Here is a 115,343-nt window from a genome sequence, read left to right as displayed (position 1 = left end):
GGTGCATCAGATAGAGGTCGAGGTAGTCCAGACCGAGCTTGGCGAGTGAGGCCTCGGCGGCGCGCCGGGTGTTCTCCCTGGCTGGGGCATCCTGGACCCACAGTTTGGTGGTGACGAACAGGTCCGCGCGCGGGATGCCGCTGCTCTCGATAGCGCGGCCGACAGCTTCCTCGTTGCTGTAGTAGGCGGCGGTGTCCAGCAGCCGGTAGCCGGCGGCTAGGGCCTCGGAGACGGCCTGCTCGGTCTGTTCTGGCGGAATCTGGTAGACGCCGAAGCCGAGGACCGGCATCTTTACGCCGTTGCTCAAGGTCACGTTCTGCATCGGCTTGTCCTTCAGTTCGTGAGTGGTCAGCGTTCGGGGAGCCGCATGCCAGCCTTCGTGTGGGTAGCCCCGGCCGCAGCCGGGAGGCTGCTCGGTCTGGCGAGCTGACCGGCGGTCAGCCGGAGGTCGTTGGCGGCGGTGTTCTTCTCGACCCGGTGGACGCGGTTGGTGCCCGGGATGGGGACGATGTCCTTACCCTGGGCCAGCAGCCAGGCCAGAGCGACCTGGGCAGGTTTCTGATCTGGTTCTCGCGACGCGGGAGAGGTGGCCGTTCAGGTGCGCTGTGCGGTCCTGGCTGAGGTGACCTCGGTTCGTGGAGGGACCGGGCTGCTCCGGTGGTGGTTCAGCCCCGAATAAATCCCTTGGTGCGCATGAGGAAGTGCGCGAGATGCCCGTCGTGCGGGATGCCGGTGTCCGTCCAATAGGTCGGGTGGGCACCGACGTAGACGTTGGCGATAGACGGCTCGTCCACGAGCGCGCTGATAAGCCGCTCGTCCTTGGTGTGAACGCCCAGAACAAGCGTGTTGCGCAGAGGAACGATTCCCGCCTCACGTGACCAGGGGGCGACCCACAGGCAGGGGAAGGGCAACTCAACACCTGCCCTCGGGTCGTCCGGACGCTCCAGCTGGTGCACTACCGGGCGGAGCACGGCGCTGCCGTCACCGAGTTCCTCCACGAACCCGGCTCCCCCTAGAAGTGCCCGTGCACCCGTCGCCTTGTCCAGCACGAACTTCTCCAACGCCCGTGCGACAGAGGACGCCTGCACCGGGAGCACGGCCTTCTCGTCCTCGGGAGGAAGGTTGGGCAGGAGGGCAAGGCGGTCGGCGATGGCCTCGGCCACGGGTGCTGGGTCACCCTCGACGAGAACAGCGGTGGCGTTCACACAGCCGGTCCCCCCGTGGTGGCTGATCGAGTCGACGATGGTGTCCAGGTGCTTAGGCCAGTCTGTCTCCGCGGTGAGCAGGATCTTCGAGCGTCCGGGATTCAACGGCAAAACGAGCGGGTCATCGGCGTACTGGCGGATCACCTCGTCGCTGCCGTAGGCCAGGTCGGCGCCCCGCAGTAGGCTCTCGGCGGCAGCGTGGTCAGTAGGCAGCAGCATGACGTGGTCATCGCCGAACCCGGCCATGCGCAGGGCCGTCACGAGCCGGTGCGGAGTGAACGGCTCGCGTCGCGATGGTCGCACCGCCACCCGATAGCCCAACGCGAGGGCCTCCGGCCACAGAGTGTGGGTGCCGGGGTGGTTCCCGGCGGCATGCACGGCGAAGACCTCCCCGCGCCGGGACCACACGGCCCTACCCGCGTGGGTAAGCGGATCGCGCCAGTCGCCGACCGCGCCCCAGGGCCGAGCGTGCTGCAGGTTGTTGTACAACTGCTCGGTGCGGCGCATCGCGGTCGCGGTGGCGGCCCGCACTACCTGGATCGGTATGCCGCCCACCCGGCTCACCGCGTGCTCGTATTCGGCGACTGTCTGGCCGTTGATGGTGCTGGTGGCAAACAGCTGCCCGGCGTGGGCGATGGCAGCGACCCGCTCATCGAGCGGAAGCGGTGTCGCCCTGCGCAGCGCCGCCATGGCGCGGTCGACGTACACCGTCGGTGCCAGGCTCAGCTCAGCCACGGGCCGTCCGCTGACATCCGCCACCGTGGCTCGGTTGCGGGAGCGGTAGGGGCCGGCGGGGCCGAGGACGTCCAGCTGGATCAGGTCTGTCATCAGTAGACCCCCTCGACAACCGCCTCGTTCTCGAAGTGGGAGACGGGAGCGATGTCTGCGACGGCATCGCCGATGCAGCCGGGCAGCGGTTCGACGCGGGTGGCCAGGTCCCGTTCGAGATTATTGGGGAGGAAGAGCGCCTTGGAGAGATGGTTCATCACTACCTGCCCCCGCTCTCCGTAGGGCACCAGCCGGCGGTTTCGCGGATCCACCACCGAAAAGGTCACGTACGGCGAGAAGGTGTCGAAGACACAGGTGTCCTCCTCGCCCGCAGGCACGCGCTGGCCGGCGATTCCGAGAATCATCGTGCTGCCGTAATGGCCGTACAGAACGAGGCCGGGGAAGATCTCGGTACGGTACAGGTGGTGGGTATCCGGGTCGAGCTGGGTGCCGCCCCAGCGGATCGCACGTACCTTCTCGTTGACGAGCGCGACCAGCTCGTCGCGCCGCACCAGCCGCTCCAGCAGTGCGGGAGTGATGGTCAGCACGCCGACGTCCTGCGTGCGCAGCACGAACTCTGCCTGGTCGATGACGTGTTCGGCGTAGGAGTCGGCCTCGTCCTTCTTGCCCGCCGCGATCAGCTTCTTCACCCAGCGTGGGTCCAAGTCGACCTGGAAGCCGTGACGTCCGTGTGTGGCTGCCGAGCGCCGGAAGATCTCCCCGACGATGTGGGGGCCGGACGGTACGAGCCCGAGCCAGTCGACGCCGCGCGGGAAGCCGTGTTCGTTGAGGTTGGCGTTACTCCAGGCGATCAGGCGGTCCAGCCAGTCCCGGGGGCAGACCACGCGCTTGGGCGCCCCGGTGGTGCCGCCACTCTCGTAAACGCCCACGATTTCGGGGGTTGGTCCATATCCCCGAGGGATCAGAGCTTGCGCCGGTACCTTGCGCATCTCGTTCGCGACGTTCGGGAAGAGCCGCAAATCGTCGAAGGTCCTCACGTCCCGACGCGGGTCGAAGTCAAGTGACTTGGCCCGCTCGAGCCAGTACGGCGATCCGGTGTTCGGGTGGAAGTGCCACTCGAGAACAGCCTGGAGGTACTCCTCCGGATCGGGCCGGGTGTCGTACGGAAGGTCCATTAGCGGGTTGGCTGCGATCGACACGGTTTCTCCTTGGGATGACGTGAGGTGGGAAGCGGCCTCACCACATCACTGAAAGGGGGAAACCCCCATTGCTGACTTAGCGTGGGTGATTGCCCTGAATTCCGTGCACGATCTTGGGTACCGCGAAGATGAAACGGACGTCGGCCGGGCGCCCGATCAACTGTGCGGCCCGGTTGATCGGCAGGTCGGCCGCCGGACGCCGTTCCCACACCATGACGCCCCCCCAGCGACGGTTTTCGGGGTCGGCCAGCCAATACTTGGACAGGAGACCGGGACATGACGACCAGTCGTCGGCGCCTTGAAATATGTCAGCCTCCATATCCTGCACGGACGGATCGCCCGGACCCAGGTTCCACCAAGAGATGATCATGATCGATGTGTCGCCCATAACGCCAGGTGCGTCAGTCTGCATTCCCGGTGGCCTGCCTATTTCTCAGCGTCGATGACGCCGGCAATGGTCATTTCGGTGATGAAGACCGGGGAGGGCGGCTCGAATCCGTTGCTTTCGAGGTGTGCGAGTAGTTCCATGACCTGGAGAGAATCCAGAGGATCGTGGTCGGAAGTACCGGGGAATAGCTGCCGAGCGAGACGGAGTGCGGCATCAGGGCTATGTGATTCACTCATGCGATATCCTCAAACTCCTCTTACCAGTGATGGGGAACCGGACCTGGAAGCATCGAACATGACCCGATGCCGCTTCCGCTACGAGAAATTCGTCGACACGGTTGTTAACGCCAACGGCCCCCCGCAGCAGAGGCTGCAAATTCACAACAATACACTTGTTCTTACGTGTACTCTTGAGTGCCGTGAATTGCCCCGATCGCAGGAACTGGCCGCAGCACAAGAGGATGCTGCTCACACGCCATGTGGGTCAATGCAATGCAGGTGACACAGGTTGGCTCTTTCGCTCGCTGCCTGTGCAACCGCGCAATCTCCGCGGTTGCACACAGTCGACGGGAATCCTGTCCGGCGCGTGATCAGCACAGCGCAAAGTGCCTCTGACCAGTAAGAATGAGGGCTGTTGAGGTCCCTGTGCCTCGCAGCAGTCGGAGGAATTTTCCCGGTGTGTAAACGAAGGGGGTCGTATCCGCGTATCCGCGTATCCGCGTATCCGCGTGTCCGCGTCCGGCGCGGCGATGCGGGGCCGTCTCGCAGGCCGGGAGGTGCTGCTGGTGGAGACCGTCCGCCGCATCGCCCTGGACTCGACGTTGTCGGCCATGCTGGAGCCGTGGCGCAAGCGGCGGGCGGTGCACGATCCCGGCAAGGTCCTGCTCGACCTCGCCCTGGCCGTCGCGCTCGGCGATGACTGCCTGTGCGACATCGGCGTGCTGCGGGCCGAGCCCGACACGTTTGGCCCGGTGGCCGAAGACCCAGCGGTGTCCCGGCTGATCGACGCGCTTGCCGCGGCCGGTCTCCGAGCGCTCACGGCCATCCGCCGGGCCAGGTCCGAAGTCCGTGAGCGGGCGCGGAAGTTGGACGGCGACGTGGCACCGGACGCGGGCGGACAGGCCGGTCGCGGGCCTGCTGCGGCCCGGGAACGCACGCAGCGACACTGCGAGCGACACATCGAGAACGCCCGGCAGGCGCTGGCCCGGCTACCGAAGGAGCAGCAGCGCGGACGAAGGACACTCATCCGCACCGACTCCGCCGGTGGCAGCCACGATTCGTGAACTGGCTCACCCAGCGCGGGCGTTGTCTGACTTGCTGAGTCGGGATGGTCATCACGGATGCCTCCACCAAGCAGTCCCCGTCATCCCGGCGTCGGCCTGGACACCTGCGATCGAACCGGACGGCGACGTGCGCGACGGCGCGTGGGGCGCCGAGATCGCGGGTGCTGAAGGGCTGGCCGCCGGGCATGCCGTTGGTCGTCAGCAAGGAACGGCCGCACCTCGGCACTCAGTTGCGGATCGCCGACGCCGACAGGAGGCGCCTGACGTGCTTCGCGACAAACACCACCGGCAGCCCGCGACAGCGGCCCGTGGAACCTATCGCTGCACGACACGGCCCGGAACCGGATCTGGTGGCAGATCGTCCAGCTCGTCCTCGCCCTGCTCGCCTGAATGCCGGTGCTCGCAGGTGGGAATCCAAGCGCCTGCTGGCTGCGATGGTTCTCTGCCACCGCCCGGCTCGTCACGACTGGACTCCGCCGCTGGCTCTGGCGCGGTCCGTACTCGAACCTGGTGCCCATCTGACGCGAAAGTCGGGGCTGCAGAGACCCGTCACCAGCCCGAGCAGCCGAAACGGTCCGCCGGGCACACCGACTGACCGTCACGAAACATCGAGGTCAGCTCGGCCTCAGCACATCTGAGCCTCAAGACTCGGGAGCGTCTGCCATCTGTATCGGCGCAGTGACCGCTCGGTTCGTTGAATCGCCAGCGCCTTCGGTCGGCCCCGACCGCAGTACCGCTGAGATCAGGGGTCATGGTTTGCGTGGGCGAACGTGATGGTCAGGCCGTCACAGGCCGTTGCCGACCTGCTGTGCCATCGACGGGCGGCTGACACCAAAGACGTCGGAGAACCCCCGCCTGAAGAGGGCCGGCGTAGCTCTGTACTCAGGTGCGAAAACCAGTTCTCACCTAATCAATGCGCACAGCGACGAACTGGACGGGTGGGACATAGGGGGCTTTCTGCGTGCGGCAGCTCAAGTCTTCCTCCGCATAAACCTCCGGTAGGTAAGAGGTCTGCATGTTTTTATCCCGGGACAGTTTCACACTCGTAACCATTGCCTGGAAGCTCAGGGCCCGTCGGACGGGAGCCCTCTTGCCAAGTAGATGATTGATTGATTCACTACTTGCGAGCCATATTGGTGGCTCTATTCACTGCGGCGGCCGGCCGGGGAGGCCCGGGCAACCGCCGATGGCTGGTCAGGTTCCGCTCATGACTCGCGAGCCCTGCCGGAACCTTTACGGCAGAACCGACGGAGGCATTCACGGTGGGCGATACTCCCCAAGCGGTCAAAAGGAGGCAAGGTATGGCGGCTCGGAAGAACTCCGGAGGGTCTGACTCTGGATATTTGGATGGCAGCCGCCAGAACGTTCTTCCAGGGATTTCCTCCACCGTCGTCAACGTTGCGATCAACCGGCTGGTTTTGAATGATTCGCCTCGCTTGCAGGGGGAGGATGCAGCTCACATACAGGTGATCGCCGAAGTGGAGGATGGCCTCCCGCCCATCCTGGTTCACCGGGAAACCATGCAGGTCATCGATGGAATGCACAGAGTGCGGGCCGCCATCGTCAAAGGACGGACAGCGATTGCGGCCCGTTTCTTCGACGGAGATGAAAAGGAAGTCTTCCTTCTTGCTGTCAGGGCAAACATCGAACACGGGTTGCCGCTTTCACTCACTGACCGCAAGGCTGCAGCAATGCGCATCATCGGTTCGCATGCTCATTGGTCGGATCGTGCGATAGCCGAGTCCACCGGCCTGTCGGCCAGGACCATCGCGTCTCTCCGACGACGGGTGACTACGCAGTCTCCGCAGTTGAATGCCAGGTTCGGCCAGGACGGCAGGGTCCGCCCCGTCAGCAATACCGAGGGCCGCCGACGGGCCGCCAAACTCCTAGCCGAGCGACCGGACGCCTCGCTCCGTGAGATTGCCAGAGATGCGGGAGTGTCTCCCAATACTGTGCGAAGAGTGCGTGAGCATTTGCTGCGCGGCGAGGATCCTGCGGCGCTGCGGCTGAGGGTGGTAAAGGAAACGGGCGAGGACCTTTCCACGTCGCCCAGTGCGCCGGCCGAAGCAAGTGTAGTTCCCGCACCACAAAGCTCAGCGAATTGGCAGACTCTTTCAAAAGATCCAGCGATATGCCTCAGTGAATCGGGGCGGTTTCTGCTCCGAAGCCTCAGCTTGACCGCACTTCCCCCTCAGGACTGGGAACGTATTCTGAAAACAGTTCCCAGGCACTGCACAGGCACCGTCTCGGCCTTAGCGCTTGAGTGTTCTCGGCTCTGGGAACAGGTGGCCAGAAATCTCGAGGCAAGCGAGAAGGCCCAATCCGGCTGAAGGTGACTCCATTCTCTCGACCGACTCATCGAATCGGCCCGGCTACGGCTACGAGAGGAAGGCCCTCAGCCAGGCGTGGCCCGGTCGGCAGCCCGGATGCGACGAACCTGCCTGCCGCTCGGCTTCGCCCTGAGCCAGGCCAGGAAGAACAACTACTCAATGTTGCCGCCGCAGACCCGAAATGAGATGTACGTCGAGGGAGAGTGAAGGCACATTAGTACCGGGGGATGAGCGGCACTTTCGGCTACCCGTGATACCTGAACACCGACATATCAGCTACTGAAACGCGACCAAGTTCGCCGCCGCCGGCCTCGAATGAAAGAGTCCGCCAAAGGGATTCGGCGAGCTGCCCGCCGTGGCCAAGGCGAAGCACGAGAAGGTCGGCGGCACGACGTACCCAAAGAGTCGGTAGCGCTTCACCCAAACAATGAATCAACCAATCCGCTCCTGTGTATTCGCCAACGGCCGCTGACCTGCATATGCCTAGCGTTTCGTGATCCTGTTCATGCCATTTTCGAGTCGCTATTGACGAGTTTCTGCCACCGCACTCTGGTGGGGGCCAACGTTCATGCTCGAATGCGCAGTTCTCGACTCACCACTAATCTGACTTGGGGATAAGTGTCTAAATGTCACGCTACGTTCTTGGGCTGAGTGGCGGCCCGTTCCGTGGGCATGAGACGTATGGAATGCCCGATATCTACTTCCATGATGCGAGTGCTGTGATCCTGGCTCCAGACGGTGAGGTGCTGTGGGCCGCCGAGGAGGAGCGATACAGCCGCATCAAGAAGACCACCTGGTTCCCCGCGAACGCGGTCACCGCCGGGATGCGGACGCTCGGGCTCTCCGCGAGTGACATCGATGCTGTCGGCTACTACTTCGATGAGCGGTTCTGCGATCACAGCCTGAACGACATCTACTTCTGGCGTTCCGACGTACCCCGCCGCACGGCCCGCGAACTGATCCACGAACGGCTTTCCGAGCTGAGCATCGCGGTTGCTGATGCGGACCTACAGTTCGTCGATCATCACTCCGCGCACGCCGCTGCAACTCAGCACGGGTCTGGTTGGTCCGAGGACTCGCTGGTCGTCGTCATGGATGGTGGCGGCGGACGGGACTCGACGACTGCCTTCCTTCAGCGCGACGGCAGTTTGCGCCGTGTGGGCCGACTGCCCCTTGAGAAGTCGTTCGGCATGATGTATGCGTACGCGACGCATGCGCTGGGTTATCGCTGGGGTGACGAGTACAAGGTCATGGGCCTTGCGCCGTATGGCGATCCGACGCGATTTACCCGGCTACTCGAGAGGGTCGCGCCGACTGATCCTATTAACGGCGTACGGCTCAACGCCGAAGCGTTCCGGCATGGGTTGGTCGAAAGTGGATGGAAGCTGCGCGCCGCTGAAGATCCGTTCGACCAGATCCACAAAGACTTCGCCGCCGCCGTGCAGCTGTGGCTGGAGACCAACGCCCTTCGGCTGATCAGGCACTGGCGCGACGAGACACGTACGACACGCCTGGCTTTTTCCGGCGGCGTCGCGCACAACTCAACGCTGAACGGCCGGATCCTGAACTCTGGACTCTTCGATGCGGTGTATGTACATCCAGCCTCGCATGATGCAGGTGCGGCGCTCGGCGCCGCGCTCATCCGGCGAGGCGACTTCCGCTCACCGTCCCCGAGGCCGTTCAGCCCGTACCTCGGTACAGAGTACGACGTGGTGGACATCGAGCGCGCGGCAGAAGCGTTCCGCCCACTCATTACTGTTCGTCCGGCCATCGATGCCGTGCGTGAGGCAGCCGCGCTGCTCGCCGACGACAAGATCATCGGGTGGTTCCAGGGGCGCAGCGAGTTTGGGCCACGAGCACTGGGCAACCGCAGCATCCTGGCCGATCCACGTCCGGCGGTGAACCGCGATCGCGTTAATTTCGCGATCAAGAGCCGCGAGGGATTCCGGCCGTTCGCTCCGGCGACCACGCCGGAAGGCGGCGACAAGTACTTCGATCTCGGCGGAGCCGACACGTCCTTCGCCTACATGTCGCATGTCGTCCCAGTGCGGCCGGAGTTCAGGACGTCACTGGGAGCCACCACCCACGTCGACGGGACCGCGCGCGTGCAGATCGTGGATGCTCAGCAGAACCCGCGATTCCACGCACTGATCGACGCCTTCGCACAGTTGTCCGGGGTGTCCGTCGTGCTCAACACCTCGATGAACAACAGTCACGAGCCCATGGTCGAGACACCCGTGGACGCGATCCGGTTGCTGCTCACGAGCTCGCTCGACGCGCTGATCCTCGAGGACCTTGTCGTGACCCGGTCGGCGACCACGGACTTGGCGGACTTCACGATCGAGCTACCGGTGCATGTTCGGCTCGAGTGGCGGCTACCGGAGCGGCAGTGGTTCCTGCTGGACATTGCGGCACGCACCTATCACCGGCAGCGGCGGATCAGCCCCGCGACGGCCGCCGTGATCTCAGAGCGATCGGCGATCACTACCTCGGTCACCGACGAGACCCGCGAGTTGTGGCGGCTGCGCTGGATCGACGTCGTGAAGATCGGTGCCGCGACGGAGGGAACGACCAGTGCCAGGTGAGGAACGACGCATACCTTTGGAGAGCAGATGGTGCACGGACTGATCGACTGGCCCGCGGAAGTCGCCTCAAGGTACATCAAGGCCGGCGTGTGGCGGGACGAGAATCTCTACGAATGGCTGGTGCGGGGCGCGGACAGCTACCCGGAGTCGCTGATCTGCGACGGCGATCTGAGACTGACGAGACCAGAGTTCGTCACCCTCGCTGACCGGATGGCAAACGCCCTGCACCGGGCCAATGTCCGGGCCGGCGAGCACGTGGTGCTGCAGATGTCGAACCAGATTAGCGGACTGGCCTGCGTATTCGCCTGTTCGAAGATCGGCGTCATCCCACTGCTGGCCATCCCTCAGCTCGGAACCCATGAGCTGCTGTCGTTCATCGACAGAATCGGTGCCACCACGCTGGTGGCCACGCCGGACTGCCTGGAGACCTGCCGGGCCGCCGGAGCATCGAGGTCGGCCGTGCGTAGCGTTCTGAACACCGTCTCGCTGCTCGAAGACCCGGACACCGAACCAGAACCCAGGTTCCGACGCACAGCGTCGGACTCGGTCGCGGCACTGCTCGTGTCCGGAGGAACGACAGGCCTGCCCAAGATCGTCCCGCAGGTCCACCGGGCCTGGCTGTACTTGGGACGGTGCGTGGCAGATCGCTGTTGCTTCGATCCGCGCAGCGTCTATTTGGTCGCGATGCCTCTCGCGCATGGGTGGGCGATGTGCAACACACTCGCCGTCCTCGACGCGGGCGGATCCTTGATCATCTCGCCGACGCCGGCTCCGACGGTCGCTTTCAGCCTGATCGCGCAATACGGCGTCACACGCACCGGTCTGATACCGCCTCTGGCGGCGCTGTGGACCGACGCGGCCGTAGGAACGCGCCACGACCTTTCGTCACTGCAAACGGTATTGATCGGCGGCAGCAAGCCGTCGGCCGACGTGCTGAGCGGATTCCGCAAAGCTCTGAACTGTGGCGTCCACCAAGGGTTCGGGATGACGGAAGGTCTGTGCGGCATCCAGCCGCCGGACCTACCGCACGAGCAGATGGTTGCCAACCAGGGTGTTCCCCTTTCGCCCCTGGACGAGCTGATGGTGATCGACGAGGCCGGGGATCCGGTAGGGCCCGGCCAGGTCGGCCAGTTGCTTACCCGCGGGCCTTACACGATTCGCGGGTACTACGCCGACGGCGCGAGCAACTCCACGGTGTTCACGGCGGACGGCTGGTATATGACCGGCGACCTGGTCCGTCTCGACCGTGACGGTGCGGTGTCCTTCGAAGGACGTATCAAAGATCAGATCAACCGCGGCGGCGAGAAAGTGTCGGAACGCGAGGTCGAGGAGCTGCTGCGCCGGCATCCCAGTGTCCGCGACGTTGCCGTGGTGGGAGCACCGGACGAGCGGTTCGGCGAGGAGGTGGTCGCCTTCGTCGTCGGTGACGAGTTGCATCAGTCCGACGTCGCGGAGTTCCTGGTTGCCGCAGGGGCGGCCCGGTACAAGATCCCGACGACGATCCATCCGCTGACCGAGATTCCGCTGACGCCTGTCGGCCGGGTGGACAAATTGGAGCTGCGGCGCCGAGCGGCGTGCCCAACTCCTATCGGCGGCAACCGTGAATAAGCCGAACCACGACCTGGTCCGGGAGCTCATGGCGTGGCGCTTCGGACCGTACACCGGGAGTGCCTCCTGGCTGTAGCTGAAAGTATCCCTGCCGCGTACTGCTGGACTCGTTGGTCGTCAGTGCCGCGATCTGGGATCCGGAGCTACGCCGCCTGATCGGCGCCGTCCGCGGCCTCCGGGATCTGTATTTCGGTGATATCCCGACCACCTGGGTCGATTGGCTGCAATCGGACGACGGCCACCTGTCCGATTTTCTCATGACGACCCGCGGCCATCGCGAGTCATGACATCTGGCGAAAGGAAGACGACATGCTGCCTGACGAGGAGCGCGCTCGTAATCGCGACGTCGTACGACGTTACCTGGCTTGCAAGGGCGAGGAGCAGCGGCGGTCCCGCTACGAATTGTTCGCGGCTGACGGCCAAGCCGGCCTCTGGACGAGCGACAAGCCTGATCCGATCGCCACGCACGGGAAAGAGAAACTGCGGGACCACGGCGTCTGGTCCCTGCAGTGTTTCCCGGATTGGGAGTGGTACAACGTGCAGATCTTCGACACTCAGTACCCGACGTTCTTCTGGGCCGAGTGTGACGGGCGCGGTGCCATCCGGTTCGAGGGCTATCCGGACGGTCACTACGAGAATCACTTTCTTCACTCATTCGAGTTCGACGCCGACGGCTTGATCCGCCGGCAACGCGAGTTCATGAATCCGCTGCGGCAGTACGAGGCACTCGGCATCGCTGTACCGCAGATTGTCCGGGCCGGTATCCCGACCTAGAGAGGGAGCGCACAGCATGCAGCCCATTCCAGCCTACGAGCTACCACAATTCCGGTCCGGTGGTCCCGGCGACCGCTGGCAGGTGGAGCCGCAAAATGCTGCCCTACTCGTCCACGACATGCAGGATTACTTCGTCAACGCGTTCGAGCCGCCACTGCGAACAGCATTGGTCGACGGCGTCGCCCGGTCGATCAGGTGGGCGCGCCAAGCGAAGATCCCGGTGATGTACACGGCGCAGCCCGGCAGCATGTCTCCTGATGAGCGTGGACTCCTTTCGGACTTCTGGGGCACAGGCATGGCTCGGCGAGCCAGCAACATCTCGATCGTCGACCGGATCCGGCCGGACGACTCCGAGCCGGTCTTCACGAAATGGCGCTACAGCGCGTTCGTCGGGAACGGGCTCGAGTGGGCTTTGCGCCGGCAGGGCATTCACAACCTGGTGATCGCGGGCGTGTACGCCAGCGTCGGCATTCTCGCGACTGCACTCGACGCGTTCAATAAGGACATCCGGCCGTTCGTCCTATCCGACTGCGTCGGCGACTTCGACGCCAACGGTCACACTGCCGCACTCGACTACGTCGCGCGGTATTCCGGCCGGGTGATCAACCTGAACGAGTTGAGCGCCAGTGCCAACTGACATCGCCGGAGTCGTCTCCGGTCGCGACTACGCGCTCCTGCACCGGCCAGAGTCAGGTGACGACCGAGTGACCTGTCTGATTGGCAGCGCGTCCGCATATGAGTCGGTGCGTTCGGCCACGTCGGCCGCACAGGCCCGGGACCTGCCGAGTCTCCTCCTGGTACCGTTCCGCCAGCTGACCGAGCGCGGCTTCGACGTACTCGATGACGACGAGAAGCTGCTCCTGCTACCCGCGCGCGAGCTACACACGTTCTCGCTGGCCGACTTCGAGAGCCTGTCCGGCGGGGCGAAGCCCAAGGCAAAGAACGGCACGTTCCTGGACACCGACGCGGAGTACCGCGCAGTGGTGCAACGGATCATCACTGAAGAAATAGCCCAGGGCGCGGGCTCGAACTTCGTTATCAAGCGCACCTATTCGGCTGAGCTCGACGGGGTCGACGATCTCGCGATGCTGACGGCGTTCGCCGATCTGCTCCGGAACGAACGCGGCACCTACTGGACCTTCTTGGTCCGGATCGGCGACCTGTATCTGATCGGCGCCACCCCCGAGCGTCATGTTTCGGTGAGCCGGGGGCGGGTGACGATGAACCCGATCTCCGGAACTGTTGCGCGGGGCACGGCCGACCCTGACACCGAGAAGGCGCGGCTGCTCGGTTTCCTCGCCGACTCGAAGGAAGCCGATGAGCTTTCCATGGTTCTGGACGAAGAGCTCAAGATGCTGGCCTCGTTGTGTGAGCCGGGTTCCGTGTCGGTGGCCGGTCCGGGGCTACGGCACATGTCGCGGGTCACCCATACCGAGTTCACGATCGAGGGTACGACCGGTCGTCCGCTGGCTGACGTCCTCGTGCACACCATGTTCGCGCCGGCCGTGACCGGGAGTCCGATCCGTAACGCGTGCCGGGTGATCGCCCGGCACGAGTCGCACGGACGGTCGTACTACGCCGGCTATCTCGGACTTGTTGAGCCTGCGGGCGACTCGACGTACACCTTCGACTCGGCCATCAACATCCGCTCGGCACAGGTGCGGTGGCATGGTGGTTCGTGGAGGATGCGCACCGATGTCGGAGCGACACTCGTACGCAACTCGTCCCCGCAGCGGGAACTTGCCGAAACACAGGCCAAGGCGGCCGTCATCCTGGGTGCTGTGTGTGCCGAGACGGTGGTGCCTGGCGATCTGGGACCGCGCCGGTTCGATCGTCCCGAGCCCCCCGCCGCGGACGATCCCGATCTGGTGCGAGCCATCGGCCAACGACGCACCGACATCAATCCGCTGTGGTTCGGGGCCACCGCTGCGTACGGTGCCGCCGCCTGGCGGGCGGTCCTAGTGGACGCTGAGGACGACTTCAACAGCATGCTGGCCCATCAGCTCAGCGCGTTTGGCTATGCCGTCGACATCGTGCCCAACGAGCACGCTGTCAGAGCGCTGGACGACGACACGTTTCTGATCTTCGGCCCCGGCCCTGGCGACCCGCGCGACGAAGGTGATCCGAGGGTCGCCGTCCTGGAGCAGGCGCTGACGAAGGCCCTGACGACTTCGAGGCCGTTTCTCGCGGTGTGCCTCAGCCATCAGATCCTCTGCCGGATCCTCGGCTTTGGCATCCACCGGCTCGCGGTGCCGAACCAGGGAACAGCCAGAGACGTGGACTGGTTCGGCAGCCGCAGGCGTCTCGGCTTCTACAACGCGTTCGCGGCCACGTCCGGGAGGACGAGCGACCTGCGATACCCCGTCGAGGTCGCAACGGATTCCGCTGGAGACATCACCGGATTGACCGCGGAGACCTTCGTATCCATGCAGTTCCATCCCGAATCCGCCTTGAGTGTCGACGGTACGACCGTCCTGGCCGATGCCCTGGCCCGGCTGGAGCGCCGATGATCCGTCACCCTTACCTCTTGGTCGACGTCTTCGCGCGATCGGCGTTCCACGGCAACCCGGTCGCGGTCTTCTTCCCCGAGATCGATCTGTCGGACCGGGTCATGCAGGCGATCGGGACCGAACTCAACCTGTCCGAGGTCGCCTTCGTAACGCCGACCGGGTTGCCGGCCTGCTTCCGGGCGCGGATCTTCACGCCCACCCAGGAACTGCCGTTTGCCGGCCATCCGATGATCGGTATTCTGGCCGCTCTGCACACCCAGTTTGACGTAGCGGGTGACGTCACGGTGCGCGTTCCGCGCGGCGAGGTGGCCGGATGGGTGGAGCCCCGAGGGAAAGAGCTCTGGGCCGGATTCACTCTGCCGGTACCGCGCCCGTCTCCGGAGGAGATTCCGGTAGCCGAGATCGTCGCGGCACTAGGTGCCGCGAACATCGCGCCGATCGAGCTGTACGACGTCGGTGCCCGGCACCTCGTGATCGCGCTCGACAGCCTGGACTCCCTGCGGGACCTACAGCCGGATCACACCAGGCTGGCGAAGTTCCCCGACGTCGCCTTCAACTGCTACGCCGGCTCGGGGACGACGTGGCGTAACCGAATGTTCTCTCCGTCGTACGGAGTCGTCGAGGATGCCGCGACCGGTTCGGCCGCGGGTCCGTTGCTGGCGCACGCGTACACCTACCGGGATGCGCCGACTGGTCGTCCATGCCGGATCGAGCAGGGCGTTGAGCTCGGCCGACTCGCTGAGATGCACGTACAGCTTGAATCTGGCGGTGACGCGCTGCAGTCACGGACCTGGGGCCAGTGCGTGACCGTCGGCAGCGGAACACTCGAGTATCCGGAGGACTGGTGAGCGCACAGCACGAGAGCCTGTCCGGGTTGCACGACGTTGCCTTTCCGGAGTGGGACAACGATCCGCCCCGGGAACCGTTTGAGTTGCTCTCCAGATGGCTCGACGAGGCCGAGCAGCAGGGTTGCGCCGAGCCACGTGGGGCTGCGGTCTCCACCGTGGACGAGAGCTTCAGCTTGTCCTCTCGAATGATGACGATGGTTGAGCTGACCGCTCGCGGGCCGGTATTCGCCACGCATACCACCAGCCGCAAGGCACACGACATCCGCGCGACGCAGTCCGGAAGCGCCTTGTTCTACTGGCGCGAGATCGGCCGGCAGTTGCTCGTCGCGGGAACCTTCGAGCGGGTCGACGAGCAGAAGTCGGAGTCGCTGTGGAGCAACCGGCATCCAGCTCTGCACCCGATGAGCAGCTTGTCCCGGCAGAGCGAGGTGCTGACCGACCCCACTGCGTTGCGGGATCGGGTCCGTCTTCTCGAGGTCGAAGCATCACAGCGGCCGGCCCCGATCGCACGACCGCTCAGGTATGTCGGATATGAGCTGTGTGGCACGCACGTGGAGTTCTGGTCGAGTGCCTCCGACCGGCTCCACCGACGCCTTTTGTACAAGTGGAGTGGAGGTCAGTGGTGCATCCGCAGACTGCAGCCGTGACGGCGGGAGCTCTCCCGCTGCGGCTCGACACCAGCCGCACCTGCTACCTCTACGCGGCGATCGCTTCGTCCATCATGGCAACTCTCGGACACGTTGCGTGGCTCGAGGAGCGCACCCTGGAGACACGTGGCTGGTACAACGACCACGGCCAGGCTTACACCGACCTCCCGCGGCTGGGTGAATATCGTGACGTCCTGACCGAGGAGCTGTTTCGGCAGCACGAGATACCCGACAGTGAGAGCGCGGCGGAGCTGATCGTCGAGTCGATCCGCGCTGGTCGGTACCTCACAGTGTTCCTCGACCGATCACAACTTGGCCCGTTCTTCGGCCGACAGTCGCCGAGCTTCCCACACGAGATCCTCATCTTCGGAGTGGATGCGGACCGCAAAATGGTTGATTCGGTGGATTACGACGCCGCCGGACGCCTCGCCATATGCCGGTATCCGCTGGAAGCGGTGGCTGCCGCCATGCCGGACGTACAGAGCCTCAGCGCTCCCGGTGACGTCCTGTATGTCGCACAAGCCTTGTCGCCTGGTGAGCCGCCTGTCCCGCGGGACGTCACGCGGGCCACCGCCGCGGTTCAGTCGTTCGCCGAGGCGGCGGTTGTCCAACCGGGGGCGGTCCAGTGGTGGCAGCCCGCCGACCTGCACCCTGTCCAGGACGCCGAGTACCTGTACGGGTGTGATGTCATCGACCAGCGGCTGTTCCTGGACGATGGGTTCTCCAACGCCGACATGCACCTGCAGAACGTGCAGCTGGTCCTCGAACAGGTGGTGGCCTGCCGGAAGCTGATCGCCAGATACATCGGCGCGGCGTCGTGCCCGGTGCTCGCCGCCCACGATCAGGTCGTCCAGGAGATGCGGGCGCTCAAGATGTCGGTGCTTGCCTATCGCCTCAAGGGCCTTCGATTGCGCAACGATCCCCGCCCCGATCAATGGAAGGCGGCGGTCCAGCGCTCGTGCGCGCACTTTGTCGAGGTCGTCGAATCGGCCGCAGGCAGCGACGCTGCCGCCTTGGCCAGGAGCCACGCACTCAGTTGCCGACCCGGTGTTGCGGGTCAGGACGTCAGGGGTGGTGCGTAGTGGTGGGAGAGCTCGGTGGCGAGGTCGCGGAGGCGGGCCCTGGCTTCGGTGGGGCCGTGCACGGTGATGGCGCTCCCAAACGGCAGGAGTGCTCGCACGTCCTCCAGGTGCAGGAAACGGATCGTCACCTTGTGGCCGGTGGCGGATTCCTCATGGTCGTCCCGGACGAGCCGTTGGCCGAAGATCCGTTGCGCCCGCTCGATCTGGGGCTGGTCGATGGTGGCGCTGACTTCTATCGCGTGGTTGTGTTCCCACTGATCAACGAGCGTTGCGGCGACGGTGGCCAGCGTCTGGTCCTCGCGGATTCGTCGTGGCCGGTCGATTTCCTTCCACGTCGTGATCCGTTCGAGTCGGTACATCCGTGGCACTCCGTCACAGTCCGCGACGAGGTACCAGATGCCGGCCTTGGCGAACAGCCCGTAGGGATCCACGACCAGGTCGCGTGGGCGTGATGCGCGTGGGCTGTCGTATTCGATCCGAAGCCGGCGAGCTTGCCGCAGCGCGCCGATCAGCGAAGCCGGAGTCGTGCCGGAAGCTCGTGCCTGACGCCAGGGACGGCTGTCCACGTGCACTACGTCGGTGAGTGGCAAGAGCTCGTGAGCTTGACGTGGCTGTCTCGCGACGATCTTGGCGAGAGCGTGTCGGCTTTCGGCCGACGGGTCGAGCTCCGCGCGCTGCGTCTCGTCCAGCCCGGTGAGCGACAGATGATCACGCTCGCCCGGTGTGAGTCGCGTGAGGTCGAATCCGGATCCGGGCAGCATCGTCACGCCTCCGAGGCGGCCCCGCTGTGCGGTCACCGGCAGACCGGCGTCGCGGAGCCAGTTCAGGTCCCGGGTGATGGTGCGAAGGGACACTCCGAGCGCTGTGGCGAGCTCCTGGGTGGTTACGGCGTCCCTCGATGCGAGGAGCAGCATCAGGGTGAAGAAGCGATCTGGGGTCACACACCCGATCTTTACAGGAATTGCGACACGATGCGGCGTGTATTCCGGTCAGGCTGGTGGATGCGTACCTACGACCTGCCTGTTCGCCGAGTGGCGCGCACGCATCCTCTATCCAGAAAGGTGCTCGCGATGAGTGCCAACACGACCGACGCCGAATCACCGGTGGCGTACCACCCAGGGTCTGCCGAGTACGACGAGCACCGTGCCGCCTTCCAACTGCGGGAGCAACATCGGCCGACCCACGTGGTGGCGGCACGGGACGCCGACGACGTCGTGGCGGCCGTCCGGCACGCCGCGGAGGCAAGTATGCCGATCGCGGTCCAGGCCACAGGACATGGTCTCGCCAACCCGCTCGCCGGTGAAGGTGTGTTGGTGTCGACACGAAGGATGGACAACGTCCAAGTCGACCCCGGCGCCGGCACCGCACGCGTGGGCGCCGGGGCACGGTGGCGCGACGTGATCGAGGCCGCCGCCCGCTACGACCTGGCACCGCTGTCCGGGAGCATGCCCGGGGTCGGCGCTGTCTCCTACACGCTCGGCGGCGGCATCGGGCTGATGGCTCGCCGCTACGGCTTCGCCGCGGACCATGTCACGCGCCTGGAACTGGTCACCGCCGACGGCTCCTTGCTGACGGCTTCGGAACACGAGGAGCCGGACCTGTTCTGGGCGCTCCGCGGGGGCGGCGGGAGCTTCGGCATCGTGACCGAACTGGAGATGGCCTTGATGCCGGTCGCCAGGCTGGTCGGCGGCGGGCTGATGTTCGACCTGGGCGAGACGCCGGAGGTGGTGACGACCTGGTTGCATTGGACGGCGACCATGCCCCCGGAAATGACCTCGGCGATGACCACGCTTGAAATCTCCAAGCGGCACATGGCTCATATCCAGATCGCCTACCTGGGTTCCGCCGCGGAGGCAGACGAGTTGGTGGCCCCGTTGCGGGCGTTGAAACCTGCGCACGACGCCTTGCGGGAGATCCCGTACCGGCAGTCCGACACCGTCTTCAGCGAACCGGATCAGCCGCATGCGTACGTCGCCGACAACGTCTTGTTGCGGTCGATCGACGAGGAACGCCTCCGCGACGCCATCGCCGCGTCGGCCCCGGGCCGGCCGGCCCCCTCCATCATCTCGGTTCGTCATCTCGGTGGAGCGCTGTCCACTCCGCCGGGGGTGCCGAACGCAGTCAGCCACCGCGAGGCGTTGTACTTGCTGTGTGTCGTAGGTGTGGTGGCCCCGACGACCAAGTTGAACGCGGCAAGTGCGCGGGCGCAGCAGGATGAACTGTTGGCCGGCTGGTCCGGGAGCGCCCTGGGCAGCTCGCCGAACTTCACTCTCGGGCGACCCGACCGCCGCGCCGCCGCAGAACTGTTCGACGCCGAGCGTCGCGACCGATTGCTGCGGCTGGCCCATAGGCACGACCCCGCAGGACTGTTGCACCCCAGCTTCGTCATCGCCTGAGCCCCCTACGAAAGGTCGACCGATGCGTCTGGTCCGTGCTCAGCTCGCCAAGCACCGAGGGTGGTTCGCTGTTGTAACCGTCTTCCAGCTGGTCAGCGTCACCGCCACCTTGTATCTGCCTACGATCAATGCGGATCTGATCGACAACGGCCTGCTGCGCGCGGACGTCGGGCACATCTGGACAGTCGGCGGGTGGATGGTGGTCGTCAGTATCGTCCAGCTGCTGGCAGCGGTGATCTCGTCCTACGCTGGAACGCGTGCGGCCACAAACGCTGCGCACGACCTGCGGTCAGACGTCTACGACAAGATCACTACGTTCTCCAGCAGGGAACATCAGGACTTCGGCACAGCAACGCTGATTACTCGCAGCACCGACGACGTGCAGCAGATACAGGCGTTCCTGCTCACCTTCGGCACAGTGGTGGTCGCCGCACCGATCACGATGCTGGGCGGAGCCTATATGGCGTTGCGTGCGGATGCCGGCCTGTCCTTCCTGATCGTCGTGGCAGTTGTCGTGCTGGGTGCGGCGTTGGCCGTGATCCTTCGCTGGATGACACGCGTGTCGCGACGGATGCAGGACCGCCTGGATGCAGTCAACCGGGTCATGCGCGAGCAGTTGATGGGTTTTACGGTGATCCGCGCGTTCACCCGCGAGCGCTTCGAGGCCGAGCGGTTCGGGCAGGTGAACAACGAGCTGACGGTGGCAACCCGGTCGATGGGACGGCTGAGGGGGACGTTCGTTCCCGCCGTCATGCTGATCACTGATCTGGCGATCGTGGCCGTGGTGTGGTTCGGTGGCCACCGGGTCGAGTCGGGACATCTGCTGATCGGCGGTCTGACCGCCTACGTCACTTACCTGGGCCTGATCCTTGGGGCAGCCCTTATGGCCGCCTCCGGGGTGATGATGTTGCCAAACATGATGGTCGCGGCGGAACGTATTCAGGCGGTGCTCAACTCCACCCCTGTGCTCCGGCCAACGGGCGTACCCGCCAACTCGTTCCCGATCCGCGGTGAGTTGGAGCTGCGCGGCGTTGCGCTGCGGTACCCAGGCGCCGATGCTGACGTCCTGTCCGGCATCGACCTACGGATCGAGCCCGGCGGCACGGTGGCGATCGTTGGATCGATGGGTGCAGGCAAGACGACCCTGCTGTCGATCGTCGCGAGACTTCAGGCCGCAACATCTGGATCCGTCCGGCTGGACGGCGTTGATCTGCGCACCATCGATCCCACTGTGCTGCACAGTCAGCTCGCGATCGTTCCGCAGCGTTCGCTGCTTTTCACAGGTACGGTCGCAAGCAATCTGCGGCTGGCCAAGCCGGACGCCACTGACGCCGAGCTCTGGGAGGCGCTGGAGGTCGCGCAGGCTCGCGAGTTCGTCTCCGTGATGGACGACGGACTCGAGTCACCGATCGCCCAGGGTGGAACGAACGTCTCCGGCGGCCAGCGGCAACGTCTATGCATTGCCCGCGCACTCGTTGCCAACCCACGCGTCCTCCTTCTTGACGATCCGGTCTCGGCGCTCGATCAGGAAACAGCCGCACGGCTACTGGCAGCGGTGCGCACAGCCACAGCCGACGCCACAGTCCTACTGGTGTCGCAGCGGACTGCCGGTATCCGCAGCGCCGAACGGATCGTGGTGCTCCACGAGGGCAGCATCGTCGGCGATGGGACACATCAATCACTGATGGAAAGCTGTCAGACGTACCAGGAGCTGGCGGCTTCGCAGGAAGCGATCGGGGCATTGTCATGAGCCGCCGGGAGCGTGGTCAGCTCGAAGACGGCGCGAGCTTCGCCGCAACGTCGCGCCGATTGGCAGGCATGTTCCGCCAAGAGCGGCGGTCGGTGATCGGTTCGTTTGCTCTGGCTGCGTTCGGTGTACTGACCTTTCTGGTCGGCCCGCGGATCTGGGGCAGTGCGATCGACGCAATTCTGGCCGGCACTCTGGGCTCTGGTTTGCCAGCGGGGCAGACCAAAGAGGCTGCCGTGCAGGCGCTCCGTGATAGCGGCCGAAACAGTTTCGCGGAGATTGTCGACAGGCTGAACGTTACGCCCGGGTCCGGCATCGACTTCGGTTATGTAGGACATCTACTGTTGATAGCCGCAGGCCTGTATTGCCTCGGAACCCTGGCGGGGTTCGCCCAACAGAACATCCAGCACAATGCGATCGCTCGCGTCATGAGGACTCTGCGTCACGACGTCGAGGAGAAGCTCAATCGGCTGCCGGTCCGTTACCTCAACGGCTCTTCGCGCGGCGAGCTGCTGTCACGGATGACCAACGACATCGACAACATCGCGACCTCGCTTAGCCAGACGCTGACCCAGTTGCTCTTCGCCCTGCTCATGGTCGTCGGCGTACTGACCATGATGCTGAGCATCTCACCACTGCTGACACTGCTTGCGTTGATCTCGGTGCCGCTGACCTTCGCCGTCGGGACCGTGGTGGCGAAACGAAGCCAACGGGTATTCGGCGACCAGTGGCGACTGACTGGAGAACTCAACGCGCATATCGAGGAGTCCTACTCCGGCCACGAACTCGTCACCGTGTTTGACCGCGGAGGCGCGTTCCGTGAAACGTTCGCGAACAGGAACGCCGAGGTGAAGAAGACAAGTCATCTCTCGCAGTTCATGTCAGGCCTCATCGCCCCGCTGGTGCTGTTCATCGAAAACCTGAATTACGTCCTGCTCTGCATCGTCGGTGCCTTCAGGGTGATCAGCGGGCAGCTGACCCTGGGCGAAGTCGTTGCGTTCGTCCAGTACTCGAGACAGTACTCACAGCCACTCGGATCGCTCGCTTCGATGTCCAACCTGATCCAGTCGAGTATCGCGTCGGCTGCCCGCGTGTTTGCCCTGCTCGACGAGCCGGAGGAGGGCCCTGGCTGCCAGGGACGGCTGCCGGCCGTTCGGCCGCGCCGAATCACGTTCGAGCAGGTGTCGTTCGGCTACGACCGCGAGCTGACCATCAAGGACCTCGACCTGGTCATCGAGCCGGGGCGGACCGCGGCGATCGTCGGCGCGTCAGGCGCCGGGAAGACGACCCTGATGAACTTGCTGATGCGGTTTTACGAGGTTGGCAGTGGACGCATCCTCGTCGACGGCACAGACATCACCTCGGTATCGCGGGACGCGTTGCGCTCCGAGATCGGGCTCGTTCCTCAAGAGCCATGGCTGTTCGGCGGGACCATTCGCGACAACATTGCCTACGGGCGGCCGGATGCCTCACTCGAGCAGGTCGAGCAGGCCGCTCAAGCCTGTGGTGTCAGCCATATCGTCAACGCTCTTCCACAGGGCTACGACACGGTGGTCGACGGTGGGAACGGACGCCTGAGTGAGGGCGAGCGACAGCTGATCTGCATCGCGCGCGCGTTCATCGCTGACCCGGCCGTGCTGATTCTCGATGAGGCCACCAGTGCGGTTGATGCCCGCACCGAGCTCCTCCTGCAACGGGCGACCTCGCGGCTGCGTCATGGCCGCACATGCCTGGTGATCGCTCATCGGCTCTCCACCATCCGCGACGCCGACGTCATCGTCGTACTGCAGGACGGTCGGATCGTGGAGCAGGGAACGCACACGCAGCTGCTGCGAGCCGGAGGTGCGTATCACCGGCTCAGTCAGTACCAGTTTCACGAGCCGAGCGCCTTGCCGGTGCTGGACCCCGACGAGGGCGCCTTGTGGATGTCGGAGGAGACAAAGCAATCACATCGCGGCGGCCAGGTCTCCTGAGCCGTGCAGCGGCTTCCTTGCGACAGCCATACCCACAGGAGACAGCCACACGCAGAGCCCGTGGACCGTCCGATCTTACGAATGACCAGCTCAGACCCACATCAAAGAAGGTAGGACCCGTGAGTGCACAGCCGATTCCACCCGCTGACGGTGTCACGGACACCGAGCGGGTCCTGGCCGTCATCTGGTCCGAGGTGCTGCAAGTACCGGACGTCGGCGTGGAGCAGAACTTCTTCGACCTGGGTGGCCACTCCGTCCTCCTGCACATGGTCCACGATCGGATCGTCGCCCGTCTGGGCATGAACCCGCCCCTCATCGAGCTCTTCCAATATCCGACCGTCCGCGGCCTGGCGGCATACCTCGACGGGAACGCCCCGGGCGCGGAGCTGAGTGTCGGCCGAGGCGAGGCGCTGCGCACCGACGGCCGGGCCAGGCTCGCCGGGAGGAGGGACGGGCGCATCCACCGACCGACGCTGTTCGGGGAGGGCGACGACAATGAGTGAAGTGGCGGACCGGCAGGACGGCGGGCAGCAAGAGGACGGCGGTTCCTTCGTCGCCGTCATCGGCCTGGCGTGCCGTTACCCCGGGGCCTCCAACCCGGAGGAGTTCTGGCACAACCTGGTCCAGGGCCTGGAGACCGTCACTCGCTTCCCCTGTCGGCCTGTTCCCGGGCCTGCCGGGCAGGCAGACGCCGGGGAGTACGTCCCAGCAAGGGGCCTGCTCAAGGACCCCGAGTGGTTTGACGCCGGATATTTCGGCTTCTCGCCTCGGGAAGCCCGCATCATCAGCCCTCAGCACCGGATCTTCCTGGAATGCGCGGTGGAGGCACTGGAGGACGCCGGCTGCGACCCGGAGCGCTTCCCGGGGGCCGTCGGCGTCTACGCGGGCAGCACCGACACCTCGTACGCGAATATCGTCCGTTCCCGCCGCGACGAGCTGCCCTTGGTGACGGACATGGAGATCCTGGTCGGCAACGCGCCGGACTACCTCGCCTCCAGGGTCGCCTACAAGATCGGTCTGCGCGGCCCCGCCGTGGTTGTCCAGGCGGCGTGCGCCACCTCGCTGGTCGCGGTGCACACCGCCGCGCAGGCGCTGCTGGCCGGTGACTGTGATGTGGCCCTCGCGGGCGGTGTGGCGGTCCACGTTCCCGCCAAGGCGAGTCCCTACATCGTGGGCGGAATCCTCTCCCAGGACGGCACCTGCCGCGCCTTCGACGCTGAAGCGGGAGGGACGGTGGGCGGCGACGGCGTGGGCATCGTCGTACTCAAGCGCCTGTCCGAGGCCATCAGGGATGGCGACAGCATCCGCGCGGTGCTGCGCGGCTCCGCAGTGAACAACGACGGAGCCAACCGCATCGGCTACACCGCGCCCAGCATGGAGGGGCAGGCAGCGGTGATCCGTGAAGCGCAGCTTGTCTCCGGTGTCGATGCGGCAACGGTCGGCTACGTGGAGGCGCACGGCACAGCCACACCGCTCGGCGACCCCATCGAGATCGCCGCGCTGACCAAGGCATTCCGCCAGGACACCGACCGCCGCGGCTTCTGCCAGATCGGTTCGGTCAAGACGAACATCGGCCACACCGACGCGGCCGCCGGTGTGGCCGGACTGATCAAGACCGTGCTCACCCTCCAGCATGGCGTCATCGCGCCGAGTCTCAACTTCACGGCCCCGAATCCACACATCGACTTTGAAGCGAGCCCCTTCGTAGTGGCCACCGGCACGCGGGAGTGGCGGACCGATGAGGGGATTCCACGCCGTGCGGGGGTCAGCTCCTTCGGGATCGGAGGCACCAATGCCCACGTCCTGCTTGAGCAGGCTCCCGAGCCGACACCCACCGCCCTTGTGCAGCCCTGGCAGCTGCTGGTTCTGTCGGCCCGCACGCCGGCAGCCCTGGACGCAATGACCGACCGGCTCGTTGCCCATCTGCGGGCCCATGCTGGGGAGCTGCCGCTCGCCGACGTCGCCTGGACGCTGCAGACCGGGCGCCGCGAACACGCCTGCCGCCGATTCGCGGTGGTGCGCGATGCCGACGACGCCATTCGCATCCTGAGCGGCCTCGACCCGGGCCGGTTGGTCGACTACGCGGAGCGAGGGCCGACCCGGCCGGTCGCCCTTGTCTTCCCCGGCACCATCGACTCCTCCCGGACGCGCGATCTGCGCGCGACGCAGCCGGTGTTCCTCCGGGCCTTTGAGGAATGCCTGAGTGTCGTCGGCGCCGAGGATGTCCCTGCGGAACTCGACATCTTGGCCACCGAGCTTGCGCTCGCCCGACTTTGGCAGTCCTGGGGTGTGCGCCCGGCGGCCGTCGCAGGCAGCGGCGCCGGGGCCGTGGTGGCGGACGTCGTAGCCGGAGTCTGCACAGTGGAGGAGGCGGTCCGCCGGACTGTCACCGGAGCCACGGTCGAACTCCGCACCCCCAGGATCCCCGTGCTCGAGCAGGCACCCGGGCCGGCAGAGGCAACGGACCACCTCTGGATGCCCGTGCTTCCGGAAAGCGGTCGGCAGGACGCGCTGCCCGCCCTGCTGGATGCCGCCGGCCGCCTCTGGCTCGCCGAGACCACCATGCGCTGGGAAGGGCTCCATGCGGGAGTGAGGCAGCGCCGAGTACCGCTGCCGTCCTATCCGTTCGAACGGCAGCGGTACGTCGTGGAACCGCAGCCGTTCGTACCGCCCCGGACCGAGGTTCCCGCGACCCCTTCGGAGGGCTCCGTCTACCAGGTCGTCGCGGATCTGTTCGCCCAGACGCTTGGTCTGGAGGCTGTCGAGCTCGACGAGAGCTTCTTCGACCTGGGGGGCGATTCACTCATCGCCACCCAGCTGCTGAGCCGCGCCCGCGAACTCTTTCCCACTGCCCGACTCGACGCCGCTGTCATTTACGAGGCACAGACGCCCGCAGAGTTCGCAGAGTTGATCGACAAACAGACGGCTCCGGCACCTTGAGAAGGATGTGATGATGGAGAAGACATCGCGGCGGACCGGTGCGTCGCAGGGAGGTCGCTGGATCGTCGCCCGCAGGCATCGCCCGGACGCTGCAGCCGACCTGTTCTGCTTCACCCATGCCGGGGGGTCGCCTGGCGAATATCTTCGTTTCGAGGAGGAACTGCCGGAGATCCAGGTGTCCGGCATCCAGTTGCCCGGCCGAGCATCCAGGTTGCGCGAGCCGCCGCTGACCTCCATGGCCTCGGTGGTCGACGCGGTCTTGGAGGTTCTGAGCCCCGAGCGGCCGTTCGCGTTCTTCGGGCACAGCCTCGGCGGCCTGGTGGCCTTCGAGGTGGCCCGTGCACTCCGCGATGCGGGCCAGGAACTGCCGCGGCATCTGTTCTTGTCATCCAGCCCCCCGCCGCCCCTCGACCGCGGCGGGCAACCTGTCCACACCTTGAGCGACGACATGCTACTCGCCGAGATCGAGCAGCGCTGGGGTGAGTTGCCGGCAGAGATCCGTGCTGATCCCAGGCTGCTGCAGATGGCCCTTGGTGTCTTCCGCGCCGATATCACGATCTACGAAACCTACCGGTACCAGCCTGGGCCGTTGCTGGACGTCCCTGTCACGGTGTTCGTCGGCGACCTGGAACGCGACCAGCTGCGGGTGGCCGAGTGGAGCGCCCACACCAGCCGCGCCTTCGAGCTGTTCGGCTTGGTCGGGGACCACTTCCCCTTCCGGGATGCCGAGCAGCGGCGCCTGATGCTTGAGCAGATCCGTCACGTCATGGCGGAGCTGGAGCCCGGCCCGAGTCCAAGGAATGCGGAGGGTCGCTGCCACGACGGCGTCGCCATCTGGGGTCGGACGGGTAGCCACCACCTCCTTGCCTTGGCCGCGGAAAGCGCCGAGGGCCTTGAGGAGGCGGTGCGACGCGGCCGGGCGGGGCTGACCGGCCCGGTGGGAGCGGCCGCCTCAGACACCGCACCGTCGGCCGGGGACATTCCCCTGCCGTACCGCCGGCTCGTGCACGGCGGCGACCTGGGTACGCTCGTGGACGCCCTGGCCAAGCCCGCGATCCCCGCGTCCCGGAATGCACAGCGGCCTCGGGTTGCGCTCGTTTTCCCCGGCCAGGGATCGCAGTACGCTCGCATGGGACTCGCCCTGTGCCAGGAACTTCAAAGCTTTGCCGAAGAGTTCCAGCACGGCCTGGATATGCTGCGGTCGGTCGCCGGACCGGATGTTCACGCAGTGCTGGCCGGCACCGACAGGCAGGACGTGGAAGCGCTTCGGCAGACCATCGTCGCCCAACCGGCCATCTTCCTGCTGGAGTACGCGCTGGCGAGCACCTGGCAGAAGCTGGGTGTGGAACCTGTGGCGATGATCGGGCACAGCCTGGGTGAGTATGTCGCCGCCACACTCGCTGGGGTCATGACCCTGCCCGACGCGCTGGAGTTCGTCTCCCTGAGGGCTCGGCTCATGCAGCAGGCCCCGATCGGAGCGATGCTCGCCGTGCCACTGGCGGAAGAAGAGCTGGCGCCTTATCTGGATCTGGGCGCGGACCTGGCCACTGTCAACGCCCCTTCGTCCTGCGTACTGGCCGGAACCGAGCAGGACATCGAGCGGATCGAGGCCCGGCTCGCCGCAGCCGGGACGCCGGGCCAGCGGCTACGCGTCTCACACGCCTTCCACAGCAGGCTCATGGAGGGTTGCGTTGACCAGCTGCGCGCGGCCGTTGCGCGGCTCACCCTGCGACCACCTACGAGGGAGTTCGTCTCCTGCATCACCGGCCGGTGGATCACCGCACAGGAGGCGACAGACCCCGACTACTGGGCCCGACATATGAGGCAGACAGTGCGCTTCTCCGACGCGGTCAGCACGGTGTTGGCCTCCTCGCCGGACGTGCTGCTGGAATGTGGGCCCGGCCAGTCGATGACCAATCTCCTCAAGCGCCGTCCCGACCTACCCGCAAGCGTGCTGGCGGTGTCCTCGCTGCCGCATCCCGGCGGCCGGATGTCCGAGCCAGCCGGTCTGTTGTCCACGATCGGGAAGCTATGGGAGGCCGGTGCGCCCCTCGACCTGGCGGCGCTCACCGGCCCGGCGCCCGGACAGATGTCTGGGCACCACGTTGCTCCCGGTCACGGGGCCGCGTACCCTCTCGCAGCTCGACGACCACTTGGCCGCGCTCCGGACCACCCCGAGCGTTGACCAGTTAACAGGCTCTCCGTCGCGGGACGCGTGACGCTCGGCCCACCGCACGAGGTAAACGCCCTCGCCTTCGTATGGGTCGCGACGAGCCTGACTTTCGCAGACCTCGCCAGCGGTCGCGCTCCAGGTGAAGCGTTTCGCGTTTCCCTTCCAGGAGTTGACGTGGTCGCCGACCTGTGTGATCAGGACGCTGATGCTGGAGAAAGCGCCGCGGCGGATGGACTGCCGGGCCAGGATAAGGAGTGAGAACTGTGCCGAGACCCACGACACCGTCCGTCTCAGGCGATGAACTCGCCGGAGTCTGGCGGCTCGTGTCCTATCACGACCTGGACGAGCACGGCGCCCGCCACCCGGGCCCGCTCGGGCTCGCGCCGGACGGTCTGCTCTTCTACGCACCGGACGGTCACCTGTCGGTCACCATGATGCGCACCAGCGCCGCGCAGCCGGGCGACCAGACCTTCAACAGCTACGCCGGGACCTGGCGGCGGGAGGGAGACCGCGTCACCCACACGATTCACCTCGCCCCCGATCCCGCCTGGGTAGGCACGGAGCAGATTCGGGAGCTGGCCCTGGAAGGGGATCGGCTCCGGCTCTACGGCACCGCCCTGATCGGCCCACCACGCCGCCGCGTCCTGGAATGGCACCGGATCGGGTGGGGCGTGGCGGATTGATGCTGTCGGTGTGCAACTGCTGTGGAGAGGGGACACCTACAGACCGTTCCGGCGATGTAAGCAAACCGTCGCCGGGTGCGGCGCCCTGACCCACATCACGGAGAAGTCGGGACGCCGTGAGGCGGCGCAAACGCGAAATCAAGGCATCGTCCGGCAGCGGGCGGGAGCCCCGGTGGCAGTAGTGATCCACCGGCTGAACCCGATCATCCGGAGAGGGCCGATCTACTGTCGCGGCGTCGCCGCCAAGGAGACGTTCGGGAAGGCTCGACAGCTGCATGTGGAAACTGCTGTGGCGGTGTGCCGTACGAACGCACCGCGACAAGGGCGGTGGATGGATCGCCGCCCAGTACTGGAGAAGGTTGCTCCCGGGCAGTCGGAACCGCTGGATCTTCGGCGACCGGGCCCCTGGGGCCAGACTTCAACTGTTCTCCGAGACCAGGATCGTAGGCACGTGATCGTGAAAGGCCGGGCGTCGAAAGACGACCCGAGCGTAATCCCGTACTGGGCGGGCTGGCGACATCATCGCCCGCCTCCGCAGGCGGACGGCAAGCACCGCGTCGACGCGGGAAACATATGTCCACCACGTCGTTCACCGCAGCCAGGCGGCTCGGACGGCAGGAACAACCTTGAAGTCATCCACACGGTATGCATCGGCGACACCACGCCAGTGGAAACCGCCAACCCTGGGGACTGGAGCAGCAACCATGGCTGAATCCGACGATGGCCCGCTTGAGGCGGATGCGACAACCGCACGTCCGGTTCTGAGGGCAGACCGGCCTGGGCAACCGGGCGGTCCTACCCGACCCGATGACGTGCGTGCGTCCCTGGTCGCGCCACGCGGCTCCGCTACCGTCGGGGAGGTCAATGCGCTGACCGTGGCCGTTCAGGGACCGGTCCTGCTGCCCGGTAGCGAGGACTATGACGCCGAGCGTGCTGGTTTCCAGGCGGCCTATCAGCACCGTCCCGCCGTTGTGGTGGGAGCCACAACCGCCGACGACGTGTGTGCCACGGTGCGCTTCGCGGCCGAGCGACGGTGGCCCATCGCGGTCCAGAGCACTGGCCACGGCATCTCCACGCCGCTGAGGGGGGAGGGTGTCCTGATCACCACTCGGCGTATGAACCGCGTCGAGGTCGACGCCCGAGCGCGCACGGCACGTATAGAGGCGGGCGCCCGATGGAAGGACGTGATACGGGAGGCGGCTCGGCACAGGCTGGCCCCGCTCAACGGTTCGGCGCCGGGCGTCGGGGTTGTGGGCTATCTGCTAGGCGGTGGAACCCCGCTGCTCGGACGGGAGTTCGGCTACGCATGCGATCATCTACGCAGCATTGACATCGTCACTGCCGATGGGACACGCCGGCACGTCACCGCGGACTCCGATGCGGAGCTCTTTTGGGCGCTGCGTGGCGGTGGCGCCAACTTCGGTGTGGTCACGGCCCTTGAGACGGAGCTTGTGCCGGTCGCTGGGCTGTACGGCGGAGGGCTGTTCTTCGAAGCGGCGGATGATGCCATCGGGATCCTGCGCGCCTACAGGAACTGGTCGCTCACAGTGCCGGAACAGCTGACCTCATCCATCGGGCTGATGGTCTACCCGCCCATACCTGCCTTCCCCGAACCACTGCGCGGGCGGTACGCAGCTCACATCCGGATTGTGTTCAATGGTGATCCGGCGGAGGGGGAACGGCTGATCGCTCCGCTGCGGGCAATCGGACCGCGTCTCATTGACACCGTGGCCGAAATGCCGTACTCGCAGGTCGGCTCGATTTACAGTGACCCAGAATTCTCACATTCCTACTACGGCAACAACATTCTGCTGCGCGAGCTGGACCCTTCCGCTCTGCAGACTCTGCTGGACCTGACCGGCCCGGACGCCATTCCGCCGTGTGTCGTGGACCTGCGTCATCTTGGCGGTGCGATGTCGCGCCCGCCGGCCGTGCCAAGTGCTGTGGGTGGCAGGAAGGCGCAATACGTCCTGCGCGTGCTCAACGGAATAGGCGGCCCGATTCGCGAGGACCCGTTCGCCGACGCCCGCCCCGTCCATCAGCGACTCATGCATGCCTTCAAGCCGTGGACAGTCGGACGCAACCTCAACTTCGTGTACAGCGACGGCAGGCCGTCCGCGCCAGACGATGTGCGGGAGTTCTATGATCCGGAGGCATTCGACCGTCTTGTCCGCTTGAAGGCTCAGTACGATGCGGACAACTTGTTCCGTTACAACCACAATCTCTCGGCCTGATACTCCAGCCGGACTTCTGTATTTCTGCTGGTCAACGGCCTGGCGGTGGAGAGTGTAGCGGGGGTGCGCCATGGATGGGACGGTCTTGGGAGCCAGGGCGCTGTAGCTGTGGGCTGTCCTGTGCGTTGAGGGCGCTGTCTGGGGGGACGGTGCGAGTGGATGCCGGGAGGGGGCTGGGGCCGTGGGCTGTTCCGGCGTGCTACTGGGGGACTGATGGGTGGGCTTGGGGCCGGGGCCGTCGTCGGGTGGTGCGGTACGCGAACACCCGCCTGACAGGGAGGCCAGGGCCTGCTCAGCAGGGGGAATCTAACGATGCCGAGTGGGCAGTGCTGGAGCCTCTGCTGCCCAGGAGCAACAACCGCTGCGGCCGCTGGCGGGACCACCGCCAGGTGATCAACGGAATCATCCACCGGTTGAGTACCGGATGTCAGTGGCGTCAGCTGCCCGCTCGCTTCGGCCCGCGGCAGACCATTCACAAACGCCACATGAGTTCACATGCGAAGCCCTCGGCCGTTCTCGCGGCGGCCTGACCACGAAGATCCATCTAAGTGCGGACGGCAGATGCCGCCCCCTCTCCCTGGTCCTCACACCCGGACAACGCGCGGACCGCACACAGTTCGAGCTCGTCATGGACAAGATCCGCGTCCCCCGACTCGGCGCCTGCCGGCTACGGCGACTGCCGGACAGCGTCGGCGCCGAGAAGGCATACACCAACAGCCTAGTCCGCTCCTACCTGCGGCGACGTGGTATCCAGCACGTGATCCCGGAGAAGAGCGATTCCAAAGCCGCACGCAGACGCCGAGGTTCGGACGGGGCCCGACCTCCCGGCTTTGACAAGGCTCGATACAAAGCCAGGAACACAGTCGAGCGAGCGATCAGCAAGATCAATCAGTTTCGAGCCGTTGCCACCCGCTATGACAAGAGCCGATACGTATACCTCGGCACCGTCACGGCTGCCGCGCTTCTAGGGTGTGTACCGGAAGTGGATCAAGTCGTGGCGGCGAGTTCGACGAGGTGCCGGGCTGTTCCGGCGGGATCGATGATCTGGTGGAGGTGTGCGCCGGGTAGGTGTGCCACACGCCAGCCGCGTTCGCGCGCTTCAGAGGCGAGGTCGTCATATGGCGGGCCGAACAGGAGGTAGGAGCAGGAATGGTCGTCCCAGCCGTCGGGGACGGGGATGTGCTGCTCGTAGTAGGACAGGGGCAGGGTGGGTTGCTCCTCAATGACGGTCTGTCGCGTTGTCGGATCGGAGAACATGGGTGTGACGTCTGCCTCGTCCCACCAGTCGGTCCAGCGCGGCAGCCTGCCGTTCACGGCCATCGGTCTGAGGAACTCCAGCAACTCGGGTGAGGCGACGGGGGTGGGCCCGGCTTGGGCCGGCAGCGCGGCGTCGACGAAGATCGAGCTGGTCACTGGATGGTCGAGGCCCGAGCGGATCTCCGGAAGAAACAGGCCGGCGTTGCTGTGTGCCACCAACGTGACAGGACTGTCGGCGGGGACCTGCCGTAGGTCGTCGCGGACGGCACTGACGATGCGCGGCCAGAAGGGTGGAGCGCCGGCGCCGATGTGCAGCAGGGACGGCACCCGTACCTGGTATCCCGCCGCCGTCAGGTGTTCGGCCACAGGGCGCCAGGTCGAAGGACCTACGGAGGGACTGTGCACGAGAACGAAGATCGGCTGCATGTGACGATCCTGTCGCCCAGGTCGTCGCAGCCGCGACAGTCTTGGCTGATAGCAGAACGGTGAGCTTAGAAGAAACCCATGCCCGCCACAGAAGGCCGGTCACAACCATTCGTTGACGGCGGCGACGAGGACGGTGGCTTCGTAGCGGACCGCGAACTGTCGTAGCGCGTGGGCACGGCCCGATGCCTCTTGGGGCGGTTGATGCCGCACTCGACCGCGTGCCGAGCCTTGTAGTCCTGCGGGTCGAACTTCGGCGGCCGACCTCCGCGCGCGCCGCGCTTCTTACGGTTGCGGGCCTGGTCGGCCATGTCCGGGATGGTGCCGTGGATCCCGCGCCGCCGCGGGTAGGCGCGGTTCTTGCGGGAGGCGTACGCCTTGTCGGTCGCGCACGCGATCGTGCCGGGTGCGGGGGCCTGCCCGGCCCGAGACGCGGACCTTGTTCAGGACGGGCTCGAACTGGGGGAATCGTCCCGCTGCCCGGCCGTGATCACGATCGACATGGGCTTCTGGCCCCCGTTCGACGGCCAGGTGCAGCTTGGTGGTCAGGCCGCCGCGCGAGCGGCCGAGCCCGTGGTCGTCCGGCTCGACGCTGACACCGCCAGGCGGTTCCTTCTGCAGCCCCCTTTTTTTCGTCGCACCGGCGGTGTGCTGGTGGGCCCGGTACACCGTGGAGTCGACGTTGATGTCCCAGGTGATCAGCTCTTTCGCGTCGGCCTGGGCCTGGAGTTTGGTGAAGATCCGATGCCAGGTGCCGTCCCGCTGCCACCGGCGGAACAGGTCGTACGCTCGAGCCCACGGCCCGTACTCGGCGGGGAGGTCCCGCCACGGGATACCGGTGCGAACCCGGAACCGTATGCCGTCAATCAGCTGCCGTCTGCTCCATATCGGCGGCCGTCCGGGCTTCTTGCCCTTTGGCAACAGCGGTGCCAACACCGCCCATTGCGCGTCAGCCAGATCTCCACGTGCCACGAACCAAGATCATCTCACGATCAAGATCCACATCCGATACACGACCTGGTGCTGCGACCGGATAGGTTCACCGGCTCCGCTCGGTACTGGAAGTTACGCGGCATGGAGGCACGGTGGCGCCGTCAGATAGGGGAGGGGCGGAACTGCTCATCAGGGGCGGGCGTGGACGCCGATGCCTCCGGAGACCGTGAGGTTGTCGCCTGTGATGTAGCCGGCGGCGTCCGAGGCGAGGAAGGCCACGGCTTCGGCGATGTCGGCGGGAGCGCCGACGCGGCCGAGTGGGACGTCCCGAGCCCAGGAGTCGATCATTTCCTGGGAGACACCCATCTTGCTGTAGGCGGGGGTGTCGATCAGTCCTGGGCTGACGGCGTTGACGCGGATGCGGCGGGGGGCGAGTTCGAGCGCGAGGGACCGCATGAGCGGCAACAGCGCGCCCTTGGCGGCTGTCATGGCGGCTCCGATCCCTTCGCCGGCGCCCACGGTGATCACCACTGAGGCGCCTTCGTTGAGGAGCGGGAGCGCCTTCTGCAGGGTGAAGAAGGTGCCCTTGACGTTGATGTCGAACAGGGCGTCGAAGGTGGCTTCGTCCGTTGACTCGATCGGGCCGGGGCGCGAGATACCCGCATTCAGGAAGAGCAGGTCGAGGGAGCCGAATTGCCGGCTCGCCTGGGTGATCGCATGGTCGATGTCCGGCAGGGACCGTGCGTCGGCCCGGACGGCCATGACGTCTTCGGGAAGTCCGGCATCGGCCGCATTGCCCACGCCGGTGACCATGACGCGGTAGCCGCGGGAGTGGAGCAGTTCAGCGGTCGCCTTGCCGATGCCGCTGGTTCCACCGGTGATCAAAGCTGCGGGTGCGGACATGGTGCGCTCCTTTTGCGTGTTCCTGGGAGGTAAGAACTTTGACAGCGTATGACTGGTTGGCAGCGACTGCCAAATATGATGCGAGTGTCGACCTGGCAGTGCTGGACTAACCTGGTGGCATGAAGCAGGAAGCCACGACAGCGACCGGCGCATCGGCCACGCTGTGGGACCGGACACGGCAGCTGGCCTCCCGAGAGATCCTCGAGACGGCTCTGCGCCTGTTCACCCAGCAGGGTTACGACGAGACGACCATCGCCCAGATCGCCCGAGAGGCCGGCGTCTCCCAGCGCACCCTCTTCCGCTACTTCGGCACCAAGGAGGACCTTCTCGGCGGCGACCAGGACCGGTTCGGGCAAGTCCTGACGGACACGATCAGCGAACAGCCCGCCGAAGCCGGTGTCTGGGAGGCCCTGCGCGCAGGGGTTGCCGCCGTACTGGCCCTGCACGACAACCGAGAGCAGGCCCTGGAGCGGTTCCGTCTCCTGCACAACACCGCCTCGCTGCGTGCCGGTTGGCTCGAAAAGAGACTGCGGTTCCAGGAGGACCTGCTGCCGCTCATCAGGGCGCGTATGGACGCTGCGTCCACTGTCGGCACTACGGATCCGAGGGCCCGCGCGGTGATCGCGACGGCGTTCGCCTGCCTGGATGCCGCAACGATGACGTGGGTCGACAACGACGGCAACGGCGACATCATGGACCTGTACGACGAGTGTCTGGCCGCAGTGCGCGGCTGACCACCAGTGCTGTGATGGACGTTCGTCGGGGTCTTTCAGGCCCCGGCGGCGAGGGGGCGTACGCCCCGGCGGATGCCCTTCTCGCTGCGGATGCGGGCACGTTGCTTGCGTTCGGCGGCCGGGACGCCGGGGTGGCGGGCATTGGCATTGCGCCACCGGAGGGAGCCGCGCAGGGCCCGGGTCTGCACGGTGGGGTTGAGGCGGTTGGAGTTGGCGATGGTGAACTGCCGCAGCGGTCCGAAGTGGGCTTCGATGGGGTTCGCCCACGAGGCGTAAGTCGGGGTGAAGCACAACCCGATCTTCAGAACTAGATTCATCGGGTCGGCGGCGGCGAGCGCGGCGGCGAGTCCGGCCGACTTGCCCGGGGGTGAAGTTGTCGCTCGCCTCTATCCAGCCCGGCGGCCCGGCTGCCCGGCCGCACGCCCCTCCCGGGGGCGGTCCTGCCAGTGCTTGACGTCCATCAGCAGGAACAGGACGCCGAGGCCCAGCTTCAGCCACAGTGTCCAGGAGGCTGCGCCGTCGTCGTTGCCCAAGGCGTCGCCTCCCGAGCCGGCGAGGACGACGACCGTGACAAGCACGGCGAGCAAGACCAGCCAGCCTGCCGTGAAGGCGATGCCGTTGGCCCGGCCCTTGGGGGTGGCCTGCATGAGGACGACGGCGATCGGCGGCGGGGGCTGATGGCGATGCCGATCGCGGAGGCGAGCATCTGCCCGACGGCGCCTCCCACGGTGGTCAGTCCTTCGCCACGATGGGCGGCAGCTGGTAGGTGCCGTCGAGGACGGACTGCCTGGGTGTGTAGAGGCGGATCATCGGCCGGAAGTCGCCTGCCGGGGCGGGCAGCCAGTTCGCGGCCTCGACCGGGTCCTCGGGCCGTTCCCGTCGGATGACGACGGTCAGCGAGCCGTCCTTGTCGTACGTCAGGCCGGGGGTGCGGTCGCCGAGTGAGTAGCGACCGGCCGGGTTGGCGACGAGATAGTAGTCGGGGGTGTCGTACATGGTCACCGACCAGAACGACTCGACGGGAGGCGGCTGCTCGAAGCGCAGGGTGTAGGACCGGGATCCGTTCAGCCTCCGGCCGGTGGAGTCGGTGAAGGTATGCGCGTACACCGCCTCGTAACCGTGGTTGCCCCACAGGGCGGCTCGCGCCGCGGCGGCCCGTGCGAGGTAGGACGCTTCCCGGTCGGCGATCTTCCACTGCGGCGCGTCGACCGTCCCGATGCCGAGGTGGTCGAGGTTGTAGTCGAACAGGTGCGGGTTCGTCTCCCAGGCGCCCGGCGGACGGTCACCGTCGACGCGCGGCTTCGACGCGGCCTCGACGCGCGCCTTGCCGGCGGTGAGCCCCTCTGTGAGGGCCTTCACGAGGGCGGGGTCGGCGTTCATGTATGGGGAGGGCCCCTCTTCGAGGAGGCCCAGGGGCTGGAAGCGTTCCTGGTAGTCCTGGTCGGGGCCGGCGGGCGGGAAGTCCGCCATCCAGACGCGCAGCTGCTCGTAGAAGCGCAGTTCCTCGGGCACGTCGGGATCCGGTGCGGGCAGGCCCGTGGGGTGGGTGGCCGCGTCGAGCGGCGCGAGTGTGAGCCGCTGCTGCAGGGCGTGAACACGGGGCATGTCTTCGGGACCGTCGCAGGCGTTGCGGCCGACGACGGAGACCACGGCGGTTGGTGCCTCGATCACCCCGCGCACCTTGTCGGGTACGGTGCCGGACCAGCCGGGCGGGACGACGAGCCAGTCGCCTTCTTCCGTGCCGGTGGCGCGTTTTCCCAGGTAGGCGAAGTTATTGCTCCACACGTCCACGAACTGCAGGACGTAGTACGCCCCGGCGGTGTCCGGGACGTGGAGCAGGATGGGGCCGCCGGACAGGTCGACCTGGGCGATGGAGTAGACGGTGTCGTTGTTCACGGACACGAAGTGGGCGTCGGGGGTGGCCAGTTTGGTGGAGTGCCCGAACCGGTTGAAGGGGGTGGGCGCCAGCGAGCCGAAACCCTTGTGCATGAACGCGGAGATCATCGACACGTCGAAGACGAGGGGATAGCCGTAGACGTACGCGTCGGCGGCCAGATCGGCGAGGCTGTCGGTGCCGGCCGCACTGGTCTTGCTGGTCATGGCTGGCTCCTGTCAGGCGTCGACGCTCAGGGCGGGCAGGGTCCAGGAACCGTCCAGGACCGAGGACGCGGGACCGTACACGCGGATGGCGATGGTGAAGGGCCCGTCGGGCGCGGGCAGCCAGTTCGCCACCTGCTTCGGGTCGGCCGGACGGTCCTTGCGTACGTAGAGGGTGAGGCCGCCGTCGTCGTCGTGAACCAGTCCGGGGGTGCGGTCACCGATCGAGTAGCGGTCGATCTCGTTGGCGACGAGGAGCCGCTCGGGCAGCCGGTAGATCGTGGCCGACCAGAAATAGCGGGCCGGCGGCAGCCTGCCGGGGGCGAAGCGGATGACGTGGTCGTGCGCGGAGGCGTTGGGCGGCCGGTTGCCCTGGTCATCCTCGGCCCACCCGGCGTACCACGCCTCCGCCGCCGGCAGGCCGTACAGGCCCTTGTCGACGCCGACCGCGCGGGTCAGGTAGTCGTCGCCTTGCTCGGCGCGGGTGCCGAACCAGTGAGTGGAGTCGGCGGCGTCCTTCTTCGCCTCCTCCAGACGGGCCCGGGCGTCCGCGATGCCCTGCTCGACCGCGGCGCGCATCTCGGGCTTCAGGGCGGCGGGCTCGAACTCGCCGCTGCCCGTCACTCCGAGGGCGGTGAGCCGGTCCCGCAGCTCCCGCTCGCCATCGAGGCCGGGGAAGAACTGGAGCAGGAAGTCGAGAAGGGTGAAGAACTCGACGGTGCCGAGGTCCTCCTCCCGCCAGACCGGCCACACCGGTTCGTCGACCGGGTGCGGTGCGGCGGTGCCGGTGAACTTCGACAGTGGCCGCAGGAGGTACCGCTCCTGGATCGCCCGCAGCGCCGGTACGTCGTCGGGGCCGGCCAGGTACGTGCGGCCCAGGATGCCGACCAGGAACGTGTCGGCGCGCAGCACGCCCGCGATCCCCGCGGGAACGGCGCCGTCCCAGCGGGGCCCGGCGACCAGGTAGTCACCCGCCTCCGGGCCGGTCGTGCGGGCGCCGATGTAGCCGACGTAGGAGGTGTCCAGGTCGTGCAGCGGCAGCACGTAGTACCGGTCCGCGGCCGGTACCGAGAGCACGTAGGGCTCGGCGCGCAGGTCCAGCCAGGCCCATGAGTAGGGGGTGTCGTTGTTCGGTGTCACCACGTCGGTGTTGGCCGGTGTAAACGGCTCCGAGTAGTGCCGGAAGCGGCCGAAGCCGCCCACGTACCGGGGATCGTCGGAGTCGACCGCCTGCGGGTACATCGTCCGGAAGTTCTCCAGGAGCGCGAACCCCCAGATCCACCCCTCGGCCGCGATCCGCCGCGCCCGCTCGACCGTCAGCTCCGACACACCGACCTCCTCGCACAGGGCGCACATATCGGTTCAAAATGGCACGCTACTTCGTGGGACGCATCCGCAGCCCTGCCCCCGCGGGCACAAGGTCGGGCGCAGCGAAGGAGCCGGTCATGGGGCTCACGGGGGATTCTCCGGGGCTGTTTGCGTGAGCGCCGGACAGGAACACCGGAACCGACCGGTGGCCGGATGGCTGGGCTGCTACCACCAGGGCCTGCTGCGGGGCGACGTGCTGGGGGCGCTCACGGCGTGGGCGTTGATCGTCCCCGAAAGCGTCGCGTACGCGCAGATCGCCGGGCTGCCCCCGCAGAACGCCTTCTACGCGGCCCCTGTGGCCCTGCTGGTGTACGCGTTGTTCGGCCGGTCCAACTTCCTGATCGTCGGAGCGACGTCGGCGGCGGCAGTCCTGTCGGCGGCGGCCGTGTCCGACATCAGCGGGACTCCGCAGGACGCAGTCGGCCTTTCGGCCGCTCTCGCGGTCATCGTCGGGGCGGCGCTGCTGATCGCCGGCGTGGCCCGCCTGGGGTTCATCACCAACTTCCTCGCCGAGCCCGCTCTGGTGGGCTTCCTGTTCGGGATGGCCCTGACCATCGTCGTCCGGCAGGGCGCCAAGCTCGTCGGCGTCTCCAGCGGGGACGGCGACTTCTTCGAGCGCCTATGGACCATCCTGAGCAAGGCCCCCGACTGGTCTCTCGCCACGCTCGCCGTCGGAGCCTGCGCGCTGGCGCTGCTGCTCCTGCTGGAACGGTTCGCGCCCCGCCTGCCTGCCGCGCTGATCGTGCTCGCCCTCGCGCTGCTTCTCTCCGCCCCGCTGGGCCTGGAGGAACACGGCGTGGACGTCGTCGGCACGATTCCCTCGGCCGTCCCCGTACCGCACCTGCCGGGCATTGCAGCAGGCGACTGGATCGCCCTGTCCGCGGGTGCGCTCGGCGTCGCTCTGGTGGTCTTCGCCGAGGCGTTCAGCATCGCCAACCGCTTCGCGCGCGAGCACGGCCAAGAGGTCGACGCCGACCGGGAAATGGCCGCGGTCGGCCTCAGCAACATCGCCGTCGGCCTGGTCCGGGGTTTCGTCGTCTCGGGCAGCGCCTCACGCAGCGCCGCGGCGACCGGCGCGGGCGGCCGCACCCCGATGGTGTCCCTGATCGCGGCCGGCCTGATCCTGCTGACCGGGGCCTTCCTCACCCCGCTCTTCACCGAGCTGCCCGAGCCAGTCCTGGGTGCCATCGTGATCGTGGCCGTACGCGGCTTCATGCGGGTGGGCGAGCTGCGCCGCTACGCCGCGCTGGACCGGCAGAGCCTGTGGGTGGCGCTCACCTCCCTGATCGGCGTCCTCCTCTTCGACCTGCTTCCCGGACTCCTGCTGGCTGTGGCGCTCTCCCTGGTTCTCTTCATCGCCGCCGCCAGCCGCCGCAACGTCGCCGTCCTCGGACGCCTGCCCGGCACTCATCTGTACGCCGACACGGCACAGCACCCGGACGCAGCCACCACCCCCGGCGTGCTCGCCGTGCGGCCCGACGGCAGCCTGTTCTTCGGCAACGTCAACCGCGTCCGCCTCGCCGTCCGTGACCTGGTCACGAACGCTTCCCCGCCACCGCGAGCCGTCGTCCTCGACCTGACCGGCAGCTACCGGCTGGGCATCCCGGTCCTCGACACACTCGACGAACTGAGAGAGGAACTGGCCAGGAAAGACATCACCCTGCACTTGGCTCACGTACGGGCCCGCGCCGAACGGGACCTGGCCCGCCATGTCCTGGCGGATCGCGTCGGACCGCACCGTCTGCACCGCACCGTGGACGACGCCGTCTCGGCAGCGACCGGTGGGACGAGCTGAATGCAGGGTCGGCGTCGTGACGCTCGCCGCGCTGTCCACGATCCAGCCGAGGACCAGGGGGGACACGATCCCGCCTGGGCGAAGGCCGCGCTGAGGGCGTCGTGATCCGGGCTACGGCCGCCGTCTGCGCGAAAGTGACCGCGGCCGGGGTGGGAGCCATCGGGCCGAACAACATCGGAACCTTGATCGAGGGCGCGTCGATGCTCGCGAACACGGTCACCGCGACCAACGAATCCGCCGGCAGCAGGCCGACATCCGCACCGGCGGGCGGCTTGCCGCCGGCGCCACGCAGAGCGGCCGGGCGGGCCAGCAGGTCCATGCAGCCAGCCAGCAAGGCCACGACTGGCGAGGGCACCTCTGCCGACCGCGGCGCTTGCCTGCGTCAGGGGCTGGTCAAGCGGTGAGGGTGGGGTGATGCAGCCGGGCGATGCCATGCATCGCGTGTTGCACACCATCACCTTTCGGGCGGCAGTCGCGCAGGATCTTCCCGGTCTTCATCCGGGCGAAGACGTGCTTGACACGGGCGCGAACCTGCTTATGGGACTTGTTGTGTGCCTGCTTGCAGTCGGGTGGATCCTCGCCCGTGCGGCGGCGGTGCGGCATGACGAGCCCGGGATCGGGATAGCCGCCATCGGCGATGGTCCTCGTGTTGCCGACGGCGGCCTTCGCACCGGACTCTGACCAGGCCCGGCAGTCGTTGCGATTGCCTGGCAGAGGCCGACCGACCACCACGATGGCCTCGACGACTCCGCAGATGGTGTCCGGGCACCACCTGCCGCCCGGTCCTGTTGCTGCCGCCGTGAGGACGAAAACCTCTCCGTGATCTGCGTGTCGGACTGCCTTCCGTTTCGGGCGGTCTCGCATCGCGTTCTTCAGCGCTCGTGCCTGTCGGCGCCTGAACTCCCGCGCGATTTCGGCTTTGAGGAACACGAGGTCGAAGGCGTGGAAGGCGACGGGGATGACGTCGAGATGGCAAGGGACGTCGCTGTCGCTGAACCGACGCGCGCTCTCGACGTCTTCGTCGTGGAAGAGATCCTGGGTGCCGACCTGATCAGCTTCTGATCGGTGCGCGGATGGCGTCTCAGTTGTGCTGTTCGGCATCTATCAGTGCGAGGGCGTTGCGGCTGCCCTGTTGAAGGAGTTGGTCGGCGAGTTGCCGGTCGGTGAGGGCGCGGGAGAGCTGCACCGTGCCGGCCATCATGCCGAGGAGGCTGAGTGCCTTCAGGCGTGCCGAGGGCGGGTCGTGGGGTGCCAGGCGGGCGGCGAAGCCGTCGATGAGGGTCAGTGCCCCTTGGGTGTATGCCTGCCTGGTCGTGTCCGTGGAGCGTGCAATCTCGGCGAGGAGGGCGGCGTTGGGGCAGCCGTCTTCGATGTCGTCGCGCTGGTCGGTGGAAAAGTACCAGCGGATGATCTGTTCGAGTCCGGCGCGGCCGGGGGCCGCCTGCGCGACGATGTTCTCGTGCTGGGCGCGCATCTGGTCGGCGACCGCGGTGGCGACGAGGTCGTCCTTGGACGTGAAGTAGGCGTAGAGAGTGCCGTTGGTCAGCCCCGCGTCCTTCATGAGGGTCGCGACTCCGGAGCCGTCGATGCCGTCCTGCTTGAGTCGGCGGCCGGCCGTCGCGATGATCCGCTGCCGGGTCTGGTGTTTGTGTTCTTTCGGGTACCGCACGAGGCGTTCCTCCATCGCGGCGGCGGCCGGGGCGGGTGTCCCGGCCGCTGTCCTGGGGGGTCAGTGGGCGGCGCTTGCAAGAAGTGCGGGGAAGTCGATCCCGGCAGCCCGCAGTTTCGGGTCGTGGGGCTCGGGGACCCTGCCGCCGGTGATGTACAGGCGGTCGCCGCGAACGGCTGTGGTGGAGGGTGAGGCAAGGCCGTTCGCGCTGGCCGCGGTGACGATCACCTGGGCGATGGCGGCGGGGGTGTTGTCCTTCTCCGCCGCATCCGCGATCAGCGCGCCGAAGACGCGCCGTCGTTGTCGGACGGGTTCGGGCAGGCGAAAGGTGAGTGTCAGTTCGGCATCCGGTTGAACCTGCGGACGATGCGGTCGAAGATCCGGGCCGGAAGGACGCGGTGGAACACGCTGATGCTTGCGGCCGTCGTGCCGGCGGTGCGCCGAAGTTTGGGCTTCTTGTCGGTGGCCGCAGCGACGATGACCTTGGCCACGGTGGCGGGATCGTCGCCGCTGCTGGTGTTCTTCGCCAGGACCTCGTCGAAGGTGCGCCGTCCCGACGCGTAGAGCGCCAGTGGGGTGTCGCCCTGCACGCTGTGGTCCCCGAAGGGGGTGTTGATCGGGCCGGGCTCGACGAGCAGGATCCGCACGCCGTGCTCGCGGACCTCGTGGTCCAGCGACCCGGAGTAGCCCTCGACCGCGTGCTTGGTCGAGGTGTAGATGGCCATGAACGGGCTGGGGACGAACCCGCTGAGGGAGGAGACGTTGATGATGCGTCCGCGCCGTTGGGTGCGCATGTGCGGCAGAACCGCCTTGGTCATCCGCATGATGCCGTAGACGTTGACGTCGAAGACCTCGTGCGTCCGGGCGACGGAGAACTCCTCGGCGGCGCCGTTGGCGCCGACGCCGGCATTGTTGACCAGGACGTCGATGCGCCCGAACCGGTCGATCACCTGCTTGACCACGGAGGCGACCGATTCGTCGCTGGTCACGTCGAGGTCGAGGTAGGTCACCCCGGCGGGCGCGGTGACCCGCGCGGTGTTGCGGGCGGTTCCGATCACCTCGAAGCCCGCCGCGGCGAAGGCGCGGGCCGTCTCCTTGCCGACCCCTGATGAGGCACCTGTCACGAGCGCTACCGGCCGAGTTGTCGCCATCACGAGCTCCCTTGGTTTGACGTACGTCCGTATGTCTTACGGTCGTATGTCTTACGTACGTACGACAATATGGGGGTCGTCGGCCGATGGCAAGTGGTGGCGTCCGGCGGTTCGAGAAGGATCTCGGGAGAAGCTCCGGTCAGGTCACCGCCGGCACGGGAACGGATCAGCACGCGGTCATCGGCCCACGAGTGCCCGGTAGGCCGTCCCACTTGTGTTGTGCGCTGTCGAGTTGTCCACGGACTCTTGTCCTGCGCCATGTCGATCACGACCTCATGCGCAAGTTCACCTCCTTGTTCGCCGAACTAGACCAGCGGTTGGACGAGCTGGGTGTGTCGGGAGGCCAGCCCGACCATCCAAGATGTCCGGCTCGGTCAAGCTAAGGCTCCGTCGGCGTGGTCGGCGGGCCCAGAGCTGTCCGCGGTCATCCGAGGGTGTTCCAGAACGTGCAGTGGTGGTGGGTCTGTGTCGTGCGGGTGGGGAGGATGTGGTCCGGGGCCAGGGACAGCACCGTGTGCCGGGACCAGTGGGGAGAGGATGGGCCGTTGGGGTCGGCGGTGCGGGCGAAGCGGGTCCAGTAGTCGATCATCGTGTCGGCCAGCCGGTGCTGTGCCGCAGTCAGGTCGCGGGGGCGGCCGCCGAGGTCGAACAGGTAGGGCAGTTCACTCGCGTGCGGTGCGCCGAGCGGGAACGGCGGTGTGCCCGGGGCGAGCGGCGGGGGGTGCTCGTCGGCGAACTCGTAGCACCACACGGGCACTTGGGTGGTGAGCAGGTTGTTGGTGCGCGCGGTGGGGCACGCGAAGTTCGCGTCGCCGATGACTGCGCCGAACACCGGGCCTCCGTCGGTGCGGTGCACCGGGTACTCGCGGACGATCGCCTTCGCCTGCCCCGGGGAGGGGAAGAAGGTGGCCGCGATGTCGGGACCAGGTGTCGGGGGTGACGGGGTTGCCTGCCTGGACGATGCCGGCGGCCCAGCCGTTGCCCTCGTCGTGGTTGTTGCCGATGAGCACGGGCACGCGGTGGAAGCGGCCGGTGGCGAGCGCTGCCGCGGGGGCACCGGGCAGCAAAGGGGTGCCGTACGCGGGCTGTTGATCAGTGTCCTGAGCCGCGAGCAGACGAGAGACGTGCACGCGCCGCAGGCAGGTCAACACGTCGCGGGCCGAGCCGCAGCCGACCTTTCCCGCGAGGTCCGTGCCCGCGGTGCGCGCCGTGGGCAGGGGGACGGAGGAGCCCGCCTCGCTCGCCGCGGCCGCCTCGACCGCGGCCCGTCCGGTGGCCGCGTCCGGCCTGGCCCGGAAGTCGCCGCCGCGGCCGAGGTCGAAGACACAGGCGGCGGGCACCACCGGCACGACATGCGCCGGATCCACCCCCACCCCGCGTCGCTGTTCCTCCGGCCAGGCCGTCACCCCGGACGCCGCGTCGAGCCCGTACGCGCTGCCGCCGGTCAGCACGATCGCCTCGACCTTCTGCACCGGGTTGCGCGGATCGAGCGCGTCAGTCTCCGTGGTGCCGGGCCCGCCGCCGCGCACGTCCACCGCGGCGACGGCACCGCCCTCGGGCGCCGGCACCACCGTGGTGCCGGTGAGCCCACCGTTGCCGGTACGCGTCGCGTGCCCCCCGCGGCCCCACGACATCTGTCAGAGCGTCAACTGTCGTGGGGCCGGTCGCGTCCGGACCGGGCCGGTCAGGCGACCGGCGCTCCCACCGCCGTCTCGCGCTCCCGGGCCGTCGTGCGCGCCGTCAGTGTCTCGCCGGTCACCACCGTCAGCGCGCAGACGAGACCGGTCGAGAGCACCGCCCACTCGCCCAGGAACATGCAGCAGAGCACCAGCAGCGCCGCGGTCGGCAGTACCAGCTGCTGGGCGATGCCCACCTTGAAGTAACGCGAGTGCAGTGCCCAGACGGTGAGCAGATACAGCGCCGTCGGCAGGGCCACGGCCGCCGACGCGGACAGCGTCGAGATATGCGCCTTGCCCACGGACTGCTCGACCGCCACCTCCAGACCCGCGCCGATCGCGGCCGCCGAGGCGAAGACGACGTAGTGGCCGTAACCCCACAGGAACGCCTGCCTGTTGGATCTCAGATGACCGTGGATCGGCACCGCGAAGTAGATCCACCAGGCGGCGAAGATGATCAGCAGCCCGCCTGCGGCGATCGGCAGCAGTTCGCCCAGCGCGTCCTGCTCGTCGATGCCCGTCTTCACGGCGACTGTGGCCGCCGCGATGGTCTCGCCGAGCACGATGATCGTGAACAGCCCGTATCGCTCGGCGATGTGGCGCGGGTGCCAGGACGTCGGCTGGACCTTCTCCGCGTACGCCGGGACGCACATCTCGAGGACCGCCATCGCCACGAACACCGCGACCAGGGTGTCCTCGGGCAAGAACAGGAGGCTGAGCCAGCCGATCTGGCACAGCACGACGCCGCCGGCGTACCGCAGGGCCACCCTGCGCTCCCTGCCCTGAGTCGCCCTCGCCACGCGCAGCCATTGGGACACCGAGGCGAGCCGCATGATCACATAGCCCGCCACCCCCGCCTGGTACTCGTGGTCCTCGAACGCCCGGGAGACCCCGGCCGCGAGCACCAGCACACCGGCGATCTGGATCAGCGTGACGATCCGGTAGAGCACGTCGTCGTTGTCGTAGGCCGAGGCGAACCATGTGAAGTTCATCCACGCCCACCAGATGGCGAAGAACACCAGTGCGTAGTTGAGGATCCCCTCGCCCGCATGACCCTCGGCGACCGCGTGCACCAACTGGATGCCCGCCTGGGCGATGGCCACGACGAAGCACAGGTCGAAGAAGAGCTCCAGCTGAGTGGCGGATCGGTGTACCTCACCGCGGTCACGGGCAGTGAGCCTGCGCAGTGGGCTGCGGTGCGTGGGCGATCGGGGCGCGTCCGGCGCGGGAGTGGAACTTGGCGTCATGAAGTCAAGCACAGCAGATGAGGCACCCAATCTCTTGCCCAGCGTGGCCATTGTTGGGGGAACCTGAAACCCGACGGCGCCAAAGGTGCCGATGCGGTCACGGTGGGGGCAGTCGTCGTGGCGTTAAGCGCGTCCGCTGGAGTACTCACCGCACTCGTCGAGATGCTGCGTGACTGGCTCGGCCGGCAGTCTGCGCGGCATCGCGTCTCGCTGACCATCGATCATGACACGATCGAACTCGAGCAGGCCTCGGCCGACGAGCGGCGCGAGCTGGTCAGCGCCTACATCCGTCGCCACAGCGGCGGGTAGCCATGGGGCGCCGGCTGGCGCTGCTGATCGCCACATACGACTACCAGGCCAACGGGCTGAGGCGACTGACCGCGCCGGCCCACGACGCGGGGGCCTTCGCGGCCGTCCTGCAGGACCCTGACATCGCGGGCTTCGAGGTCACCACGCTGATCAACGAGCCGCACTACCGGGGCGGCGAGGCCATCGCCGGCCTCTACCGCGACCGGCGGCGTGACGACCTCACCCTGCTGTACTTCACCGGCCACGCCTTGAAGGACGACGACGGCCGCCTGTATCTGGCGATGACCAATATCCGGCGCGACAGCCCGCTGCTCACGTCGCTGCCCGCCGAGCAGATCGACCAGGCCATGTCCGGCTGCATGTCCTGGCAGAAGGTACTGGTCCTCGACTGCTGCTACAGCGGCGCCTTCCCGGCCGGGCGCCTCGCGAAGACCGACACCGACGTACACGCGCTGGAACGGTTCCAGGGCCGGGGACGGACGGTGCTGACCGCGTCCGACGCCACCCAGTACTCCTTCACTCCTTCGAAGGGAACCAGCCACACGGCACAGCCGCACAGTCGGTGTTCAACCGTTACCTGGTAGACGGACTGCGGGACGGCAGCGCCGGTCTCGACGGCGACGGAGACATCACCCTCGACGAGCTGTACGGCTACGTCCACGACCGTGTCGTCGACGAGATACCCCAGCAACGCCCGAAGAAGCAGGACAACATCGAGGGCCGTATCATCATCGCCCGGAACGTCAATTGGTCCCTGCCAACTCATCTGCGTCACTCGCTCAACAGCCCAATCGCCGTCGGCCGGCTCGCTGCCCTGGACGCACTCGATCACCTGTACCGGATCGGAAACGACCCCGTACGGCGGCGTGTCACCAGCGAGTACCAGTGACTCACGGAAGACGACAGCCGACTCGTGTCGTCCGCGGCGAGGGCGAGGATGCAGGCGTCTTCACCACGTATTCCCGAGATCCCAGCCGCGCAGGTGCCGGAGACCCTACCGACCGACGCACCAGCGACGGAGCCAGCACTAGAGGTGCAGGCGCCACGCGCTCTTCGAGGTCCTAACAGAAGTCGGTTGATCATGTGACTGTCGGTGCGGTGGTTCGTTGGTTCGGTCGTGGGGAAGCACCAGCCGAGGCCGTGGATCGTCTCGGATGAACTGTGGTCGTTGATCGAGCCGTTGCTGCCCGAACCGGGTCCGAAGTTGGTGGCGGGCCGGCCTCGGGTTCCGGACCGGCAGGCCCTGTGCGGGATTCTGTTCGTGCTGCATACCGGGATCCAGTGGGAGTACCTGCCCCAGGAACTGGGTTTCGGCTCGGGTATGACTTGCTGGCGTCGCCTGGCGGCGTGGAACGAGGCGGGCGTGTGGGATCAGCTGCACCTGGTGCTGCTGAGAAAGCTGCGGTCGGCGAAGAAGCTGGACTGGTCGCGGGCGGTGATCGACTCCTCTCACGTGCGGGCGGCCCGGCGCGGCCCAAAAGCGGTCCCAGCCCGGTCGACCGCGCACGGCCGGGCAGCAAGCACCACGTCCTCACCGACGCACAGGGCATTCCGCTTGCGGTGTCGCTGACCGGCGGCAGCCGCAACGACGTCACCCAGCTGCTGCCGTTGCTGGACAAGGTCCCGGCCGTGGCCGGCGTCGTGGGCCGGCCCAGACGCCGGCCCGACATGCTGTTCGCCGACCGCGGCTACGACCACAACAAGTACCGGCGGCTGCTGTGGCAGCGCGGCATCCGCCCCGTCATCGCCGCACGCGGGCAACAACACGGCACCGGCCTGGGCAGCTTCCGCTGGGTCGTCGAGCGGACGTTGTGCGCCACGAGGCGCCCTGTTTGTATCCCCGGCTGAGCCGGGAGGAACTCGGAGGGAGGTTCCTGGGCTAATGACTTACCTGATGCCGAAAGGCAGAGGGGACAAAAGCATGTCAGGAAACCAGTGACCGGGTGAGCTGTACTGAGATTTGTGGAGTCCCTGATGCCAGGGTTACGGTCCTGGCGAAGGAGATCCACCAGCACCATGGCAGCACCCCGTAAATATCCGGACGAACTGCGCGAGCGCGCGATTCGCGAGGTCCGCACCACCGGCCGCCCGATCGCGCACGTCGCGAAGGACCTCGGCATCCACAAGGAAGCCCTGCGAGGCTGGGTCCGCCAGGCCGAGGCCGACCGCGGCGAGCGGGACGACCGGCTCACCACCGCCGGGCTGGACGAGTTGAAGCAACTCCGGAAAGAGGTAGCGGAGTTGAGGCGGGCGAACGAGATCCTGAAAGCTGCCTCGGTGTTTTTTGCCCAGGAGATCGACCGTCCCCGGACGAGGCCGAGCAGGTGATCGACCACCTGCGCGAGAGGGGCCTTGGGGTCGATCCCGTCTGCCGGGTGCTGGAGCTGTCGCCGTCGACGTCGACGTACTTCGCTCGCAAGAAGCGGCCGAAGTCGGCCCGCCGGCTCCGGAACGAGCAGCTCATGCCGCTGATCGAGGAGGTCCACGCGGAGTCGGGCGGCACCTATGGCGCCCGCCGGATCACCCGCGCGCTTCGGCGCAAGGGCCACGGGGTGGCCCGCTGCACCGTCGAGAGGCTGATGGCCGAACTGGGCCTGGAGGGCGTCATCCGTGGCCGGCGGCGTCGGACCACGATTCCGGAACCGTCGGCGCCGCGTCCGCCGGACTTGGTCGACCGCGACTTCACCGCCTCCCGGCCCGATCAGTTGTGGGTGGCGGACATGACGTATGTCCGCACCTGGTCGGGATGGGCGTATGTGGCGTTCGTTCTGGATGTGTACTCGCGGATGATAGTCGGCTGGCAGGTCGCGAACCACATGCGGACCGAACTCCCTCTGGAAGCCCTGGAGATGGCGCTCTGGCGGCGCCGGATCAAGAAGGACTCCGGACTGATACACCACAGCGATCGCGGGTCGCAATACGTATCAATTCGGTATACCGGGGAAGGACGTCGACCAGGTCGAGCGGGCGATCTTCCAGTGGATCACCTGGTACAACGAAGAACGTCTTCACTCCGCGCTCGACTACGTGCCGCCGGCCGAGTACGAGGAAGCCTTCTGGCGCAGCCAGGAGCAAACCCCGCAGTCCGCCTGAACCAATCAAGATCGGACTCTACGAAACTCGGGGCAGCTCAGGGCCCAGTTGTCAGGGACGGTGCGCTGGGTGGCCCGCGCGATATGGCGAAGACTGAATTGTTTGAAGCCCAATCTCCAGCAGATGCAATTTCCCATCCGCCGGAAAGGCAGCTGTAACCGGCACCGCGTTCTGCACCAGGTTCAGGTTTCTATAGTTGGCCGGTGCACCTCCGGAGCGCGGGGCGATGCCCAGCGAGGGTATTCAAGGAGATGAGTGGGACGCCTACGTCGCGCTATGACGTACAACAGAGACGAACGTGGGATCGCCTACGGGACGCGAGTCCTATGGCGACGGAGGCCCCGTAGTAGTCGCCGGAGCAACGTCCGGCCAGGGAGGGCGGGAAAGCCGTCCGCAGGGCGAAGGGGGCCAGGTGGTTCGGACACCCGAAGACCGGGAGGTATGCGAAATGCAGTGCGCCGCAACGGTGCTGGGTGTCCTGCGTGAACGCGGCAGGCGGGGCCTGCGGACGCGGCCGGGCAGGTGGCACAGGTCTGATGTGCCGGACTCGATCTCCCAGCGCCGGACGTAGGGCGCGGCCAGGCCGGGCACGGTTTCATAAGGGGTGGCTGAACAGGAGACCAGGCCCGTTGGGACGCATCCGGCGAGCAGGAGGAGGCTGGATGAAGGTGAGCGAAGACCGAGCGAATGCGGTGTGCTCACCGTTCACGACGGCTGCGCCTTGGCGGGGTTGAGGTCGGTCGGGTAGCCCTTGGCTCGCAGAAGGGCGTCGAGAGCGAGGGTGACGATGTCGCCGTGAAGGATCTGGTCGAGTCAGGAGGCGCATGGATCTCCTCGGTCGAGCTCGAGACTGCGATCGCCTCGCCCCCCGACGTCGTCGAAGCCGCCGCGATCGCCCGACCGGACCCGCGCTGGACCGAGAGACCTGTTGCCTACGTCGCTCGGTGCGAGGGCAGCGCGACCGGTGCCGAGGATCTGGAAGCCACCGCCCAGAAAGCCCCCGACCCCTTGCGCACCGAACTCCGGGCCGCCTCCAAGGCGTTCGCCCGAGCCCAGAATCCCAGGTACGGCCGGAAGTCCGTGCTGCTCACGCATTGCGCAGCGCGGCCCGCTACATCGTCCACACCGCCAGCGGCCCCCACGGCAATGCAGTGGCCCCCTGGTCGCAGCCTGCGTCTGGACGACCATCGTGGCCGGGCGTTGGCGCGAAGCGAAGCGCCACGCCCACCAGGCCGAAGCTGCCCGCCAGGCCGTCCAGCACCTGCAGACGGCCGCAGACCGAGCACGTGCTCCGACGCTCGCCGAACTCACAGCCCGACAGCTCAGGGATCAAGCCCGCCGCGTGCTGGCCAGCGATATACGAGCAGCAGTCCCTGACCACGCGGAACGAATCCTCGCCTACCCGGACTGGTCGGCGCTCGCCACCGTTCTCGCCGACGCCGAAGCACGCGGCAATCAGTCTCCAGCGGTGGCTACGCTGCCTGAGCAACGGCAGCGCCGGTAGCCGTCGAGCGGGGTGCGTCCCGTACCGCGCGGCTTCGAGCCGATGTCGCCTCGAACCCGCACCGCGCCGTTGACGACCTCCGCACCCTTCGGAACCGCCGCACGCAAGAACACGCAACCCGCTTGATCCGGAAGGGCATCGTGGACCCGCAGTTCATCGGGATCGACCCCAACACCGGGGGGCGCGGTACGGAGCGGGTCGCCGGTCACGCGGTGGGAATCTCCCCGCCCATGAGACGGTGATCCGCAGCCCTGCCCGCCCGGTGCCGATTCTGAGGGAGGCGTGCGATGTCGCAGAACGGCGTGCCGAGCTTCGCTGAGCTGCTGGCTGGTACGCGCCGCAGCGCGGTGCATCTGGAGATGCGTGACGGGTACGGCGTCGGTGCCGAGGTCGAGGAGTTCGAGCAGGTCAAGCGCACCAGCCATGTCGATCTCGACCCGACGGCACGGTGGTGGCCCGGCTGGCTGGGCACTGTACGGGAGGCTGTCGGCCGTGGTGTGGTGATGCGCCGGGCCCGGGTCGTGTCTGAGCCCGTGACGGACTGCATCCGGTGGGAGCCGCTGCCACCCCGCTGAACGACGACGCGGGCGATTCGGTGCGCGGCTGCCTCGCCGGCGGGCCGTGGACACCGTTCTGCCGGGGGCCGACTCCTGGCTTTTCGACGACCGCTTGGTTCAGTTCAGCATCTTCACCGGGGACGGCGATCGGGCGGATCCGCCCAAGGAATTCGGCGAGGACCATGCTGCGGTCAAGCTCTGCTCCGACGCCTTCGAGGCCGTACGGGAGCGTGCCGTCGACCACCAGAAGTACACCGTCTGACCCGCCCTCACCCAGGCCCGCCTCTCCTTCCTCCAGCGCTCAGGCAGCCCGTGAAGCGCTCGCCGTGCGCCTGACGCACCTGCGCAAGGACGCCGGCCTCACGGGTGGCGAAGTCGGTGTCGAGGCGGACTGTGCGGTCGTAGCGCATGGGCAAGGCCCCTTCCCGGTGGCTTGAACGGGGTGGGACGAGTGTCCGGCCCTGTGCGAGGTACTCGTAGGGCGCGGTCGGGCTTTTCCCGCCCTTGAAAATACCCCCCGGGGTACTTGTGCTACCGTCGAAAACATACCCCCCGGGGTAATTCTTCACTGGAAGGGAGCACAGCGTGTTCTTCGTCGACACGATCGAGGTGTCCGGGCTCGGCAACCGTGGTTATCTCGCCGGCGGTGAGCGGACGGCCGTCGCGGTCGACCCGCCCCGCGACGTCGATCAGGTGATCGCGGCGGCCGCACGGCGCGGGGTACGGATCTCGCACGTGGTCGAGACGCACGTGCACAACGACTACGTCACCGGCGGCCTGGAGCTCGCCCGGATCGCGGGCGCGGACTACCTCGTGCCGGCCGGGGCGCGGGTGTCGTTCGAGCGGACACCTGTGCGCGACGGTGATGTCACGGCCCTGGACAGCGGCCTGGCGCTGCGCGCGCTGGCCACCCCCGGTCACACCCCGCACCACACCTCCTACGTACTGGAGGCGGACGGCGCGGCGGTCGCCGTGTTCACTGGCGGGTCCCTGCTCATCGGCAGCGTCGGCCGGCCCGACCTGGTCGAGCCGCGGCTGACGGAGCGGCTGGCCCGTGCCCAGCACGCGTCCGCACACCGGCTGGCCGCCGAACTCCCGGACGACACCGCCGTACTGCCCACGCACGGCTTCGGCAGCTTCTGCTCGTCCTCCCAGGCCGAGGGCAGCGACACGACCATCGGCAAGGAGAAGGTGTCCAACGAGGCGCTCACCCGGGACGTCGACAGCTTCGTCGCCGATCTGCTGGCAGGCCTGGACGACGTGCCCGCCTACTACACGCACATGGGCCCGGCCAACGCTGCCGGACCCGCGCCCGTCGACCTGACCCCGCCCGCCGTCGCGGACGGCGACGAGATCGCCGAGCGGCTGGACGCGGGGGAGTGGGTGGTCGATCTGCGCAACCGGGTCGCGTTTGCCGCCGGGCACGTCTCCGGGTCCTTCAACTTCGAGGCGGAGGGGCAGCTCGCCACGTATCTGGCCTGGTTGATCCCATGGGGCAAGCCGGTCACGCTGCTCGCCGAGTCGCCCGCGCAACTCGCCGCCGCGCAGCGGGAGCTGGTCCGGGTGGGTATCGACCGCCCCGCCGCCGCGGCCACGGGCGGCCCGGCCGACTGGGTGCGCGAGGGCGAGGCGCCGGCCGCCTTCCGGAGGGGCACCTTCGCCGACCTTGCGGAACGGGGCGCGGACGTCGTCGTCCTGGACGTGCGCCGGACGTCGGAGCGGGCCGACGGATATGTCGAGGGCTCGGTGCACATCCCGGTCCACACCTTGCACCGCCGTCTCGACGAGGTTCCCGACGGGCAGGTGTGGGTGCACTGCGCGGGCGGGATGCGCGCCGCGATCGCCGCCTCCCTGCTGGACGCCTCAGGCCGTGACGTCGTCGCCGTGGACGACTCCTTCGACGCGGCCGAGAAGGCGGGACTCGTCCTGCGGACCCCCTGACGGCGCAGGCCGCCGCGGGGGCCTGCCGATCTTCCCTGACGACGTGACGAACAGGAGCCAGAAACCGAGATGAGCATCTTCCGACGGGCCCGCAGCGGCCCGGGGCGCGTAAGTGTGCAGGAGGCAGCCGCGCGCACCGGGCACGACAACGCCGACGGCGGCGGTGACGCCGTACTGCTGGACGTGCGTGAGCCCTACGAGTGGCAGGCGGGCCATGCGCCGCGCGCCGTGCACCTGTCCCTGTCGGCGCTGGCCGCCGGGGCGGGGCTGCCCGCACCAGCGCAGGCGCGGCCCCTGATCGTGATCTGCCGCTCCGGCAACCGCTCCCGGCAGGCCACCGAACTGCTCGTCGCCCGCGGCTCGGAGGCCGTCGACGTGGTCGGCGGGATGCGGGAGTGGGCCAAGGCGGGTTTGCCGGTGGTCGACGCGGATGGTCGGAACGGCACGGTCGCGTGAGCGCTCTCCTGCTCGCCCTGGGCGCCGGGGCCGTGATCGGTCTGGCGCTCGGTGCGCTCGGGGGCGGCGGCAGTGTCCTGGCCGTCCCGGCGCTGATCTACCTGCTCGGCTTCAGCCCGGTCGGGGCGACGACCGCGAGTCTGGTCATCGTCACGCTCACCTCGGTCACCGCGCTGGTCGCGCACGCCCGCGACGAGCACGTGAGCTGGCGTACCGGGCTGCTGTTCGCGGCGGCCGGGATCGGCCCGGCGATGCTGGGCGGCGCGCTCGCCGGACGCGTCCCGGCGGGCGTGCTCACGGCCGCGTTCGGCGTGGTCGCGGGAGCGGCCGCCGTACGCATGCTGCGGTCCGGGCCGGCCGCGGAGGGCGTTGTGACGGTACGGCCGGGGCGGGCGGCTGCGGCCGGTGCCGGCCTCGGTACGGTCACCGGTGTCCTGGGTGTCGGCGGCGGCTTCCTCGCCGTACCGGCACTGGTGGGGGTGCTGGGCATGCGGATGCGGGATGCGGTGGGCACCAGCCTGCTGGTCATCACCGTCAACTCGCTGGCCGCACTGTCGACCCGGGCCGGCACGGTCGAGACGCTGGACTGGGCGGTGGTCGGCCCGTTCGTCGGGGCCGCGATCCTCGGTGCCTGGGATGGCAAGCGGCTGGCCGTGAAGGTCTCCGGGCGAGCGCTGCAGCGGATCTTCGCACTGGTGCTGCTGGCCGTGGCGGCCTTCATGCTGATCGACGCGCTGGTCTGAGGGGGTGCCGGATGCGCGATCAGGCCAGGGACAGGAACAGCTTCTCCAGCCGGGCGCGCATCGCCTGCGGGTCCTCGCCGTTCTTACGGTCGGCGTCGATGTCGGTGATGCACTGCTGGAGCCCCGTCGCGATGATGGCGAAGCCGGCCCGGTCCAGCGCACGCGAGGCGGCGGCCAGTTGCGTGACCACGTCCTCGCAGTCGCGTCCCTCCTCGATCATCCGGATCACACCGGAGATCTGACCCTGTGCCCGGCGCAGCCGGTTCAGCACGGCCTTCAGGTCCGCACCCTCAAGCTCCAGTTCCACGATCACTCCTAGATAAATACCCCTAGGGGTACTGTACGTCCCGGTTCGGGGCGGCGTCGACCATTAAGGATCACATCTGTCATGACCAACACCCCCGCTCCCGTCGCCCTCGGCACGGACCAGGCCCGCACGCGGCTGCACGAGCTGACCGTCATCGACGTGCGCACGCCCGCCGAGTACGCCTCGGGCCATCTGCCCGGCGCCCTCAACATCCCCCTGGACCACGTCCGGCGGGCGCTGCCGGAGATACGGCACGCGGCCGGCCAGGGCGACGTACTCGTCGTGTGTGCCTCGGGCGCCCGCTCGGAGAACGCCTGCAAGCTGCTGGCCGAGCAGGGCGTCACCACGGCGACCCTCGCCGGCGGCACCGGAGCCTGGGCTGCCGAGGGGCACGATCTGCACACACCGGCGGCCTGTGACACCCGTTCCGGCTGGAGCATGGAACGCCAAGTCCGGTTCGCGGCCGGCGCCCTGGTGCTCCTCGGTCTCGTCCTCGGCCTGCTCCTGCATCCGGCCCTCCTGCTGATCTCGGCCGGAGTCGCGGGCGGGCTGGTCTTCTCCGCTCTCACCGACACCTGCGGCATGGCGGTCGTGCTCGGCAAGCTGCCGCACAACCGCCCGCGCGCGGCCGACCTCGACGCCGCGCTCGCCGCTCTTCGCAGTCGCTGACACCGACGTTCCGGGGCGCCCTTCATACTTCCCGGGCGTCAGCTCGCCTCCGCAGAGCCCGCGGCGGCCTTCCGGCGCACGTCGCCCATGTCGACGGCGCGGATCTTCCCGATGAGTTCCTCCAGCGCCTGCGGCGGTAGTGCGCCGGGCTGCGAGTACAGGACGGTCCGGTCGCGGACGGCCATCAGGGTGGGGATGGACGAGATCCGGAAGGCGCCGGCGAGTTCGGGCTGCGCCTCGGTGTCGACCTTGCCGAAGACGATGTCCGGGTGGCGCTCGGACGCCTTGTCATAGACGGGGCCGAACATCCGGCACGGTCCGCACCAGGCGGCCCAGAAGTCGATCAGCAGGATGTCGGAGCCGGTGACGGTCTCCTCGAAGTTGTCCTTGGTCAGTTCGACGGTCGGCATGGGTTTCCCTCCACTCCTGTATACCCGGTGGGGTATCTGCGTCTGCTCGGTTCAACCGCTGCCGGTGCGGGTTTGTTCCACGCAGGCGGGCGGGAGCGGGAACCAGCGCATGCGCTCGAAGTCGGCCGGCAGCCCGGTGGGGCCGTCGTCGAGCCGGTCGGGACGAGTGGCCAGTACCGCGCGGGCACGGGCGAGTTGACCGGCCAGCGCCTCTTCGCCCAGTCGGCGATGGCGGGCAGCCAAAGCGGAGATCCGCCCGTCGGCGCCGAAGCGGACGTCGGTCAGCCGCAGAGGAGCGTCGGCGGGGCCGCTGTGATGGCGCCACTGCCCGGTGTGCGGGTCGAAGCGGTAGTCGGACAGCAGCCGATGTCCATGGGTGGCGATCAGGCCGACGGCGTCGATGAGGTAATCACGGACGGTGTCACTGATGAAGTAGTTGAAGTTGACGCGGGCCCAGCCGGGCTTGATGCCGTCGCACCCGTGCACGACCTCGTCGAGCAGGGCGTGGGAAGTGGGGGCGTCGATCGCGAGCAGGCGGTGGCCGTAAGGGCCCGCGCAGGAGCAGCCGCCCCGGGCCTGGATGCCGAAGAGGTCGTTGAGCAGGGCCACGACGTAGTGGTGGTGCAGATAGGCGTGCTCTCCGTAGCGGATCCGGAAAGAGACGATGGACAGCCGGCGGGCGTGATGGTCGCCGAGGATCTCGATGCCGCGATTGCCCTCCCAGACCGCGAGCGCGCGCCGCCAGTGGCGTTCCTCCGCGGCCTGGATGGTCTCGGTTCCCACCGCCTGCTTGAGGGCGAAGACCAGTCCGGCCCGGATGGACTCCACGATCGCGGGGGTGCCGCCCTCCTCCCGGGCCACCGGGTCGTCGAGATAACGGTGGCCGAACGGGTCGACGAAGGCGACCGTGCCGCCGCCGGGCGCGGTGGGCACCCGGTTGCGCACCAGCTCGCGCCGGACGACCAGCACCCCCGGGGTCTGCGGACCGCCGACGAACTTGTGCGGGGACAGGAACAGCGCGTCCTTGTGGTCCCCGGCCCCCGGCGAGCTCTCGGCCACCCGGATCGGGACGTACGGTGCCGCCGCCGCGTAGTCCCAGAAGGACAGCGCGCCATACGCGTGCAGCAGGCGCGCGATGCGGTCGGTGTCGGTCAGGATGCCGGTGACGTTGGACGCGGCGGAGAAGCTGCCGATCAGCAGCGGCCGGTCCGCGTACCGCCGTAGCCCCGCTTCGAGTTCGGTGAGGTCGATGTGGCCGTCGGCGTCCTCGTCGATGACCACGACCTCGGCGATGGACTCGCGCCAGGGCAGCTCGTTGGAGTGGTGCTCGTACGGACCCACGAACACCACCGGCCGCTCGTCCGGCGCCGGCCGGTCCGGACGGCGCAGCTCAAGGATGCCGACCAGCTTGTTGACCGCCGCGGTGGCCCCGGAGCCGCAGAAGATCACCAGATCGCGCTCGGTGCCGCCGACCGCGTCCCGGATGATCCGGCGAGCGTCCTCGCGCAGCCGGGTGGTCTGCAGCCCGGTGCTGGAGCTTTCGGTGTGGGTGTTGCCGTAGCGCGGCAGCACCTGCTCGCGCACGAAGTCCTCGACGCAGTCCAGGGAGCGTCCGGATGCGGTGTAGTCGGCGTAGACGATCCGGTTCGGGCCGTAGGGGCCCTCCAGGACCTCGTCGTCGCCGATGAGGCCGCCTCTGATGCGATCCAGGAGCGCCGGCACGGTCGGCGCCGAGGTCGTCCTCATGGCGTCAGCTCGATGTCGATCTCGGGCGGCTGGTGGAGGGTGTTGTGGACCGTGCAGCGCGAGGCGACGGCCAGCAGGGCCGCGCGCCGCTGCTCGGGCAGTTCCGGCGGCGGCACGACGACGAGGCGCAGGAAAGCGACCCGGGCCGGGCGGTCGGGTGCCATGGTGAACTCGGTGCGGACGCGCAGGCCGGCTTGGGGCAGACCGTGCCGGTGGAGGTAGCGGCCCGCGTAGAACGCCACGCAGGTGGCCAGGGAGGCCGCCAAGAGTTCGGTGGGGGTGGGTGCGGTGTCCGTGCCGCCCGCCTCCAGGGGCTGGTCGACATCGAGGTGGTGTTCGCGGACGTCCACGGTGTATGCGTCGCCTTCGACGTGAACGACCTCCAGGCGATGCACGTCCACGGACTGGGGGTGGCTCGTACCGAGGGTCTGAGGTGTGCTGCCGGTCATGGCCGGGCCCCTCTCTGGTGTCGTCTGCTCCGGACTCCAGTCGACCGCTGAGCGCGGGACGGGGCGAGGGGCCGACGGGGCGCGCCGGGGGCCGTTCGGCCCACGTGCCCAATGGTGCGGCGCTATACCCTGCTGGGTATTTTATCAGGGCGGTCATGGCAGGCACATGGATCCTGGGGCCGAGGGGCCCGGGGGAGGGCATACCCGGGTGGGTACTCGGATGGGGACCAGCGGCCCCATGCCTGGCCGTCATCGTCCGCACGACAGTGGGGGCATGGGCAAACACCTCGTGATTCTCGGTGGCGGAACGGCCGGCACCATGACGGCGAACCGACTGTGTCGCACACACGGCCAGAGCGGGCACCGGATCACCGTGGTCGACCAGGACGACGATCACCTCTACCTGCCCGGCCTGCTGTTCGCGCCGTTCGGACTGGCCCCAGCCGCATCACCTGCTGCGTTCCCGTCCCCGGCAGCTGGACGCGGCCGTCGACGACAAGCAGGCGCGGATCGACCGGGTCGACCTGGACGCGCGGACCGTGGCACCTCACCGGTGACACCCGGCTGACGTACGACGTCCTCGTGGTCGCCACCGGGGCCAGGCTGCTGCCGGAGGAGACCGAAGGGCTGACCGGCCCCGGCTGGGGCGAGAAGGTCTTCCCCTTCTACGACCTGCCCGGCGCCGTCGGTCTGCGCGACGTGCTGGAACGCTTCGAGGGCGGCCGTCTGACGGCGTGCGCCCGGTTGAGCGCCGACTGGATCACGGCCGTTGCCGCTCTGCCCACCGCAGGTGCTGTACCAAGCCAACGGTAGGCATCGCAGGGTGCCCCGCGATGCTGCGAGGCACCCCCTTGTCCGGGTCCCTTAACGGCCGACAAGCACACCCGCTGCCCGGCCGCGCCCACGATCTGACGACGGCACACACCGACTGCGGCTGGTTCTCGTCGTAGATCTCGCGGAGCGGCCCGGACGGCGACGAGGTCAGGTCCCGCCGAGTTCGCTGTAGCGGATGCCGCGTTGGATGCTGTCGACGGCGAGCCGGGTGTAGGCGACGGGCTCTCGCCGGGGGTCGGGATGGCCGCCGGGTGAGACAGGTGGGTTCGCGAATTTCTGGCCGCTCAGTCGCAGGAACCTTTGCGTTGGTGGACGGCAGGGTGCTCTGCGCGGACGAGTTCAGGGACCCCCGCCTGTCATGCGGGTGTGACCGAGATGCTCCCCAAAGGGGCAACGGGACGATACCGACTGCGCTGCCGTGGGGACGGGGCTTGGGACGGTTCTTGTTGCTGGCGTACTTGTGAGGCCGCGCCGTATTTCAGAGGGATACCCGCCCTGTTCTGCCAGCGGCAGAACTCCGGCCGGACCGGCTCGACGATCACTACGGTCCAGTCTCATGACCACGATTACGACGCGTCGGGTCGAGTATCCGGCCGACGGTTTGACGATGATCGGGCACCTCGCGCTCCCGGCCGGTGTCGACCGCCGGCCCGCGGTGCTGCTCGGACCAGAAGGCATGGGTCTCAGCGACGTCGAGCGCCGCCGGGCCGATGCTCTCGCCGAGCGGGGATACGTAGCGCTGGCCTTCGACCTTCACGGCGGGCGCTATTTGGGTGACCCCGAGGAGATGCTGGCCCGTTGCATGCCGCTGCTCGCCAACCCCGACCGGATGCGTGGCATCGGTCATGCGGCGCTCGACGTGGTGCGCGCCGAACCGCGGACCGACCCCGACCGGATCGCCGTCGTCGGCTACGGCACCGGAGGCGCCGTCGGGCTGGAACTCGGGCGCGACGGCGTCAACCTGCGCGCGATCGGGACAGTCAATGCGCTGACCACGGGCCGACCGGGCGAGGCGGCGCGCATCCGCTGCCCGGTGTGGGCCGGGGTCGGGTCGGAAGACCCGATCATGCCGCCCGCGCAACGGGAGGCATTCATCGCCGAGATGCGGGCCGCAGGCGTCGACTGGCGCCTCGTGGTCTACGGAGGCGCCCTGCACGCCTTCCACCACCCACCGGTCGACCACCCCACGGTCCCCGGCGTCGGCTACCACCCACAGCACGCACAGCGAGCCTGGCGCGACGTCCTCGACCTGCTCGCCGAGTGCCTGCCCGTGACAGAGTGATCTGGGGCATTGCCCAGGCAAACAGGCTGGCGATAGGCCTGGTCGGCATCGGGCACTGACAGTCCCTGCTCAGGAGAGAGCGCGTTCAGCAGGTGACCGGCTTGTCGTGGATGCGCCGGCGGATTCCCCGCTTTCGCAAGTAGGGATCGCTGTCGGCGCGTCCTTCGTCAGGCGGATGCCGGACGGTAGGCGGCGAGGAAGACCCGTACCGCTTCATCGGCGTAGTGGTCGAGTTCGGCTCGGGTGAACTGTTCGCCCGAGCCGCAGAACATGACCTTGTTGACAGGGATCGAGGTGATCAGCCACGTGAGGTGGTTGGCTGCGAGGGCCGGGTCGTCCAGGGTCAGCAGCTTGCGCTCGGCGAGGCGGCCGAAGCTCTCGGCGAGGAGGGTGTGGACGCGTTCGGGGCCGCGCTCGTAGTACGTACGGCCGAGTTCGGGGAATCGGTCGGCTTCGGCGATGACCAGACGGCGTAGTTGGAGCAGGCGGGGCTGGGTGAGGATGATGACGAACTGCCGGGCGAGTGCGGCGAGGTCCTTGTCCAGGTCTTCGGTGGCGGCCAGTGAGCCCGTGACGTCGCTGAACAGTTCGTCGATGCGGTCGAGGCCGCCGTGGATGATCTCGGTGAACAGGCGCTGCTTGTCGGTGAAGTTCTTGTAGACCGTCTGCTTGGACACCGAGGCCAGGGCGGCGACCTCGTCCATGCTCGTGCCCGGGTATCCCTTGTTCAGGAACACCGTCGTGGCCGCCTCCAGGATCGCCTGGCGCTTGCGGGCCGAGCGCCCTTCCGGCTGCGTCGTCTCCATGGCCCTCCCCTTCTCCCTCTCGACGAACAGTACTAGACGGACCAGTACCCGCATGGGTACTGTACCGTCCAGTTCCCATGGGGGCGGGTGGACGCCCCGTCGACATGAGCGGAGACGGATCCAATGGGCAAGGTTTTCTCGCACGACGGCACCGCCATCGCCTACGAGCGAACCGGCCGGGGACCCGCCCTGGTGCTTGTCGGCGGCGCCTTTCAGCGGCGCGGCGACTTCGGGGAGCTTCCCACGCTGCTCGCCGAGCACTTCGACGTCATCACCTACGACCGCCGCGGCCGGGGCGACAGCGGTGACACCGCCCCGCACGACGTCCAGCGCGAGGTCGAGGACCTGGACGCCCTGATCGACCTCGCGGGCGGAACCGCGTTCGTCCACGGCATGTCGTCCGGTGCCGTCCTCGCCCTGCGGGCGGCGGTCCGAGGCAGCTCGATCTCCCGGCTCTCGGTGTACGAACCGCCGTTCGTGGTCGACGACAGCCGTCCCCCGATCCCTGACGACTACCTCGAACACCTCACCGGCCTCGTAGGGGACGACGCCCGCGGCGACGCGGTCGCCTACTTCCTGACCCAGGCCGTCGGTGTCCCGGCCGAGGCGGTCGCCGGAATGCGGCACGCGCCGTTCTGGGCCGACATGGAAGCAGTCGCCCACACGCTGCCGTACGACGGCGCCGTCATGGGCGACACCATGTCCGGACGCCCGCTGCCGGCCGAGGGATGGAACACCCTGGCCGACCGGCTGCTCGTGCTGGACGGCGGCGCGAGCGACGGCTGGATCCGGGCCGGTGCTCATGCCCTGCCCGGCCAGCACGGCACGCTCGACGGTCAGGACCACGATGTCGACCCCAGCGTTCTCGCTCCCGCGTTGATCGAGTTCTTCACCGCCGAGGAGACAGCATGAGGCAGGTCTAAGCCAGCCTGGGCATATCTCTCGACTGCTTCACTGCCGGCCCGAACGCCGCCCCGGCAACCCTTTCGGCGACGGCGGGCTACGCATCCACCAAGGGGCCGAGAACGTCCAAGCTGCCGCGAGCGCAGCCTCGGGGCGGCGAGAGCAACGCGGACGACGAGATCGTGCGGGAGAACCTCGACCGCGCCGGGGCGTACATCAGGGAACGCCGCATGCTCGACGAAGGCGAAGGGAGCTGCCCGACCCGCCGTCGGGTCCGGCATGGCGGCGACGACCTTCCTGCCGTGGACGGCGTCGGCGATGCCGATCTCGCGCATCAGACGCTCGCCCGTGCGGCGGGCAACTCTCTGGCCCTGCCGGTTCAGCTGCCGCCAGACTGGCTTGTCCCGGGTCTGATGGCTCGGGTTGCTGGACGACTGACGATCCAGCAGCCTTCGGAGGCCCTGATGCCCCGCAGCCATCCGCCCGAGCTCTGCCGCAAGGTTGGCTGGAGGCCGAGTTGGCCGTCCGCCGCCGGGCTGCCGAACTGCTCGGTGCGGTGACCTCCCCCAAAGGCATTTCGAAGCCATCCGCGTGATGGCCCGTGAGCAGCTTGTCAGCGGCCAGTTCGTTTTCCCCGCTCGCGGCCACTGCATCTCCCCACCGTGGCCACTTCGATTCCCCACTGGCGGCCACTTCGTGTACGCAACGTGAGATCACCCTCGGCGGCGCTCACCCCACCACGGCAGGATCGGAGGCAGGTCGCTGAGCCCGCGGGCTGGGCGCTTCGGCATCGGCGACTCCCCGTCGTCCCCGTCCCAGCGGCGTGCGTGCTGGTCCGGGAGGCTGCCCCAGCCCCAGTAGGGAACCGGGCGGTCGGGCGCCTCACCGAGTTCGTCGAGGGGATCGATACGCCTCTCCGCCACCGTGCACAGATGGGCCCAGTCGTCGCCCATGTCGAAGACATACGCGAACTGCTCGCCGGCCTGCAGCCTGCTCAACTTGATGGCATGGCCGTCCACGGTGCCGTCCGGGGCCTCGCCGTCCCACCAGTCCAGGGGGCTGACCCGAGCACCATCGGACAAAGTGAAGAGGTGCAGGTGGGCCAAGTCCCAGCGGCCGAAGGCGAGATCGATGGCTGCCGCGAACTGGGCGAAGGAGTGCGAGCGTGCGGCGGCGAAGACACGGCCGGGGCGAGGCCACAGGTCCGCACCATGCCCGGAGACCAACTCCACCCGGATGGACAGCCAGGTACGTGCCACGATCACAACCCCTCATACGCCAGGTCTCCGAGCCAGGACCGAGGCTACTGAGTGTGACTGTAAGTTGGGGAATCGAGCTGGCCATACGTGGGGAGTTCCTACTGGCCGCCGACACAGCTGCTGCCGGTGCAGCTGGCCTGCCCGGTGCTGCATGTCACAGAGTCCGGGTATCACGCTTGGCAACACCGGCCGCCGTCGAACCGCCTGGTCGAGCACGCCTGACTGACCGAGGCCATCGTGGGCATCCACGCCGCATCCCGCGGAACCTACGGCACCCGCCGGGTGCACGCCGAGCTCCGCCCGGGCCTGAGCATCCATGTCAGCCACGGCACCGTGGAGCTGCTGAAGCAGCGCGCCGGCCTGCCCGGCAACCGGCGCGCCCGCACCAAGCACGGCACCGCCTCCGTCGCCGACCTGGTGGAGCGGAACCTCACCCGCCACGCCCGGGACCAGTTGCGGGTCGTCGACATCACCGAGCACCAACCTTTGAGGGCAAGGTGTACTGCGCGGTCGTCCTGGACACCTTCTCGCGACGCGCGGTGGGTTGGTCCATCGACGCCTCGCCCACCGCGGCGCTGACCACCGGCTCGAAGGTCCTCATCGCGTACAACTCCGGTAGCGCCGCGAAGAACTTCAGCGCGGCGGACGGGACGCAGTCCTTCGACTACACCCTGAACGCCGGCGACGCCGTCACGTTCACCTACGCGGGCGTGCGCAGCGGCGGGACCCCCGCGGCGACCAATGTCTTCGACCCGACCCATGACTTCACGTTCAAGTCGTGGCTGGGGCCGATGACGGTCACGTACGACCCGGCACTCCTGCAGTACCACAACGCCGTCCGCACCGGAAGCAAGCTGCTCACGTACTCCCTGCCGATCGGAGCGTCCATCAAGACGCCCGGAACGTCACTGAGCCGTGGCAAGTGGACCGCCACGGCCTCGTCGAGCCCGGACTGGGGTGCTGCCTCGAACGCGCTCGACGGCGACATCAACAGCCGGTGGAATCTCGGTCAGGGGACAACCAGCGGCGCCTGGTTCCAGGTCGATCTGGGAAGCCCGACGAGCTTCAACAAGATCGTCTTCGCCACCGGGGAAAGCAACTCCTTCGACTACGTCACCAAGTACCAGATATACGTCTCGGACGACGGGGCCGACTGGGGCGGCGCGGTTGCGAACGGCAGCGGGAACATAGGGAAGACAGCCGTCACGTTGCCGACCCGGACGGCTCGGTACATTCGCATCGTGTGCGTCGCGGCATCCGGTTTCTGGTGGAGCATCGCCGAAATCAACGTCTACGGATCCTCGGGTGGACCGGCTCGATCGCAGCTCCGACAGCGGTGCCCAAGGGCCTTCAGCTGAAGACCTGGACCAGTCCGGAGGGGGAGCAGGTCACCGTGGCGTTCAACGGCACCGCCGGCAGCCGGAGCTTCCCGGTGTCCGTCGACGGCTCGTACACCTACACCCTGCCGAGCGGAACGTCGGCGATGTTCACCACGCAGAAGCTGTCGAGCTTCCCCGCACCGGTCTTCGGAAGCCTGAAGCCGAAGCAAGGCGTACCGCGCGCCAAGTTCACGATCAGCGGTGCTCACTTCGGCGACGCGCAGGGGCTGGGTACCGTGCGTTTCGGCAAGCTCTTCGCTGAAGTCGCCAGCTGGTCGGACACGAGTATCAGCGCGTACGTGCCGAGCAGCCTTCCAGCAGGGACGTACAAGGTCTCGGTGAACGGCGCCGGCGGAGCGGACGCGGGTGGAGCTCCGTTCGACGTCATAGAGCTGGGCCCCGCGCTGTCGCGCACGGGCTGGACCGCTACGACCTCCGACACAAGCCCGTACGACGACGGTCCCGCCAATATGCTGGACGGCGATCCCGGCACCCGGTACAGCTCCGGAAGGGGCCAGTACGACGGTCTCTGGATCCAGGTCGACATGCAGCAGCCCCAGACGTTCGACAAGATCCTGCTGGATGTCGGCAGCAACACCGGCGACTACGCGCGAAGCGCGGACGTCTACGTCTCCACGAACGGAACCGACTGGACCAAGGTCTCTTCCATAGAGGAAGGCCAGCGAGTCGAGCTGATCTCCTTCTCGACCCAGACGGCCCGCTACGTCAGGATTGTCAACACGGCCAATGTCGCGAGTAACTGGTGGTCAATTGCAGAATTGACCGTCTATAGCTGACCCTGAGCCTTCTCCCTTGGGGTCAGCCCTGCGCATGCGGTCGACAAGTGCAAGGACCTCAGCAACGGGCGTCTGTGCATCGCGGTTACGCCCGTCAACCAACAGGGCGCCATCCAGGTGATCTATACAAAGACGGGCGGGCCGGCCGTCTACGGCCATCTCGCCTGGCAGGCTCCTGGGGAGGACGACCACGTCTCACCGAATATCTCGATGACGGCAGGACACACCTACTACCACACGTGGCCCACGTGGGTAGGCCCTGGTTATGTCGAGGGCGTCATCTGGACCGACCGCTACGGACGCCTCTCCACCGACTACGTGAAGGTTGACCGCTGACCCTGGGCGTGTTGTGCACGTACTGCTGGGCATGTCGCGCGCTGGCGAACGGCGCGAACAGGTTCCCCTCCGCGTCCCGGGGCAGCGCGACGAGCGGGTCTTGGGGGCAGGCCCTTCCAGTCCTTGCGGACCAGCTGGCGCAGCACGGCGAGGGTCAGGGCGCGGTCGGGGGCCTCGCCGTCCGGGTCGGGGGACGGGGCCTGTCGCTGGTCAGACATGACAGCGCTGCTGCTCACCGGCCTGTACGGCGGCCGGCTGCACCTCGGCAAGCGGGTCACCTCGCTCGCCGAACCTGTACGAACCGGCTCTACGCCTCTCTGGATCTGCGCGCGAGGGGCTGGCCGCGCACCGTCAACCCGCACCTGTTCATCAACGTGCTGACCGCTACGCACACCGGCCCGGCCCGGCCGCCAACGTCTGGGCCGCGAGCCTTCTGGGCGTTTCGGCGCGAGCCCTGCGCGAGGACCGCATCGTCGACGAGGTCCTCGCCACCGGCGACCGGCGGCGCCTCTGTGACCTGTTCGGCCTGCCCATCGCCGGTGTCGAGCGCAATCTCGCGGTACTCGACCTGTCCGGCCCGGCGCCGGGGGCCCATGAGTCAACCGCTCCGCACAAGTCTAAGGATTCAGGAGTACCTGAATTCATGAATATCTGTACTGTGGTGATGTGCTGACTCTCGCTCCTGAGGTCGAGGTGCTCGCGCGCTTCGGCCGTGCCCTCGCTGACCCGATCCGCTGCCAACTGCTGCTGGCTCTGCGGGATGCCCCGGCTCACCCCGCCGACCTGGCCGACCGGATCGGTGTCTCCCGCAGCCGGCTGTCCAACCATCTGGCCTGCCTGCGTGACTGCGGCCTCGTCGTCGCTGTCCCCGACGGCCGCCGTACCCGCTACGAGCTCGTCGACGAACGCCTCGGACATGCCCTGGACGTCCTGCGCACCGTCGTCGTCGCCGTCGCGGCCGACCGCACCTGCCCGGACGCCGACGAGAAGGGCTGCTGCTGAATGACCGCGACATCCCTCGGCCCCAGCCCGGTCCGCCGCGAAGCACTGACCTGCCAAATACGCCTGCTGGTCGCCGCGACCATCACCTACAACGTCATCGAGGCGATCGTCGCTCTCACGGCGGGCACCCTCGCCTCGTCCACCGCGCTGATCGGCTTCGGCCTTGACTCCGTCATCGAGGTCTCCTCCGCCGCAGCCGTCGCCTGGCAGTTCTCCGCCCGCGACCACGCCACCCGGCAGGCCCGGGAACAGCGCACGCTGCGGATCATCGCAGCCTCCTTCTTCGCCCTCGCCGCGTATGTCACGGTCGACTCCGTCCGCGCGCTGATGGGAACCGGCGAAGCCGGACACTCGATGCCCGGCATCGTGCTCGCCGCCCTGTCCCTGGCGGTCATGCCGTTGCTGTCCGCCGCCCAGCGCCGCGCCGGCCGGGAACTCGGCTCCGCCAGCGCGGTCGCCGACTCCAAACAGACCCTGCTGTGCACCTACCTGTCCGTCGTGCTGCTGGTGGGACTGTTGGCGAACCTGCTGTTCGGCTGGTCTTGGGCCGACCCCATCGCCGCCCTCGTGATCGCCGCCATCGCGGTCAAGGAAGGCCGTGACGCCTGGCAGGGCAAGGGCTGCTGTGTCCCCTCGGGCCCGCTCCCGCACACCGTCACAGCGGCTGTCGCCTGCGGCTGCGAGCCTGGCTGCACCTGCTGCTGACCCAGCGTGCCGGACCACCGTGGCACGCAGCTCTCGCCTCCTTGCCGGCCGAGCGGAATCCCGGCGCCACTCGCTGCCCGTGTCATGCCCTGCCGGGCCCGTCGCCTGAGCCCACCGGCCTGGCGTGGAAGGATCTGTGGCGGCGACAGACACAGACCCCAGCAGGAGCTTCGGCGGGAGAGGCCATGCACCGAGACGACGGCGATCTCGCCTCCACCCAGCAGGACCATTGGCAGCACACCTACGCCGCCCACCCCGGCATGTACGGCCAGGCGCCCTCCGCCGCGGCTGTTCACGCCGCCGCGGTGTTCCACGCCCACGGGGCTCGAGACGTGCTGGAACTCGGCGCCGGCCACGGCCGTGATGCCCTGTACTTCGCCCGCGAAGGCTTCGCCGTCCAGGCCACCGATTTCAGCGACACCGGCCTGGAACAGCTCAAGGAGGCCGCCCGCACGCAGGAGGTCGCCGAGCGCGTCACCACCGCGGTGCACGACGTCCGCGAACCGCTGCCGCTTCCCGACGCCTCCGTGGATGCCATCTTCGCGCACATGCTGCTGTGCATGGCCTTGTCCACGAAGGAGATTCACGGGGCCGTCGGTGAAGTGCGCCGTGTCCTGCGCCCGGGCGGGGTCTTCGTCTACACGGTCCGCCACACCGGCGACACCCACTACGGCGACGGCACCGCGCACGGCGACGACATCTATGAACACGGCGGCTTCGCCGTGCACTTCTTCCCCCGTCACCTCGTCGACTCCCTCGCCGACGGCTGGACGCTCGACGAAGTCCACGCCTTCGAGGAGGGCGAACTGCCCCGCCGCCTGTGGCGTGTCACCCAGACGCGTCCCCGGTGACCGCCACGGCCGCACGCCGCGCTGCTGGTGCTCGGGCGAGTTCGAAAGCTCACCGTCATGCGGTTGGGGCTGCAGCGGGCCCGACGGAAGATTCGCCAGGACTACGGTCTCGCGATGCTTCATTAGACCGGTGCTCGTGCCGCTGATTGGGCCCGGTTGATTGTCCGCTGTGTCGGGTTGAGCTCTTGGTGCGGGAGCCGTCTGATCGGCGTGGTCACCCAGGAGCTGGGCCCGATGTAAGCCCGGTCGGCGAGTACAGGCACGCCTTGGCGTTCGCGGATCCTGATGATGCGGTGGGTACGGGCGGCGGTCAGGTCGTGGGTGCGGCCCGGGAGTGCAGGCGAGATCCGCAGCAGCCTGCCCGCGGGATCGGCGATGACCTGCATGTTCACGCCGTGACGTCGGTTTTTTTGGGAGAGGTCGGCCCGGCTTCCCGCAGGGCCCGCAGCAGGCCGGGCGCCCACCGGGCAAGGTGGCCGACGACGGTGGTGACGTAGGCGTGGGCGGTGCCGACAGATATGCCGAAGCCGGCGGCGATCTGCGTGAGCGTGTCGTGCCGGCGAAGGTAGATCAAGGCGACGAGAGCACGCTGATGGGGCGGGAGCTTGCAGCGGCGGTCACCCTCACGGGTGACGATGAGCATGGTGACCCACTCGACCAGGGCGTGAGGTAGGTCGAGTGAGGCAGGATAGGGAACCAACGAGGCTCCTGCGCTGATGAGTTGAGACGTCGAACGCCTCTCTCAACGGCACAGGAGCCTCGTGCGTTGCGGGACACTCGCCCGTCACCCGATCAGAGGCCGCTCTGAAAGAGATGAGTGCTCTTGAACTTGCTCAGCGTCCGGTCAAAACTCCCAAGTCAACTCTCGCTCATCGATGACGACTCGTTCGTAGCAGTCCAGAAGACCGCCGGTCTCGATTGCCGTGGCCGTCATGTCAAGTAGCTGTGGCAGAGAGGTCCACATCGGGTGTGTTTTGAAGTGGCAGCCAACCTCGTGGTCAGCAGCTCCGATCCGTCCGCGCTGGCGTGTCGGACGCTGATCGACCACCAGGTGGTCGCCGGCGCCGTTTGTGGCGAACGGGATCCATTGACGGTGCCACCATGGCCCGTACTCGCGCTCGGGATCGCCCGTCTCGGCATCTGGCCGTTCCGGGCCGTGGATGTCGGTCCGACTCGTCCAGGCGTCGACGATGTGCCGCGTGCTCAGCATCATCCAAAACGGTGGTAACAGGACGCCGTCCGCTGTGCCGTCATGGCGAAGGAGTGACTCTGTCAGCGAAGGGGGGAAGGCCAGGCCGATGGCCTCTTCTGCCCTCGCGATCGTCGCGCGCTCGGCGGGGGGCGCCAGTTCGGCGAACGTGCGCGGCGCGTTGTTCGCGAGCCACGTCTCGATGCGGGTCCAGGACTCAGGTATTGAGGAAGTCATGCGGCGGATCCTGCCAGTTGGTACTGACATGCTCGGCTCTCACCGCGTGTTCACGCTGTCGGCGCAGGTTTCCTCGTCCAGCCGGGGGCGGGCTCTTTCCGGGTCGGTCGCCTGCCCATGAGGGTGATGAGTGCCCAGTTCAGGTGGGCTGCGCTGTGCTGGGGAAGACGTTCGTAGTCCCGGGCGTGGCGGCCCTCCCCGAGCCCAGCCCACTCGACTCCAGGTCAGGAGGCATGGGTACGCAAGGGGGCGCAGTCACCGGGGTCGGACCCGGCCCCTGTCCGCCGACCCGCCTGTGCCCGAGCGCGGCACTTATGAGCGGGACGCCGCCGTACCGCCGCGGTGCGTTCCTTCGACGGGGGCCGCGGGTCATAGGCAATATCCGGTGCGAGCTGCCGGGCGGCTGCCGCCTGCGGAGCCGTGCCGCGCGAGATCCAGGAATTGATGCGCTTCAATCAGGCGGATGTCGAGAGCCTGGCACTCTTCAGGTGAGCAGTCAAGGGCAGGGCGGCGATGCGCGTCCTGAACGCGTGTGCACCTCAGCCTGTGGCCTGCTGTTATCAGGTCGCAGCGCGGCGTGCTCGGGGGAGCCAGCTCACGTCGATCTTGGAGCGTTTCAACGCGCGTCATGTATTCTGCCGATTGTCCGTGACGGCCTGCTCGCTGGGGGCTGTGCGGTCCTGGGACGGATCGAAGACCGAGGTCGAGGAGCGCTGTGACTACCGCCCGTCCGCGAGCAGTGCAGCGGCATGCCGGTCCGAGCATGCAGGACGTTGCCGATGCCGCAGGGGTATCGCTGGGAACCGTCTCCAATGTGCTGAACCATCCGGCGAAGGTGAGCCCGGCGACGGCGGAGCGAGTCCGGGAGGCGATCAGTCGACTGGGATTCGTGCGTAACGACGCCGCGCGGTCGTTGGTGTCCGGCTCGACCAAGAGCGTCGGCATGGTGCTCGCCGATATCGAGAACTCCCTGTTCATCGACATGGCGCACGGTGCGCAGGAGGCCGCCCGCGCGGCCGGCCAGCATTTGCTCCTGGCCAACACGGCGTGCGACATGAAGCTCCAGGACGACTACCTGGACCTGTTCGACGAGTCCAGGGTCACCGGCGTGCTGCTGGCTCCGATGGAGGACTCCACGGTCGGCATCGCCCGGATCCGTTCGCACGGGCGTCAGGTCGTCTTGCTCAACTACGCTCCCAGGCCGGGGACCTGCTGTTCCGTGCTGGTCAACAACGAGCATGTGGGTTATCTGGCGGCCCGTCATCTCATCGACACCGGCCGCACGCGGCTGGCTTTTGTGGTCGCACACGACGATTACCAGCCCGTACGTGACCGGCGCCGGGGTGTACGTGCGGCGGTCGAGGAGGCGGGCGGCGGCGTCACGCTCGAGGAGATCGACAGCGTCGGCCTGACCGCCTCGCACGGGCATGCGGTCGGGCGGGATCTCGCGCGGCGGACCTCCCGCGATGTGCCGGACGGTCTGATCGTCGTCACCGATGAGCTGGCCAACGCCATCATCCATGAACTGCACACCGTGGCAGGGATCCGGGTGCCCGAGCGGGTCGCGGTCGTCGGCTGCGAGAACAACCGCGCGGCCGGTGCCGCGGCCGTGCCGCTGACCGCCGTGGACATGCCGGGCCGGATGATGGGTCAGGAGGCCATCCGGCTGCTCATGGACGAGGTGTCCGCGGGCAAGCGGCATCGCCATGCCACTGTCGTGCTGGAACCGGAGCTGATCGTCCGCGCAAGCGCGCCGCTCTGATCCAGCCCTGCTCGCCGGAGGGGCCGCGCGTCCGCCGGTCGCCGTGGCCTTCTGGGCACCTCAGGTTGCGGGGGTCTTCCGGATCCGCCTTTCTCGCACGGCCTCTTGCATCGCGAAACCCTGCGGTAGCCGCCTGTCTTCTCGTCTCGTGCGGGGAGTGCTGGCCTCGGGCGGGCCTTCCGGAACGCCCAAACACGGTTCGGAAACATCCGTGACAGCTCCTTGACACACGGAGAGGGGGGTCGTAGGTTCCCGGCTACTCCCTATTGAAGCGTTTCAACGCCCTGTGCGCCGAGGAGCACCTGTGCACAAGATCCTCAGAACCCGCCGTATCGCCGTCCTGGCGGCTGCCGCCACCTCGAGCCTGCTCCTGAGCGCCTGCGGCGGCGGGGGCACGGTCGGGGGCGGCGACGCCAAGGCCTTCAGCCTCACCATCAACGACGACAACCACATCGTGCAGGAGGAGCTCACCGCCCTGAGCAAGGGCACGTGCGCGGCCCAGAACAAGGCGCTGCCGCTGAAGATCCAGACGCTCCCGATCGGCAACGTCGACCAGAAGGTCCAGCTTCTCGCCGGGCAGAACGCCCTGCCGGTGCAGTTCGCGGCGGGTGGCACCCCGCAGCTCACCAAGACCCTGGACAAGGCCGGCCAGGTGCTGGACCTGGAGAAGACGCTGAAGGACCTCGGCGTGTGGGACGACCTCCAGCCCGCGGCGATCAAGACCGTGGAGAACCTGTACGGCAAGTTCAATGTCATGCCCTACCAGTTCAACATCGAGGGTATTTGGTACAACAAGAAGCTCTTCGCCGACCATCACCTCACCACCCCGGCGACCTACGACCAACTGGTCGCAGCGGCAGCCAAGTTCAAGGGCGCCGGCATCACCCCGTTCGCGGCTGACGGCAAGGACGGCTGGCCCCTGACCCGCCTCGTCAGCGGCTACCTCTACCGTGAACTGGGCCCGGACGCCCTGCAGGCGGTGGCGGACGGCAAGGCCAGACTGACCGACCCTCCGTACGTGAAGGCCGCGCAGGCCATCGCCGACCTGGGCAAGGCCGGCTACTTCGGCAAGGGCGTCGGTTCGATCGACTACGACACCGCGACCCAGCAGTTCCTCACCGGCAAGGCTGCCATGTTCTACATGGGCAGTTGGGCGCTCGGCGACTTCAACGACAAGACCAAGAACACGATCGGCGCGGACAACGTCGGCTTCATGTCGTTCCCGACCGTCGCCGGCGGCAAGGGCAGCGCGGACCAGATCCCGGCCAACGTCGGTCTCCCCGTCGCCGTCTCCGCCAAGTCCTACGACGCCAAGGTCGGCGACTGGCTGTCCTGCATCACCAAGAACTACGGCGCCGCTTCCCTCAAGGACCAGGGCACCGTCTCAGGCTTCAAGCCCCACGGCGACACCGGCAGCCTGCCCCCGCTCACGCAGACGGTCCAGGACACCATCAGCAAGACCACGACCAGCATCCTGTGGTTCGAGGCGCTGTTCAACACGAAGGCCACGGAGACCAGCCAGACGAACGCCGCGCCCCTCGTCACCGGCTCCCTGTCGGCCAAGGACTTCATGCAGAAGATCCAGACCGACCTCGACAACGGCTGACCCCGCGCGTCGCCGCCATCCGCACCGAACCCTTCGTGAGAGAGCCGTCATGCGTTCAGTTCTGGGAGACCGCCGTGCCCTTGCCGTCCTGCTGGGCCCGGCGCTGCTGGTGTACACACTGGTGATGCTGGTGCCGATGGGCTGGTCCCTCGGCTACACCTTCTTCAAGGGCAACGTCATCGAAGGCTTCACCTTCGGGGGGTTCGGCAACTTCGAGAAGCTGTGGCATGACTCGCAGGCGCACTCGGCCCTGTGGTTCACCTTCAAGTACGCGATCGCCGTGAGTATCGGTCAGGTCCTCTGCGGATACCTGCTCGCTCTGCTCTACGTGTTCGTCCTGCGCAAGTCCTCCGCCGTGGTGCGCACGCTGGTGTTCTTCCCGGTCATCCTGCCGACGGTCGCCGTGGCCCTGATGTTCCAGAAGCTGTTCGCCGTCGCACCGCAGAACGGCCTCGCCAACGCCGCCCTCGATGGGCTCGGTCTGCACCACGGGGACTGGTTCGCGAGCGCCGGCGGCTCGTTCGTCGTGCTCGTCGTCATGGACGTGTGGCGCTCCATGGGCTTCTACGGCGTCCTGATCTTCGCCGGACTGGTCGACATCCCCGACGAGACGCTCGAGTCGGCGCGGCTGGACGGCGCCACCGGCTGGCGGCTGATCCGGCACATCGTGCTCCCGCTGTCCGCGCCGGTGCTGCTGTCGTCGGTCGTGTTCAGCATCAACGGCACGCTCAAGGTGTTCGACTCGGTTCTCGCACTGACCAACGGCGGACCGGGCAGCGACACGACGCCGCTGACGCTCTACATGTTCCGCACCGCGTTCTCCTACGGCGACTACGGCTACGGCAGCACCATCGCCTCGCTGCTCACCGTCGTCTGCCTCGGCGTCACGCTCGTCATCTTCCGCTTCTCGCGCCGCGACCTGACCAAGGGCTGAACCTCCATGACCGACACCATGACGGCACCGCCGCGGAAGCTCCTGCCCAGCCTGCCGCCGGCCACCGTTCGAAGGCCCCGGTATGCCCGGCGGCTGATACGCAACCTGCTCGTCGCCCTGTTGGTCGCCGTCGAGCTGGCGCCTCTGGCGTGGTTGCTGATCAGTTCCTTCAAGACCCAGTCGGAGTTCGTCAACGACCCCGCCTGGTCCTTGCCCGGGAGGTGGGACCTGAACAACTACGCCGACGCCTGGACGACTGGCCATGTTGGCCTGTACATCCGCAACAGCCTCCTGGCCTCGGTCCCCTCCCTCGCGCTCACCATCGTGCTCGGCACCGCGGCGGGCTTCGCCCTCGAAGTCATGATCTGGCGTGGCCGCCACCAGGTCCTCCTGGTCTTCCTGGTGGGGATCATGGTGCCGAGCCAGATGATCCTGCTGCCCCTGTTCCGGGTGTACTTCCAGTCCGGGCTGTCCGGAACGATGTGGCCGCTGATCATCACCTACACCGCGGTCGGTCTGCCTCTGACCGTCTTCATGATGGCCACCTACTTCCGGGCAGTGCCTCGCGAAATGTTCGAGGCCGCAACCCTCGACGGGGCCGGCATGCTCACCGCCTTCTGGCGGATCGGGTTCCCGGTCGTGCGCAACGCGGTCCTCACGGTCGCGCTGGTGCAGTTCTTCTTCATCTGGAACGACCTGCTCGTCTCGCTGACCTTCACCACGGACGACGAACTGCGGACCATTCAGGTGGGGTTGCTCAACTTCACCGGCCAGTACGGGGAGACGGCTTACGGACCGCTGTTCGCCGCGATCAGCATCAACGTCGTAGGCGCCCTGGTGCTGTACCTGCTGATCAACCAGCGCATCATCAAGGGGCTGACCGCCGGGGCGGTGAAGGGATGACGGGGATACCGACGGTGGCCGATGTAGCGGCGGAGCACCACCGGGAACCGTTCGGCATCGGGGAAGCCGCGCCCCGGATCTCCTGGAAGACCACGGCGACCACCGGTTGGAGACAGCACGCTTACCAGGTCGAAGCCGTCCGCTCCGACGGGAGGCACCGTTCGGACTGGGTGATCTCCCAGGACTCCGTACTCGTCCCCTGGCCGCTGCAGCCACTGGCGCCCCGGGAAATGTGCGAGGTGCGGGTGCGGGTGCGCGGGGCCGACCAGGTCGCCGGCGACTGGAGTCCGCCCCTGCGCATAGAGACGGGACTGCTCGCGCCGACGGACTGGACGGCCCGCGCGATCTCGCCGCACGAGCCGGATGGATCGCGACCGCCGAGCGCTGAGCGCCGTCCACCCCTGCTGCGCAAGGAGTTCACCATCCGCGGGGACGTGGAGCGCGCCCGTCTGTACGTCACCGCCCATGGCCTGTACGAGATCGAGATCAACGGCCGCCGGGTCGGCGACCACGCGCTCGCCCCCGGATGGACCAGCTACCACCACCGGCTGCGCTACCAGACCCACGACGTCACCGACCACCTGAACGCCGGGGCCAACGCGATCGGCGCCTGGCTGGCCGACGGCTGGTACCGGGGACGCCTCGGTTTCGGCGGCGGCCATGCCGATCTCTACGGCGACCGGGTCGCGCTCCTGGCCCAGTTGGAGGTCGTCCACCGAGACGGGACGGTCACCGTCGTCGCGAGCGACCCGTCCTGGAGGGCCAGCCGGGGGCCGATCCTCTCCTCCGGACTGCTCGATGGTGAGACGTTCGACGCCCGGCAGGAACGGCCCGGCTGGTCGAGCCCCGGATTCGACGACGGCGACTGGTCGTTGGTGGACATCGTGGCACGAGACCCGGCGACCCTGGTCGCTCCCACCGGCCCGCCGGTGCGCTGCACCGAGGAGATCGCGCCGGTGCTGGTGACCGCCCTGGACGCCGACCGGCTCCTGGTGGACTTCGGGCAGAATCTCGTCGGCCGGGTCCGTATCACGGTCTCCGGCCCGGCGGGGCACACGCTCGTCATCCGCCACGCGGAAGTGCTCCAGGACGGCGAACTGTGCGTGCGCCCCCTCCGCGGCGCCGCGTCCACGGACCGTTACACCTTGCGCGGCGGCGGCCCCGAGACCTGGGAGCCGCGGTTCACCCTCCATGGATTCCGGTACGCGGAGATCACCGGCTGGCGCGGAGGCGGCTTCCCTGGGCGTGCCATCGTCGCCCGCGTCTATCACACCGACATGGCACGGACCGGCTGGTTCGAATGCTCCAACGACCAGGTCAACCGCCTGCACCAGAACGTGGTGTGGAGCCTGCGCGGCAACTTCGTGGACATCCCCACCGACTGCCCGCAGCGTGATGAGCGGCTCGGTTGGACCGGTGACATCCAGATCTTCGCCCCCACCGCGGCGTTCCTGTACGACTGCCACGGCATGCTCACGTCCTGGCTGCGCGACGTGGCCGTGGAACAGCACGACGACGGGACGGTCCCCTGGTACGTCCCCGAGATACCGGGCGGTGAGCAGTGGACGCCGGCCCGGCCGGGCGCCGGCTGGGGCGATGTCGTGGCGCTGACGCCGTGGGATCTGTACCGGGCTTCCGGCGACACCGGTCTCCTCGCCGCTCAGTACGACAGTGCACGGCGATGGGTCGATCTCGTCACCGCCCTCGCCGACGCGTCGGGTCTGTGGAACCGCGGGTACCAGCTCGGCGACTGGCTCGACCCGTTCGCGCCCCCGGACGACCCCGGCGCCGGTCGTACCGACCGCCACCTCATCGCCACGGCGTACTACGCATGGTCCCTGCGGCATGTTGCCTGGATGGCCGCTGTCCTGGGGCGTGGGGACGAACGCCGCCGCTACCAGCAGCTCGCGGATCGTGTCCGGCAGGCGTTCGGCGATGAATACGTCCGTCCGGACGGCCTGATGACCAGCGACACGCAGACCGCGTATGCCGTCGCCCTCCAGTTCGACCTCCTTCCGAATGCGGCGGCCCGGGCCTCCGCCGGCCGACGTCTGGCCGAACTGGTGGCCGCGGGCGGGCACACCATCCAGACCGGTTTCGTCGGAACACCGCTGGTGGCACCCGCGCTGAGCGCAACCGGCCACCACCACAGTGCGTACGCCATGCTCCTCCAGCAGGAATGCCCCTCATGGCTCTACGCGCTCAAGCACGACGCCACCACCGTCTGGGAGCGCTGGGACAGCATGCTCCCCGACGGCACCGTCAACCCGGGCGAGATGACGTCGTTCAACCACTACGCCCTCGGCGCCGTCGCCCAGTGGCTGCACACCACGGTCGCCGGGCTCGACGCGAGCGCACCCGGCTATCGCGAGGTCGTCTTCCGCCCACGGCCGGGTGGCGGCATCACCTGGGCGAGCGCCACCCACGAGTCGCCGTACGGCCGCGTGGCGATCCGATGGGAGCTCGCGGAGACGGAGCTCACCGTGGAGACGACGGTGCCCACCGGCGCGACCGGGCGCATCGAGTGGCCTGACGGGACGGTGACCGCCTTGGCGGCCGGAACCACCACTTCTTCGCGACCGGCGGCCGGCTCCACCGGTGGGTGACGGCCGTCCGGGAACGCGACTGACCGGCTCATCGCGTCTCAAAGGGCCAAGCAGACCGCACGTCGGTGCCATCACTACAGCGACACAAAGGAGTATCGCGTGACCGACCATCACACAGGAGAGCACGCCCCAGGGATGCGCAGAGCGCACGGGCGCCCTGTCCTCGCCACGATAATGGTCGCCCTCATGACCGTTCTCGGCCTGGTCACCGCATCACCCGCGCAAGCCCTCAGCGGTGACATCCGTATGCACGACCCGAGCGTCATCAAAGTAGGCAGCTGCTACTACGGCTTCTCCACCGGCTTCGAGAACGATCCGCTCAACCCCAGCGGCTCCATCACCATCCGGAAGACCTGTACCGGCACCGCGGCGACGGGCTGGACCAAGGTCGGCAACGTGTGGTCGTCGACCCCCTCCTGGATCACCGCCAAGCTCGGCTCGACCCCGCCGAACATCTGGGCCCCGGACATCAAGTACTTCAACGGCAGCTACCACCTGTACTACGCCGGTTCGCTCTGGGGCTCGAACTACGCGGTGATGGGCGTCGCCACGGCCACGAACATCGAGGGCCCGTGGACCGACCAGGGCATGGTCACGGACGTCAACTACCCGATCGACCCCAACGTCGACTGGGGTCCCGACGGCCGGCTCTACATCTCCTGGGGCTCCTGGACCGGCAGCGGCACCTACATGCACGTCCTGGACCAGTCCACCGGCAAGCTCTCCACCACCGACAACAACCTCTGGCACATCGCCGTCGGCATCGAGAACCCGACGATCATCCTCAACGGCGGCTACTACTACCTCTTCGGCTCCAAGGGCCTGTGCTGCAGCGGGGTCAACAGCACCTACTACACGGTGGTCGGCCGCTCCACCAGCATCACCGGTCCCTACCTCGACCAGAACGGCACCGACATGGCCTCCGGCGGCGGAACCACCGTCCTCACCGGCGCCTATCCCAAGGTGGCCGCAGGCGGTGCCGATGCCTACGACGACGGCACCTCCAAGTTCCTCGCCTACCACTACTACGACGGAGACAACTCCGGGCAGGAAACCCTCGACATCCGCCAGGTGACCTTCGCGAACGGCTGGCCCGTCATCGCCAGTCCACTCGGTGCCCCGAACAACCACCTGATGAACCGCAACAGCGCCAAGTGCGCCGACGTCTGGTACCTCAGCACAGCGGACGGGGCGGCGGTCAACTCCGGCAACTGCAACTCCGGAACCAATCAGCAGTGGGTGCCTACCGCCGTCGGCTCCCACTACGAACTGGTCAACGTCAACAGCGGTAAGTGCCTGCAGATCTCCGGTGCCGCCACCGCGGACGGCGCGGTCGCCGTCCAGTCCACCTGCACCGCGTCCGCGAATCAGCTGTGGACGAGACAGGCCGTGATCGGCGGCTACGTCACCTTCTCCAACGCCAACAGCGGCAAGTGCCTTGAGGTGGCCGGGGCATCGACCACCAACGGCGCCGCTCTGGACCAGGCGACGTGCGTCGCCGGCTCCACCAACCAGCAGTGGATGGTCGTCTGAGACGTACACCTCGTTTTGCACATTCCCCCATGGTCGTCGGGGCGCTGCCGGCAACAGCCGTCGGCGCCCCGACGGCTGTGCTAGGTGTACTGCTCAGGCAGGTTGGTCGAGTTTGTGCTCTGACACCGTCTGAATCGCGTGACGGGTGAAGGCCTCCGGTTGTGGAGTGGAGCTGTCGAGGAACCGCTCCGCCAACCAGGAGGCCTTCGTGTCTCACGCTAACGCTGCTTTGACGCCTCGTGCCCGTCTGCGCCTGGCGCGTCTGATCGTTGATGACGGGTGGCCCATCGCCCGTGCAGCCGAGCGCTATGACGTGTCCTGGCCCACCGCCAAGAGGTGGGCTGACCGTTACGCCGAGGCCGGTGAGGCCGCGATGCTCGACCGGTCCTCACGGCCTCACCGCAGTCCCGCACGAACTCCGCACCCGCAGGTCCGCCGGATCGTGCACCTGCGCTGGAAGCAGCGGCTGGGCCCGGTCCAGATCGCCGGACGGCTGGGCATGCCCGCCTCGACCGTCCACGCGGTCCTGACCCGGTGCCGGATCAACCGGCTGTCCCACATCGACCGCGTCACCGGCGAGCCGGTCCGCCGCTATGAACACGATCACCCCGGCGCGATGCTCCACATCGACGTCAAGAAACTCGGCAACGTGCCCGACGGAGGCGGCTGGCGCTACGTCGGACGCGTCCAGGGCCGCACAAACCGTGCCGCAACACCCGACCGGCCCCGCAACAAGTACCGAGGCCCCCTGCTCGGGACCGCGTTCGTCCACACCGTCGTCGACGACCACTCCCGCGTCGCCTACGCCGAGATCTGCGACGACGAGACAGCCGCCACCGCGGTCGGTGTCCTGCACCGGGCGGTCAACTGGTTCGCCGCCCGTGGGGTGAGCATCGAGCGGGTCCTCACCGACAACGGCTCGGCCTACCGCTCCCGGCACTGGTCCCGGGCCTGCGCCGAGCTCGGGATCACGCCGAAGAAGACCCGGCCCTACCGGCCGCAGACGAACGGCAAGGTCGAACGCTTCCACCGCACCCTCGCCGACGGCTGGGCCCTGGGACGCTTCTACGCCAGCGAGTCAGCCCGCCGCAAAGCCCTGCCGGCCTGGCTCCATCACTACAATCACCACCGCCCCCACACCGCGACCGGCGGCAAACCACCCATCACCAGGTTGACCAACATCCCTGGGCAGTACACCTAGACGAGTAGTTCCGATGTGGCTCAGTGGTCGTAGGCGATCAGTGACCTGGTGATGGGTGCGCCGATGGTGCGGTTGTGCCAGATCGCGCAGGTCATCGCGAGGATCCGCTGAGCCACTCGGACACCGACGCCTTCGACGGTGCGGCCGCCGTGTTGTTCGAGGTCGAGTTGGCCTTTGAGGGTGTCGTTGACTGACTCGATCAGCTGCCGCACGGTCTTGAGCAGGGCTTCTGCGGGCTGTGGGGTGCCGCGATTGCGATAAGAGGGGCGCAGCAGACTGATGCCGCGGGCGGCGAGGAAGCGGTCGAGTTCGGCGGCGATGTAGCCCTTGTCGGCCAGGATCAGCAGGCCCGGCCGGGCGACGGACAGTTCGGGTTCGTTGTCGATCAGGGCGGCCAGGACCTGCCGCTCGTCGATCTTCGGGTCGGCCAGGGTCCAGGTGACGGGCAGGCCAGCCGGCGTGCACACCAGGTGCAGCTTCAGGCCCCAGTAGAACCGAGAGTGGGAGCGGCAGTAACCGTAGTTGGCCCAGCCGGCCAGATCGGAGCGTTTGACGGTCTCGCGGGAGCGGGCGCACTCAACGGGCGTGGAGTCCACGATCCACACATCGTCCAGCCACAGGTCGCTGTCTGCGGCCAGCGACCGGATGGCCCGCTTGACCAGGGGCAGAGCAGCTCGCAGCCGTTTGTTGTAGGCGGGCCGCTGGGGCAGGCAGGGGAACATCCCGTGCAGGTGGGCGTGGGCGAAGCGCAGCCAGCGGGCCTCGCAGTGGAAGCCCAGCACGGCCTGGGCCACCGCCAGGGTCACCAACTCGGCATCAGTCAGGCGCGGCGGACGCCCGCGCCATCGCGGGGTCTTCAAACGGTCATCGACATGCACGTACAGTGCCGTCAAGAGGGTGTCTAAATCGGTCGTCACAACCCGATGTTGGACACCCTCCCTACGTCTGAGAACCCCGTAATCGGAACTACTCGTCTAGGACTTCGCGCTGACCAGCCCGGTGTCGTACGCCGTGATGACGGCCTGGATGCGGTCGCGTGCGCCGATCTTGGCGAGGACGCGGCCGACGTGCTTTTTGACGGTGGATTCAGTCAGGACGAGGCGCTGGGCGATCTCCGCGTTGGTCCAGCCCTGGCCGATGGCGACGAGGACTTCACGTTCCCGGTCGGTGAGAGCCTTCAGGCGGGGGTCCTCGGCGGGGGCGGTATCTGCGGGAGCCAGTACGTGGTGCGTGTAGGCGTCCAGAAGGCGGCGGGTGAGGCGGGGGGCGACGACCGCGTCGCCGGTGGCGACGGCGTGGATGCCGGCGACGAGCTCTTCGGGGCGGGCGTCCTTGAGCAGGAAGCCGCCGGCTCCGGCGCGCAGGCCGTCGTAGGCGTACTCGTCGAGGTCGAAGGTGGTGACGATGAGGACGCGGGTGCGGCCGCCCGCGGCGACGATCCGGCGGGTCGCCTCGATGCCGTCCATGCCGGGCATGCGGATGTCCATGAGGACGACATCGGGGCGGAGTTCGGCCGCCATGCGGACGGCCTCGGCACCGTGTGCGGCTTCGCCGACGGGGGTCAGGCCGGCAGTGCCCTCCAACAGCATGCGCACGCCCATGCGTTGCAGGGGCTGGTCGTCGGCGATGAGGACGGTGGTCATGGCTGATGATCTCCTGCAGGTACGTGGAGGACGACGTCGACGACCCAGCCGTGGCCGGCGGCGGGAGAGCCGACGGAGACGGTGCCGCCGTACATGGCGGCCCGCTCGCGGATACCGACGAGACCGTGTCCGGCGTCGCCGGACCGCGCCCCGGCGGCGGCTGTGCCGCTGTCGGTGACCTTGACGTGCACGGTGGCGCTGTCCCTGTTGACGGTGACGTCGGCCGTGGCGCCCGGGCCGGCGTGCTTGAGGGAGTTGGTGAGGGCTTCCTGGACGATGCGGTACACGGTGAGCTGAACACCGCTGCCGAGGGCGTCGAGATCGCCCGTCGTCCGGTAGGTCACGGGCAGCCCCGCGGCGCGCACCCGCGTCAGCAGCGGGTCCAGGTCATGGACGCGTGGCTGTGGGCCGAGCAGCCGTTCGTCGTCCTGGTCCTCGCGCAGCACGCCGAGGACCCGCCGGAGTTCGCTCATCGCCTGGCGACCGGTGTCGGCGAGAATCCGCAGGGCGTCGGCGGTGGTCTCGCCGCGGTTGGTGGCGAGGGCGGCGGCGCCGTCGGCCACGCTGACCATGACGGACAGGTTGTGGCCGATGATGTCGTGCATCTCGCGGGTGATGCGGGTGCGTTCGGCGGCGGTGGTGAGCCTGACACGCTGGTCCTGTTCGATCTCCAGGCGCGTGGCCCGGTCCTCCAGAGCGGCCAGGTAGAGGCGGCGGATCCGCAACGTCAGGCCGATGGCGATGGCCGCCGTCGTCGTGCCCATCAGGAAGAAGAGGCCGAGGAGCGGGTGCTTGACGGGGGCCAGCAGTCCAACCGCCAGGACCAGTTCGGCCGCGGTGAGCGCGGCGCCCCAGGCGAGCACGCGCAGTGAGCCGTGCAGGGCCAGGCTGTAGAGGGCGACGAGCGCGGCCATGCCGGTCTGCTGCCACACGCCCAACGACCACTGAGCAAGCAACACCGCGGAGATCACCCCGTAGGTGACGGCCGGGGTCCTGCGGCGCCACCACAGGGGTACGACGAGCGCGGCGGTGAAGGCGACCCGTACCGGGACGGGCCAGTGGCTGTGCTCGGTCGGGTCCCCGAAAGGGCCGTGGCGGCTGGAGGAGAGCAGGTCGGGAAGGCTGAGCAGGGCGACGGCGAGGACGACCGCGGTGTCGAGCACCCACGGATGTCGCTGGTCCAGCCGTTGTCGGACGCTTTGACCCTGCAGTATGCAGCGCAGAAGCGGGTGCGCCCAGACATCGGCGAGCCCGGGGGACGGCGCGGTGGCCGTCACCCGGGCGGTGGTCGCGGGGGCCTGTCTCATGATCCCCACTGTCTCGCACCGCCGCTCAGGCGTCGCTCTTGAGGAGCCGCCAGGCTGCTCCGGCGTGGGCGAGGGCCACCCACCCGGCGAAGACGGCGAGTCCTGCGGCGGGGGAGAGGGCGTCGGAGGACTGGTGCAGGGCGTACATCGCCGAGCCGGCGTTGCTGGGGAAGTAGGGGTTGATGTGGTCGTGGACGGAGTCGGGCAGCAGCGAGGCCAGGCCCGGGAGGATGAGCAGGACGCCGACCAGGACCGCTATCGCGCCGGCGCTGGAGCGCAGCAACATGCCCAGGGCGACACCCGCGACAGCCACCAAGGCGAGGTAGAGGCCGGCTCCGGCCAGGCTGCGCAGTACACCGTCGCCGCCCAGGGACAGGGCGATCCTCTCGCCGTCCAGGCCCAGGGTGCCCAACTGGAACGCGGCCAGGGCGGCGAGCGTCGTCAGGACCAAGGTGATGGGGCCGATCACGGCGGACTTGGACCACAGGACCGGCAGCCGGCGAGGGACGGCGGTGAGAGTGGAACGGATCATGCCGGTGGTGTACTCGCCGGCCGACAGCAGGACACCGAGCACGCCGGCGGCCAGCGACGCGAAGGTCACCCCGAGCAGGGCGAGGCTGACCGCGTCCTGTTCGCCGGAGCGGGGGCCGGGCGGCCCGCTCTGCGTGGTCGCGTCGGGGCTGTAGGTGGCGGAGGCGATCGCGCCGAGGGCGACCAGCAGGACCACGGCGACGGCGAGGGTGATCCAACTGGAGCGCAGCGACCAGAACTTGGCCCACTCCGCGCGCAGCACCCGCGGACCGGTGACCTTGTAGGCCCGGGAATGGGTCCCGGTGGGGGAGAGTTCGGTGACCGTCATCAGGCTGCCTTTCGCTCGGTCTCGGCCGGGTGGCTCTGGTACTCGACGACGTCCCTGGTCAGGTCCATGAACGCCGCCTCCAACGAGACGGCTTGTGGGGTGAGTTCGTACAACGCGACCCCGTGCTCGGCCGCGATCCGCCCGATCTCCCGGGCGTCACGCCCGGAGACCAAAAGCTCCTCGGCGGACGAGGAGGAGATCGTCACGCCCGGGCCCGCCAGCAGTGAACGCAGCCTGGCGGCCTCGGCGGTGGCGACCTTCACGCCTCCGCCGCTCGCCTCCCGGGTGAAGTCGTCGACGGTGGTGTCCGCGAGGAGCCGCCCACGGCCGATGATCACCAGGTGGTCGGCGATCAGCGCGGTCTCGCTCATCAGGTGCGAGGACAGCATCACCGCCCTGCCCTCGTCGGCCAGGTCGCGCAGCAGGTTGCGCACCCAGAGCACGCCCTCGGGGTCGAGGCCGTTGACCGGCTCGTCGAGCATGACGATCGCGGGGTCGCCGAGGAGTGCGGCGGCGATGCCCAGTCGCTGGCCCATGCCGAGCGAGAAGGCGCCGACGCGCTTGCCGGCCACGCTGGCGAGTCCGGCCAGCTCGATGACCTCGTCCACTCGGCGGCGCGCGATGCCGTGGGTGTGGGCAAGGGTCATCAGATGGTTGAACGCGCTGCGGCCCGGGTGCACGGACTTGGCCTCCAGCAGGGTGCCGATCTCGTGCAGCGGTGCCGCGTGCCTCGCGTAGGACGTCCCGTTGACGGTGACCGTGCCCCTGGTGGGGGTGTCCAGGCCGACGACCATGCGCATCGTCGTGGACTTGCCGGCACCGTTGGGCCCGAGGAAGCCGGTGACCTCGCCGGGCTTGACGACGAAACTCAACGCATCGACGACGGTCTTGTCGCCGTAGCGTTTGGTCAGCTCGTGCGCTTCGATCATGGGTGCGGGCCTTTCCTCTGGGACTGGGCCGGGCGAGGTCCGCGGCCTGTGCGGTCGACATTAGAAGCGCCGCCGGCCAGGGCCCTGGGACCACGGGGGGCACTTGGGCGCCTGAGTGGTACGGCGGTGCCATTCGTCGTCGGTCACCGGTACGCCTCAGGTATGACACGCCGGCGAGTGGGCGGGGGAGCCGGCCCGCCGCCGCGCACTCGCCGCCATGGCGGGGCGCATGTCCCAAACAGGCAATCCGCCATGTCTGCCACGGGAAAGACCTGGCCACGGCTCTGAGGGTTCACTGTCGGCCACCTCGACGAAAAGGAGCCGAACATGCCCGAGGAAGCCAGGTCGGAATTCTGGAAGGGCCTCAAGCCGATCACCGATGCGGTGAAGCCCGACGCGCAGCCGGAGGTCTATCTGTCCCAGGTGGCCACCGACGACGACCGGTACTACGCACCGCTCAGCGAGACCGTCGGCTCACGCCCGCTGTGGATCAACGTCAAGGACAACTCATGGGCCGACATCCTCTGCGCCAGGCAGGCCGGACTCGTCAACCGGCACTACCACCCGCACGAGGTGTTCGCGTACACGATCTCCGGTAAGTGGGGCTACCTGGAGCGGCCGTGGACCGCGCGGGCCGGTGACTTCGTCTACGAGGCGCCGGGCGAGGGACACACGCTGGTCGCCTACGAGAGCGACGAGCCGATGAAGGCGTTCTTCATCGTCAAGGGTCCGTTGATCTGGCTGGACGAGGACGGCGGAACCACCGGCTACTTCGATGTCCACGACTACATCGAGCTGTGCAGGAACCACTACGACAAGGTCGGCATCGGTGCCGACTACGTCAATTCGCTCTTCCGGTGACCCGGTCCCGCCGCTCCGAACGAGGTTCCGATGTCACGTATCCGTACTCGTGTGCGGCCCGACGCAGAAGCGTCCGCGGCCACCGACAGCGCAGCACACCGCTATGAGAACCGGCTGCTGCTGATCCTCTTCCTGGCCTTCGGGTTCGTCTTCTTCGACCGCCAGGCGTTGCCCTTCCTCGCCCCGTACATCGCCGAGGACTTCCACCTCTCCAACACCGAACTGGGCACCTTGTCCGGAGTGCTGGCCCTCACGTGGGCACTGTCCGGGCTGGTCGCCGGCCGTCTGTCGGACAAGCTCGGCAGACGCAAACCGATTCTGATCGCCGCGGTGGTCCTCTTCTCCTGCTTCTCCGCGGCGGGCGGGCTGATGACCGGCTTCCTGGGTCTGCTCGTCGCCAGGGCCCTGATGGGCATGGCGGAGGGTGCCGTGCTGCCGCTGGCCCAGTCGCTGATGGTGGAGGCGTCCCGGGACAGCCGGCGCGGGCTCAACATGGGGCTGCTCCAGGGCTCGTCGGCCGGTCTGATGGGCGGGATCCTCGCCCCCCCTGGCGGTGGTGTGGATCGCCGAGCTCCACGGCTGGCGCACTGCCCTGCTCCTGACGATCGTGCCAGGTCTGCTCATCGCGGTCTGGATCGCGAAGTCGGTCAGGGAAGTACCGCCCGGCGGCCCGGCCCAGCTCGCCGCCGAGGTCATCCCTGAGACGACAGCCGGCCCCAAGCTGTCGGTGCGGGAGGTTCTGGGACATCGCAACATCGTCCTGTGCATGGCGGCCGCATGCTGCTACCTCACCTGGTTCATCGTCATCGTGACCTTTACCCCGTCGTACCTGCTGACCGTCAAGGACTTCTCCCCGAGCACGATGAGCGGCGTCATGACCTGTCTGGGGGTGGGGTGGGTGCTGTGGGGGTTCCTCACCCCGGCCGTCTCCGACCGCATCGGCCGCAAGCCGACCATGATCGCCTTCTCGGCGACAGCGGCCCTGTGCCCGCTCGCGGTGGTCTACGTCAGCGATCCGGTGGTGCTGGGCCTGGTCGTCGTGCTCACCTACACCGGGTTGGGCTGCTTCACCCTGCTCATGGCCACCATCCCCGCCGAGACGGTCCCCCGTGGCGCGCTGGCCACCGCACTCGGGCTGGTCATGGGAGTGGGCGAGTTGGCCGGCGGCTTCCTCGCCCCGGTGATCGCCGGGCGCGCATCGGACGTCTGGGGCCTGCAGACGGCGATGTTCATCTCCGCCGGCGGAGCTGTCGTGGTCGTCCTGCTCTCTCTCGGCCTGCGGGAGACCGCTCCGCGGGTGCTGCGCCGACGGGCCGAGCGGGCCGCGGCCGTGGTCGGCTCGGGCGCAGTGGTGGCGGGAGCGGCCGAATGAGCGCCGACACGCGGCGGATGCAGGCCGCTGTCTGGTACGGAGCCAGGGACGTCCGCATAGCCGAGGTGGACGTCCCCGCACCCGGGCACGGCGAGGTACTCATCGAGGTCGCCTACTGCGGCATCTGCGGCAGCGACCTGCACGAGTACGCCGACGGCCCGCACGCCATCCCCGTAGCGGAGCCGCATCCGGGCTCAGGTGCGACAGCCCCGCTCGTCCTCGGCCACGAGTTCTGCGGCACGGTGGTGGCGCTCGGGGCGTCGGTGACCCACCTGACGGTCGGTGACCGGGTGGCGGTCGAACCGAACTACCGGTGCGGGGAGTGTGCACGGTGCCGGGCCGGTGAGTACAACATCTGCCGGCACTTCGGGTTCGCCGGACTGATGGGGAACGGAGGCATGGCCGAGTACGCCGCCATCCCCGCCTACATGGCGCACCGCCTTCCCGAGAACGTGTCGCTGGAGCAGGCCGCGCTCTTCGAACCGGCCTCGGTCGCCCTGCACGCGCTGCAGCGTGCCGGGGCCACCCCCGAGACCGTGACGGTGGTCGGCCTGGGCCCGGTCGGCCTGCTCACCGTCCGGCTCGCCCGGGAACGCGACGTGCGGCGCATCGTCGCCGTCGACGTCGCGCCTGCTCGCCTGGAACTCGCGGCCGGTCTCGGCGCCACCGATCTGATCGACGCGGGCCTGGAGGGAGGCGCCGGGGAGCGCATCCGCGAGCTGACCGGCGGCGAGGGCGTGGATGTCGCGTTCGAGGTGGTGGGCTCCGAGAGCGCCCTGCGCACCTGTCTGGCCGCGACCCGGCGTGGCGGCCGGGTCGTCCTCGTCGGCCTGGCCCCGGAGGTGTCCCTGGACACGTTCGCGCTGGTCAACAACGAGCAGTCGATCGTCGCGAGCGTCGGCTACCGCGACACCTATCCGGAACTCATCCGGCTCGTCGCGCAGCGGGGGCTGGACCTGACACCGGTCATCACCTCGACCATCGCCCTGGAAGGCCTGGTCGCCCAGGGCTTCGAGACACTGATGCGCGGTGCGGGGGACCAGGTCAAGATACTTGTCGACCCCGCCGCACGCCGTGACCGCCTCGTCTCCTGCGCGGCATCAGCCGGAACCGCGACGCCTGCCACCTCGGACAGCCGGAGGAGGTGCTGAGGCTGAAACCGGTCCCGGGCGGCCGAGCACACGACGGACGGCACCCGCGTGAACGCGTCGATGCCAGGCTCGGCCGCCACGGGCTCCTGCCCCGGTCTGCTCGTGCGGTCCCACTGGGACGGGCTCGACCGGGTGCCGGAGATCACCCCGTGGTCTGCTCCTCGCACACACCCGCCGCCCCTCGCGACGACGAGGAGGACGACGGCTGCCCATGCACTCCTCGGCATGTCGGCAGGCGTCGTTCTCACCGACCGCGGACGGCCCCCCGCCATGGTGGGCGCGACCGTGACGTGGCAGCACACCAGCGGTACTCTCGCCGGGAGACAGCACCAGGCACCTCCGACGGCCCCTCACGTCAGAGCACGAGGCCCAGCCCAGCGGCCGCATCGACTCCCCGTCGCCAGGGCAGAACAGTCCTGCACCACAGTCGTCAGGGAGACGCGGGCTGGAAAGGAGATTCAGGTGAACCTGCCTATCGTCTCCCGCGTGTCCACGCAGTCGGTCGATCCGGCGGACCGCATCGACTTCTGGGAGGAACACAACCGCCAGGCTCTGGTGGGCTTGACGTGCTCGTCGTACGCGCGGGAGGGCCTGCTGGCCACGGAGACGAATGTCGAGCTGGGCGACCTGCGACTGGCCGAGATCGCCGGCAACGAGCATGTCATCGAACGGACCCCACGGACCTGCCAGGCCCTGCCGAAGGACTCGATCTTTGTCACGTTGTTGATGGCAGGCAGCGGAGTGTTCTTCCACGAGGGCGGCTGCGTGACCCTGCAGACGGGCGACCTGATTCTCTATGACACGAGGCGGCCCTATCTGTTCGGATTCCCTTCTCCCATGCGTCAGTTGCTGGTGGACATCCCGCGTGAGGTGTTCGCCGCGCAGTGCGCCCCGGGCGAGGTGTCCGCACCGATACTGCTCGGCAGGGGGTCGGCCACCGAAGGTGCCCAGGCTTCGGCGCTGGAGGCAGTCCTGGCCGACTGGGTTGCGGGGCAGGGAGGTGAGGACTCGGTCAGCACCGAGGCCACCGTGCTGGACCTCGTCCGTACGCTGGCCGCGCCGAGGCTGGGCGGCTCGGCGTCGCCCGCCATGCTCTCCCAACTGGCGGTGGCCAAGGACTACATAGCCCGGCACCTTGCCGATCCCGGGCTGAGTCCGGGTCTGGTCGCGGAGGCGATCGGAGTGTCCGCGCGGCACCTCAGCCGGATCTTCCAGCCGACGGGGGTGAGCCCGTCCCGATACATACTCGAACAGCGGCTCGGCAAGGCCCGGCAGGTGCTCGCCGAGCCTGGTTCCCGCCATCTGACGATCGCCGAAGTCGCCCATCGCTGGGGCTTCGCCAGCCAAGCCCACTTCACCCGGGTCTTCCGGAGTCGTTTCGGCTGCACGCCCGGAGAGACGCGCCCGCTCACCAGCTGAACCCGGGAACGAGGCGCACGGACTGCGACTGGGGGAGCATGTGTGGTTCCGCCACGCCGAGGCGGGCGAACTGGGCGAACGCGTCAACATGCTCCACCTGGTGTCGGAGGTGGCTGGTGACCACGGAACGACCGTTCCCGTCCCGTGAGCACGGACCGCCCTACTGGGCATGGTCTGGTGCGGCTTCCGGCGACCGCTTGCCCTCTCGACCTGCGACGCGCTGTGCGCCCGCTTCCCGTCCTTCCGCGCTGCAGCCCCACCTAGGGCAGCCGCGGCGCCGTCCCTGGCGCTCGGAACGACCTGATCGTGCTCGGTCGCAAGAGCTCACTCGCCGGCGCCCTCGCGGTCTGTGCCCTGCCACGGCTGCTGGACCTGGACGCGCCGGGTCTGGGCGGAGAACGACGGAGGGCAGAAGTGAGCGCGTACAGCCATCAGCTGACGTGACAGCCGTGCCCGCTGCCGGCCAAGCATGAGCCCCAGTTCCTGCTGAGGCATGCGGCCGCTGCAGTCTTCGAGGGGTATTCGGCCCTGCCGTCTCCGGTGGCTCCGTAGCCCTCTTCCCGCACCGGGACTTCCACTGGTTTCCGCTGCAGACCATCACTCTGGTAAGCGTCCCCATCAGTAGCGTCAAGGACTCCACTTCCGTGCCCGCCAGGACGCAGGGCATCGACGCGGGCAAACAGCTAGAGCGGACCTGCGGCTGGCTGATGCCGCACCTCCGCCTGACACGCGACCACGAGGCAGACCAGTTCTAAACGCCTACGGAGACGCGCAGTTGGTGCATGCGGAGGGCGAGTTGGGTGTCGAGCGCCTCCGGTCCCCGCCAACCGCTGCCCAGTACGAGGTCGATGCGGTCCAGGCGCTTGAGCAGCGTGTTGAGATGGACCTGGAGGGCCCGTGCGGTCTGAGCCAGGCCTCCACGGTTCGCGAAGTAGGTCACAGCAGTAGTGACAAGGTCGGTCGAGCGTTGAGCGTCGTATGCGAGGAGGGGACCAATGGTGGCTGAGATGAAGCGGTCCAATTCATTGAGGCGGTCAGGGGCGAAGAGGAGCGAGTAGAGCGCATAGTCACTCGTTGTGGCGCTGTGGTCGGTCTTACCCAGAGCGAGTGCAAGATCGAGGCACCGGCTCGCCGTCGTGAATGCGCGGGCCCAGTCGTGGCCCTGAACATGTTCACCTATGAGATTGACGTCGCGGTCGAGCTGCTGGCGGATGGCACGGTGTGCGCTGGCGACAGCCTCGTCGACGTCTTCAGCGTGCAGGAGCATCGTGGCTCGGCCGAGGTACTCACCGGCCAGGCCCGCGTGGCTGTGTGCGTATGCGTGGAGTTGGCGTGACAGCTCAATAGTGGCAGCCGTCGTGGAGTCGGCGACCACGAGGAGGTTGAGCGCGTCGACATCGATGCCGCGCGCGCGTGTACGTGCCCGTTGAGCTGCGCTGACGGACGGGCTGTTGACCAGCAGCTCTGTCATCAATTCACCGCTCAGCCGCTCGGCCGCGTCGGCGACCGCGTTCTCTTTCAGGATCATCAGAGCGACGATGTGTGTGGCTCTCTCGAGCATGCGCAAGTCAGCCGAACTCGGGCTGGCGGGCTGACTCCAGACGAGAGCTCCCAGGTAGCTGTCTCCGGCCTGGACGACGGCGACGCTGTGCGTGGCGGATGCGTCTTGCTGGGTCACGCATCGTCCCGTGCGACGCGCGCCCTCAAGGGCTTGCTTGATCCCGGGCCACACCGCATCGCCGCTGTTTTGGAGGGTCTGGTCGACGCCTGCGCTCGCCAACAGTGTGTTGTCGCGACCGAGAAAGATCACCGTGCCACCCATCTGGTCGGCCAGGTGGCGGGCGACGTCCTTCGGTCCACCGCCGGTGAGGACGACGTCGGTGAGCGCCTCGTGAACGGCTTGCGAGCGTTCGATCGTGGCAACGTGCTCTTCGATGACCCGGTAGGCCGACTGCAGCTTCTCGAGGGCGGCGCGGCTCTGGTCGTACAGACGGGCGTTGTCGAGCGCGATCGCGGCGTGATCCGCGAATGCGCTGAAGAGCGCAATCTCTTCCGAGCTGAACGACCTCTCCGAGCGGTCGGCGGCGAACAGCGCGCCGACCGCCTCACCGCGGACGAGCAAGGGCACCCCGAGCAGCGCGACCAGGCCTTCTCGTGCGACGAGTTCGTCGAATTCGTGAACGTGATGGAGATCGTCGGCGACGAGGTAGTTACTGACCCAGATCGGCTTGCGCCGCCCGATCACCTGCCCTCCGAGTCCGGTGCCGGGAGGAATGCCGGCGGCCAGGAAGTCGGCGGAGATGGTGCCTTCCGAGGCGCGGACCGACAGCGCATTGTCGGGGCCGAGCAGGGACAGGTACGTGAAGTCCGTGCCGATCAATCCGTGGGCATGGCGCACGATCGACCGCAGCACGTCGTCGAGCTCGCCCAGCGCAGTCAGTGATCTGGCGGTCGCATAGAGCGACGAGAGCTCCCGCTTGCGCCGGAGGTGATAGGCCTGCGAGCTCTCGTCGGCGGGAAAGGGCGACGCTGTCGACGTCATCTGCTTCACATCCTCCCGTCACACCGCCGTCATGGAGTGGTGTTGGAAACATGCACCACATGGCGCGTAGGAGTGGATTTTTCATACCTCTGCTGCTGAAGGAACTCTACCTAATGTGACGCATGACGGAAGACACATCGAGGTGCTTGCGAGGAGACCATGAAGCCTGAAACGCGCCTGGCCACAGGCGGGAAGACCACTCTCAGAAAGACCGGCCGGCGACGGGTCAACAAGATCGCTCTGGCTGGATCTCTGGTTGCCATGGCGGCACTGGCCACCGGCTGCAGCAGCTCATCGTCAACAGCCGCCGGATCGTCGGGCGCGGGCAACAGCGGCAATGCCGCAGGGAAGACCGTCGACTTCATCGGCTACGGCGACACCAACCAGTGGGCTGCGTACTTCAACGGCGTCTTCGAGAAGAAGCTCAAGGCCGCCGACGTCAAGCTCAAGGACCTGACCACGATGGACGCAGGTACCGCGGTACAGAACTTCAACCAGGCGATCGCGGACAAGCCCGACCTCATTGTGACCGCACTGCTCGACACCAAGTCGATGGCGGTTCCGATCGCCAAGGCGAAGCAGGCCGGTGTACCTGTGCTGGTCTTCGACGGCCGCCCCGACCCGAAGGTCGACGGTGACGTGCTTCAGGTGGTGAGCGACAACGTCGCACTCGGCAAGGCCGCTGCCGACAACATCATCGAGGGCCTCAAGGCTCAGGGGCGCAACTCCGGCAACGTGGTCGTCGTCACCGGCACCGCTTCCTCGCTGGTGACCCAGGATCGTATGCAAGGCTTCAGCGCCGAGATGGCGACCGCTCCCAGGTACAAGGTGATCGAAACCCAGGACGGCAACTGGGACCCCACGCTGTCCGGCCAGATCGCGACCCAGCTGCTGGCGAAGCACAGCTGCGACGGCATCCAGGCGGCCTACGGCATGGCGGACTACATGGCCCTCCCGGTCATCGCCTCGGCCAAGCAGGCGGGCTGCGCGGTCGGCGGGAAGAACGGTCTGATCGTCACCAGCAGCAACTGCTTCAAGGCCGGCATCGACGCGATCAAGCAGGGCACCCTCTACGGCACGGCGACCGAGGATCCCGGCACCATCGCGAACCAGACGGCGGCCTACGTCCTGAAGTACCTCAGCGGCCAGAATCCTCCGCGGAAGCAGACCGTCAAGGAAGAGCGGATCACCGCCGCCAACGTCGACCAGTACGCCGTCCAGTGCAGCCACGCATGAGCACCCAGCCTTACGACTCTCCGGCCGACCCTCCGCTCGTGCGCGTCACAGGTCTGCGCAAGACCTACGGCGACACGGTGGCCGTGCACGGCGCCGACCTCACGCTTCGGGCAGGTGAGGTGCACGCCTTGTGCGGGCACAACGGCGCGGGCAAGAGCACGGTCGTCAAGATGCTCTCGGGACAGGAGAGCCCCGAGGCCGGCACCATCAGCATCGAAGGCGAGGTCGTCCAGCTGCGCAACAGGGGCAGCGCTCAGCTGGCGGGCATTGCGCTGGTCGACCAGGAGCTCAGCGTCGTGCCGGCGCTGACGGTGGCCGAGAATCTCTTTCTCGGCGATCGCAACGCCGGGTGGGTCTACCGGCGTCGGCAGGAACGGGCTCGTGCCCGCGCCATGCTCGACGAGATGGGCCTCGCGCACGTGCACCCCGACCAGCCACTGCGCTCGCTGGGACTCGGCGAGCGACAACTGGTCGAAATCGCCAGGGCCGTGGGGCAGCGTGCCCGTGTGGTCATCCTCGACGAGCCGACCGCGACGCTCAGCGATGTCGAGAGCGAACGGGTCTATACCGCCGTACGCCGCGTCACCGCCGCGGGCTGCTCCGTGCTTTTCGTCTCCCACAGGCTCGGCGAGGTGCTCCAGCTGTGTGACCGGGTGACGGTCATGCGCGACGGCCGCGTCGTGACCGTGGCCGACACGGCGAAACTCACCGTCCAGAGCCTGATCAGGCACATCCTCGGCGAGGCGCCGGAGAACAGTCCCAAGCGGCCGGCGGAGGTCGGCGACGTAGCTCTGCGACTCCACGCGATCGCTGTGCCCGGACGGTTCGAGAGCCTGTCCCTCGAGGCTCATGCCGGGACTGTCTACGCCCTTGCCGGCCAAGTGGGGTCAGGTGCTTCCGAGGTGCTGCGCGGCATAGCAGGTCTTGAGCCGGCGATGCGCGGGCGCGTCAGCGTCGGCGGACGGCATCTGACTGCCGGGGATCCCGTTGCCGCATCGAACGGCGGCATCGCGTTCGCCTCCAACGACCGCAAGTCCGAGGGCCTGTTCCTGCGGCGTCCCGTCGGCACGAACCTCATGGCCACGAGGATCCCGGCCTTCACACGCGTCGGCGCGATCCGTAGCCGGGCATGGCGGGCATGCGAACGCCGGCTCGCGGCGTCCTGCGGACTCCAGGAGCGCCTGGGGGTCGCGGTCGGCGATCTCAGCGGTGGCAACCAGCAGAAGGTGTTCGTCGCGCGGGCGCTCGGACGCCCGGACGTGAAGGTGCTGCTCCTGGACGAACCCACCCGCGGCGTGGACGTCGGCGGGCGGGCGGCCATCCACCGGCTCGTCCGCCAAGCCGCCGCCGCTGGGATGACGGTCCTGTTCGCGTCCACCGAGCTCGACGAGCTCGTCGAACTCGCCGACGTCGTCGTCACGCTTCACAAGGGCGAGGTCGTCGCCCGGCACGACAGCGTGACCTCCGGGGACGCGCTGCTCTTCGAGATGACCCACGGCACCGCCGTGCACGAGGTGGGAGGCGCCCGGTGAGCACTGTGCAGACACCCCTGGACACCGCGGACACAGCCACGGGAGGCCCCCGGCGCGCAGCCGCCTGGAGCGATGCTGTCGCCGCCCTTGCGCTCGTCGCCCTTCTGGTCCTTGGCGCGGCAACGCACCGCTTCTACACCTTCGACAACCTACGTGCGGTTCTCACCTCTGCCAGCCTCGTCGGCATCGCCGCTCTCGGCCTGACCCTCATCGTGATCGCCGGAACGTCGGTCTCCCTCGCGATCTCCGAGACCGCCTCGGTGTGCGCCATGGTGTTCCTCGCGACCCAGTCGTGGGGGCTGGTTCCCTCACTGCTGGTCACGCTCGCCGCCGGCGCGGCGATCACCGCGCTGCAAGGCTTGGCAGTCGGGTACGGCGAGGCCAACCCCATCGTGCTGAGCATCGCGGCCGGCTTCGCTCTGGTCGGCGTGGCGACGTGGGTCACCGGAGGCACCTCGGTTGCTCCGCACGGCGCGGGTTACATCCACCTCAATGCGACGCCGGGCGGCATTGCGTCGAGTGTCTACGTACTCGTGGCCTTCACCGTCCTGCTCGAGCTTCTGCTCCGCCGATCAGGCTTCGGCAGGACGCTGTATCTCACGGGTGCGAACCGGCGTGCGGCCACTGCGGCCGGCCTTGCCGTCGGACGCACCATCACCATCGCCTGGCTTCTGGCCGGCGCCCTGTTCGCGGTCGCGGCCTCCTTCAGCGGCGCTTTCAACACCACTGCAAACATCAACCTCGGAGGCACCCTGACGTTCGACGCGATCGCCGCTGTACTTGCCGGCGGGACCCCGATCGCCGGAGGCAGCGGCTCAGCAGTTCGCACACTGTGCGGAGCCGTGCTGATCGCCGCCCTCTCCGACGTCCTGCTGCTGCGCGGCTACAGCACCGGGGCACAAGTCATGGTCAAGGGACTGATCGTGCTCGCCATCGTGGTCGTGGTCCACCTCCGATCTCGCCAAGGAGCCCGATGATGTCCCGACCCTGGATCGCCCGGGCCTTCCTGAGCCGACCTGAGCGCCTGCTGCCGACCAGCGCACTGGGCATCGCCCTGCTGGCCTACCTGGCGCTCCCCGTCTACGCGGGCGGGCCGCCACTGGCCTTCGACACCTTCAACGCACTGCAGTTCTTCGCACGCCTCGCCCCACTGGTGCTGGGCCTGGGGCTCACGATGTTCGCCGGAGAGTTCGACCTCTCGATCGTCGGCACCTACGCCCTGGGGGGCATGCTCGCGGTGCAGTACGGCGGCACCCATTGGGCCACCGGCATAGCTGTCGCCCTCGCGGCCGGCGCCGTGATCGGCGCTGTCCAAGGCGCCCTCGTCGCCCGGTTCAACATCTCCTCGATGCCGGTCACCCTGGGGACCTACATCGCGCTCCTGGGGCTGACCAAGTCGATCTCCGGCGGACTGAGCAAGACCTACGACAACATCTCGGTGACCCTGTGGGTCGACAGGCAGATCGCCGTCATCCTTTCGCCCCGAAGCCTGCTCGCGCTCGCCGCCTTCGTGGTCATCGGCTTGATCCTCGGCTGCTCACGCTGGGGACGAGAAGTCCGCGCCATCGGATCGGACCGCCGGGCCAGCCGGGTCTCCGGGGTGCGCGCCGACCGCCTGCTCATCGGCCTGTTCGCCACCTCGGGTGTGCTTGCCGCGGCCTCCGGCGCCCTGCTCAACTTCAGCCTGGGCGCGGCCAACCCCGATCCTGGAACCCAGCCGCTGATCCTGGCCGCTGTCGGCGCGCTGCTCGGCGGGGTCTCGCTGGCCGGCGGTCGTGGCACTGTCGTCGGCCTCCTGGCCGGCGCACTGACGGTGTCCCTGCTCGCCCAGATCGTCACTGCTGCCGGCCTGCAGGGCTACCTCGCCCAGCTCTTCTACGCCGCATTGCTGGTTCTCATCGTCGCCGTCGAAGCGCCGGGTCTACGCCGGGCCTGGACCCGGACCTCCGTCAGGCTGCACTCACGCCGCTCAGCGGAACGCACCAGGCCGACCGACTCGAGAAAGGTCGCATCATGACCACACCCACCCGGCTCTATACGGGCTTCCGCTTCCCCGAGGGAGGCCGCTGGCACGACGGCCGACTCTGGTTCTCCGACATGCACACCGGCGAGGTCTTCCGCGTCGATCCGGACGGCGACCAGCTGCCGGAAGTCGTCACCCGCATCGACGACCAGCCCTCCGGCCTCGGCTGGCTGGCCGACGGATCACTGCTGATCAGCTCGATGCTGCGCCGAGTCGTGCTCAAGGTCGACCTGAACGGCGGTCAGAGCATCCACGCCGATCTGTCCGCGATGACGGACGCACCGGTCAACGACATGGTCGTCGACGAGTCCGGCACCGCCTACCTCGGAGGGTTCGGCTACGACCTGTACGCCGGCGCGCCGCAGGAACCCGGCCCCCTCTTCGCGATCTCACCAGCGGGGGAGGTGTGCGTGGCGGAATCCGACATGGTCTTCCCCAACGGCTCAGTGATCCTCCCCGGCACCAGGACGCTCGTAGTGGCCGAGACCTGGGCAGCACGACTGACTGCCTTCGACATCGGCGAGGACGGCGAGTTGAGCGGGAAGCGTCTGTGGGCCACGCTGCCCGCCGGCTCCACGCCCGACGGCCTGTGCGTCGATGTCGAGGGCGGTGTGTGGGTCTCATGCATCGTGAACGGTCGCTTCATCCGCGTCCTGGCCGGCGGCGAGGTCACCCATGTCGTCGACGTGCCGGGCCGTTGCGCGGCTGACTGTGTACTCGGCGGCCACGACGGGCGCAGCCTCTATCTGCTCACGTCCAACAGCTGGCAGCCCGCGGAAACCGAGGAACGGCAGGGCTGGATCGAGACCGTCCGCGTGGACGTCCCCGGCCGACCGTAGCCCTCATACCCCTGATCACTCCCCATCCGGGCATCAACTCGTGCCGTACTTCGGGAGTATCCGTTGACCGAAAGAGACACCCATGCCTGACCAGTCCCGCGTCGCGATCGTGACCGGAGCCGCCCGCGGTATCGGTGCAGCCGTTGCCCGACGCCTCGCTGAAGACGGCCACCGCGTAGCCGTGGTCGACCTCGACGCCGCCTCCTGCACACCGGTGGTCGACGCCATCGTCGCTGCCGGCGGCTCCGCCATCGCGCTGGGAGCCGACATCAGTGAAGAGGCGGCTGTCGACGCGGCGGTCCAGAAGTGTGCCGACAGGCTCGGCGCACCCACGATCCTGATCAACAACGCCGGCATCACTCGCGACAACCTCTTGTTCAAGATGACCACCGCGGACTGGGACAGCGTGATGAGTGTCCACCTCCGTGGAAGCTTCCTGATGAGCCGGGCGGTACAGCGCTGGATGGTTCAGGAGCGATGGGGACGGATCGTTTCCATGTCGAGCACTTCGGCCCTGGGCAACCGCGGTCAGGCCAATTACGCGGCGGCCAAGGCCGGTCTGCAGGGCTTCACCAAAACCCTCGCCATTGAGCTCGGGCCTTTCGGGATCACCGTCAACGCGATTGCCCCCGGCTTCATCGCCACCGACATGCTCGAGGCCACCGCGGCACGCATGGGCAAGTCGTACGAGGAACTCCTGGCCGAGTTCGCCGGCGACATCCCGGTCGGCCGCACGGGCACGGTCGAGGACATCGCCGCGGCAGCCTCCTTCTTCGTCAAGGACGAGGCTTCCTTCACCACCGGTCAGACCCTCTATGTCGCGGGTGGTCCCCGATGCTGAACCCGGACGACAACATCGGCCTCGACGAGGCCATGACGGGACTCATGCAGCCGCGTCCACTGACCATCCCCCACATCCTGGAACGCGCCGAGCTGCTCTACTCCCACAAGCTCGTCGTCAGCTCCGGCAGCGAGCAACTCACCTACGCCGATGTCACCGACCATGCTCGGCGCCTCGCCACTGTGCTGGAAAGGCTTCAAGTGCCCCGCGGTGCCCGGGTCGCAACCTTCGCGAGCAACAACCGGCGCCATCTCGAGCTCTATCTCGCGGTGCCGGCCACCAAGCGGGTCCTGCACACCATCAACATCCGGCTCAGCGCTGAACACATCGAGTTCATCGTCAACCATGCCGAGGACGACGTGGTCTTCGTCGACCGGGCGCTGCTGCCACGGATCTGGCCCAGCGTCGAGCGGATGCCAAGGGTGCGGCACTGGGTCGTACTCCCCGACGGCAGCGACGTCGCGATCCCCTCGGATCCGCGCATCTGTGACTACGACGAACTGATCTCCAGCGCTGATGCCTTCACGGGCTCGTTCGAGCAGGCCTTCACGCTCGCAGACGAGCACCTCGCCTCAGGCCTGTGCTACACCTCCGGTACCACCGGACCGCCCAAGGGCGTGCTCTACAGCCACCGTTCGACGGTCCTGCACTGCCTGGGCACCCTCGCGGCCGGCTTCATCGGCCTGAGCGAGAACGATGTCGTCATGCCGATCGTGCCGATGTTCCACGCCAACGCCTGGGGTCTGCCCTACGGCGCAATGATGGCTGGGGCCTCGCTCGTGCTGCCGGGACCGTCAGCTGAGCCCGGGCATCTGCTCCGGCTCATGGAGACCGAGCGGGTGAGCATCGCCGCAGCAGTCCCGACTGTATGGACCAGCCTGACTCCTGAGCTCTCGGCTCACGACCTGAGCGCCGTGCGGTTCCTGTTGGGCGGTGGGTCCGCAGTCCCGGACTCGCTGTCGGAGGCCTATCGCACTGCCGTCGGTGTGCCCATCACACACTCGTGGGGGATGACCGAGGTCAGCCCGGTCGGCGCCATCGGCGGCACTCGCAGCCAGCACCGGCGGCTCAGCGCCAAGGAGCAAATCGCTGTGTGTGCCGCCCAGGGGCAGCCGCTCCCGCTGGTGAGCATGCGGCTGCTGGACATCGAGACCGGTGAGAAGCTGCCCCGTAACGGCCACTCCGTCGGCGAACTGCAGGTCGCCGGTCCCTGGGTGGCGGACGGCTACTTCCGTGTCGAGGCAGATGACAGCTTCACCGAAGACGGATGGTTGCGCACCGGCGATCTGGCAACCATCGATGCCGACGGCTACCTCCGGCTCGTGGACCGGATGAAGGATCTGATCAAGTCCGGAGGTGAATGGATCTCCTCGGTCGAGCTGGAGACTGCGATCGCCTCCCATCCCGACGTCGTCGAAGTCGCCGTGATTGCCCGACCTGACCCGCGCTGGACCGAGCGACCCGTCGCCTACGTCGCCCTCTGCGAGGGCAGTACCACCAGCGCCGAGGACCTGCTGCGGCACATCTCTCCCCTGGTGGCGAAGTGGTGGCTGCCCGATGAGTTCGTCTTCATGACCACCCTGCCGAAAACCGGCACAGGCAAGCTGTCGAAGACGGCCCTCCGAGCCTCGACCCGCACCGCATGAACCGGATCCGTCCCCGGAAAGGAGGCGCCATGCAGGACGAGCGGATCGTCATCTTGAACGGCGCACGCACTCCCGTCGGAAGTTTCGGCGGCACCCTGAGCCCAGTACCCGCCCACGAGCTCGGAGCAACGGCCGCTCGCGAGGCGCTGCGTCGCAGCGGCGTCGATCCCGCCGAGGTGGACGAGGTCGTCATGGGCTGCCTCGGCCAGGTCGGCGCCGACACCTTCAACGCCCGCCGCGTCGCCCTGGCTGCCGGTCTGCCCACGCATGTGCCGGCGTACACAGTCAACCGACTGTGCGGCTCAGGATTGCAGGCAGTGTGGTCGGCCGCGATGCAGTTGCGCTGCGGCGACGCCGAGATCGCGCTCGCCGGCGGGGACGAGTCGATGTCGCGCATGCCGTTCTACGACTTCGGCGCCCGCAGCGGCTACCGGCTGAGACACCGCGAGCTCGCCGACGGCACGCTCATGATGCTGACCGACCCCTTTCACAACATCCCCATGGGAATCACCGCCGAAAACGTAGCCGAGAAGTACAACGTGTCACGGCAGGAGCAAGACGAGTTCGCCGTCGAGTCGCAGAGCCGATGCGCCGCCGCCTCAGCGAGCGGTGTCTTCGCCGACGAGATCGTTCCCGTCGAGATCACAGGCCGCAGGACACAGATCGTCAACCAGGACGAGCACCCCAGGCCCGGAACGTCTCTCGCGACCCTTCGCACGCTCCGGCCGGCTTTTCGTGCCGGCGGCACCGTCACTGCGGGCAATTCTTCAGGCATCAACGATGGCGCCGCCGCGCTGGTGGTCGCCCGTGAAAGTGCAGCGATCACACGCGGGCTCAGCCCACTGGTTGCACTGGAAGCCGTCGCGGCGGCGGCACTGGAACCCGAACTGATGGGCTACGCCCCCGTTCTGGCGCTGCGCAAGCTGTTCAAGAAGACCGGCACAACACCCTCTGACATCGATGTGTTCGAGGTCAATGAGGCCTTCGCAGCGCAAGCTGTCGCCTGCATACGCGACGCGAAGCTCGATCCCGCACGAGTCAACCCCTATGGCGGTGCCATCGCGCTCGGCCATCCGGTCGGAGCCACCGGTGCGATCTTGACCTTGCGGATTGCGCAGGATCTGGTTCGCCGCGACCTCGAACTCGGCGTCGTCACACTGTGCATTGGTGGTGGGCAAGCCCTTGCCGCCCTGTTCCGTCGCTTGTGACAGGCATCAACGACAGCCGTCTGGTCGATCCCTTCACAACACTTCAGACCAGTGACTCCTGCTGGCATGCGATCACCGCCACACCACGTCGGCCGCCAGTTTTATGGCTACCCGCAAGGCACCGGTGGCGAATGCCAGCGTTTCCTCCACACCGTTCCCGCACAACGCAAACCAGCACACCACCCCAGGAGGTGGCCCATCATGAATGCTTCGGCCGAAGAGCGAAAGCCCACGACGCTTGACCCTCCCACCATCAGCGAACACGTTTTCATGGTGCTGCCCACGCCCGAGGCCGTTCGATCGATGCGTCACCGCGCGCGCACGATCCTCGAAGCGGAGGACCTGCCCGAGGACACCGTCCAGGACGCGCTCGTGGTGATGTCCGAACTCACCACGAACGCTCTCTGCCACGCACTGCCGCCCGCCTACCTCCGTTTGTCCGTTCCGGTCGCCGAGGGGTGCCGAATCGTGCGGATCGAGGTCACCGACTCGGGCCGGGCCTGTCATGCCCACTTGTCTTCGGGGTACAAGGACCCCGAGGAACATGGCCGCGGCCTTGAAATCGTCAACGCCCTTTCCACACGGTGCGGTAGCCGCGCCCAGCGCAGTCGGAGCGTGCGGTGGGCCGAGCTGACCGCGCCCCGAGACTCACCCGCTGCGCGAGCTCCTTCCGGCCCCATCGCGGGGATCAGGCCGAGGCTGTTGCTCCTGCCATCGTGGGGTGTCTGAGCACAGAGTGCGCGAGTCCGAGACCTGGCACGTCGCGGAGGAGGCCGGTATCCACAGTCCTTAGTCCTTTGGTCGTTCGGAGTCAAACCGCACGAGCGGTGCCCGTGTACGTCGGCCGCGCTCCGGCACGCCGCGGTGTCCGGCCTGTCTGCCGACGACGTCCTGCTCGATGTCCCCCGACCCGGTGTGGCAGGCGGTGGTCAGGGCTGATCCTCAGCCGGTGCGAAGCCGGAGCTGGTCATGGTGGTGGCGCGACGAGCGCCGACAGCAGCGATGAGGCATCGTTCGGGCTCGTACGACAGGTACCTGAGCGCTTGCCGTCGAGGTGTCGGCGGTCGACTGAGAGACTTTCAAGGATTCCGGTCGGGCGCTCTACGGTGCTTACTTGCGTGTTCAGATGATGAGCCATGCTGGAGACGGCTCGTGTCCGACCGCTGTCTCCCCACCGTCGCCGACGCACCGACCGTGCTCGCCTCCGACCGGGCGGACCCTTGTCCAGGTGTGGATTCCGTCCGAGTGCGCCCCCCGCAGCTGCCCCTCACCAAGATCTTCATCGACCGTCTAGGCGTCCTGCGGCGACGCGGTGGTGCCGTTGCCGCGTACGGTCTCGGCACGGACGGTGAGCGAGACCACGGGTTCGGGTTCGTCGGCCGACGCGTCCGGGGCGTCGTTCGCCCTTCCCCGCGCCGGTGTTCGTCCGGAGCGTCCGAGCATGTACCGGCTGACGGCGATCCCCGCCGCCGCGGCCGTGGAAACCCAGGTCCAGGGGCTGGTCAGCAGGGTGTGGCGGAGGCCGGCGTCGGCCTGCTGGGTGAGGACGAAGACGCCCATGACGGCGACGAACCAGCCGAAGGACTTGCGCAGCGCGTCCTGCGGGATGCGCCCGGCGAGCAGGCCGCCGATGAGGCTGCCGACGACGGCGGTCGCGGTGACGAGGGCGGCGAAGCCCCAGTCGATGTGCACGCTCGCGAGGTATCCCGCCAGCCCGGCGAAGGACTTCATGGAGATGACCAGCAGTGAGGTGCCGACCGCGACGGTCATCGGCAGCCCGCCGAGCAGGGCGAGCGCGGGAACGACGAGGAAGCCGCCACCGGCGCCGACCAGCCCGGTGACCAGTCCCACGACGATGCCGTCGAGCAGGACATGCGGGACTGGCAGTTCGTGGTGGGCCTTCTTCGGCGCCTGGCGGCGACCACGGATCATGGTGACGGCGGTGGCGATCATCATGAGGGTGAAGGCGACGAGCAGGACGCCGCCGGGGATGAACGCGGCGAGCCGTCCGCCCGCGTAGGCGCCGGTCATGCCGGCCAGACCGAACAGCAGCCCGGTGCGCCAGCGGACGCGTCCGGCGCGGGCGTGCGAGACGACTCCGGCGGCGCTGGTGACGCCGACGACGAACAGCGAGGTGGCGATGGCCTGCTTGGTCTCCATTCCGGCCAGGTAGACCAGGATGGGCACGGTCAGGATGGACCCGCCGCCGCCCAGTACGCCGAGACTGACGCCGATGAGCAGGGACGCGGCGATGACGACGGCGATCATGTCGTGCCTCGTAGGGCGGTGACGACGGTGTCGAGGTCGGTGCGCGGGCCGCGGTTGTAGGGCAGCTTCGACAGCAGCATGCCGATGGCGCAGGTGTTGGTGAGCGCGGCGATGGTGAGTCCCGCGCCGGCTGCCGTGCCGATCAGATGGAGTCCGGGCACGAACAGGCCCGCGACGCCGGTCACCAGGACGAGAACTCCGGCGATGAGCCGCACCTGGCGCTCCAGGTCCCAGCGCTTGGGCCCCCGGGTGAGCGGGCCTCCGGCGGTCTCCCAGGCCAGGACGCCGCCGTCGAGGATGCGCAGATTGGGCAGTCCGGCTTCGGCGAGGGCCTGTTCGGCCTGGGCTGCGCGTGCGTCGGAGCGGCAGATGAGGATGACGTCCTCGTCGAGGTGGTGGCGCAGTTCGGCGCGGTGTTCGCGCAGGGTGTCGAGGGGGACGTTGTAGGAGCCGGTGATGTGGGCGGTGCGGAACTCGCCGGGCGTGCGCACGTCCAGCAGGCGCGGGCCCCCGCCCGATCGGGTCAGGTCGCGCAGGGCGGCGGGGCCGAGGAGTGGTGTGTCGGTGCGGAGGTTCATCGGGGGTCCCTGGTGTCTTTGCGGCGGTTGGGCGGGACGGCGGCCCGTTCGCGTGACCGCCACCCCCGGGCGGGGTGTCAGACGTCGGCGGCTGCGGGCAGGGCGAGCCAGGCGCCGTAGCCGCCGAGCAGGTCGGAGACGTCGGCGCGGCCCTTGTGGCGCAGCAGGCTGGCGGCGATGGAGGAGCGGTGGCCGCCCGCGCAGTGGACGACCAGCGGTCGGCCGGTCGGGATCTCCTCGATACGGCGCGCGAGTTCGGCCAGCGGGATGTGCAGCGAGCCCTCGATGAAGCCCTCTTCGCGCTCGGCGGTGTTGCGCACGTCCAGCACCAGCGGCGATGCGTCGCCGTCCAGCAGGCGGCGTAGTTCGTCGGCGGTGAGCCGGCTGGCCTGATCCATCGCGTCGGCGAGAGCCGGGAAGGCTCCTTCGGGCTCACGAAGGTAGCCACCGACCTTGTCGAAGCCGATCCGGGCCAGCCGGGTGACGACCTCCTCCTCACGGTCCTGCGGCGCGATGACGACGACGTCCTGTTCGGGGGCGACGACCATGCCGGCCTGCTCGGCGAAGCGGCCGTCCGCGGGCACGTTGACCGAGCCGCGCAGGTACCCGGGCGCGAAGTCCTGCGGGGAACGGGCGTCGAGGACGACCGCTCCGGCCGCGCGCCGCTCCATGAACTCCTCCACGGACAGCGGGCGGGGTGCTGCGGCCGCGTCGAACAGGCCGTGTTCCTTGCGGTTGAGGATGGCGTCGTAGACGAAGTAGGCGGGCGCGGACGGCTGGCCCTCGGTCACCAGCGACACGAACTTCTCCTTGCTCATGGGCCGGCAGGCGTAGTTGGTCGCGCGCTGCTCGCCGATGGTGGACTGGCGCTGGGTGGAGAGGTTCTTGCCGCAGGCGGAGCCGGCGCCGTGGGCGGGAAAGACCCGGACCGCGTCCGGGAGGCCCATCAGCTTGTGCTGGATGGTGTCGTAGAGCATCGTGCCGAGTTCGTCGGCGGTCACGCCGATGGAGGCGAGCAGGTCGGGGCGGCCGACGTCGCCGATGAACAGCGCGTCGCCGGTGAGGGCACCGTAGGGGACGGCGTCGCCGGAGTGCTCGTACACCAGGACGCTGATCGACTCCGGGGTGTGGCCGGGGGTTTCGAGGATCTGGAGCGTGACGTCGCCGAGGCTGATCCGCTCGCCGTCGACCAGCTTGTGGATGGGGTACTCGGCCTCCGCGCGCTGCCCGTAGCCGATCCAGGCGCCGGTCCGGTCGGCGAGTTCCAGGTGGCCGGCGAGGAAGTCGGCGTGGAAGTGGGTGTTGATGACCGCCTCGATGGTGAAACCGTGTTCGGCGGCGTCGGTGAGGTATTCGGAGACGTCGCGGCGCGGGTCGACGACGACGGCCCTGCCGGTGCTCTCGTCGGCGATCATGTAGGACGCCTGGGAGAGACAGTCGAGGTAGTACTGGGCGAAGAACATGGCGGATGACCTCCGGATCGGAAGGGGCTCATTACCCCAGGGGGTATACAGAAGGGTCTGGTCCGCCCTTGTCGGAGGGCGGGGATGGTGGCCGCCCGGGTCGAGGGATGTCCCGGGCCGACCGGTCAGAGACGGCCGGTGAGCATGCCGTGCCAGTAGATCGGCGGCAGGCCGTACCGCTTGAACACCCACATCGTGCGCCGCTCCTTGAACGGATCGAGCAGTGGGAACGAGGGTGTGGGGTTGAGGTCGTAGTCGAACTCGGCGAGCAGCATACGGTCCCGGGCGGTCACCAGCGGACAGGACGTGTAGCCGTCGTAACGGTGCGACGGAGCCCGGCCGTTCATGACGTCGAGCAGATTGCCGGCCACCACCGGGGCCTGCTTGCGCACCGCGGCGCCGGTTTTGGAGGTGGGCAGGTTCGCCACGTCCCCGAGTGCGAAGACCTCGGCGTAGGCGGGGTGTTGGAGGGTGTGCTTGTCGGCGGTCACGAACCCCTGGGGGCTCGCCGGGTCGGCGAGCGGACTCGCCTTGACCCAGTCCGGAGCGCTCTGCGGTGGCACGGCGTGCACGAAGTCGTAGCCGATGATCTCCTTGGTGCCGCTGGCGTGGTCGGTGACCGTGACCTCGCGGGCGTCGCCGTCGATGGCGGTCATCTCGGAGCGCAGCCGCACCTCGATCCCGTACCGGGCGGCCACCCTCTCCAGGACCTGTGACCAGGCGGGCACCTTGAACATCGCCGGATCGGGGATGACGAGGATGATGCGGATGTCGTCGAGGACCTTCTGCCTGCGCCAGTGGTCCGCGGCCAGATAGGCGATCTTCTGCGGGGCACCACCGCACTTGAGCGGGGTCGCCGGGTGGGTGAAGACGGCCGTGCCGGTGCGCATCCCGCGGATCAGCTCCCAGGTGCGCGGGGCGTACTCGGGCGCGTAGTTGCTGCTCACTCGGTCGTGCCCCATGGCCTCGCCGAGACCGGGGACGCCGTTCCAGTCCAGCTGGAGACCTGGTGCCATCACCAGGTGTTCGTAGGCGAGTTCTGCGCCGCCGGACAGGGTCACGGTGCGCGTGTCGGGGTCGACGGCCAGAGCTCGGCGGCGGATCCAGCGCACGCCGTCCGGGATGACCGACCCCTCGGGGCGGCGGCTGGCGCGCAGGGGAGCCTGGCCGCCGCCGACCAGGGTCCACAGTGGCTGGTACCAGTGGGTGTCGGACGGTTCGATCAGGGTGATGTCGGTGACGCCGGCGCGGCGCAGCCGGGCGGCGACGCTGATGCCGGCGCTGCCGCCGCCGATGACGGCGACGCGGTGGCGGCCGGAGATCGGGGTGTCGGAGGGGGAGGGTGTGGCGGCCAAGGCGGTGCTCCTTTCCGGCTGGCCGGGGTGCGGGTGTCGGACGGGGATCAGGCGGCGTGCTCGTGGGAGCCGGTGACGACGGGGCGGCCGGCGCGGGCCCAGGCGCCGGTGCCGCCGGTCACGGAGTAGGCGTCGATGCCGTGGGTGTTCATCCGGTCGGCGGCGGTCCTGCTGCGGTTGCCGCTGGCGCAGATCACGAACACCGGTCGGCCGGTGGGTAGTTCGCCGCACCTCGTGGGGACGGTGCGCAGCGCCATCAGGCGGGCGCCGGGCACGTGTCCGGCGGCGTATTCGTCGTGCTCCCGTACGTCGACCACGACCGCGCCGTCGGCCCAGGCCGCCGCGAACGCTTCCTGTGTCACTTCACGAGCCACTTCGTTGCCTCCTCAATTACCCCCGGGGGTATCTCTCCGGCGAGAGTACGGCGGCTTGGAGGCGAGCGTCAAATACCCCTGGGGGTATTTGCCCGAGAGGCAATGCGCGGTTTTGTACCGGGGCCGGAAACGAGCGGTGGTCCCTGCGGCGTAGCCCTGGGCAACCGGAGCGTCATCCGCGTCCCGCCGCTCGGTCCGGACTCCGCGGTGACCGTGCCGCCGTGGGCGGTGACCAGCTCCTTGACCACGGCGAGTCCGATGCCGCTGCCGCCTTTGGAGCGAGCGCGGGTCCCGCGCCACAGCCGGTCGAAGATGTGCGGCAGCTCGTCGGCGGGGATACCGGGGCCGGTGTCGGCCACCTCGATGACGGCTTCGGCGGGCGTGGCGGACGTGGTGACGGTGACGGTGTCGCCGGGGCGGCAGTGGCGGGCGGTGTTGCTCAGCAGGTTGCCAAGGGCCTGGTGCAGCCGGTCGGCGTCGGCGCGGACCGGCAGGGGAGCGGGGCCGGGGACGGTGTGAACGGTCAGCCCGGCGGTGCGCAGCTCGGCCTTCCGCTCGGCCACGGCGGCGCCCGCCAGGACGGTCAGGTCCACCTCGGCCAGGTGCAGGGACATCCGTGCGGACTCGGCCTCGGCGAGTTCACCGAGGTCGTCGATGACGCGGCCCAGCCGCAGGGCTTGATCGTGCAGGGAGGCAAGACGGTCCGGGGTCGGTTCGGTGTATCCGTCGCGAAGTTCCTCCAGTCCCGCCTGCAACGAGGCCAGAGGCGTGCGCAGTTCGTGGGCGACATCGGCGGCGAGGCGGTGGCGGGCCTGCTCGGTGTGGCTCACGTCGTCGGCCATGGCATCGAAGGCGTGGGCGAGGTCGCCCAGTTCACCAGGTGCGTCGATGCGGGCCCGTGCGCCGCGGTCCCCGGCGGCCAGCGCACGCGCGGTCGCGGCGACCCGGACGACGGGAGCCGTCAGGCGCCGGGTGACGAACCAGCTCACGGCCAGCGCCAGCGCCAGCGCGCCGACGGCGGCCGCGGCCACCCAGCCCCAGGCGACGGACCGGCCCGCCGACCCGGAGCCGGCCGAGAAGACGAGGCCTACGAAGCCGACCGTGTGGCCGTCGACCACTACCGGAGCGCTCACACCGGGTCCCGAGCCGGCACCCTGCCCGTGATGCCCGCGACCCGAACCGGGCATGCCGTGCTCGTCCTCCGACCCGGAGCCCGCGTCGTCGGAGATCATCTCGTCGTCCGCGTCGCGCACTGTGAGCACCGCACCGGCGGCGGTCGCGACGGAACGCGCCGCCGACAGATCAGCCGATGCCCAGCCGCCCGCAGCCCGGTAGGCGTCGGCGGCGGCCGCGGCCACCCGGTCGGCGGTCCGCTGCCGCTCGGCCTGATGGGCGCTGCTGAGCCCGCGGTCGGTTCCGACGAGCGCCGCGGTCGTCAGCAGGGCGACGGACGCCAGCGCCACCACGGCGAACGCGGCGAACAGCCGTCGCCCGAGCGGGCCGAGCCCCGCGGACGGCGGCACGCCGGAGCGCGGCGAACGCGGCTCACGTGTCACGGGCCCAGCCCAGGCGGTAGCCCACGCCCAGCACCGTCTTCACCAGGTCGGAGCCGGCGCCCCCGAGCTTGTGCCGCAGATTCTTCACATGCGAGTCGATGGTCCGCTCGTACCCGGTGAACTCGTAGCCGCGCACCCGGTTGACCAGCTCGTAACGCGAGAACACCCGGCCGGGCACGGACGCGAGCGCGGTCAGCAGACCCCACTCGGTGGGCGTCAGCTCCAGGGAGGAGCCGTCCAGTTCCGCCTCGTGCCGAGCCTCGTCGATCCGCAACCGTCCTTCGCCGTACGACGAGACCGGCGCCGCTCCCGCCGCCGTGCCCCCGGCCCGCTGCAGCACCGCGGTCACCCGCAGCACCACCTCGGTGGGACTGAACGGTTTGGTCACATAGTCGTCGGCGCCCAGCCGCAGCCCATGGATGCGGTCCTCGACGGTGGTCCGCGCGGTCAGCACCACCACTGGCACCCGCCCTCGCTCGCGGGCCTCGCGCAGTACCTCGTCGCCGTCCACGTCCGGCAGCCCGAGATCGAGCAGCGTCAGGTCGATCCCGCGCTCGCCGAGCAGCCGTACGGCCTCGGCGCCCGACCCGGTCGTCAGCACCCCGTAACCCGCGCGCTCCAGATAGCGGCGCAGCAGCTCGCGGATCTCCTTCTCGTCCTCGACGACGAGCACGGTGAGGGCCATGCCCCACGTCTACGCGCCGGGCGCCCGCCCCCGGGAGGGGCCGAACAGCCCCAGCCCGCTCACCGGTCGTCTCCATCCCGTCTCCACACCCATCGCACGGCGACTGCAGGACCGGGCGCGAACGTGACGGTGCGGGAACTCAATAGGGCTCCTGCCGAGTGGAGGAGGTTCGCCATGAAGCGCAACACCAAGATCGCGACGGCCCTCGCCGCCGGCGTGCTCACCATCGGCGGAGTGCTGGCCGTCGGCCCGGTGACCGCGGACCAGGGCGGTGCCGCGTCAGGGGCCGCGCAGACCGCGCCCCAGAGCCTGCTGATGAACGCTCAGCACCCGGGGAGCCACCACGGTGGGGGCATGGACGGCATCCGGCAGCACGACCGGAACTGCGACGGAGCCGCCGCCCTGGCCGAGCAAGGCACCCTGACGGCCGCTCAGAAGGCCACGCTGGCGGGCATGGCCGAGGAGGAGAAACTCGCGCACGACCTGTACACGGAGTTCTCGGCACGCTACGACGCACGGGCCTTCGAGCGGATCGCCGCGGCGGAGAGCAGCCACCTGACCGCCGTGCGCGCCCTGCTGAACCGCTACGACGTCACCGACCCGACTGCCGGCGAGCAGGCCGGTGAGTTCACCGACCCGGCGGTGCAGGCGACCTACAACCGGCTCCTGAAACAAGGCGAGGACAGCCTGACCGGAGCCCTGAAGGCGGGCCGCACGGTCGAGACCGACGACATCGCCGTACTGACCCAGGCCCTGTCCGGACTCACCGCACCGGACACCCGCCACGTGTACACCCACCTGCTCGCCGCCTCCGAGCGGCACCTGACGGCGTTCGAGCACTGGATCGCCGCGCAATAGGGAGGTGATGCCGGGGACATGTGTGGTGTTCAGACCGGCGCGTCCGGCAGGTCGCGGTCGATCGCATCCACCGCGCGTCGTCGGAAAGCGGTTCCGTATAAGCCTCTCCCAACGCCCCCACGCGGGCCCGACCAGAAGCGACACCATGACAGCGACCCACCCGACCGATACGAGCTCCCCACTGCTCCCTCCCGTCGGCCGATTGCACCGGCTCGGCCGCTGGTGCGCCCGCCAGGCCTGGTGGGTGCTGGGCACCTGCCTGTTGGTGGCGGTGGCCGCCATCGGTGCCGCCCGCGCCTGGGGCGGCACCTACGACGACGACTTCTCGCTGCCCGGAACCTTCGGGCAGACCGGCTCCGACCTGCTGGATGCGCACGGTTCCAAGGCGGTGTGTGGCACGGCCTCGCAGATCGTGCTGCACACGGGCAGCGGAACAATCGACGCGCATCAGGACGCATCTCGAACAAGACCTGCAGGGGCAGCTGTTGATCTGCGGACGGTGTGGGCACCGGATGTGGCTCACCGACTTCGGCCAGCGGGTGGTTCGAGCTGCCCAGCCGTACGCCGTGCAGTTCGCTGCCGGCAAGACCAGCCAGGCGTTGCCGGCCATGACGCTGTTGACGGCACAGACCTTGCCCCTTGTAGGACAAGTGTCCTACAGTTCCGGCATTCGTCTAGGACATCCGTCCTAGGCGTGGGTGAGCGCCGCGAGGTGGATGCTGGTGGGTACGCGTGAGCAGATCGTGGACGCCGCGAATCGCCTGTTTTATGAGCAGGGGTTCGAGCGGACCTCGTTCGCTGCGATCGCCGAGTCGGTCGGGATCTCTCGTGGGAACTTCTACTACCACTTCAAGACCAAGGACGAGATCCTCGAAGCGGTGATCCAGGCCCGCCTGGCGAGCACGCGGGAGATGCTGGCCACGTGGGACGAGGGATCGGCGGGCCCACTGGAACGGGTACGGCGGTTCGCCGAGATCGTCATCACCAACCAGGGAGACATCGAGAACTACGGATGCCCGGTCGGGACGCTGACCAACGAGCTGGCCAAGCTCGGCCATCCCTCCCGGGCACACGCGGTCGGCGTGTTCGAGGTGTTCCGCACCTGGCTGCGAGGGCAGTTCGAAGAACTCGGGCGAACGGCGGACGCTGACGACCTCGCCATGTATGTCCTGACTTTCACCCAGGGCGTCGCGACGCTGTCGAACGCCTTCCGCGACCGCGACTTCGTGCGTCGCGAGGTTGCTCGGCTCAACACCTGGCTGACCGAGCAGATCGCCATCGCGTGACCGGGCTGCTCCTGCGTGCTGAACCTGGTCACACCACTCTCTTCACCTTCAGCAAGGAGACCGACGTGTACATCGTCCTGCTTCGTTTTTCCGACAACAAGGCCGAGGCGCCCAAGCACATGGCCGACCATCAGGACTGGATCCGCCGCGGCATGGACGACGGCGTGTTCCTCCTCGTCGGGAGTATCCGGCCCGGGGAGGGCGGTGCCGTGCTTGCCACGGGTCTGACGCCCCAGGCGCTCCAGGCGCGCGTCGCCGAGGACCCGTTCGTCGCCCACGATGTCGTGACCGCAGAGGTCATCGAGATCGACCCGAACCTGACCGACCCGCGACTGTCCTTCCTCGCCAACTGACCGGATCAGGCCGGAAGGCCATAGGGATGACGGCAATTGCGGGGGGAGCTACACGTGCCGGCGCCGGTGAATCCGTGCCCCCGGAAGCGCCCAGCAGTTGCCGCTCGAGAGGTGCCGCGCTGACCCAGGCAGGCCCGCGAGCGAACGAGAGGCCGGCCCAGTTCCCCGCGCCCGATGGCGGGAACCCGTGCGGACTGCGCCGGCCCTGAATCCCGCGGGAGGGCACCACGACCGCGTCGAACTCCCGGTGTCCTGAATCGTGTCCGGCCCTCGGGGAAGGTGCCGTCACGGTCGGTCAGCGGCCAGCATGTCGGCAAGTTCGCGCAAGTCTGCCGCGCTGAGGGTGGGCGGCGTCGTCGTCTGCGGGTACACGGAGGCTCCGCGCCGCAGCCAGGCACCGGCCAGTCCAGCTCGCCGCGCTCCGTCGATGTCCCAGGGATGCACGGCGACCAGCAGAGCCTGGTCCGGCCGCGCGTCGGCCCGCTCGACGGCGTAACGGTAGGCGGCCGGGGCCGGTTTCCAGCAGCGCGGGCCGCGCACGTCCGAGAGGGTCTCGAAGCAGTCCAGCACTCCTGCGGTGTCGAGCAGCTGCTCGGTCAGGGCGGCAGCGCCGTTGGTCATCGCCGTCAGCCGGTATCCCGCCTCGCTCAGTTTCCGTATGCCGTAGGGCACGTCTGGGTGGACGTCCAGGTGGGCGAAGCCGTCCAGAACTTGATGGACCGCCTCCTCCTCATCTCCCGCCCAGCCCTCCAGGCTGGACACCAGCGTCCGTACCGCGTCGTGGGCGACGGACGCGAAGTCCGCGTACGCGCCGGCAGCCGTCAGCGCGAATCCGTCTCGCAGCACCCCGGCGAACCAGGCCGGGAGCAACTGCCCGGGGACACCGATGTCCTCGAAGCGGCCGCGCAGCGAGGTGAGGCCGCTGAGCGTCTCGTTGACGTCGAAGACGACGACCTGATGCTGGTCGGCGGGCATGCTCTTCTCCAGTCCACTCACGAGGCGGGGTTCGGCCTGTGCGGGCGCTGAGGAGGAGGCGCATCGGCATGTCGATGCTCTATGCCGGCTCCATCAGGCTGCGAGTACCCGCCCCGCGCCCCGCTGCTGCGGCAGCCGGGGCTCGACGTCTGCTTCAGCATGCTGGCGGGGCATGGGCAGACGGAAGCCGTGTAGGGTCCGAGTCCCGAGCCGGACGGTGGCACCGCGGCCACGGCTGTGTTCCAGCAGGCGGGCGAGTGCCTGTCGGATGTGGGTCGCCGGTTCATCGACGCAGATACGTTCCTCCGCGTAGGCGTGGGTGAGTGGGTGAAGCTGGAAACCGCCGCTCGCGGTTCGCTGGATCAGGTGCGCTGTCGTCAGGGTGGCGAGGTGGTACTCGGTGACGGTGGCCGGTTTCCCCAGGAGCGCGGTGGCCGTGGCAGCGTCCAACTCCTCCAGCGGATGGAGGGCCGACAGGCGCAGCAGCCGCCGCGCACCTTTGGGCAGCCGCGTGTCGGAGGCGGCCAGCGCGGTCCGTACGCCGTCCTCCAGTGCGAGGGTGAGCAGCGGCTCGCGGTAGTAGTCGCCGAGCGTCCAGGCAGGGTGGTCGCGCATGTGGTGGCCGATGAGTGACAGTGCCAGCGGGAGGTGCCCCAGCAGGTCCGCGATCTGCTGGACGGCCGGGATGTCCATGGCGACCCGTTCGGCACCGGCCGTTGCCCGCAGCAGTTCGAGAGAGTCCCCCGGGGCGAGCACCGGTACCGGGTAGCGGGCGGCGGCACCGAGGTCGGGCAGGGGGCGTCGGCTGGTGATCAGCGCACGGCATCCGCGGGTCCCGGGCAGGAGCGGCCGCACCTGTTCCGCGTCTGCCGCGTTGTCCAGGACGATCAACGCACCGGTGCCTGCCGACCTCGTTCCCGACGATCTCTGGGAGCGCATAGCTCCGCTTCTCCCAGCTCGGCCTGCCCGACGCCATCGCCACCCCGGCCGACTGCCGGTATCGGACCGCGTCGCACTGGGCGGCATCGTCTACGTGCTACGCAAAGGAGTGGCCTGGCGCGATGTGCCCATCCAGGTCGTTGGCTGTTCAGGGGTGACCGCTTGGCGTCGGCTCCGGGACTGGACGGAGGCTGGCGTCTGGCCTCGCTTGCACGGGGTCCTTCTCGCCGAGCTGCGAGCGGTGGGTCTCCTGGAGATGGACGACTCGGCGATCGACGGCTCGCACGTCAGGGCGCTCAAAGGGGGGCTCACACCGGACCTTCGCTGGTCGACCGGGGCCGGCCGGGCAG

Annotated in this window: 101 protein-coding genes and 13 pseudogenes (2 of these 114 only partly in view); 70 read left to right on the top strand and 44 right to left on the bottom strand. The window is 68.1% G+C overall.

Translation table 11 applies throughout. The features are described from left to right. The 6 genes and pseudogenes from EJC51_RS01105 to EJC51_RS01080 all read right to left on the bottom strand — a co-directional run. Positions 1-322: the start of an aldo/keto reductase gene (locus EJC51_RS01105; RefSeq protein ID WP_126269261.1), read on the bottom strand. Its footprint begins 590 nt before the window's first position; only the first 322 of its 912 coding nucleotides appear in the window; it begins with the start codon at positions 320-322; its stop codon lies off the left edge, out of view. 26 nt (positions 323-348) lie between these two features. Then, positions 349-555, bottom strand: a pseudogene (locus EJC51_RS01100) (aldo/keto reductase); the annotation flags it as partial. A 110-nt stretch (positions 556-665) separates the two neighbouring features. Further along, positions 666-2,033 (bottom strand): aldehyde dehydrogenase family protein, encoded by a 1,368-nt coding sequence (locus EJC51_RS01095; RefSeq protein WP_126269260.1) that lies wholly within the window; start codon positions 2,031-2,033, stop codon positions 666-668. After that, on the bottom strand, positions 2,033-3,109 hold the full coding sequence (locus EJC51_RS01090; protein ID WP_126276741.1) for a phenylacetate--CoA ligase family protein: 1,077 nt from the start codon (positions 3,107-3,109) through the stop codon (positions 2,033-2,035). The genes EJC51_RS01095 and EJC51_RS01090 overlap by 1 nt, the downstream gene beginning before the upstream one ends. Before the next feature lie 100 nt (positions 3,110-3,209). Further along, entirely contained in the window at positions 3,210-3,545 is a 336-nt protein-coding gene (locus EJC51_RS01085; RefSeq protein ID WP_126269259.1) for a hypothetical protein, read from the bottom strand. 14 nt (positions 3,546-3,559) lie between these two features. Further along, complete coding sequence (locus tag EJC51_RS01080) at positions 3,560-3,757, bottom strand: hypothetical protein (RefSeq protein ID WP_126269258.1); 198 nt, start codon at positions 3,755-3,757, stop codon at positions 3,560-3,562. 512 nt (positions 3,758-4,269) lie between these two features. Here EJC51_RS01080 and EJC51_RS01075 point away from each other — a divergent pair. The 11 genes and pseudogenes from EJC51_RS01075 to EJC51_RS01030 all read left to right on the top strand — a co-directional run bounded on the left by EJC51_RS01075 (position 4,270) and on the right by EJC51_RS01030 (position 17,187). After that, positions 4,270-5,325: pseudogene (locus tag EJC51_RS01075) on the top strand (transposase). A gap of 779 nt (positions 5,326-6,104) precedes the next feature. Then, positions 6,105-7,133, top strand: a complete 1,029-nt coding sequence (locus EJC51_RS01070; protein ID WP_126269257.1) for a ParB/RepB/Spo0J family partition protein — start codon at positions 6,105-6,107, stop codon at positions 7,131-7,133. A gap of 686 nt (positions 7,134-7,819) precedes the next feature. Next, positions 7,820-9,718 carry a carbamoyltransferase family protein gene (locus tag EJC51_RS01065; protein WP_165951428.1) on the top strand — a complete coding sequence of 633 codons (1,899 nt, stop codon included), beginning with the start codon at positions 7,820-7,822 and terminating at the stop codon, positions 9,716-9,718. A 27-nt stretch (positions 9,719-9,745) separates the two neighbouring features. Continuing rightward, complete coding sequence (locus EJC51_RS01060; RefSeq protein WP_126269255.1) at positions 9,746-11,326, top strand: AMP-binding protein; 1,581 nt, start codon at positions 9,746-9,748, stop codon at positions 11,324-11,326. Between the two features lie 110 nt (positions 11,327-11,436). Then, positions 11,437-11,613 (top strand): hypothetical protein, encoded by a 177-nt coding sequence (locus tag EJC51_RS47575; protein ID WP_166682795.1) that lies wholly within the window; start codon positions 11,437-11,439, stop codon positions 11,611-11,613. A 22-nt stretch (positions 11,614-11,635) separates the two neighbouring features. Then, positions 11,636-12,100 carry a PhzA/PhzB family protein gene (locus tag EJC51_RS01055; RefSeq protein ID WP_126269254.1) on the top strand — a complete coding sequence of 155 codons (465 nt, stop codon included), beginning with the start codon at positions 11,636-11,638 and terminating at the stop codon, positions 12,098-12,100. Positions 12,101-12,116: 16 nt separating this feature from the next. Next, on the top strand, positions 12,117-12,737 hold the full coding sequence (locus EJC51_RS01050) for an isochorismatase family protein (RefSeq protein ID WP_126269253.1): 621 nt from the start codon (positions 12,117-12,119) through the stop codon (positions 12,735-12,737). Continuing rightward, complete coding sequence (locus tag EJC51_RS01045) at positions 12,727-14,610, top strand: chorismate-binding protein (RefSeq protein WP_126269252.1); 1,884 nt, start codon at positions 12,727-12,729, stop codon at positions 14,608-14,610. Before EJC51_RS01050 ends, EJC51_RS01045 begins: the two co-directional genes overlap by 11 nt. A 17-nt stretch (positions 14,611-14,627) precedes the next feature. Beyond that, positions 14,628-15,458 (top strand): PhzF family phenazine biosynthesis protein, encoded by an 831-nt coding sequence (locus EJC51_RS01040; RefSeq protein WP_165951430.1) that lies wholly within the window; start codon positions 14,628-14,630, stop codon positions 15,456-15,458. Then, positions 15,455-16,105 carry a pyridoxal 5'-phosphate synthase gene (locus EJC51_RS01035; RefSeq protein ID WP_165951431.1) on the top strand — a complete coding sequence of 217 codons (651 nt, stop codon included), beginning with the start codon at positions 15,455-15,457 and terminating at the stop codon, positions 16,103-16,105. The genes EJC51_RS01040 and EJC51_RS01035 overlap by 4 nt, the downstream gene beginning before the upstream one ends. Next, positions 16,102-17,187 (top strand): hypothetical protein, encoded by a 1,086-nt coding sequence (locus EJC51_RS01030; RefSeq protein ID WP_126269249.1) that lies wholly within the window; start codon positions 16,102-16,104, stop codon positions 17,185-17,187. Before EJC51_RS01035 ends, EJC51_RS01030 begins: the two co-directional genes overlap by 4 nt. Here the strand turns inward: EJC51_RS01030 and EJC51_RS01025 are convergent. Next, positions 17,163-18,128 carry a helix-turn-helix transcriptional regulator gene (locus EJC51_RS01025; protein WP_126269248.1) on the bottom strand — a complete coding sequence of 322 codons (966 nt, stop codon included), beginning with the start codon at positions 18,126-18,128 and terminating at the stop codon, positions 17,163-17,165. The two genes, EJC51_RS01030 and EJC51_RS01025, sit on opposite strands and share 25 nt — an antisense overlap. A 60-nt stretch (positions 18,129-18,188) precedes the next feature. Here EJC51_RS01025 and EJC51_RS01020 point away from each other — a divergent pair, with 60 nt between their 5' ends. The 9 genes and pseudogenes from EJC51_RS01020 to EJC51_RS00980 all read left to right on the top strand — a co-directional run. Beyond that, on the top strand, positions 18,189-19,583 hold the full coding sequence (locus EJC51_RS01020) for an FAD-binding oxidoreductase (RefSeq protein ID WP_208870670.1): 1,395 nt from the start codon (positions 18,189-18,191) through the stop codon (positions 19,581-19,583). A gap of 22 nt (positions 19,584-19,605) precedes the next feature. Further along, a complete protein-coding gene (locus tag EJC51_RS01015; protein WP_126269247.1) occupies positions 19,606-21,333 on the top strand; it encodes an ABC transporter ATP-binding protein in 1,728 nt (575 codons plus the stop codon). Continuing rightward, positions 21,330-23,303 carry an ABC transporter ATP-binding protein gene (locus EJC51_RS01010; RefSeq protein WP_126269246.1) on the top strand — a complete coding sequence of 658 codons (1,974 nt, stop codon included), beginning with the start codon at positions 21,330-21,332 and terminating at the stop codon, positions 23,301-23,303. Before EJC51_RS01015 ends, EJC51_RS01010 begins: the two co-directional genes overlap by 4 nt. Positions 23,304-23,422: 119 nt before the next feature. Then, positions 23,423-23,806, top strand: a complete 384-nt coding sequence (locus tag EJC51_RS01005) for a phosphopantetheine-binding protein (RefSeq protein ID WP_165951432.1) — start codon at positions 23,423-23,425, stop codon at positions 23,804-23,806. Between the two features lies 1 nt (position 23,807). Further along, positions 23,808-26,243 (top strand): type I polyketide synthase, encoded by a 2,436-nt coding sequence (locus EJC51_RS01000; RefSeq protein ID WP_166682794.1) that lies wholly within the window; start codon positions 23,808-23,810, stop codon positions 26,241-26,243. A 10-nt stretch (positions 26,244-26,253) separates the two neighbouring features. Further along, positions 26,254-28,428, top strand: a complete 2,175-nt coding sequence (locus EJC51_RS00995) for an alpha/beta fold hydrolase (RefSeq protein WP_126269243.1) — start codon at positions 26,254-26,256, stop codon at positions 28,426-28,428. 251 nt (positions 28,429-28,679) lie between these two features. Further along, positions 28,680-29,099: a lipocalin-like domain-containing protein gene (locus EJC51_RS00990; protein ID WP_165951433.1), complete on the top strand. Its 420-nt coding sequence runs from the start codon at positions 28,680-28,682 to the stop codon at positions 29,097-29,099. A 704-nt stretch (positions 29,100-29,803) separates the two neighbouring features. Then, positions 29,804-31,333, top strand: coding sequence for an FAD-binding oxidoreductase (locus tag EJC51_RS00985; RefSeq protein ID WP_126269241.1), 1,530 nt, complete (start codon positions 29,804-29,806; stop codon positions 31,331-31,333). Positions 31,334-31,602: 269 nt separating this feature from the next. Further along, positions 31,603-32,297: pseudogene (locus EJC51_RS00980) on the top strand (IS5 family transposase); the annotation flags it as partial. Positions 32,298-32,320: 23 nt separating this feature from the next. Here EJC51_RS00980 and EJC51_RS00975 read toward each other — a convergent pair. From EJC51_RS00975 to EJC51_RS00965, 3 genes and pseudogenes are all read right to left on the bottom strand, one after another. Continuing rightward, entirely contained in the window at positions 32,321-33,016 is a 696-nt protein-coding gene (locus EJC51_RS00975; RefSeq protein ID WP_126269240.1) for an alpha/beta fold hydrolase, read from the bottom strand. A gap of 99 nt (positions 33,017-33,115) precedes the next feature. Next, positions 33,116-33,985: pseudogene (locus EJC51_RS00970) on the bottom strand (IS5 family transposase). A gap of 150 nt (positions 33,986-34,135) precedes the next feature. Further along, positions 34,136-34,849: an SDR family NAD(P)-dependent oxidoreductase gene (locus tag EJC51_RS00965; RefSeq protein ID WP_126269239.1), complete on the bottom strand. Its 714-nt coding sequence runs from the start codon at positions 34,847-34,849 to the stop codon at positions 34,136-34,138. 119 nt (positions 34,850-34,968) lie between these two features. Here EJC51_RS00965 and EJC51_RS00960 point away from each other — a divergent pair, with 119 nt between their 5' ends. Beyond that, positions 34,969-35,583 carry a TetR/AcrR family transcriptional regulator gene (locus EJC51_RS00960; protein ID WP_126269238.1) on the top strand — a complete coding sequence of 205 codons (615 nt, stop codon included), beginning with the start codon at positions 34,969-34,971 and terminating at the stop codon, positions 35,581-35,583. A 35-nt stretch (positions 35,584-35,618) separates the two neighbouring features. Here the strand turns inward: EJC51_RS00960 and EJC51_RS48470 are convergent. The 4 genes and pseudogenes from EJC51_RS48470 to EJC51_RS00945 form a co-directional block, all read right to left on the bottom strand. Then, positions 35,619-35,885: pseudogene (locus tag EJC51_RS48470) on the bottom strand (IS630 family transposase); the annotation flags it as partial. A gap of 84 nt (positions 35,886-35,969) precedes the next feature. After that, complete coding sequence (locus EJC51_RS48465; protein ID WP_166682774.1) at positions 35,970-36,230, bottom strand: GAP family protein; 261 nt, start codon at positions 36,228-36,230, stop codon at positions 35,970-35,972. A gap of 85 nt (positions 36,231-36,315) precedes the next feature. Further along, complete coding sequence (locus EJC51_RS00950) at positions 36,316-37,683, bottom strand: DUF1254 domain-containing protein (RefSeq protein WP_126269237.1); 1,368 nt, start codon at positions 37,681-37,683, stop codon at positions 36,316-36,318. 12 nt (positions 37,684-37,695) lie between these two features. Then, positions 37,696-39,009 (bottom strand): DUF1254 domain-containing protein, encoded by a 1,314-nt coding sequence (locus tag EJC51_RS00945; protein ID WP_244362336.1) that lies wholly within the window; start codon positions 39,007-39,009, stop codon positions 37,696-37,698. Between the two features lie 184 nt (positions 39,010-39,193). On the opposite strand from EJC51_RS00945, the gene EJC51_RS00940 reads away from it, so the two are divergent. After that, complete coding sequence (locus tag EJC51_RS00940; RefSeq protein ID WP_126269235.1) at positions 39,194-40,843, top strand: SulP family inorganic anion transporter; 1,650 nt, start codon at positions 39,194-39,196, stop codon at positions 40,841-40,843. Between the two features lie 393 nt (positions 40,844-41,236). On the opposite strand, the pseudogene EJC51_RS00935 reads toward EJC51_RS00940, so the two are convergent. The 6 genes and pseudogenes from EJC51_RS00935 to EJC51_RS00915 form a co-directional block, all read right to left on the bottom strand. Then, positions 41,237-41,578: pseudogene (locus EJC51_RS00935) on the bottom strand (transposase family protein); the annotation flags it as partial. A 346-nt stretch (positions 41,579-41,924) separates the two neighbouring features. After that, positions 41,925-42,527, bottom strand: coding sequence for a TetR/AcrR family transcriptional regulator (locus EJC51_RS00930; protein ID WP_126269234.1), 603 nt, complete (start codon positions 42,525-42,527; stop codon positions 41,925-41,927). Positions 42,528-42,847: 320 nt separating this feature from the next. Next, positions 42,848-43,663, bottom strand: coding sequence for an oxidoreductase (locus tag EJC51_RS00925; RefSeq protein WP_126269233.1), 816 nt, complete (start codon positions 43,661-43,663; stop codon positions 42,848-42,850). A gap of 424 nt (positions 43,664-44,087) precedes the next feature. After that, complete coding sequence (locus tag EJC51_RS48460; RefSeq protein ID WP_425276777.1) at positions 44,088-44,495, bottom strand: carboxylesterase family protein; 408 nt, start codon at positions 44,493-44,495, stop codon at positions 44,088-44,090. A 154-nt stretch (positions 44,496-44,649) separates the two neighbouring features. Beyond that, positions 44,650-45,304, bottom strand: a pseudogene (locus EJC51_RS48455) (P1 family peptidase); the annotation flags it as partial. 43 nt (positions 45,305-45,347) lie between these two features. Further along, complete coding sequence (locus tag EJC51_RS00915; RefSeq protein ID WP_166682793.1) at positions 45,348-46,586, bottom strand: low temperature requirement protein A; 1,239 nt, start codon at positions 46,584-46,586, stop codon at positions 45,348-45,350. A 102-nt stretch (positions 46,587-46,688) separates the two neighbouring features. On the opposite strand from EJC51_RS00915, the gene EJC51_RS48150 reads away from it, so the two are divergent. The 11 genes and pseudogenes from EJC51_RS48150 to EJC51_RS00855 all read left to right on the top strand — a co-directional run bounded on the left by EJC51_RS48150 (position 46,689) and on the right by EJC51_RS00855 (position 55,189). Then, the gene (locus tag EJC51_RS48150) at positions 46,689-46,895 is read left to right on the top strand and encodes an effector-associated constant component EACC1 (protein ID WP_399585130.1); all 207 of its coding nucleotides are present in this window, start codon (positions 46,689-46,691) and stop codon (positions 46,893-46,895) included. A 2-nt stretch (positions 46,896-46,897) separates the two neighbouring features. After that, a complete protein-coding gene (locus EJC51_RS00905) occupies positions 46,898-47,479 on the top strand; it encodes a caspase family protein (RefSeq protein WP_126269231.1) in 582 nt (193 codons plus the stop codon). After that, positions 47,458-47,784 (top strand): hypothetical protein, encoded by a 327-nt coding sequence (locus tag EJC51_RS00900; RefSeq protein ID WP_126269230.1) that lies wholly within the window; start codon positions 47,458-47,460, stop codon positions 47,782-47,784. Before EJC51_RS00905 ends, EJC51_RS00900 begins: the two co-directional genes overlap by 22 nt. Before the next feature lie 255 nt (positions 47,785-48,039). Continuing rightward, positions 48,040-48,704, top strand: a pseudogene (locus EJC51_RS48450) (IS5 family transposase); the annotation flags it as partial. Between the two features lie 207 nt (positions 48,705-48,911). Next, a complete protein-coding gene (locus EJC51_RS49490) occupies positions 48,912-49,223 on the top strand; it encodes a transposase (RefSeq protein ID WP_425276776.1) in 312 nt (103 codons plus the stop codon). Further along, complete coding sequence (locus EJC51_RS49485; RefSeq protein WP_425276775.1) at positions 49,220-50,146, top strand: IS3 family transposase; 927 nt, start codon at positions 49,220-49,222, stop codon at positions 50,144-50,146. Before EJC51_RS49490 ends, EJC51_RS49485 begins: the two co-directional genes overlap by 4 nt. A 700-nt stretch (positions 50,147-50,846) precedes the next feature. Beyond that, positions 50,847-51,492, top strand: a pseudogene (locus tag EJC51_RS00880) (AMP-binding enzyme); the annotation flags it as partial. 287 nt (positions 51,493-51,779) lie between these two features. Continuing rightward, positions 51,780-52,311: pseudogene (locus EJC51_RS00875) on the top strand (DUF6879 family protein). 323 nt (positions 52,312-52,634) lie between these two features. After that, positions 52,635-53,990 (top strand): MBL fold metallo-hydrolase, encoded by a 1,356-nt coding sequence (locus tag EJC51_RS00865; protein ID WP_126269226.1) that lies wholly within the window; start codon positions 52,635-52,637, stop codon positions 53,988-53,990. A 69-nt stretch (positions 53,991-54,059) separates the two neighbouring features. After that, positions 54,060-54,446 carry a rhodanese-like domain-containing protein gene (locus tag EJC51_RS00860; protein ID WP_126269225.1) on the top strand — a complete coding sequence of 129 codons (387 nt, stop codon included), beginning with the start codon at positions 54,060-54,062 and terminating at the stop codon, positions 54,444-54,446. Beyond that, the gene (locus EJC51_RS00855; RefSeq protein ID WP_126269224.1) at positions 54,443-55,189 is read left to right on the top strand and encodes a sulfite exporter TauE/SafE family protein; all 747 of its coding nucleotides are present in this window, start codon (positions 54,443-54,445) and stop codon (positions 55,187-55,189) included. The genes EJC51_RS00860 and EJC51_RS00855 overlap by 4 nt, the downstream gene beginning before the upstream one ends. A 19-nt stretch (positions 55,190-55,208) precedes the next feature. Here the strand turns inward: EJC51_RS00855 and EJC51_RS00850 are convergent, their stop codons facing one another. Beyond that, positions 55,209-55,496, bottom strand: a complete 288-nt coding sequence (locus EJC51_RS00850) for a metal-sensitive transcriptional regulator (protein WP_126269223.1) — start codon at positions 55,494-55,496, stop codon at positions 55,209-55,211. Positions 55,497-55,577: 81 nt separating this feature from the next. Between EJC51_RS00850 and EJC51_RS00845 the strand changes: the two genes are divergently transcribed. Next, the gene (locus EJC51_RS00845; protein ID WP_126269222.1) at positions 55,578-56,165 is read left to right on the top strand and encodes a rhodanese-like domain-containing protein; all 588 of its coding nucleotides are present in this window, start codon (positions 55,578-55,580) and stop codon (positions 56,163-56,165) included. 38 nt (positions 56,166-56,203) lie between these two features. On the opposite strand, the gene EJC51_RS00840 is transcribed toward EJC51_RS00845, so the two are convergent. The 3 genes from EJC51_RS00840 to EJC51_RS00830 are packed head-to-tail and all read right to left on the bottom strand — an operon-like array spanning position 56,204 to position 58,770. Beyond that, complete coding sequence (locus EJC51_RS00840) at positions 56,204-56,575, bottom strand: thioredoxin family protein (RefSeq protein WP_126269221.1); 372 nt, start codon at positions 56,573-56,575, stop codon at positions 56,204-56,206. Positions 56,576-56,626: 51 nt separating this feature from the next. Beyond that, a complete protein-coding gene (locus tag EJC51_RS00835) occupies positions 56,627-58,321 on the bottom strand; it encodes an aminotransferase class V-fold PLP-dependent enzyme (RefSeq protein ID WP_126269220.1) in 1,695 nt (564 codons plus the stop codon). After that, entirely contained in the window at positions 58,318-58,770 is a 453-nt protein-coding gene (locus EJC51_RS00830; protein WP_126269219.1) for an OsmC family protein, read from the bottom strand. Before EJC51_RS00830 ends, EJC51_RS00835 begins: the two co-directional genes overlap by 4 nt. Before the next feature lie 582 nt (positions 58,771-59,352). Between EJC51_RS00830 and EJC51_RS48440 the strand changes: the two genes are divergently transcribed. Together EJC51_RS48440 and EJC51_RS00820 are read left to right on the top strand one after the other, a co-directional pair. Further along, on the top strand, positions 59,353-59,583 hold the full coding sequence (locus tag EJC51_RS48440) for a hypothetical protein (protein ID WP_244362326.1): 231 nt from the start codon (positions 59,353-59,355) through the stop codon (positions 59,581-59,583). Positions 59,584-60,160: 577 nt separating this feature from the next. Next, positions 60,161-60,886: a dienelactone hydrolase family protein gene (locus tag EJC51_RS00820; protein WP_126269218.1), complete on the top strand. Its 726-nt coding sequence runs from the start codon at positions 60,161-60,163 to the stop codon at positions 60,884-60,886. Between the two features lie 167 nt (positions 60,887-61,053). On the opposite strand, the gene EJC51_RS00815 is transcribed toward EJC51_RS00820, so the two are convergent. Beyond that, positions 61,054-61,692, bottom strand: coding sequence for a TetR/AcrR family transcriptional regulator (locus EJC51_RS00815; RefSeq protein ID WP_126269217.1), 639 nt, complete (start codon positions 61,690-61,692; stop codon positions 61,054-61,056). 123 nt (positions 61,693-61,815) lie between these two features. Between EJC51_RS00815 and EJC51_RS00810 the strand changes: the two genes are divergently transcribed. Beyond that, positions 61,816-62,604: an alpha/beta fold hydrolase gene (locus EJC51_RS00810; RefSeq protein WP_126269216.1), complete on the top strand. Its 789-nt coding sequence runs from the start codon at positions 61,816-61,818 to the stop codon at positions 62,602-62,604. 221 nt (positions 62,605-62,825) lie between these two features. Then, entirely contained in the window at positions 62,826-63,155 is a 330-nt protein-coding gene (locus EJC51_RS47560; protein WP_166682773.1) for a hypothetical protein, read from the top strand. A gap of 153 nt (positions 63,156-63,308) precedes the next feature. On the opposite strand, the gene EJC51_RS00800 is transcribed toward EJC51_RS47560, so the two are convergent. Next, a complete protein-coding gene (locus EJC51_RS00800) occupies positions 63,309-63,854 on the bottom strand; it encodes a plasmid pRiA4b ORF-3 family protein (protein WP_165951435.1) in 546 nt (181 codons plus the stop codon). Between the two features lie 222 nt (positions 63,855-64,076). On the opposite strand from EJC51_RS00800, the gene EJC51_RS00795 reads away from it, so the two are divergent. From EJC51_RS00795 to EJC51_RS00765, 7 genes are all read left to right on the top strand, one after another. Beyond that, positions 64,077-64,433, top strand: coding sequence for an IS3 family transposase (locus EJC51_RS00795; RefSeq protein ID WP_126269213.1), 357 nt, complete (start codon positions 64,077-64,079; stop codon positions 64,431-64,433). Next, positions 64,394-65,212, top strand: a complete 819-nt coding sequence (locus EJC51_RS00790) for a discoidin domain-containing protein (protein WP_126269212.1) — start codon at positions 64,394-64,396, stop codon at positions 65,210-65,212. Before EJC51_RS00795 ends, EJC51_RS00790 begins: the two co-directional genes overlap by 40 nt. A 35-nt stretch (positions 65,213-65,247) precedes the next feature. After that, positions 65,248-66,030: a discoidin domain-containing protein gene (locus EJC51_RS00785; RefSeq protein WP_126269211.1), complete on the top strand. Its 783-nt coding sequence runs from the start codon at positions 65,248-65,250 to the stop codon at positions 66,028-66,030. A 117-nt stretch (positions 66,031-66,147) separates the two neighbouring features. Beyond that, positions 66,148-66,366 carry a hypothetical protein gene (locus EJC51_RS00780; RefSeq protein ID WP_126269210.1) on the top strand — a complete coding sequence of 73 codons (219 nt, stop codon included), beginning with the start codon at positions 66,148-66,150 and terminating at the stop codon, positions 66,364-66,366. A 666-nt stretch (positions 66,367-67,032) separates the two neighbouring features. Continuing rightward, the gene (locus EJC51_RS00775; protein ID WP_126269209.1) at positions 67,033-67,368 is read left to right on the top strand and encodes an ArsR/SmtB family transcription factor; all 336 of its coding nucleotides are present in this window, start codon (positions 67,033-67,035) and stop codon (positions 67,366-67,368) included. Continuing rightward, the gene (locus tag EJC51_RS00770) at positions 67,369-68,073 is read left to right on the top strand and encodes a cation efflux transmembrane domain-containing protein (protein WP_126269208.1); all 705 of its coding nucleotides are present in this window, start codon (positions 67,369-67,371) and stop codon (positions 68,071-68,073) included. It abuts the gene before it with no gap. A 185-nt stretch (positions 68,074-68,258) separates the two neighbouring features. Then, positions 68,259-68,924 (top strand): class I SAM-dependent methyltransferase, encoded by a 666-nt coding sequence (locus EJC51_RS00765; protein ID WP_126269207.1) that lies wholly within the window; start codon positions 68,259-68,261, stop codon positions 68,922-68,924. 50 nt (positions 68,925-68,974) lie between these two features. Here the strand turns inward: EJC51_RS00765 and EJC51_RS00760 are convergent. The 3 genes and pseudogenes from EJC51_RS00760 to EJC51_RS49480 all read right to left on the bottom strand — a co-directional run. Next, positions 68,975-69,624: pseudogene (locus tag EJC51_RS00760) on the bottom strand (transposase); the annotation flags it as partial. A gap of 144 nt (positions 69,625-69,768) precedes the next feature. Continuing rightward, positions 69,769-70,350, bottom strand: coding sequence for an SMI1/KNR4 family protein (locus EJC51_RS00755; RefSeq protein WP_207924949.1), 582 nt, complete (start codon positions 70,348-70,350; stop codon positions 69,769-69,771). A 53-nt stretch (positions 70,351-70,403) separates the two neighbouring features. Next, a pseudogene (locus tag EJC51_RS49480) lies at positions 70,404-70,541 on the bottom strand (IS5-like element IS4811 family transposase); the annotation flags it as partial. 572 nt (positions 70,542-71,113) lie between these two features. On the opposite strand from EJC51_RS49480, the gene EJC51_RS00750 reads away from it, so the two are divergent. The 7 genes from EJC51_RS00750 (at position 71,114) to EJC51_RS00720 (ending at position 80,895) form a co-directional block, all read left to right on the top strand. Continuing rightward, positions 71,114-72,112: a LacI family DNA-binding transcriptional regulator gene (locus EJC51_RS00750; RefSeq protein ID WP_126269205.1), complete on the top strand. Its 999-nt coding sequence runs from the start codon at positions 71,114-71,116 to the stop codon at positions 72,110-72,112. A gap of 304 nt (positions 72,113-72,416) precedes the next feature. Continuing rightward, entirely contained in the window at positions 72,417-73,718 is a 1,302-nt protein-coding gene (locus EJC51_RS00745; protein WP_126269204.1) for an ABC transporter substrate-binding protein, read from the top strand. Positions 73,719-73,767: 49 nt separating this feature from the next. After that, positions 73,768-74,652, top strand: a complete 885-nt coding sequence (locus tag EJC51_RS00740) for a carbohydrate ABC transporter permease (RefSeq protein WP_126269203.1) — start codon at positions 73,768-73,770, stop codon at positions 74,650-74,652. 6 nt (positions 74,653-74,658) lie between these two features. Beyond that, positions 74,659-75,555, top strand: a complete 897-nt coding sequence (locus EJC51_RS00735) for a carbohydrate ABC transporter permease (RefSeq protein WP_126269202.1) — start codon at positions 74,659-74,661, stop codon at positions 75,553-75,555. Further along, complete coding sequence (locus EJC51_RS00730; protein WP_126269201.1) at positions 75,552-78,161, top strand: alpha-L-rhamnosidase; 2,610 nt, start codon at positions 75,552-75,554, stop codon at positions 78,159-78,161. The genes EJC51_RS00735 and EJC51_RS00730 overlap by 4 nt, the downstream gene beginning before the upstream one ends. 186 nt (positions 78,162-78,347) lie before the next feature. Beyond that, positions 78,348-79,694, top strand: coding sequence for a family 43 glycosylhydrolase (locus EJC51_RS00725; RefSeq protein ID WP_244362320.1), 1,347 nt, complete (start codon positions 78,348-78,350; stop codon positions 79,692-79,694). A gap of 208 nt (positions 79,695-79,902) precedes the next feature. Continuing rightward, entirely contained in the window at positions 79,903-80,895 is a 993-nt protein-coding gene (locus tag EJC51_RS00720; protein ID WP_126269200.1) for an IS481 family transposase, read from the top strand. Positions 80,896-80,915: 20 nt separating this feature from the next. Here the strand turns inward: EJC51_RS00720 and EJC51_RS00715 are convergent, their stop codons facing one another. The 5 genes from EJC51_RS00715 to EJC51_RS00695 are packed head-to-tail and all read right to left on the bottom strand — an operon-like array spanning position 80,916 to position 85,633. Continuing rightward, a complete protein-coding gene (locus EJC51_RS00715) occupies positions 80,916-81,812 on the bottom strand; it encodes an IS982 family transposase (protein ID WP_126269199.1) in 897 nt (298 codons plus the stop codon). A 57-nt stretch (positions 81,813-81,869) separates the two neighbouring features. After that, complete coding sequence (locus tag EJC51_RS00710) at positions 81,870-82,538, bottom strand: response regulator (protein ID WP_126269198.1); 669 nt, start codon at positions 82,536-82,538, stop codon at positions 81,870-81,872. Then, positions 82,535-83,845, bottom strand: a complete 1,311-nt coding sequence (locus EJC51_RS00705) for a sensor histidine kinase (RefSeq protein WP_126269197.1) — start codon at positions 83,843-83,845, stop codon at positions 82,535-82,537. Before EJC51_RS00705 ends, EJC51_RS00710 begins: the two co-directional genes overlap by 4 nt. Before the next feature lie 25 nt (positions 83,846-83,870). Then, positions 83,871-84,704: an ABC transporter permease subunit gene (locus EJC51_RS00700; protein ID WP_126269196.1), complete on the bottom strand. Its 834-nt coding sequence runs from the start codon at positions 84,702-84,704 to the stop codon at positions 83,871-83,873. After that, positions 84,704-85,633 carry an ABC transporter ATP-binding protein gene (locus EJC51_RS00695; RefSeq protein WP_126269195.1) on the bottom strand — a complete coding sequence of 310 codons (930 nt, stop codon included), beginning with the start codon at positions 85,631-85,633 and terminating at the stop codon, positions 84,704-84,706. The genes EJC51_RS00700 and EJC51_RS00695 overlap by 1 nt, the downstream gene beginning before the upstream one ends. A 327-nt stretch (positions 85,634-85,960) precedes the next feature. Between EJC51_RS00695 and EJC51_RS00690 the strand changes: the two genes are divergently transcribed. The 5 genes from EJC51_RS00690 to EJC51_RS00675 all read left to right on the top strand — a co-directional run bounded on the left by EJC51_RS00690 (position 85,961) and on the right by EJC51_RS00675 (position 90,436). Further along, a complete protein-coding gene (locus tag EJC51_RS00690) occupies positions 85,961-86,494 on the top strand; it encodes a 2,4'-dihydroxyacetophenone dioxygenase family protein (RefSeq protein WP_126269194.1) in 534 nt (177 codons plus the stop codon). Positions 86,495-86,524: 30 nt separating this feature from the next. Then, entirely contained in the window at positions 86,525-87,196 is a 672-nt protein-coding gene (locus tag EJC51_RS48435; RefSeq protein ID WP_244362317.1) for an MFS transporter, read from the top strand. Beyond that, positions 87,102-87,866: an MFS transporter gene (locus EJC51_RS48430; protein WP_425276774.1), complete on the top strand. Its 765-nt coding sequence runs from the start codon at positions 87,102-87,104 to the stop codon at positions 87,864-87,866. The genes EJC51_RS48435 and EJC51_RS48430 overlap by 95 nt, the downstream gene beginning before the upstream one ends. Further along, on the top strand, positions 87,863-89,017 hold the full coding sequence (locus tag EJC51_RS00680) for a 2,3-butanediol dehydrogenase (RefSeq protein ID WP_244362314.1): 1,155 nt from the start codon (positions 87,863-87,865) through the stop codon (positions 89,015-89,017). The genes EJC51_RS48430 and EJC51_RS00680 overlap by 4 nt, the downstream gene beginning before the upstream one ends. Before the next feature lie 462 nt (positions 89,018-89,479). Continuing rightward, positions 89,480-90,436, top strand: a complete 957-nt coding sequence (locus EJC51_RS00675; protein ID WP_244362311.1) for a helix-turn-helix domain-containing protein — start codon at positions 89,480-89,482, stop codon at positions 90,434-90,436. 751 nt (positions 90,437-91,187) lie between these two features. Here the strand turns inward: EJC51_RS00675 and EJC51_RS00665 are convergent. After that, on the bottom strand, positions 91,188-92,978 hold the full coding sequence (locus EJC51_RS00665) for a helix-turn-helix domain-containing protein (protein ID WP_126269192.1): 1,791 nt from the start codon (positions 92,976-92,978) through the stop codon (positions 91,188-91,190). Positions 92,979-93,239: 261 nt separating this feature from the next. Here EJC51_RS00665 and EJC51_RS00660 point away from each other — a divergent pair, with 261 nt between their 5' ends. The 9 genes from EJC51_RS00660 (at position 93,240) to EJC51_RS00620 (ending at position 103,032) form a co-directional block, all read left to right on the top strand. Next, positions 93,240-94,214: a sugar ABC transporter substrate-binding protein gene (locus EJC51_RS00660; protein WP_166682792.1), complete on the top strand. Its 975-nt coding sequence runs from the start codon at positions 93,240-93,242 to the stop codon at positions 94,212-94,214. A gap of 38 nt (positions 94,215-94,252) precedes the next feature. Next, entirely contained in the window at positions 94,253-95,746 is a 1,494-nt protein-coding gene (locus EJC51_RS00655) for a sugar ABC transporter ATP-binding protein (RefSeq protein WP_166682791.1), read from the top strand. Then, positions 95,743-96,723 carry an ABC transporter permease gene (locus EJC51_RS00650; protein ID WP_126269189.1) on the top strand — a complete coding sequence of 327 codons (981 nt, stop codon included), beginning with the start codon at positions 95,743-95,745 and terminating at the stop codon, positions 96,721-96,723. Before EJC51_RS00655 ends, EJC51_RS00650 begins: the two co-directional genes overlap by 4 nt. Beyond that, on the top strand, positions 96,720-97,763 hold the full coding sequence (locus tag EJC51_RS00645) for an ABC transporter permease (protein WP_126269188.1): 1,044 nt from the start codon (positions 96,720-96,722) through the stop codon (positions 97,761-97,763). Before EJC51_RS00650 ends, EJC51_RS00645 begins: the two co-directional genes overlap by 4 nt. Next, positions 97,760-98,608: an SMP-30/gluconolactonase/LRE family protein gene (locus EJC51_RS00640; RefSeq protein WP_126269187.1), complete on the top strand. Its 849-nt coding sequence runs from the start codon at positions 97,760-97,762 to the stop codon at positions 98,606-98,608. The genes EJC51_RS00645 and EJC51_RS00640 overlap by 4 nt, the downstream gene beginning before the upstream one ends. An 82-nt stretch (positions 98,609-98,690) precedes the next feature. Continuing rightward, a complete protein-coding gene (gene fabG / locus EJC51_RS00635) occupies positions 98,691-99,449 on the top strand; it encodes a 3-oxoacyl-ACP reductase FabG (RefSeq protein ID WP_126269186.1) in 759 nt (252 codons plus the stop codon). Further along, positions 99,443-101,095 (top strand): long-chain fatty acid--CoA ligase, encoded by a 1,653-nt coding sequence (locus tag EJC51_RS00630; protein ID WP_244362309.1) that lies wholly within the window; start codon positions 99,443-99,445, stop codon positions 101,093-101,095. The genes fabG and EJC51_RS00630 overlap by 7 nt, the downstream gene beginning before the upstream one ends. A gap of 29 nt (positions 101,096-101,124) precedes the next feature. Beyond that, entirely contained in the window at positions 101,125-102,303 is a 1,179-nt protein-coding gene (locus EJC51_RS00625; RefSeq protein ID WP_126269185.1) for a thiolase family protein, read from the top strand. Positions 102,304-102,504: 201 nt separating this feature from the next. After that, on the top strand, positions 102,505-103,032 hold the full coding sequence (locus tag EJC51_RS00620) for an ATP-binding protein (RefSeq protein ID WP_126269184.1): 528 nt from the start codon (positions 102,505-102,507) through the stop codon (positions 103,030-103,032). Between the two features lie 561 nt (positions 103,033-103,593). Here the strand turns inward: EJC51_RS00620 and EJC51_RS00615 are convergent. From EJC51_RS00615 to EJC51_RS00585, 7 genes are all read right to left on the bottom strand, one after another. Further along, the gene (locus tag EJC51_RS00615; RefSeq protein WP_126269183.1) at positions 103,594-104,571 is read right to left on the bottom strand and encodes a sulfite exporter TauE/SafE family protein; all 978 of its coding nucleotides are present in this window, start codon (positions 104,569-104,571) and stop codon (positions 103,594-103,596) included. Continuing rightward, entirely contained in the window at positions 104,568-105,149 is a 582-nt protein-coding gene (locus EJC51_RS00610; protein WP_126269182.1) for a rhodanese-like domain-containing protein, read from the bottom strand. Before EJC51_RS00610 ends, EJC51_RS00615 begins: the two co-directional genes overlap by 4 nt. A gap of 77 nt (positions 105,150-105,226) precedes the next feature. Then, positions 105,227-106,612 (bottom strand): MBL fold metallo-hydrolase, encoded by a 1,386-nt coding sequence (locus EJC51_RS00605; RefSeq protein ID WP_126269181.1) that lies wholly within the window; start codon positions 106,610-106,612, stop codon positions 105,227-105,229. 125 nt (positions 106,613-106,737) lie between these two features. After that, complete coding sequence (locus EJC51_RS00600) at positions 106,738-107,967, bottom strand: NAD(P)/FAD-dependent oxidoreductase (RefSeq protein WP_126269180.1); 1,230 nt, start codon at positions 107,965-107,967, stop codon at positions 106,738-106,740. 47 nt (positions 107,968-108,014) lie between these two features. Next, on the bottom strand, positions 108,015-108,341 hold the full coding sequence (locus EJC51_RS00595; protein WP_126269179.1) for a rhodanese-like domain-containing protein: 327 nt from the start codon (positions 108,339-108,341) through the stop codon (positions 108,015-108,017). A 68-nt stretch (positions 108,342-108,409) separates the two neighbouring features. Then, a complete protein-coding gene (locus tag EJC51_RS00590) occupies positions 108,410-109,897 on the bottom strand; it encodes a sensor histidine kinase (RefSeq protein ID WP_244362306.1) in 1,488 nt (495 codons plus the stop codon). Beyond that, positions 109,887-110,582, bottom strand: a complete 696-nt coding sequence (locus tag EJC51_RS00585) for a response regulator transcription factor (protein WP_126269178.1) — start codon at positions 110,580-110,582, stop codon at positions 109,887-109,889. Before EJC51_RS00585 ends, EJC51_RS00590 begins: the two co-directional genes overlap by 11 nt. A 174-nt stretch (positions 110,583-110,756) precedes the next feature. Here EJC51_RS00585 and EJC51_RS00580 point away from each other — a divergent pair, with 174 nt between their 5' ends. From EJC51_RS00580 to EJC51_RS00570, 3 genes are all read left to right on the top strand, one after another. After that, complete coding sequence (locus EJC51_RS00580; protein ID WP_126269177.1) at positions 110,757-111,440, top strand: DUF2202 domain-containing protein; 684 nt, start codon at positions 110,757-110,759, stop codon at positions 111,438-111,440. Positions 111,441-112,162: 722 nt separating this feature from the next. Then, on the top strand, positions 112,163-112,726 hold the full coding sequence (locus EJC51_RS00575; protein WP_126269176.1) for a TetR/AcrR family transcriptional regulator: 564 nt from the start codon (positions 112,163-112,165) through the stop codon (positions 112,724-112,726). Then, positions 112,723-113,079 (top strand): YciI family protein, encoded by a 357-nt coding sequence (locus EJC51_RS00570; protein ID WP_244362303.1) that lies wholly within the window; start codon positions 112,723-112,725, stop codon positions 113,077-113,079. The genes EJC51_RS00575 and EJC51_RS00570 overlap by 4 nt, the downstream gene beginning before the upstream one ends. 285 nt (positions 113,080-113,364) lie before the next feature. On the opposite strand, the gene EJC51_RS00565 is transcribed toward EJC51_RS00570, so the two are convergent. Both EJC51_RS00565 and EJC51_RS00560 read right to left on the bottom strand, forming a co-directional pair. Further along, positions 113,365-114,054 (bottom strand): haloacid dehalogenase type II, encoded by a 690-nt coding sequence (locus tag EJC51_RS00565; RefSeq protein WP_126269175.1) that lies wholly within the window; start codon positions 114,052-114,054, stop codon positions 113,365-113,367. 93 nt (positions 114,055-114,147) lie between these two features. Beyond that, positions 114,148-114,993: a hypothetical protein gene (locus EJC51_RS00560; RefSeq protein ID WP_166682772.1), complete on the bottom strand. Its 846-nt coding sequence runs from the start codon at positions 114,991-114,993 to the stop codon at positions 114,148-114,150. Between EJC51_RS00560 and EJC51_RS00555 the strand changes: the two are divergent. Continuing rightward, positions 114,953-115,343 (top strand): annotated as a pseudogene (locus EJC51_RS00555) (IS5 family transposase) (its annotated part continues 409 nt past the right edge of the window); the annotation flags it as partial. The gene EJC51_RS00560 and the pseudogene EJC51_RS00555 sit on opposite strands and share 41 nt — an antisense overlap.

Origin of the sequence: Streptomyces aquilus (assembly GCF_003955715.1) — a bacterium.
Lineage (GTDB): Bacteria > Actinomycetota > Actinomycetes > Streptomycetales > Streptomycetaceae > Streptomyces > Streptomyces aquilus.
The sequence above is the reverse complement of the archived record's forward strand: the minus strand, read 5'-3'. Positions and strand labels throughout refer to the sequence as shown.

Excerpts from the sequence above, each read along its gene's own strand:
- EJC51_RS00995 (WP_126269243.1), top strand. The coding sequence starts at position 26,254 with ATGATGGAGAAGACATCGCGGCGGACCGGTGCGTCGCAGGGAGGTCGC.
- EJC51_RS00705 (WP_126269197.1), bottom strand. The coding sequence starts at position 83,845 with ATGAGACAGGCCCCCGCGACCACCGCCCGGGTGACGGCCACCGCGCCG.
- EJC51_RS00830 (WP_126269219.1), bottom strand. The coding sequence starts at position 58,770 with ATGACCGGCAGCACACCTCAGACCCTCGGTACGAGCCACCCCCAGTCC.
- EJC51_RS00740 (WP_126269203.1), top strand. The coding sequence starts at position 73,768 with ATGCGTTCAGTTCTGGGAGACCGCCGTGCCCTTGCCGTCCTGCTGGGC.
- EJC51_RS00730 (WP_126269201.1), top strand. The coding sequence starts at position 75,552 with ATGACGGGGATACCGACGGTGGCCGATGTAGCGGCGGAGCACCACCGG.
- EJC51_RS00765 (WP_126269207.1), top strand. The coding sequence starts at position 68,259 with ATGCACCGAGACGACGGCGATCTCGCCTCCACCCAGCAGGACCATTGG.
- fabG (WP_126269186.1), top strand. The coding sequence starts at position 98,691 with ATGCCTGACCAGTCCCGCGTCGCGATCGTGACCGGAGCCGCCCGCGGT.
- EJC51_RS48435 (WP_244362317.1), top strand. The coding sequence starts at position 86,525 with ATGTCACGTATCCGTACTCGTGTGCGGCCCGACGCAGAAGCGTCCGCG.
- EJC51_RS00710 (WP_126269198.1), bottom strand. The coding sequence starts at position 82,538 with ATGACCACCGTCCTCATCGCCGACGACCAGCCCCTGCAACGCATGGGC.
- EJC51_RS00680 (WP_244362314.1), top strand. The coding sequence starts at position 87,863 with ATGAGCGCCGACACGCGGCGGATGCAGGCCGCTGTCTGGTACGGAGCC.
- EJC51_RS00950 (WP_126269237.1), bottom strand. The coding sequence starts at position 37,683 with ATGACCAGCAAGACCAGTGCGGCCGGCACCGACAGCCTCGCCGATCTG.
- EJC51_RS00960 (WP_126269238.1), top strand. The coding sequence starts at position 34,969 with ATGAAGCAGGAAGCCACGACAGCGACCGGCGCATCGGCCACGCTGTGG.
- EJC51_RS00640 (WP_126269187.1), top strand. The coding sequence starts at position 97,760 with ATGACCACACCCACCCGGCTCTATACGGGCTTCCGCTTCCCCGAGGGA.
- EJC51_RS01065 (WP_165951428.1), top strand. The coding sequence starts at position 7,820 with ATGCCCGATATCTACTTCCATGATGCGAGTGCTGTGATCCTGGCTCCA.
- EJC51_RS01060 (WP_126269255.1), top strand. The coding sequence starts at position 9,746 with ATGGTGCACGGACTGATCGACTGGCCCGCGGAAGTCGCCTCAAGGTAC.
- EJC51_RS01090 (WP_126276741.1), bottom strand. The coding sequence starts at position 3,109 with ATGGACCTTCCGTACGACACCCGGCCCGATCCGGAGGAGTACCTCCAG.
- EJC51_RS00610 (WP_126269182.1), bottom strand. The coding sequence starts at position 105,149 with ATGAACCTCCGCACCGACACACCACTCCTCGGCCCCGCCGCCCTGCGC.
- EJC51_RS00690 (WP_126269194.1), top strand. The coding sequence starts at position 85,961 with ATGCCCGAGGAAGCCAGGTCGGAATTCTGGAAGGGCCTCAAGCCGATC.
- EJC51_RS00930 (WP_126269234.1), bottom strand. The coding sequence starts at position 42,527 with ATGGAGGAACGCCTCGTGCGGTACCCGAAAGAACACAAACACCAGACC.
- EJC51_RS00915 (WP_166682793.1), bottom strand. The coding sequence starts at position 46,586 with ATGACGCCAAGTTCCACTCCCGCGCCGGACGCGCCCCGATCGCCCACG.
- EJC51_RS00660 (WP_166682792.1), top strand. The coding sequence starts at position 93,240 with ATGGCGGCACTGGCCACCGGCTGCAGCAGCTCATCGTCAACAGCCGCC.
- EJC51_RS00560 (WP_166682772.1), bottom strand. The coding sequence starts at position 114,993 with ATGCGCTCCCAGAGATCGTCGGGAACGAGGTCGGCAGGCACCGGTGCG.
- EJC51_RS00695 (WP_126269195.1), bottom strand. The coding sequence starts at position 85,633 with ATGATCGAAGCGCACGAGCTGACCAAACGCTACGGCGACAAGACCGTC.
- EJC51_RS00905 (WP_126269231.1), top strand. The coding sequence starts at position 46,898 with ATGGGGCGCCGGCTGGCGCTGCTGATCGCCACATACGACTACCAGGCC.
- EJC51_RS00605 (WP_126269181.1), bottom strand. The coding sequence starts at position 106,612 with ATGTTCTTCGCCCAGTACTACCTCGACTGTCTCTCCCAGGCGTCCTAC.
- EJC51_RS01070 (WP_126269257.1), top strand. The coding sequence starts at position 6,105 with ATGGCGGCTCGGAAGAACTCCGGAGGGTCTGACTCTGGATATTTGGAT.
- EJC51_RS00580 (WP_126269177.1), top strand. The coding sequence starts at position 110,757 with ATGAAGCGCAACACCAAGATCGCGACGGCCCTCGCCGCCGGCGTGCTC.
- EJC51_RS00965 (WP_126269239.1), bottom strand. The coding sequence starts at position 34,849 with ATGTCCGCACCCGCAGCTTTGATCACCGGTGGAACCAGCGGCATCGGC.
- EJC51_RS00770 (WP_126269208.1), top strand. The coding sequence starts at position 67,369 with ATGACCGCGACATCCCTCGGCCCCAGCCCGGTCCGCCGCGAAGCACTG.
- EJC51_RS00755 (WP_207924949.1), bottom strand. The coding sequence starts at position 70,350 with ATGACTTCCTCAATACCTGAGTCCTGGACCCGCATCGAGACGTGGCTC.
- EJC51_RS00625 (WP_126269185.1), top strand. The coding sequence starts at position 101,125 with ATGCAGGACGAGCGGATCGTCATCTTGAACGGCGCACGCACTCCCGTC.
- EJC51_RS00975 (WP_126269240.1), bottom strand. The coding sequence starts at position 33,016 with ATGCAGCCGATCTTCGTTCTCGTGCACAGTCCCTCCGTAGGTCCTTCG.
- EJC51_RS00645 (WP_126269188.1), top strand. The coding sequence starts at position 96,720 with ATGATGTCCCGACCCTGGATCGCCCGGGCCTTCCTGAGCCGACCTGAG.
- EJC51_RS00815 (WP_126269217.1), bottom strand. The coding sequence starts at position 61,692 with ATGGAGACGACGCAGCCGGAAGGGCGCTCGGCCCGCAAGCGCCAGGCG.
- EJC51_RS01050 (WP_126269253.1), top strand. The coding sequence starts at position 12,117 with ATGCAGCCCATTCCAGCCTACGAGCTACCACAATTCCGGTCCGGTGGT.
- EJC51_RS01095 (WP_126269260.1), bottom strand. The coding sequence starts at position 2,033 with ATGACAGACCTGATCCAGCTGGACGTCCTCGGCCCCGCCGGCCCCTAC.
- EJC51_RS00700 (WP_126269196.1), bottom strand. The coding sequence starts at position 84,704 with ATGACGGTCACCGAACTCTCCCCCACCGGGACCCATTCCCGGGCCTAC.
- EJC51_RS00925 (WP_126269233.1), bottom strand. The coding sequence starts at position 43,663 with ATGGCGACAACTCGGCCGGTAGCGCTCGTGACAGGTGCCTCATCAGGG.
- EJC51_RS00820 (WP_126269218.1), top strand. The coding sequence starts at position 60,161 with ATGACCACGATTACGACGCGTCGGGTCGAGTATCCGGCCGACGGTTTG.
- EJC51_RS00615 (WP_126269183.1), bottom strand. The coding sequence starts at position 104,571 with ATGATCGCCGTCGTCATCGCCGCGTCCCTGCTCATCGGCGTCAGTCTC.
- EJC51_RS00810 (WP_126269216.1), top strand. The coding sequence starts at position 61,816 with ATGGGCAAGGTTTTCTCGCACGACGGCACCGCCATCGCCTACGAGCGA.
- EJC51_RS01080 (WP_126269258.1), bottom strand. The coding sequence starts at position 3,757 with ATGAGTGAATCACATAGCCCTGATGCCGCACTCCGTCTCGCTCGGCAG.
- EJC51_RS00750 (WP_126269205.1), top strand. The coding sequence starts at position 71,114 with ATGCAGGACGTTGCCGATGCCGCAGGGGTATCGCTGGGAACCGTCTCC.
- EJC51_RS00835 (WP_126269220.1), bottom strand. The coding sequence starts at position 58,321 with ATGAGGACGACCTCGGCGCCGACCGTGCCGGCGCTCCTGGATCGCATC.
- EJC51_RS47560 (WP_166682773.1), top strand. The coding sequence starts at position 62,826 with ATGCTCGACGAAGGCGAAGGGAGCTGCCCGACCCGCCGTCGGGTCCGG.
- EJC51_RS48465 (WP_166682774.1), bottom strand. The coding sequence starts at position 36,230 with ATGCAGGCCACCCCCAAGGGCCGGGCCAACGGCATCGCCTTCACGGCA.
- EJC51_RS01010 (WP_126269246.1), top strand. The coding sequence starts at position 21,330 with ATGAGCCGCCGGGAGCGTGGTCAGCTCGAAGACGGCGCGAGCTTCGCC.
- EJC51_RS00665 (WP_126269192.1), bottom strand. The coding sequence starts at position 92,978 with ATGACGTCGACAGCGTCGCCCTTTCCCGCCGACGAGAGCTCGCAGGCC.
- EJC51_RS01015 (WP_126269247.1), top strand. The coding sequence starts at position 19,606 with ATGCGTCTGGTCCGTGCTCAGCTCGCCAAGCACCGAGGGTGGTTCGCT.
- EJC51_RS00630 (WP_244362309.1), top strand. The coding sequence starts at position 99,443 with ATGCTGAACCCGGACGACAACATCGGCCTCGACGAGGCCATGACGGGA.
- EJC51_RS00860 (WP_126269225.1), top strand. The coding sequence starts at position 54,060 with ATGAGCATCTTCCGACGGGCCCGCAGCGGCCCGGGGCGCGTAAGTGTG.
- EJC51_RS00565 (WP_126269175.1), bottom strand. The coding sequence starts at position 114,054 with ATGCCCGCCGACCAGCATCAGGTCGTCGTCTTCGACGTCAACGAGACG.
- EJC51_RS01085 (WP_126269259.1), bottom strand. The coding sequence starts at position 3,545 with ATGCAGACTGACGCACCTGGCGTTATGGGCGACACATCGATCATGATC.
- EJC51_RS00845 (WP_126269222.1), top strand. The coding sequence starts at position 55,578 with ATGACCAACACCCCCGCTCCCGTCGCCCTCGGCACGGACCAGGCCCGC.
- EJC51_RS01055 (WP_126269254.1), top strand. The coding sequence starts at position 11,636 with ATGCTGCCTGACGAGGAGCGCGCTCGTAATCGCGACGTCGTACGACGT.
- EJC51_RS00985 (WP_126269241.1), top strand. The coding sequence starts at position 29,804 with ATGGCTGAATCCGACGATGGCCCGCTTGAGGCGGATGCGACAACCGCA.
- EJC51_RS00725 (WP_244362320.1), top strand. The coding sequence starts at position 78,348 with ATGACCGTTCTCGGCCTGGTCACCGCATCACCCGCGCAAGCCCTCAGC.
- EJC51_RS00840 (WP_126269221.1), bottom strand. The coding sequence starts at position 56,575 with ATGCCGACCGTCGAACTGACCAAGGACAACTTCGAGGAGACCGTCACC.
- EJC51_RS49490 (WP_425276776.1), top strand. The coding sequence starts at position 48,912 with ATGGCAGCACCCCGTAAATATCCGGACGAACTGCGCGAGCGCGCGATT.
- EJC51_RS00585 (WP_126269178.1), bottom strand. The coding sequence starts at position 110,582 with ATGGCCCTCACCGTGCTCGTCGTCGAGGACGAGAAGGAGATCCGCGAG.
- EJC51_RS01020 (WP_208870670.1), top strand. The coding sequence starts at position 18,189 with ATGCGTACCTACGACCTGCCTGTTCGCCGAGTGGCGCGCACGCATCCT.
- EJC51_RS00620 (WP_126269184.1), top strand. The coding sequence starts at position 102,505 with ATGAATGCTTCGGCCGAAGAGCGAAAGCCCACGACGCTTGACCCTCCC.
- EJC51_RS00735 (WP_126269202.1), top strand. The coding sequence starts at position 74,659 with ATGACCGACACCATGACGGCACCGCCGCGGAAGCTCCTGCCCAGCCTG.